Origin of the sequence: Microbacterium sp. 22296 (assembly GCF_052045385.1) — a bacterium.
Lineage (GTDB): Bacteria > Actinomycetota > Actinomycetes > Actinomycetales > Microbacteriaceae > Microbacterium.
This window is the reverse complement of sequence record NZ_JBQEOS010000005.1, coordinates 115,344-204,816: the sequence shown is the minus strand read 5'-3', so window position 1 is coordinate 204,816 and position 89,473 is coordinate 115,344. Positions and strand designations below refer to the sequence as shown.

Below are 89,473 nucleotides of genomic sequence, written 5' to 3'. Positions count from 1 at the left end.
TCGGTGGCGTTGATCGCGTCACGGATGGCACCGAGCGCACGGGCTCCGCCGCCACCGAGCGCGTAGACGCCGGTGACCTCGCGGGCCGCGATACCGGCGACCTTGGCGACGACGCCGTCGGCGATCGTCGTCTTGCCCTCGGTGTGGGCCTCCGCACCGCGGGCGCCCAGGGGACGGTTCACACGCGACGCCGCCTGGGGGACATTCTGGGCGGCGGGGGTGGTGTTCTCAGCCATGTCGATGCCTTTCAGAGTTCGTGACCCGGAAGCTCCGGGGTAGGTGTTGCGACCTACATGACTAAGACGTACCGGGTCGGGTTAACGTCACGTCGGACTTGAAAAAAGTTCCGCGATCTGTATTCAGGCGAATGGTCCGCTCTCCCCGCTCCTCGCCGAGATCACACGATCCGCCCGAGATCACGCGCACCTGCCGCGCAACGACGCGTCATCTCGCAACGATCGTGGGATCTCGCGCCGGCAGGGCGGCAGCCGCACCGCACCCGTCACGTCTCGCGCCGGAGACGCCGAGGGTGGCCGACGGCCCGATGTCGGCGGCCCGGCGTACGCTTCACGCATGTCCCCCTTTCCTCATCGCGGGCGCGGCTGACATGGGCCGCCTCACAACCTCACGGCGTGTCACGCGCATCACCCTCGAGGGTGTGAACCGTCAGCGACCGGATGCCATCGCGGTGGAAGAACCCCTCGAGATCCGTGTCGCCGGTGCGCCCCTGTCGGTGACCATGCGCACCCCCGGGCACGACGTGGAGCTCGCCGCCGGCTTCCTCGTGTCGGAGGGCGTGCTCAGCCGCGGCGACCAGTTCGCCCGCGCGATCCACTGCGGGGGCCCGGGCACGGGCGGCGCCGACGGCAACACCTACAACGTGCTCGACCTGACGCTCGCGCCGGGGGTCGCCCTGCCCTCCACCGACATCGCCCGGTCCTTCTATACGACGAGCTCGTGCGGGGTGTGCGGCACGGCATCCATCGACGCGGTCGAGAAGGTGTCGGCGTACGACGTCTCGACCGACCCGCTCACGGTGTCGGCGCACGATGTGGCGGCCCTCCCCGACCGGCTGCGCGAGCAGCAGAAGACCTTCGACAAGACCGGTGGCCTGCACGGCGCCGCGCTCTTCGACGTCGCGACCGGCGAACTGCTCGTCGCCCGCGAAGACGTGGGTCGTCACAACGCCGTCGACAAGGTCGTCGGCTGGGCGCTGCTGAACGACCGCCTCCCGCTGCGGGGAACCGTGCTGCAGGTCTCAGGCCGCGTGAGCTTCGAGCTCGTGCAGAAGGCCGTGATGGCCGGCATCCCGATGCTCTCGGCCGTGTCGGCGCCGTCGTCACTGGCCATCGAGCTCGCGGAGCGCGCCGGTCTCACCCTGGCGGCGTTCGTGCGCGGGTCGAGCATGAACCTCTACACCCGGGCGGATCGCATCGTCGCGCCGACCACAACCCCCGCCGAGCACGAGACCGCGAGCGTACGCTGACGACCGGATGCCGCGAGCCCGGCGCCATGACCACCGGAGGGTCGAAATGGGTGAGTCCTTTGGACTGATGACCGAGAAGCCACGTCAAGGCGGCCTGGGGCCGCAGGTCGACGGGGACTGGTCGAGCACGGGTGCGTACGAGCACCCTGCCGCCGGGTGGGGCGCCGCCCTGACCGTCGGCAAGGTGCTGTACGAGCAACGCCAGCCGGTCGCCGGCACCAAGGCGATGTTCACGATGAACCACCCGAAGAGCGGATTCGACTGCCCGGGCTGCGCGTGGCCGGACGACAAGGGTGTCACCCTCGACATCTGCGAGAACGGCATCAAGCACGTCACGTGGGAGATGACGCACAAGCGCGTCGGCAAGGAGTTCTTCGCCGAGCACTCCGTGACGGAACTGTCTCAGTGGAGCGATTTCGAGCTCGAGGATGCCGGGCGCCTGGTGGGCCCGATGGCCTACGACGCCGCGACCGACCACTACGTGCCGATCTCGTGGAACGACGCGTTCCGCATGATCGCCCACCACCTCACCGCCCTGGACTCCCCCGATCAGGCGGCGTTCTACACCTCCGGCCGCCTGAGCAACGAGGCGTCGTTCCTCTATCAGCTGTTCGCCCGCGAACTCGGGACCAACAACCTCCCCGACTGCTCGAACATGTGCCACGAGGGCTCGGGCCGCGGGCTCACGGCATCCGTCGCCACGGGCAAGGGCACCGCCGACCTCGAAGACTGGGAGGCGTGCGACGCCCTCTTCGTGCTCGGGGTCAACGCGGCCTCGAACGCCCCGCGCATGCTGACGAGCCTCGCCGAGGCCATCGACCGCGGTGCGCAGGTCGTTCACGTCAATCCGCTCCGCGAAGTCGCGGGCACCCGCACGATCGTGCCCCACGAGATCGTCGACATGGCGACCTTCCACTCCACTCCGACCAGCACGATGAATCTGCAGGTGCGCCCGGGAGGCGACCTCGCGCTCGTCCGCGGAATGGCGAAGGTCGTGTTCGAGGCGTCGAAGACCGACCCCACCGCCCTCGATCAGGCCTTCCTCGACCGGTACACGAGCGGTCTCGACGACTATCGCGCGCTCGTCGAGGCGACGTCGTGGGACGAGCTTGTCGAGCAGGCCGGACTCACCGAGACCGAGATCCGCGCCGCCGCCGCCGTCTACCTCGCCTCCCAGGCGTGCGTCATCAGCTGGTGCCTCGGGGTGAGCCAGCACCAGCACGGCGTCGACACGGTGCGCGAGATCGTGAACCTGCTGCTGCTCCGCGGCAACGTCGGCCGCAAGGGCACCGGCCCCTCCCCCGTGCGCGGACACAGCAACGTGCAGGGCAACCGCACGTGCGGCATCAACCACAAGCCCACCGAGGAATGGCTCGCGAAGCTCGACGAGGTATGCGGGATCACCTCGCCCCGCGAGCCGGGACTCGACACCGTCCACACGGTCGCGGCCCTGCACCGCGGCGACCTCAAGGTGTTCCTCGGCATGGGCGGCAACTTCGTGCGGGCCGCTCCCGACACGAAGCTCACCGCCGAGGGAATGGGCCGGGTCGGTCTGACCGCGCACGTCAGCACAAAGCTCAACCGCAGTCACCTCACCCACGGCAAGGAGGCGCTGATCCTGCCCTGCCTCGGCCGCACGGAGCGCGACGTGCAGGAGGCGGGCCCCCAGTCGATCTCGACCGAGGATGCCATGAGCTCGGTCATGCTCTCGCTCGGCTCCCGCAAGCCCGCGTCGCCGCACCTGCTCAGCGAGCCCGAGATCATCGCCCGCATCGCGCGGGCGACCATGCCCGACTCGGCCACCCCGTGGGAGTGGTACGTGGGCGACTACGACCGCATCCGCGACACGATGGCCAAGGCGCTGCCCGGCTTCGAGGGCTTCAACGAGCTCGTACGACAGCAGTACGGCTTCCGCATCCCGCAGCCCGCGCGCGAGCGCGACTTCCGCACCCCCTCCGGCAAGGCCGAGTTCTCGCAGGCCGACCTCCCCAACGTCATCCCCGAAGAGGCCGACGTGCTGGTGCTGCAGACCATGCGCTCGCACGACCAGTGGAACACGACCATCTACTCGGCCGACGACCGCTATCGCGGGGTGCGCAACATCCGTGAGCTCGTGTTCATGAACCGGCGCGACATGAAGGAACGCGGCATCGCCGAGGGCGACCTCGTCGACATCGTCGCGACCTCGCGCGACGGCTCGGTGCGCAGCGTCACCGCCTTCCGCGCCCTGGAGTACGACACCCCGCGCGGGAGCGCCGCCGGGTACTTCCCCGAGCTGAACGTGCTGCTCGGTCCCGACGACTACAGCCGCCAGAGCGACCAGCCGCTGATGAAGGACATCCGCGTGCGGATCGCGAAGACGGCCTGAGCCTCACCCGGTCACGCCGCCGAACGTCCCCGTGAGGGAGTCCGTGCCCTGTTCGCTCAGGGAGGTGAGCACGAACTCCAGGGGAGCACCCGGGACGCTCACGGATGCCATGTCCGGTGCGCTCAGTCGCTCGGCGAGCTGCGTCGCCTCGTCGGGTGTGAGGTGCGCGACGTAGAACGTCGGCTGGTTCGGCCCCGACGTGGGCGCCTCGAGGAGCACCTCGGCATCCGGATAGTCGCGAGCGATCGAGACGACCTCGCGGACGCCCTCCATCGTGGTGAAGGCCGGGATGTACACCAGGCGGAAGCGCTCGCTCAGCGAGGGCACCGTGAAGGTGCCCCCGTCGGCGAAAAGCGGGGTGGCCGACAGCGAGGCGATGAGCGGCTCGACGTCGTCGAGGGTCGCCGCCACCGCCGACGGCCACCCGAGACCGGCGGAGATGCCGCTCGCCCCGGGAACGGCTGCCGCGTCGAGCACACCGGCGAGCGCATCCACGGCCTCGTCCGGATGCACGGTGAACTGCCACTTCGGCGTTGGCGACACCTCGGCGTCGAGACGCGGCGCCGACGGATCGTCGACGTGCAGCGTCACTTCCCGAGCCCTCTGCGTCACGGCATCCTGGACCCGGCGCGCGAAGGCGAGCACGTCATCCTCGGACGCGTCGGCGACGAGGGTGATGCCGACGGGATCGTCCTGGGGAGCGCAGGTGACGACGACCGGCTCCGCGCAGAGCGCGATGTAGGGGTTCTCCTCGGTCGACGGTCCGGCCGTGCAGCCGGCCGCCGCGAGGGGAAGAAGAACGCAGAGGCCGACGGTCACGCGACGGGGAAAGAGGCTCATGCCGACATCCCATCACGTACGCTGATCGCGACCGACCGCCCGAGAGGAGCCCGGCCCGGCCGGGCCCGACGACACGTCGGTCGAGGCGCGCGGCCGAGGACAAGCGGGCGAAATCCGCGCGCCCTTCGTGGAGCGGTTCTTGCCCCCCGGCCCTCACCGCCGAAGAGAAGATGAGCATCCGCGACCCCGGGAAAGGCGACACCTGGCGAACGAGCTACACATCGAGCGCGTCGCCTCCCGCCCCACCCCGTCGACCCGGCGCGTCCCGCACAGCACCCGCCGCCATCCACATCCGGCGAGCTCTCATCCACGTCGACGGCGGCACGCGCGGCGAGGACCCGGACCGGAGGAGGCGGGGCCTGCGGGACGGCTCGAGAAAGCGGGATGCCGTCCAGCCCGCCCGGTCAGGGGGAGAGCCGCGCAAGCGCGTGCAGGACCGTCGCGTGGACCGCGCGCGCGGCGTCGGATCGCGCGGATCTTCGCCCGACCACGTCGACCAGCGAGAACACGTCCGGTCGTGCGACGTCGGTGTCGACGATCCCGGCGACGACGATCGCCGGCACTCCGCGCGACGCGGCGAGGGCGAGCACGTGTCCGGGCACCTTGCCCGCGAGGCTCGTCGCGTCGAAGGCCCCTTCGCCCGTGAGCACGAGATCGGCGTCGGAGATCGTGGCGTCGAGCCCGCGCGCCTCGGCGATTGCGGCGGCTCCGTCGACCAGCTGCGCCCCCGCCGCGAGAAGCGCCCCGGAGATCCCGCCCGCGGCTCCACCGCGAGGGATCCCGCGGATGTCCCGCCCGAACCGGGCGGCCCACTCCTCGGCATCCGCGTCGAGTCGCGCCGACAGCCGGTCCCGCATCGCGGCGTCCGCGCCCTTCTGCCGACCGAACACGTGCGCGGCGTCCTCGAACGCGACGGTCGTGTCGGTGAGGACGACGACCCTGCTCGGAGTGAACGGCACGCGATCGCCGAGCGCCGCGAGGGCCCCGCGCCCCCCATCGGTCGTCGCGGAGCCGCCCATGCCCACCATGACCCGGGCCGCCCCCGAGTCGAGGGCGAGCGCGATGAGTTCCCCGACGCCGCGACTCGTGGCGCCCCACGGATCGTTCCGCTCCGGACCCCCGGCGAGCAGGAGACCGCACGCCTCGGCGGACTCGATCACCGCGACCCCACCGTCGAGGCGCCAGCTGGCGTCGACCGGTCGGCCGAGCGGCCCGGTGACGGTGTCGCGACGGTTCGCGCCGCCGAGCGCGTCGAGGGTGCCGTCGCCGCCGTCGGCCATCGGGATCACCGTCAGCACCGCGTCGGGCCATCGCTCGCGGACGGCCGAGGCCATGGCATCCGCCGCCTCGACCGCGGTGAGCGTGCCCTTGAACTTGTCGGGGGCGATGACGACGCGCATCGAGCACCTTCGTTCGGGAGCGAGTGTCTGCACCCTACCGCCGGGTGGCGGTCGCGTCGTCGGGGTGGACGGGGTGGGAATCGGGAGCCGGGGCTGTGAGCCGCGGGGCGGGGCGCGGGAGCGGGACACCGAGGCATCGGAGCGGCTCCCGCGGTGCACAACCTCAGCGCGGATGCCGCGAATCGGACTGACTCTGCGCAGATCGCTGACCTTGCGCACCCACCCCACCCCGACCTCCGCCCGAAACCCGGTCCCACCCGACCCCGGCCCGCGCACGGCCTCGGGTCCCCCAGCCCCTCGGCCCCCGCTCGACCCCGTCCCCGGGCAATGTCGGCGCACCCAACTAGACTGACTCCCGTCCGGCCCCTGCGATCTTGGAGCTCAGCCGCGTGACCACCCCGAACCCCGCCGCCCGTACCGCCCTCGCCGATACGGTCGAGAACGCGATCGCCACGCCAGAGAAGGAGCAGCCCTACGGCGCCCTCGGCCTGAAGAGCGACGAGTACGCCCAGATCCGCGAGATCCTGGGCCGCCGTCCCACCAGTGGTGAGCTGGCGATGTACTCGGTCATGTGGAGCGAGCACTGCTCCTACAAGTCGAGCAAGATCTACCTGCGCCAGTTCGGCCAGAAGGTCAGCGACGAGATGAAGACCCGCCTCATGGTCGGCATGGGCCAGAACGCCGGCGTCGTCGACGTGGGCGACGGCTGGGCGGTCACCTTCAAGGTCGAGTCGCACAACCACCCCAGCTACATCGAGCCCTTCCAGGGTGCGGCCACGGGCGTCGGCGGCATCGTGCGCGACATCATCTCGATGGGCGCGCGCCCGGTCGCCGTCATGGACCAGCTGCGCTTCGGCGCGATCGACCACCCCGACACCCCCCGCGTGGTGCACGGCGTCACCAGCGGCATCTCGTTCTACGGCAACTGCCTCGGCCTGCCCAACATCGGCGGCGAGACGGTCTTCGACGCCGTCTACCAGGGCAACCCGCTCGTGAACGCCCTCGCGGTCGGCGTCATGCGCCACGAAGACATCAAGCTCGCCAACGCCACGGGCGTGGGCAACAAGGTCGTGCTGTTCGGTGCCCGCACGGGCGGCGACGGCATCGGCGGCGCGAGCATCCTGGCATCCGACACCTTCGCCGACGGCGGACCCACGAAGCGCCCCGCGGTGCAGGTGGGCGACCCCTTCGCCGAGAAGGTGCTCATCGAGTGCTGCCTCGAGCTCTACCGCGACGACCTCGTCGAGGCCATCCAAGACCTCGGCGCGGCGGGCATCTCGTGCGCCACGAGCGAGCTGGCCGCCAACGGCGACAGCGGCATGAAGGTCGAACTCTCGAAGGTTCTGCTGCGCGACCCCTCGCTCACGCCGGAGGAGATCCTCATGAGCGAGAGCCAGGAGCGCATGATGGCGATCGTCGCGCCCGAGAAGCTCGACGCGTTCCTCGCCGTCGTCGGCAAGTGGGACGTCGAGACGAGCGTCCTCGGCGAGGTCACCGGCGACGGCCGCCTCGTCATCGACTGGTACGGCGAGCGCATCGTCGACGTCGACCCCTCGACCGTCGCGGTCGACGGCCCCGTCTACGAGCGGCCGGTCGCCTACCCGACCTGGATCGACGCGCTGAACGAGGACTCCGCCGCGAAGCTGCCCCGGGCCACCGCCAACGACGTGCTGCGCGAGCAGTTCACGACCCTCGTGGCGAGCCCCAACCTCGCCGACACCTCGTGGATCACCAACCAGTACGACTACTACGTGCTCGGCAACACCGCCCTGAGCTTCCCCGACGACGCCGGCATGATCCGCGTCGACGAAGAGACCGGTCTCGGCTTCGCGATCGCGACCGACTGCAACGGCCGCTACAACCAGCTCGACCCGTACAACGGCGCCAAGCTCGCCTTGGCCGAGGCGTACCGCAACGTCGCCGTCACGGGGGCCGTGCCCACGGCCGTCACCGACTGCCTCAACTTCGGCAGCCCCGAGAACCCCGAGGTCATGTGGCAGTTCAGCCAGGCCGTCGAGGGCCTGAGCGATGGATGCCTCGAGCTCGGCATCCCGGTCACGGGCGGCAACGTCTCGTTCTACAACCAGACGGGCGACCAGCCGATCCACCCCACCCCCGTCGTGGGCGTGCTGGGCATCATCGACGACGTGGCCGCGCGCATTCCGAGCGGCTGGCAGGATGCCGGCGAGAACCTCTACCTGCTCGGCACCACCGCCGACGAGCTAGACGGCTCCCAGTGGGCCGGGACCATCCACGATCACCTCGGCGGTCGCCCCCCGAAGGTCGACCTCGCTCAGGAGCGCAAGCTCGCCGAGCTGCTGCAGGCCGCGGGCTCGCAGTCGCTCGTCTCGAGCGCGCACGACCTGTCGTCGGGCGGTCTCGCGCAGGCCCTCGCCGAGGGCGTCATGCGCTTCGGCGTCGGAGCGCGCGTCTGGCTCACCGAGCTGATGGAGCGCGACGGCGTGGATGCCACGGCCGCCCTGTTCAGCGAGACTACCGGCCGCGTGCTGGTCAGCGTGCCCCGCGAGGAAGACGTGAAGTTCCGGGGCCTCTGCAACGGCCGCGGCTACCCGGTGCTGCGCATCGGCGTGACCGACGTCGAGCCGGGGACCGAAGCCGCGCTCGAGATCCAGGACGTCTTCACCGTCCCCGTCTCGGAGCTGCGCCGCCTGTCGAACGAGACGCTCCCGGCCGTGTTCGGCCCGACCGTCGCGGAGCCGGTGGCCTGAGCCTTCGTCGCGGCCCCCTCGGGCCGCGACGGAGAGTTCGACCCGAACCCCACCGCCCGACGAGAGGAGACGCGCGATGACCGATGACGACGACGACATGACCGTGTTCAGCGACCAGCGTCAGAAGCGCGTCAAGATCACCGCGTGGGTCGTGATCGCCGCCCTCGTCCTCACCGGCGGCGGCGCGACGGTCATCTCCCTGATCCTCGGCTGACAGCACACGGCTTCCCGCGCGGCGGCGCCGCGGTGACGTCGCCCGCCGAACGCCTTCGCCCTCGCGCGAGCGGCGGCATCCGTCCGCTGCACGGCCCCGACGACGAACCTCACACGACCGAGAGAAGCGCGCGCAGATCGCCCGCGAGCAGGTCGGGGTGCTCCATCGCCCCGAAGTGCCCTCCCGAGGGGAAACGCGTGAAACGCACCGTCGGGTAGGTGCGCCGCGCGAACGACTCCACGCCGTGGTCGATGTCGTGCGGGAAGAGCCCGAAAGCCGTGGGCACCGTCACGCGACCGCCGGTGGGGGGAAAGCGCCGCCGGTCGAAATACACGCGCGCAGCGCTCCCGGCCGTGCGCGTGAACCAGTGCACCGAGAGGTTTTCGAGGAGCAGGTCGAGGGGGATGCGCTCGAAGACGTCGCCCGCACCCCACGCCTGGAACTTCTCGAGGTACCAGCTCGCGAGCGCCGCCGGAGAATCCGTGAGCCCCGCGGCGAGGGTCTGCGGTTTGGTGCGCTGCTCAGCGGCGTAGGCGCCTTCCTCGCGCTCCCAGACGGCCGCGGCATCCACCCATTCGCGCTCCTCGGCGGAGAGGTGATCGTCGGATACCGCGCGCCAGAGCGGTACGTCCGACAGGTGCAGACCCGCGACGCGATCGGGCGCGAGCACCGCGACCTGGTCGGCGATGGCCGTACCGAGGTCTCCGCCGTGCACGACGAAGCGACCCACACCGATCCGATCGAGGGCGTCGAGGATCCGCCCGGCGTTCCACCGCGGTCCCCCCTCCTCACGCGGGGCCGGGTCGCCGTAGCCGAAGCCCGGAATACCGGGCACGATCACGTCGTGGTCGGCGAGGCGTTCCGCGACGCCGCGGAAGCGGACGAAACTGTCGGGCCATCCGTGGATCAAGACGACGGCGCGGGCGCCCGGCGTCCCCGAGCGCCACACGTGCACGCGCCGATCCGCCCCGCCCACGAGGAGGTGCTGCTCCGCGCGCATCCGCGCCTCCGCTCCGCTCCAATCGAAGGCGGCCCACGCGTCGAGCACGTGGCGCAGCGCGGACGGACGCGTCCCCCTCGACCAGTCGTCGCCGACGTCATCGGGCCACCGCGTCGCGGCGATGCGTCGACGGAGATCATCGATCTCGGCGGGAGGGGTGTGGGGCTGAAGGCGGGTGACCATGCTTTTCACCCTGACATCGACGGTGTCCGGTGTCATCCGTCGATGTCGGGCCCGCCTCACGCCAGCGCGGCGAAACGCTCCGTGCGCTCGACGGGCCCGATGACGATCAGCAGGTCGCCCTCGTGCACCACGGATGCCGCTCCCGCGGCGTGCCAGTGCCCGTCGGCGCCCTTGATCTTCACGATCGTGACGCCGTGACGACGGCGCACCGCCGACGCTTCGAGCGTCTGCCCCACGATCTCCCGCGGTGCCACGGTCTTGGCTACGGACAGGTCGCTGTCGAACTCGACGTAGTCGAGCATGGCCCCACGCACGAGGTGGGCGACGCGGCGCCCCATGTCGGCCTCGGGGTAGACGACGTGCTCGATGCCGAGCTGTTCGAGGATCAGGCCGTGCTGCTCGCTGATGGCCTTCGCCCAGATCGAGCGGGCGCCCATCCGCTTCAGCAGAGAGGTCGTGAGGATGCTGGCCTGGATGTCGGTGCCGATCCCGACGACGACCCGGTCGAAGTCGGCGACGCCCAGCTGCTCGAGAGCGACCTGCTTGGTCGAGTCGGCCCGCACGACGTGCGTCAGCACCCCGTTCAGCGACTGCACGATGTCTTCGTCGGTGTCGATACCGAGTACCTCGGTTCCCGAGCGGGCCAGCTCGGTGGCGAGGGACCCTCCGAAGCGGCCGAGACCGATCACGGCGACGGCCGAGGCGTCGCGGTTGCGCCGACGGCGGAGGAATGCGGGTGTGTTATCCAATGATCGGACGCTCCTTCGGGAGTTCGTACATACGCTTCTCGCGCGTCAGGGCGAGGGCGGCGCCCAGCAGCACGGGGCCGATGCGGCCGATGAACATCAGGGCGATGAGGATGAGTTGCGAGGGTGTGCCCAGGTCGGCGGTGATACCCGTCGACAGCCCCACCGTCGCGAAGGCGGAGATGACCTCGAAGAAGACGCGATCGAAGGGGAACGGCGTCATCAGCATGATCGCGAGCGTCGAGACCACCACGGTGGCGACGGAGAGCAGTGCCACCGTCAGCGCCTCGCGGTGCGTGGATCGAGGAAGGCGCTTGCCGAACATGTTCACGGCCGTGTCGCCGCGCAGCTCCGCGAGCACGATGAACAACAGCACGGCGAACGTCGTGATCTTCAGTCCTCCGGCCGTTCCGGCAGGTCCCCCGCCGATGAACATGAGGATGTCGGTGACGAACCAGCTCTCGGGATGCATCGCCCCCACGTCGATGGCGTTGAAACCCGCCGTGCGGGGCATCACGCTGAGGGTGAAGCCGGCGAGGAGGCGCCCGGCCGGGTCGAGGAGTCCCAGCGTGCCCGGATTCGACCATTCGAGAGCCGTCAGGCTCACCGCGCCACCCACGAGCAGCGTGAGGGTGCCGGCGAGCACCGTGACGGTATTCAGCGTCCACCGGCGGGGGAAGCGGAACCGGCGGCGCAGCTCCATGATCACGGGGAAGCCGAGGCCACCGAGGATGATGGCCGCGCAGATGGGGAGGCAGACCCAGGGGTCGGTCACGAACGACATGAGGTTGTCGCTGAACAGGGCGAAGCCGGCGTTGTTGAACGACGACACCGCGTGGAACGCACCGAGCCAAAGAGCGCGGCCGAACGGTTCGCCGTATCCGACCGCGAAGCGCGCGGCGAGCATGACCGCGACGACCGTCTGGACGCAGAGGGTGATGAGGGCGACACCGGTCAGCACGCGGCGCACGTCGCCGACGGCGACCGTGTGGGTCTCGCTCACCGCGGTCAAGCGTGTACGCAGACCGAGACGACGGGCGACGAGGAGTCCCAGCAGGGTCGCGAACGACATCACCCCGAACCCGCCCACCTGGATGAGCACCATGATGACGACCTGCCCGAACGGGCTCCAGAAAGTCGCCGTGTCGACCACCACGTGCCCGGTGACGCACAACGCACTGGTCGCAGTGAAGAGGGCCTCGATGAAGGATGCCGGACGTCCCTGCGCCGAGAGAGGCAGGCTCAGCAGCACGGTGCCGACGACGAGCACCGCGCCGAAGCCGGCGATGATGGCCTGGCCCGCGGTGAGCCGGAACCCGGCGCGGACTCCGCTGCGCCCGCCCCGCGCCCGTCGCCGAAAGTTCACCTCGCCACGATCTCACACACGGCGTCCGCCGGGCTGCGCGGGCGTCGGGCCCGCGACGCCCCGGGCACCCGCCGCGGAACGGAAGCAGCCGCGCCCGGGCATATCTGCGAGACTCGCGCACCCCCTCGCACCGCGGGTATCGCTCGCGGATTCCGGCCCACCACCCAGCCTCGTGTCGGAGCCTCGACGTAGCATGGGCACGTGGAACCGCTCGTGGCTCTCTTCGCCGAGTGGTGGTGGATCGGCCCCGCCGCGGCCGGTGCGGGCACCGTCGGCTGGATCGGCGTGCGCCGCTCACGACGACGCGCCCTCCCCGCGGGCACCACGACCACCACGGATCGCGCCGCGCGAGCCTGGGCCTCGCGCCCGCTCAGCAAAGCCGCCGCGCGCCGTCTCGAGCTCGACGCCGCCCAGCTCGACCTGCAGATGGCGCGAAACGCCGTCACCCGCGGCCGCGCCGACGTCAAGGTCGCCGACGCCGAGGTGGTGCGCGCGCAGGCGGAGCGGGCGGCATCCCGTGTCTCGGGCGACGTCGTCACCGCCGCGCGCGCACGGCTGGTCGACGCGCAACGCGACCTCCGGGCGGCGTCCGCCGAGGTGCGGGCGAGACGCGCCGGCGTCAAAGCGGCCAAGGCGATGCTCCCTGCGATCCGCGCCGGCAGCGCGCCCCTGCCCGTCGTGCGGGTGCTCGCCGAGCACGACGCGATCCTGTCGCGGTGGATGGCCTACGAGACCGACACCGCCCTCGCGATCGACTACCCCGTCATGACCGACCCGCGCTCCCCGCTGCTGGCCGAGTTCCTTCGCGCGCACGAGCGGGCCCAGTGGCTGCGTCCGGCGACGCCCCACACGCGCCTCGAACCCGCCGAGTTCCTCGCCTACCGCGACGCCGTCCGCCGCGCGGGCCACGCGTTCGACCGCGCCGAACAAGCGGCTCGACGCAATGGTGAGCAGCCGAGCGTCGAGGGCACCGATGCGTGGAGCCGGGTGGCATCCGACCTCGCCGAGACCGCCCAGCGTGCCCTGGCGCGCTCGATGGAGTCGATGGGCCGCGCGGCGGCGCGGAGTTGGAACGAGCGCGGCGCGAAGCGCCCGCAGAAGACCGCACCGGATGCCTCGGGCGCACCGCCTCGCGACGACCCCGGCACCGCCGATGCGCCGCCCCGCAGCGACCCCGTCTGGCCGCCTCCCGCACGAGACCGGCCGAGACCGCCGGCTTCCTGAGAGAGCCCGATCCCGGCGGCGTAGCATGGCGCCGTGGACGAGTTCTGGACTTTCGCCGGACACTACTGGTGGCTCGCGTTCCCGCTCTTCGGGATGACGATGGGCGCGATCAACGCGCGCGTGAGGCATCGTGAGGTCACCGCCCGGCGCCGCCATCGCGAACAGCTGGAGCTGTTGAAGGCCCAGGGCGCGGTCTCCGCCACCGCCCCGTCGCCGGTCCCGACGCCGTCGACCGCCGAGCTCGGCGGCGTGCAGGGGCGCGTCGTCGCCGCGCAGGACGAGGTCACGCACCGTTGGCTTGAGTACGAACTCGACGCGACGAAGCTCATCACCTACCCCGCGATGAGCGACGGGCGCCAACCGCTGACGGCCGCGTTCCTGCGGGCCAAGAAAGCGGCCGACAAGCTGCGGCCCGAAGAGGGCGAGACCCTCTCATCGGAGCGCCTCAAGGAGTACCGCGACGCCGTCACCGACTACGAGGTCGCCTTCGATGTGGCCGAGCGCGACGCGCGACGCGTGAAGGACGCCGCCTTCACGGTCGATGAGCGCAAGCGCCTCGACACCGCCAAACAACTGCTCACCGTGGCGACCGATCAGGCCGCCACCCCGAACGAACGCCAGCTGGCCTACCGCCGCGTCCGCGAAGAGCTCGACGGGCTCATCCTGCTCTCGGACGAGGCCGTCGACGTGCTCGAGAAGAAGGTCGCCCTGGAGCTCCCCCGCGAGCGCACCGCGCCGCCGTCCGAGACCGCGCCCGGTTCCATCGCCTGAGCACGCCCGCGGCCGCGCCGCACGATCGGATGCCGAGGGTCCCGGCATCCGCTCCCGACCGGCCGACCACGATTCCGGCGCCCCACCGCCCGGCACGTACCGCGCCGCGTCAGCGTGCGCGTCGGATGCGCACCGGCCCGCGCGCCGTCGTCACGTCGACGACCTCGCCCTTCTGCGTCACCTCGACCTCGCCGAGACCCACCAGCTCGTGGGCGGCGTCGCGCGCCGGCTGCATGAGGTCGCGCCAGTCGGCGCCGCCGACCGCGCGGGCGGCCTCGGAGGGGCAGATCGTCTTGTCGGCGTCGCGCGCGGCCAGCAGATCGCGGATGGATGCCACGAGCCGCGGGTCTGCACCAGATGACGGGGCCATCTGTCCAGTGTCCCTCCGCGGCTCGGCCTCGGGGTCAGAATGACCCGGTGATCACCGAGCGCCATTCCCCCGATCTGCCCGGACGCGCCGTCATCGCGCAGCGCTGGAACCGCGCCGTATTCGTTCACTGGCGTGTCGATCCGGCCGAGGTCGCGCCGTTGCTGCCCGCGGGGACGCGTCCGGACGTGCACGACGGCTCGGCGTGGGTCGGGCTCGTGCCGTTCGTGCTGAGCGAGTTCCGCTTCCTTCCGCTGCCCCCGGTGCCCCTTCTCGGTACCTTCACCGAGATCAACGTGCGCACCTACGCGGTCGACGAGGAGGGCCGTCGCGGGGTGGTCTTCCAGACGCTCGAGGCCGAGCATCTCGCGCCGGTCCTGGCCGCGCGTGCGCTGTTCGGGCTCCCCTACCGCTGGGCGCGGGCGGGCGTGCGCACCGACGGCGCGCGGATCGAGTACCGCTCGCAGCGCCACGGCGGTCGGCATCCGGGCACCCGGGTGCGTGCGACCCTCGGCACCGAGACGGTGGATTCCCCGCTGTCGCGCTTCCTCACGGCACGGTGGGGCTTTCACGAACGCCACCTCGGGCGCACGATCTGGGCCGCGAACGCGCACGAGCCCTGGCCCCTCGTGACGGCCGAGCTCGACGTGCTCGACGACGACCTCGTCGCCGACTCCGGCTTCCCCCAGCTCTCCGGGCGCGCGCCCGACTCCGTGCTGGCGATGCCGGAGGGCCACCCGGGCTTCATCACGCGGTTCACGGGGGCGCACGCGATCGCCTGACCCGCCACCGGTGCGGCGGTGCCATGACCGCAGGATGACGGGGTCCTCGCAGAAGTGCGACGGAAGCGTGCGAGGAACCGGCCGTCCGGCGACGAAACGCGGAGCGGCCCCCTCCGAGCGAAGGGGGCCGCCGTGACGCGGGACGTCAGCTGAGCTGCGTCGAGAACGCCGCCGGGTACTGCTCGAGCCAGGCGTCCACGGCCTCGGCCTCGCGACCCTCGCCGTATTCGTTGACCACGAGGTCTTCGAGCGAGCCGTACTGCGCGTCGTCGAGCTGGATGCCGGCGATGAGCTCGGCGGCATCCGGGTACTGCTCGGCGAAGCCGGACGTGCCGAGGAAGTGCAGGGCCTCGGGGTCGCCCATCAGCCCCTGGGGGTCTTCGAGGTCCTTCACGTCGTAGGCGTCGTTGGCCCAGAAGGGGCGCCACAGGGTCACGGCGATGTCCGTCTGCGCCGCGATGGCGTTGTCGAGCTCGGTGAGCATCGCCGCGGTCGACGAGGTGACGAGTTCGTAGCCGTCGAGGCCGTAACCCGGCATCGCGATTTCCTGCGTCTGCTTGGTCAGACCCGCACCCGGCTCGATGCCGTAGATCTTGCCGTCGAAGCGCGCGGCGTTCGCCTGCAGCTGGTCGATGGAGTCGATGTCGACGTAGCTCGGCACCGCGATCGTGAGCTTGGCGCCGTCGTAGTACGCGCCGAGGTCCTCGATCTGGTCGCCGTAGCGGTCCATGTACGACTTGTGCGTCAGCTCGGGCCAGGCCGAGGGGTAGATGTCGACGTCGCCCTGGGCGAGGCCGGTGTAGAGGGGGCCCGCCTCGGTGAGCGTCTGCATCTCGACGGTGTAGCCGAGCTTCTCGAGCTGGTCTTCGAGCAGGTAGGCGGTGCTGAGGCCGTCGGTCCACGAGGGCAGGAAGCCGAGCGTGATGGTGCCCTTGTCGCCGCCGTCGCCCGCTCCGCCCTCAGCCTGGTTGCCGCTCGCGCAGCCGGTGAGCGCGAGCGCGCCGACGGCGCCGAGGGCGAGGGCGGTGGTGAGGTGTCGCGTGTTCATTGCTGTGTTCTCTTCCTTTTCGTCCGTGATTTCCGTGGGCCCCTCGCGCGAGGTGCCAAGATTTGTCGCCACGGCTCCTGATGAGGCGACAAATCTTGGCGACTCACGCGAGGGGCGAGGGGGACTCAGCGACCCGTCGAGATGGGGGCGCGGCGCGGGGAGGCCTTCTCGCGATCGGCGTCGCGAGCGGCATCCTTCGCACTCGTGTCGACGTGCGGGGCCGCGGTCGCGCCGGCCGTGACCGCAGCCGCGGGACGCGCGGCACGGCGCCGGGCCAGCAGGCCGAGCAGCGACCCGGTGTTGTCGGCGCGGTTGCCGAGGGCAGCGGTGAGGCGATCGAGGTAGACCGCGAGGATCACCACGCTGAGGCCCGCCTCGACACCCTTGGGCAGGTTGACCGTCGAGATCGACTGCACGACCTCCTTGCCGAGGCCGTCTGCCCCGACGATGCCGGCCACCACGGCCATCGACAGCGCGAGCATGATGACCTGGTTGACGCCCGCCATGATCGTGGGCATCGCGAGCGGCAGCTGGATGCCGCGGAGGATCTGTCCGGGCGTCGCGCCGAAGGCGTGGCCGGCCTCGACCGTCTCGGAGTCCACGCCGCGGATGCCGAGCTCGGTCAGCCGCACGCCCGGGGGCAGGGCGAAGATGACGGTCGAGACGACACCGGGCACGACGCCGATGCTGAAGAACGTGATCGCGGGGATCAGGTAGACGAACGCGGGCATCGTCTGCATGAAGTCGAGGATCGGCTTCAGCACCGCTCGCACGGTGGGATTGCGCGCCGACCAGATGCCCAGCGGCACCGAGATCGCCACGGCGACGACGGTGGCGACGAGCACGAGAGCGAGGGTCTGCATCGCGCTTACCCACTGACCCATCGCCAAGATGAGCGCGAAGCCGATCACGGTGCCGAGCGCGAGCTTCCACGAACGCAGGAGCCACGCCAGGGCGGCCGCCACGACGATGACGACGACGATGGGTGCCGACAGCAGCACGTCGCTCAGCCCGCCGACGAGGAAGCGGACCGTCACGGCGATCACGTCGAACAGGCCCGAGAGGTTGTCGCGGAGCCAGTCCACGGCGGAGTCGACCCACGAGCCGACGGGGATGCGGAAGCCATCCATCAGCGCACCCCCTCGGTCTCGGAGGCGGCGACCGGGGTGTCGAGCACCGCGTCGATCTCGGCGGAGGGCAGGGGCTGGGGCAGCACGGTGATCTCCTCGGTGGAGGTGGGTCCGGGCCCGAGGGCGGCGAGCAGCGTGACGCGCGGGATGACACCGGCGAGCCGGCCCTCCGAATCGAGCACGGCCAGGGGCAGCGGCGACTCGACCGACGGCACGAAGAGGTTCATGAGCACGTCGTCGTCGCGCACCGCGTGGGGCAGGGGCTTGAGCCGGCTGAGCAGGGAGCTCTCTCCGGCCCGCACGAGCTTCATGGCATCCCGGTCGGTGATGATGCCGAGGGGCTTGCGGTCGCGATCGGTGACGTAGACCGCCGACATGTAGGCGTCGCGCATCTGACGCAGCGCCGTGCGCGGGCCCGCCGACGCGTCGACCCGCGGACGGGGACGCTCCATGACGTTGCCGGCGGTGAGCACGCGCGCGCGGTCGACGTCCTGCACGAACTGCTCGACGTAGTCGTTCGCGGGGTCGGTGAGGATGTCTTCGGGGGTGCCGATCTGCACGATGCGCCCGTCGCGCATGACCGCGATGCGGTCGCCGAGGAACATCGCCTCGTTGAGGTCGTGGGTGATGAAGACGATGGTCTTCTTCAGCGTCCGCTGCAGTTCGAGGAGCTGCTCCTGCATCTCGCGACGGATGAGGGGGTCGAGCGCGCTGAACGCCTCGTCCATGAGCAGGATGTCGGTGTCGGCCGCGAGCGCGCGGGCGATCCCGACGCGCTGCTGCATGCCGCCCGAGAGCGCCGAGGGGAGCTTGTCGCCCCATCCCTCGAGGCCGACGAGCGCCAGGATCTCGTTCGCCTTCGCGACGCGCTCGGCCTTGCCGACGCCGCGGAGCTCGAGGGGGTAGGCGACGTTGGCGGCGACCGTGCGGTGGGGCAGCAATGCGAAGTGCTGGAAGACCATCGCGAGGCGGTCGCGGCGGAGCGAGCGCAGACGCGCGGCGCCGACGCCGGTCAGGGCGTCGCCCTGCACCTCGACGGTTCCCGCCGTGGCCTCGTGCAGGCCGTTCAGCATGCGGATGATCGTGGATTTGCCGGAGCCGGAGAGGCCCATGATGACGAAGATCTCGCCGGGCTTCACCTCGAAGCTCGCGTCGATGACGGCGGCGGTCCCGTCGTCGGCCGTGTCTTCGCGGCGGGCGCCGGAGCGGAGCTTGTCGACGGCGGCCTGGGGCGCGCGGCCGAACACCTTGAAGAGGTTCTTCGCCGCGAGGGCGGGCTGCGCGGAAGCGGCCGCCGCGGGGGCGGACCCCGTCGAGACGGGCGTCTGCAGGGCAGGCGGATGGGTCACTGTGTGCACCTCAGCGGCCTTCGGGTGGCCGCGGCGGTCACGCCCGGGTGGCAGCCGTCGGCGCCCTCGGGGGGTGGAGCGCGTCGGTACCGGACATCGGATCCGGCACCCTGGCCGCCGACCGTACGCTCGCGATGCCGACTCCCCCGAGACGACACCGGCGACCGCGGACTGGTCGGGTGGGCGGCCCGGCAACGGGCCTGTACAAACGTTTCACGCTGATGGAATCGCTGGCAAATCGTCGCTCGCCTTGCGATCCCGGATGCCGTGTGGCACGCGCGCGCATGTGTTCGGCGCGCCGCTGACACCGTTGTCGGGTGAGGCGCCGAGGGAGGCCCGGGCGTGTCGCGGCGCGCTCGAGCGGAGGGCGGGGCGTACTCGGGCGCGGGCCGGGCCGCCCTCGGGCCCGGGTCGCGGCGCACTCGGGCGCGGGCCGGGCCGCCCTCGGGCGCGGGTCCGGAAGCGGGCCGCGGGGGCCGCCGGTCGGTCCGCCGCGGTCCGCCGCGGTTCGCGGGACGGCCGGTCAGTCCGCCGCGGGCTGCGCGGCGGCGGAGCGGTGGTGGCGGATGACCTCGGCGACGACGAAGTTGAACCACTTCTCGGCGAACGCCGGATCGAGGTCGGCGTCTTCGGCCAAGCGCATGAGCCGGGCGATCTGCTGCTCCTCGCGCGCGGGGTCGGAGGCCGGCATCCCGTGCTTCGCCTTCAGCACTCCGACCTGCTTCGTGCAGCGGAAGCGCTCGGCGAGGAGGAAGATCAACGCGGCGTCGATGTTGTCGATGCTGCCGCGGAGCCCCTGCAGGATCGTCGAGGGATCGGCGTCGGTCATGTGTCCTCCCCAAGTCGCTCCGACCTTACCGTGCCGGGGGAAGGGGCGTCCGCCGCGACCCCGGAGTCCTACAGTGTGACCATGAGCCGATCGACGCGTCCCGATCCCACCGCCGAGGGCGCCGACGCCGGAGCGACGACCTCGCGCGACAAGCCGGTCTGGTCGGCCATCGCCCGCCCCTACCCGGCCGGGTTCTTCCTCACCCTCGGCGGGTTGACGGCGTTCCTTCTCGCGATCGCGCTGAGCAAGCTCTCGACCGTCCTCATCTACATCGCGATCGCCCTGTTCGTCGCCCTCGCGCTCGACCCGGTCGTGCGCATGCTGGTGCGTCGTGGCCTCTCGCGCGCGTGGTCGATCGTGATCGTGTTCGGCGGTCTCGCCGTGATCCTCGGCGGGGCGCTGTGGCTGCTCATTCCGCCCGTCGTGCGCCAGGTCGAGCAGTTCGTCGGCGACATCCCCGCCTTCGTCAACGACCTCATCGACAGCGACGCCGTGCGCTGGGTCGAGACGAACTTCGGCGACAGCATCGGCGACGTCTTGAAAGAGGTGCAGGGTTTCGCCACCAACCCGGCGAACATCGCCGCGATCGGCGGAGGCCTCCTGCAGGTCGGCGTGTCCATCGGCACGTTCATCTCGGGCGCGATCATCGTGCTCGTGCTGAGCCTGTACTTCCTGGCGTCCCTGCCCCGCATGAAGAACAGCCTGGTGCGCCTGACTCCCGCGCGCAGCCGCGCGACGGTGTCCGACATGACCGGCCAGATCACCGACTCGGTCGGCGGCTATCTCGCGGGCATGGTCGTCCTGGCCCTGTGCAACGCCGTGTTTGCGTTCATCGTGCTGACGATCCTGCAGCAGCCGTTCGCCGCGCTCCTCGCCGCCCTCGCGTTCGGGATCACCCTGATCCCCCTCGTCGGCTCGGTGCTGTTCTGGGCGACGGCGACGGTGTTCACCCTCATCGTCGACCCGACGTCCGGACTGATCTTCGCGATCGTCTACCTCGTGTACATGCAGATCGAGGCATATCTGCTGACACCGCGCGTGATGAACCGCACCATCTCGGTTCCGGGCGCCCTGGTCGTGATCGGCGCGCTCGTCGGCGGCACCCTCCTCGGCCTGCTCGGCGCCCTCGTCGCGATCCCCGTCACGGCATCGGTGCTGCTCATCATCAAGCAGATCGTGATCCCACGACAGGATGCCAAGAAGTAGGCACGTTCCATCGGCGGCGCGATGCCCCCGCCGCGGCGCGCACCGGCGCGGCGATCGTCGCGCTGGATTCACGGACGATCAGCTCCGGCTGGATGGTGTCGTGGCTGGGTTCGACGTCTCCCTCGATGGCGGCGATGAGCTGCTGCAACGCCAGTTCGCCGAGCTCGGCGAAGTTCTGGCGCACGGTGGTCAGCGGGGGCAGGAAGTGCCGCGAATGGGCGACGTCGTCGAAACCGATGACGCTGACGTCCGCGGGAACGCGGATGCCGCGACCGTGCAGCCCGTGGACGACACCGAGCGCGATCTGATCGTTCGCCGCGAAGACCGCGGTGGTGTCCCCCAGCTCGAACGATCGACCGAACTCGAACCCGGCATCCGCCGTCCAGTCGCCGATCACGCAGGGGCCCTCCGGCAACCCCGCCTCGGCGAGACATTCCCGCCACCCCTGAGCACGCTCACGCGCGTCGAACCAGTCCATCGGGCCCGCCAGATGGGCGATCGTGCGGTGCCCCAGGTCGATGAGGTGCCGGACCGCGAGCCGCGCACCTCGGCGCTGGTCGACTCCCACCGTGTGCCAGGTCGGGTCGGCCTCCGCCTTGATCACGATCGTCGGCAGGCCCGTCGTCTGCTGACGCAGGAGATCCAACGACGACTCCCGGGGCGCGATCACGCACAGCGCATCGACACCCTGGGTGACCAGTTCCATGACCCCGGAGTCCATCTGCGACGCGTCGTCATCGCCGATCGAGAACGCGCTCACCGCGTACCCGACCTCCCGCGCGGCCCTCTCCAACGCGCGCAGGGTGCTGTTCGGACCGTTCTGCACCGGGCCGTCGATCAGCACCCCGATCCGCCGCGCGCGCTGCGTCGCGAGCGCGCGCGCGGCCATGTTCGGTGTGTAGTGGATCTCGTCGATCACCCGGAGGACGCGCAGGCGCGTGGACGTGCGCACGTGCGGGTGGTCGTTCAGGACGCGGGACACCGTCTGATGCGAGACGCCGGCGAGTCGCGCGACGTCGTAGATGCTGGGTCGTTGCCAGGGCCGGCTCGGGGGCTGGGGCATGAGGTTCCTCCGGATCGGAAGGGAAGGACGGCCGGGCCGCGGTCGAGGACCTCGACCCGGCCGTCTCGTCAGAGCGCGCGGTAGTCGGCCGTTCGCTCCACCGACACCTCCTGCCCACCCACGACGGCGGTGGCCTTGATGAGCACCTGCCCGGCGGGGACGGTCGCCGCTCGCGAAGAGAACGATGCGCTCACCGACTTCCCCGGCTGTACGCCCGTGACGGTCTTCGAGCCGTACGCGCTCGTGAAGACCAGGTCGACCGCGACGTCGTCGGTGTTCTTCACCGTTGCGATCACGTAGGCCTTGCCGGCGATCATCCGCGTCACCGCCGACGACTCGATCTCGAGGACCGGCGTCGTCGTGCGCGGCGGAAGCGCGATCGTCCGGGTCGTTTCCTCATTGCCGGCGGTGTCCTGCGAGCGCACGTGCACGTAGCGCGGGGCGTCGGTCAGTTCGACCGAGAACGGCTTCTCGTAGGTGGCGAACATGTTGTTCGACGCACCCGCAGGGTCGGCATCCGGTCCGTCCGACCAGACCGTGCGCGAGAGGCCCGAACCGGGCTCGGCGTCGGTCGGCGAGAGGGCGACGAGGGCGGAATCCCCGTCGACCACCTCGATCCGATCTCCGGTGACCGGCGCGACGGTGTCGACCTTCGCGCTCGCCCGCGCCTCGCCGACGGCGCCGTCGACGGCCGTGGCGCGGGCGCGGACGGTGACCTCGCCTTGACCTTCGACCGCCACCGGCTCGGTGTACGGGCTCCAGGTCGCGCCCCCGTCGAGGCTGATCTCGGTCGAGGCGATGTCGGCGGCGGTCTTCTGCGCCGTCACGACCGCCTTCGGAGAGGTGACGTACCAGCCGGACCCCTCGGGGGCCGCGTCGAAGGCGATGGACACCAGGGGCGTCGTCTGTGCCACCGGGGCGATGACGAACACGGTGGCGAGCGCCCCGGTGGACGAGCCCGCGACCGTTCCCGACACGTCGAACATCGCTTCGGCGTCCGCGTAGGCCTCCGGCGCGACGGAGTCCCAGGTCACGGGCACACCGCTGGCCGCCGTCCCGTCGTCGAACACGGCGCGCACGGTGGCGGGCAGAAGGGGGGCGACCCCCGGGGCGGTGATCACCGCGGTGTAGTCGATCGAGGTCATCGTCTGAGAGAACCCGTCGGCGACGAACACGGTGGCCGCGACCGTCTGACCCTCGTACCCGCTGACCCGTCCGGTGACCGCGAGGGTGCCGGGCTGCGCGACGTCGGCCGGGGTCACGGCATCCCAGGTGACGGCGGCCTCGCGCAAGGGCGTGTCGGCACCCACCACCCAGATGCGGGAGGGCAGCGCGGGCAGCACGCCCGTGAGGGTGCGCACGGCGACGTCTTCCGCCGCCACGAACCCGTCGCTCGGCTCGGGGTCGGGCTCGTCGGGAGCCGCGACGCCCGTCACCTCCCACTCGATCACGCTCGTCGCGTGGGGCGAGCCGTCCACGACCTGCCGCTCGAGGACGAGCCGTAGCGCCCGCGTCGTGACCGCGTCGAACGCGACCGACACGGGAGCGAGCGAGGTCCGGGGCGCGGCCGGGTCGAAAGCGGGCAGCGGGTAGGCGACGGCGTCGCCGCGCACGGGCTCCCAGTCGCCGGCGGCATCCTGGTACTCCAGCGACCATCCCGCGGGGATGCGGACACCGCCGTCGCCGACGCCCGCGTTCTGCCAGAGGTAGACGGTGGATGCCGAGACCGTCACCGGGGTGTCCCAGGTGTAGGTCGCGACGTCGGTCTCGGGGGCGGGTGAGATGCCCCACGTGCCCCACATCGCGCTGAGGTAGTCGGTGGGAGCCGAGGCCCCGTCGTTGAGGGCCGCGGCGGAGTTCCACGGCGGGACGTAGCTGACGGCGACGTCGGGGGCGTGCTCGCCGGACGCGACGGCGATGTTGCCCGGCGTCTCGGCGGCGACGGGCGAGGGGATCGCCGCGGACGTGCCGACGGCGAGGGCGAGCGTGACGAGGGCGACGGACGCCCGCGAGAGGAGACGAGGTGTGTGCATGACGGGTCCTGTCGGTCTCAGGCGTCGATCGGGGCGCGGCCGGCGGCGAGGAGCACCTTCTGGCGGTCGCGGGCGGTGAGCAGGTTCGCGTCGGTGAAGGACTGCGACACCGAGCGCACGGCATCCAGGAACGCGGTCCGATCGGCGAACGGCGCCTTCGCCCACACCTCCTCGAGCAGGCTCGGACCGCCCTGACCACGCGTGGGATTCCGCACCTGGGAGTCGACGCCGGCGAAGGCGATCGTGGGCTCGGACCGCTGGAAGTACATGTGGTACGCCACGTCCCTCCCCGAATAGGCCGGCTCGAACGTGCGGCCGTCGATGACGAAGACGTTCCCGCTGCGCTTCGTCACCCCCCGGCGGATGGAGCCGTCCAGACCCGCTCGCGACGACAGGGCCAGGCTCGCGTACCGCGTCGACGAGTCGACGGCCGTCAGCACGACCGGACCGTAGACGAGCGCTTGGATGTCGCGGCGGTCGGGGGTGGGCTCGGTGCGGAGACTCAGCGGGATGGTGACGGCGACCTTGTCGCCCTCCGCCCACGAGCGGGTGAGGGCAACGTACGTCCCGGGCGCGGTGTCGGCGTCCTGACGCTCGCCGTTGATGCTGACGGCGGCTCCGCGGGCCCACCCGGGGATGCGCACGTGCAGGGTGAACGGCCCGGCGGGGGCGCGCGTGAACTCGAGGGTCGACGTGTCGGCCTCGGGGTACGACGACGTCTGCACGAGGGTGAGCCCCTTCTCGCTCCAGTCGAGGGTCGAGGCGATGTAGAGGTTGACGTAGAGGGCGTCGCCCGCCTTCGAGCGGAAGTAGATCGTGTCCTGGTACTTCACGTGGCTCTCGAGGGCGGTGCCGCCGCAGCAGGTGCCGATGTTGCCGTCGCCGTACTCCTTGCGGGTGCCGGGGTTGACCGGGAACATGTAGCAGTTCTCGGGGCTGACGGTCGATTCGGCGTCGCGTCGGCCACCGAGGATGTGGTTCAGCACCGTGCGCTCGTAGTAGTCCATGTACGCCGGGTCCTGGTCGTGCAGGAACAGCGAGCGCGCGATCTTGAGCATGTTGTACGCGGCGCACGACTCGGCGTTGCGCTTGCCGATGTCGCCGGCCACGGCATCCGCCGGGCCCCAGAGCTCGCCCTCGCCGGTGCCGCCGTGGGCGTACGCACGGCCCGGGACGACCATGCCGAACAGGTTCTCCACAGCCGTGCGGTAGCGCTCCTCCCCCGTCTGGTCGTAGAGCTTGAGGTAGCCCGAGAACGTGGGGATGTACTGATTGGCGTGCCGGCCGTCGAGCGTGTCGCGGTCTTCGGCGCACGCGTCGACCAGAGCGTCGTAGGTGAACAGCTTCGCCGCCTGCAGGAACTCCTCGCGCGCCGGGTCGGTCGAGCGCCAGTACAGCTCGACGAGCACGTCGTTCATGCCGCCGCACTCGCCCGCGATGTAGAGCGACCACATGCGCTGCAGCTGCGCGGGGGCGCACTTCGACAGGCGGGAGTACACCCAGTGCCCGATCCCCTCGGCCAGAGTCAGCGCGAGGGTGTTGCCGGTGTAGGCGTGCGCGTCGAGCAGGCCCGCGACGAGCTTGTGCAGCGTGTAGTACGGCGCCCAGATCTCGCCGTAGGGCGCGTAGTTCTCGAGGGCCGAGAACTGCCACTCACCGTAGGCGGAGAGGAACCCCGGATGCGAGTACCGCGACGCGGTGCCGACCTTCTGCGCGGCCAGGGCCGCGCGGCACTCCTCGAGGCCGGCGACGAACGCGCCGACCTTCTGCGCGAGGGCGCCCTCACCGGTCGAGGCGTACGCCATCGACAAGCCGCTGAGGAAGTGCCCGGCGAAGTGGCCGCGCAGCAGTCCGCCCGCGCCGCGCGCGTTCTGACCCGCCCGGTACTCCGACGGCCCCCAACGCTGGTCGTCCGGGGCGGGGCCGTACTCCTCCCACCCGCCGGGCGGCATGGCTCCGCGGGTGTCGATCCCGGCGTTGCGGCGGAACACCGCCAGCAGGGTGTCGATGGAGTACGCGCGGTTCAGGATCAGCGCCTGCTTCTGCGCGCGGGTGAAGACGCTCTGGCCGAGGGTCACCGCACTGAGCGGGAACGGCTGCAGCGCCCACGCGTCGGGGGCGACCTCGCGCGCCGCAGCCCGGACGACCGACGCCGGGTGCCGGAGACCCGCGAGGCGGAAAGCGGCTGCCGAGGGGGCGGCGGTCGCCGCGGGGGCGGCGAAGGCACCGGATGCGGCCAACAGCCCGCCGACGGCGCCGGTGCCGAGGAGGGCACGCCGGGTGATGACGGGCGGATCGAGGGGGGTCATGGCGTCTCTTCTCTTCATCGAGGGGAACAACGAAAGGGTGTCGGGGAGGGACCGGGCCGGCCCCTCCCCCACGTCACTTCAGGGCCGCGTACGGGGCCTCGACGATCCCGGTCACCGGGGCACCGTCGACCGTGGCGCGAGCCGACACGGTGACCGTGCCGGCGGGAACGGACGACTGCCGCGACGAGAACGACGCGCTCACGGCCTTGCCCGGCTGGACGCCCGTGACGGTCTTCGTGCCGTACGCGGAGGTGAACACCAGGTCGACCGCGACGTCGGCGGTGTTCTTCGCGGTCGCGACCACGTACGCCCTGCCCGCGATCATGCGCGTCGACGCCGATGCCTCGATCGCCAGAGCCGGCGCCTCGGCCGCCCACGCCTCGAACTCCCGGATCCCGGCTGAACCCTGACCCTCCTGGGCGCCCCAGGACTGCATGAGGGTGCGCAGCGCGGTCGTCTCGACGGGGGTGAACGACACCTCGTTCACCTCGTCCGCCGAGCGGCCGTACGCGTCGGCGGTGTCGACGTCCTTCCAGGCGCCGGCGGCGTCGCGGTACTGCAGCACCCACGACCGGGGCGGGATGAGTCCCGCGTCGGCCGTGTCGGCGGCATCCCGGGCGAACAGCACGCCCGCGCGGTCCAGGCGCACGGGGCGCTCCCAGGCGAGCTGCACCCACTGCTCCCCGACCCGGGGCCACGTGCCCCAGTTGGTCGCGGTCGAGCCGTCGTTGGCGTTGCCGACGGGCGCCCATCCCGAGGCCGACGACGCGGTCGCCGTCGCATAGCGCGCCACGTTGCCGGTCATCGGCGCATCGGGCGAGCGCGGGATGGTGGTCGCGGTCGGCGTCGAGACGTTGCCCGCCGCGTCCGTGGCGCGCACGTACACGACGTGCTGCTCGAGGTCGGGTGCAGCGACCGCGCCCGTGAGCGGCTTCCAGGTCGTGGGGGCATCGACCGCGTACTCGAGGCCCGAGAGCCCCGATCCGGCATCGGTCGCCGTCGCCGACACGGACCGCGCGGCCGCGTCGAGTCGCGCGGTCGCCTTCGGAGCCGTCGCGTCGATGCGGAACGCGGCCGTGGCGTCGGACGAGACGTTGCCGGCGGCATCCTTCGCCCGGGCGATGACGGTGTGCGAGCCGTCGGCCGACACCACCGTGTCGACTCGGCGCACATCCGCGGTCTCGGTCAGGGCGCCGCCGTCGATGCCGACCGAGATGCGCGAGCGCACGTCACGGTCGTCGGTGGCGGTGGCCCGCACGGTCACGGGCCCGACGTACCAGTCGCCGGCGCCCTTCGGTCCGCGCAGTTCGATGCCGATCTCCGGTGCGGCGGTGTCCGGGGAGTCGTCCGCGCCGACGACCGTCACGGTCGCCGAGACGCGTCCGGCGGCGTAGCCCTGCGCGGTGCCGGCCACCGTGAAGGTGCCGGCCTCGGCGTACGCCGCCGGGTCGACGGCATCCCACTTCACGGGCGCGGCCACGCGGTCGGCGCCGTAGACGAGCGCGACGGTGTCGGGCAGCACGGGAGCCTCGCCGACGAGCGTGCGGGTGCTCGCGGGGTCGTACCCGGCGGCGGCGACGGTGTCGACCGACCACTCCTCGACCGCGAGGGCCGAGTACTTCACGGGCGCGGCCGTGCCCGGGGCGGCGTTCATGACGGCCCGCAGGCGCGTCGTCGTCACCGGGGTGAAGGTGACCTCGTGCAGCTGGCGCGTGGTCGTCGGATACCCGCTGGGGTTCTGCACGTCGTTCCAGCGACCCTGGTCCCAGTACTGCAGCGACCAGGAGGCGGGGGCGGCGACGCCGTCGCCGGAACCGGGCTGGGCGTCGTTCCAGAACTGGATCGACGATCGATCGATGCGCACCGGCTCCGACCAGTCGTACTGGATCCACTGGCTCGCGGGGCGATCCGCGGAGTACGAACCCCACATGTCCGGCGGAAGGGGGTTGGGCCGCACGATCCCGTCGTTGAGCGCCGCGATCCAGTACTGCGTGGGGATGGGCTGGTTGGAGGCGGATGCCGTGGCCCACGGCGCCACGTTCGCCGACGGGGTCGCGTCGTCGTCACGGATCGGCGTGGTCACGACCGGCTTCATCCGCGCGGGTGTCACCGAGTCGTCCCACTCGACCTCGTCGACGGCGACCGAGCGGCGGAAGTGGTTCCCGCCGACCGCATCGGCGGTGTGGTACGCCATGTACCACTCGCCCTTGAATTCGGTGATGGCGGGGTGGCTCGTGGTCGAGGACACCGGCGCGAGCACGCGCCCCTGCGAGGTCCACGGCCCCATCGGGGTCGGCGCCGTCGAGTACGCGATGCACGCGTGGTAGACCGCGGGGGTGCACCAGCTGTCGGGACCCGCCGTGTTCGCCGCGTAGGCGAGGTAATAGGTGCCCTTGCGCGCGAAGAGCCAAGCGGCCTCGAAGAAGCCGTCGACGCCGCTGCGGATCTCGGTGGGCGTGCCGATGAGGGTCTTCATGTCGGATGCCAGCTCGACACCGAACAGCCGGCTGAAGCTGCCCCAGTACATCCACACGCGCCCGTCGTCGGCGACGTAGACGGTGGGATCGATGTTGTGGGCGTTGTTGCCCAGGATCTTCTGCGACACGATCGGGCCGCCCACGTAGTCGGTCCAGGGGCCCGAGGGGGTGTCGGACACGGCGATGCCGATGCCGAACGGGTCGGCCGAGCTGCTCCCGGCCTCGTGCACGGGCACGTACCAATAGAACCGTTCGTCGGCGCCCTGCACGACCTGCCCGGCGTAGGCGCGCCCGGGGGTCGCCCACGAGAACACCTGCTCCGGACGCATGAGCGCCGGGTGGTGCTCCCACTGACCGCCCTCGACGTCGGTGGTCGAGAACGACTGCCACTCGTTCATGATGAAGTCGTTCGTGGTGGGGCCCGCTTCGTCGCGGCCCGCGTAGACGTAGAGCGTGTCGTCGACGACGAGGGTGGCGGGGTCGGCGGAGTACACCGATCCGTCGCCGAGCAGGGGGTTGGCGAGGGCGGTCGCGGGGCTGACGGGTGCCAGCGCCAGGAGTCCGGCCACGAGGCCGACGGCGGCGGTGACCGCCAGGGGCCGGCGAGCGGTGAGTCTGGTCATGAGGTTCCTTCGCTTCGAAGATCCGAGGGGCGCGTTCCAGGGCGCGCGAGGGGAAGGAGGCCCGCACGGCGGGCGTCCTCGCGAGGAGAGCGGGACGGGGGAAGGCGCACCTCCCCCCGTTCCGCCTCTCCTACTTCAGTTCGGCGTACGACGCCTCGGACGTCTCCGTGACCTGTGCGCCGCCGACGGTGGCACTCTCGGTCACCGTGACCTTGCCCGCGGGGACGGACGCCTGCCGGGAGTTGAACGACGCGCTCACGGTCTTGCCCGGGTGCACGCCCTTGACGGTCTTGCTCCCGTAGGCGGAGGTGAAGACGAGATCGACGGCGACGTCGTCGTTGTTCTTCGCTGTCGCGATCACGTACGCCTTGCCCGCGATGGCACGGGTGGTCGCGCTCACCTCGACGTCCAGAGCGGGCTGGGCGACCTCGGGACGCTCGAACACCTGCCATTCCTTGATGCCGACGCTGCCCTTGCCCTGCTCGGTCCCGACCGGGTCGAGCGTGAGGCGGAGCTTCGTCGTGGACACCGGGTCGAAGGTCACCGTGTTGTACGTGTCCTTCGCGGTGCCGTAGGTCCCCGCGTTCTTCACCGGGACCCAGGCGCTGGTCGTGGCATCCCAGTACTGCGCCTCCCACTTCGCGGGGACGTCGATCCCGAGGCCCTGCGCGTCGATGTTCGACACGAAGTACACTCCCAGCTCGCCGATGCGCACCGGCTCGGTCCAGTCGTACTGCACCCACTGGTCGGTCACGGCCGGCCAGACGCCCCAGACGTTGGCGTTGTCGTTCGGGGTGACATCGCCCGAGGACGTCGGCTGGACGTCGTCGTTCAGGCCCGTCACCGTGTTCCATCCGGCGGTTCCGGATGCCGTGGGCGTGGCGAGCCGGGCGACGTTGCGCTTCTGCGTGCCGTCGGCCTTGGGCATGGTCCGCTCGATGACGGGCGAGACGTTGCCCGCCTTGTCGGTGGAGCGCACCTGGACCTTCGTCTCATCGAGTCCGATCAGTGCCGAACCCGAAAGCGGCGACCAGGTTCCGTCGGTGCCGACACGGTACTCGACCGAGGCGACTCCCGAACCGGCATCCGTCGACGTGGCCTTGACGGTGCGCGCGACCGCGTCGAGCGCGACCTCGACGCTCGGGCTCGTGGCGTCGATCCGCACGGTCTGCTCGGCCACCGTCGACACGTTGCCGGCGGCATCCGTCGCCCGCGCCTGCACGACGTGGGCGGCGTCACCCGTCACCGAGACGGTGCCGGTGTAGGCGGCCCACGCACCCTCGTCCACGCGCACCTCGATGCGCGGAGCGGCGTCCTGGTCGTCGCGCGCCGTCACATCGACGGCGACGGCCTGGGTGTACCAGCCGGAAGCGGGAGCTGCGGGCGACACCTGGAAGGCGACCGTGGGCGCCTTGGTGTCGGTTCCGCCGCCGCCGACGGTCACCGTGGCCGTGGCGTCCTTCGAACCCGTCAGATCGCTCTGCACGGTGCCCCCGACGGTGAACTGGCCCGCCGCAGCGTACGAGCTCGCGGCGACCGCGGCCCACGTGACGGGCAGATCCTGGCGCGAGCCGTCGTTGAACAGCACGCCCACGGTCTTGGGCAGCACCGGCGCCACACCGGGCTGGGTGCGCGTAGTCACGGCATCCACCTGGTTGATCTGGCCGGGAGCGGTCGCCCGCACCCAGACGGTGGCCTTGGCCGACACGGGCGATCCCGCGACGATGCCCGAGACCGGGAAGCTGCCCTCACCGGCGACCTGCGCGTCGGTGACCTCGGCCCAGGTGACGGGGAGGTCGGCGTGACTGCCGTCGGAGTAGGTGGCGTCCACCGTCGTCGGCAGCGTCGGCTTCGTGCCCACCGCGGTGCGCACGTCGATCGGCTCGATCGCCGTGGGCGCGTCGGCGAAGACCTTCAGCTCGCTGACGGCGACGGCGGCATAGGGACCGGTGCCCATGGCCTGCAGGACCACGCGCAGGCGCGTCGTGGTCACCGCGTCGAAGGTCACGGAGTTGGTCTCGTCGCGCTTCACCGTGTATCCGGAGGGATTGGCGACATCCACCCACGACGAGCCGTTCCAGTACTGCGCCTTCCACCCCTTCGGGACGTTGACGCCGTTGGTGGAGTTCACGTCGTCCTGGTCGCGCCAGAAGCCGATCTCGGCCCCCGCGACGCGCTGCGGAGTCGTCCACTCGTACTGCAACCAGCGGGTCGCCGGGTGGTTGCCCGACCAGGTGCCCCAGATGTCGCTCTGGCTTCCGCCCGAGAACGACACCTTGCCGTCGTTGACCGCCTTGACGTTGTTCCAGCCCGCGGTGTACTCCGCGGTCGGGGTCGCCAGTGGCGCGACATTGGTGCCGGAGGTGACCGGCTCGCCCTGCACGGTGACGTCGGCCTGCGAGGTCTTCTCCCCGTCGTCGGCCGTCAGGCGCAGCACGTACTCGCCCTTGTCCGAGAAGCGGGCCGTGGTCGAGGCCGCGGCGGCGTCGTCGAAGAGCACGGTCGCCCCTTCGGGCGCACTCACCACGCTCCACCGCGAAGACACGGTGCCGGAGGGCAGTCCGTCGTCCTTGACCGTCCCGACCAGCGCTGCCGCACCGCCCGCCGACGCCTGGCTGTTCTGCCACGCGGTCACCAGGGGTGCGGCATTGCCGGATGCCGGAGCGGCGATGCCCGTGCGGAACACCTGCAGTTCCTTCACACCGGTCTTGGCGCCGCTGGCGTGGGTCGCGGTCAGACGCACGGCGTCACCGGTCACCTCGGGGAACTGCACGTGGTTGTAGTTGGCGCGCGGGTAGGCGGGGGTTCGCGCCTGCTGCGGGATCACCGACCACTGACCGCCCCGGCGCACCTCGAGGGTGTACACGGAGGGCTCGGCGTAACCGGCGGCGGTCGCCGACGACGAGCTGTCGTAGAAGTAAGTGCGGATGTCGTCGAAGGTCTTCTCGCCGCCGAGCTCGACGGTGAGGGAGTCCTTCGCGTTGGGAGAGCCGGCGGTGCCCCAGAACGGCTCGTTGATCGTGGTGCCGTTGACGGCCCCCGCCGGCTCGCGACCCGCGGCCGAGAACGACGCGGTCGCGGAGGTGGCGAGATTGGCGCCACCGGTGCTGGCGGTGCGCACGTCGGCGCCCGCCTTGGCGAACAGGTCGACGACTCGGGCGTCGTCCGCGAAGCGGACGTCCTGCGGGGCCTTCACGGTGGATGCCGTGGCGGTGGTGACCTTCGCGTCGCCCTTCACGACCTCGACGGTGCCGGTGGCGGGGTCGTAGACGACGTGCGAGAGCTTGTCGACGGTGAAGGCGAGCGTGCCGTCGAGGAACACCGAGTAGCCCTCGGGCACGGCGTCGCCGTAGTGCCGCTCGCCTCCGGGGGCGTCCCACGTGACGGTCAGATCGCGGTCGCGGTAGCGGATGTTGTTCGCGGTGAAGTGGTCCCACCCGATGTCGATCGGGTCGAGCTCGATCTTGGCGTCGCTGCGGGTGCGCACGCCCATCGCGTCCTCGATCATGGTGAAGTTCGTCGCGCCGAGGATCGTGTGGTGGATCCACGAGCGGTAGTCGATCTTCTGCGGGTCCGCCGAGCCGTTGGCCCAGAACTCGTTCTGGTCGGGCAGGCGGTTGTCACCGCCGTTCTGGTAGTGCGACCAGGCGTTCCAGTACAGGAGCTTCTTGTACCACTCGGCGTCGATCGCGTCGGTGGGGTAGTCGCGCAGCACCTTGGACAGCATCCGGAACGTGACGGTGGAGTTGATGACCGAGAAGTTGTTGCTGCCCTGGCCGCCGGTGGCGTTGTACGCCGCCTGGTCGGCCTGGTTGGCCGTGTAGAAGGGGAAGATCGGGTACTGCTTGTCGTCCGCGAACAGGCGCAGCGCCTCGACGTAGTCGTCGTCGTAGTCCGCATCCCCCGGCTTGGGCACGAGACCGACCGAGAACGGGTAGTAGTTGTTGATCTCCTTCCACGGCACGTGCTCGCCGTTGTTCGCCATGGCGTGCTCGATGAGCTTGCGGTCGGGGTTCCACAGCACCTTCATGACCTGCGTCTTGATGTTCTGCGCGAAGGCGTCCATCTCGTCGGCCTTGGCGGTGTCACCGGCGGTGCGGTAGGCCTCGGCCGAGGCGAGGGCGTTCGAGTACAGGTACGCGTTCTCGGCGCGGTCCTGGTAGCCGCCCTTCCAGTGGAACGACACGGCATCCGCGTCGTTGCCCGTCATGGCGCCCCAGTTGTACTCGATGAGGCCGTTCTTGTTGAAGTCGTAGGCGTCGACCAGGCCCTTCACGTCGTCCTCGGCGTACTCGGCGAGGTTCTTCGCGATCGCGGTGGGACCGCCGTGCAGCTGGTACGAGCGCCAGGCCGCCTCGGAGATGTACTGGGTGTAGCTGTTCGACCAGTTGGCGGGGTCGCCCGGGTTGTCGACGAACTTGTAGCTCTTGCTCGTCTCTCCGGTCGAGACCCACGGTCCGTACGAGTAGATGGGGTCGCGGAAGTACTTCAGGTCGTCGATGAACATGCCCGTGGTGAGCACGATCGAGTTGTTGTACCCGAGCACGCCCTCCATGGCGACGGGGAACTGGTAGGTGTTGCCCGGGATGTCGGCGTCGAGGAAGTTGTACCGCATCAGCCACCAGCGGTAGAAGAGCGTCTTGTCGATGTTGTCTTCGGGGGTGTCGAGGTACGGCACGTTCTCGGCCCACCACCTGTTGTAGGCGGTGACGTGGGCCGTGTACGCCTCGCCCGCCGACTGACCGCGGGTGGTGTCGTACTCGGTGCGCGAGGCGGCGATCTCGTCGGTGACGAGGCCCAGCTGCACCTTCGCGGTCGCCGAGCCCCCGGCGGGGACGGCCAGGCTGCGGACGAGGGTCTCACCCGCGGGGGCGAACCCGTCGCCCGAGAAACGCGGCGAGAGCTTCGTGAGGTCGTTCAGCGCCTGCACGTGGCCGACGAGTTCGTCGCCGTCCGCGGTGACGGCGTACGGGGAGGATGCCACGAGCTCGACGTCGACGGCCCCGCCCGTCGAGCGCACCTCGAGGGTGGTCACCAGCACGTTCGCGTCGGTGATGAACTTGGTCTGCACGACCTCGATGCCGCCTCCGCGGTGGACGCTGCGCCAGTAGCTGGGCGTCTGCTTGCGCTGCGAGACGTCCTCGGTCAGGCCGACGTCGTTCCCGCCGACCCGTGCGGTGATCGTGTAGCCGGAACGCCCGTCGATGGACTCCCAGTACGCGAGCTGACCGCCGAATCCGAGGACTCCGGGGTTGTGCTCCTTCATGAACGCGGCGCGTCCGCGCGTGAACAACCACTGGTTGTTGTCGCCGAAGCTGCCCGCGTCGCCGGTGCGCGCGAGCATCTCGTCCATCCAGAAGTCGTTCGACGCGCTCGAGCCCGCGCCGGCGGCGACGTCGGCGTCGAAGATCCGCTGCAGCTGGTTGCCGGGCGTGTAGGTGACCCCGGTGTCGGGGACGGGGGTCGGGCTTCCCGAGAACGTCGGATAGCCGATGTCGGTGTTCGCGGCGTGTGCCGGTGCGACCACGAAGGTCGTCGCCAGCACCGTGGCGATCGCCGCGGTGGCGATCGCGGAACGCCCGACGCGACGGGGGGTCGTCGGATTGCAGTCCACTGTGTCTGTTCCTCTCGGCGCTGCTCGTCGATGAGCAGCGGGTGCGTGGGAGGCACGCTACCGAGGGCGGTAATTGTTTCGCAATGGTTTTCGGCGATTTCGAAACATCGTCGAAAAATGTGGGTGAATCCCGAAAATCACCGCCGCGCGATGGTGGACGCGCGAATGACGAGCTTGACCGGCATGGGGTGCGTCCCCGCGCCGACGTCGACACCGTCGATCGCGTCGAACACCCGCTGTGCCGCCTGCCGACCGAGCTGCTGGAGGTTGGCGTTGATGCTGGTCAGCGGGGGCCGGGCGTTCTCGGTGAGCAGTTCCCAATCGTCGTACCCGATCACGGCGAGGTCGCCGGGAACGTCGCGGCCGAAGTCACGAGCGGTGTCGAGCACACCGCGGGCGATCTGATCGGAACCGCAGAACACGGCATCCACCTCGGGATGCCGCTCCAGCAGCATCGCCGCGGCGTCGCGGCCCCAGTGCTCGTTCCAGGCGGCGAACATCGGCTCGCCGACGAAGTCGAGCCCCGCCGCGGCGAGCGCGGCACGGGCTCCGGCCAGGCGATCCTGGGCGGCGGCGTACGACGGGTCGCCCGAGATGTGGGCGATGCGGCGCCGCCCGCAGGCCAGCAGGTGCTCGATCGCCAGGCGCCCTCCCGAGTAGTTGTCGGGGGTGAGGGAGAGATCGCGGGGGTCGTCGGACGGCGAGTAGGCGTAGACGACCGGGACGGGCAGCTCCTGCCCGAGCGAGGGACGGGGGTCGGTCTGTCGGCCCACGACGATGATGCCGTCGACGCGGCGGCTGAGCAGCGCGCGCAGATGGTGCTGCTCGCGGATGGCGTCGCCCCGCGCGTCGCACAGGAAGACGTTGATCTGCCCGGCCCCGAACGCATCCTCCGCGCCCATGAGGATGGGGATCACGAATCGGCCGTCGAGGTCGTTGGTGAGCAGACCCACCGTGCCGGTGCGGCCGGCGAGCAGGCCGCGGGCCATGGCGTTGGGGGTGAAGGCGAGCTCGGCGGCCGCCTCCATGACGCGCTTGCGCGTTCCCGCCGCGACGTCGCCGCGACCGTTGAGCGCTTTCGACGCGGTGGCGATCGAGACGCCCGCGCGCCGGGCGACATCGCTCAGCGTGGCTGCGCGCACGGGATCGGTCGTCATCGGATTCCGTTTCATGTTCGTGACCTTCCGCCGTCTTGACGGATCGGCAAGACTCACGTTACCGTCCCGAAAGGGATTTCGGTCATTTCGATGGCCCACCCCGTCAGCGGTGTCGACCCCGAATGTCGCATCCGCTCAATGAAGAGCTAGAGGAGACTGCAATGACCCCATCCCGGCGCCGCTTCGCCCTTCGGGCCGCGACGGCCATCCTGGCCGCGAGCGCGCTCGTCGGCGGACTCGCCGCGTGCTCCGGCGGGTCGACCGCCACCGCACCGGCCGACATCCCCGCCGAGGGCACCGACGACGGTTCGACCCTGACCCTGTGGACGCGCGCGCCCCTCGAGAAGCAGGCCAAGCTGCTCGTCGACGCGTACAACGCCAGCCACCAGAACCAGGTGGAGCTGACCGTCGTCCCCAACGACGACTACGTCGCCAAGGTCGGCGCCGCAGCGGGCTCGGGCGGACTCCCCGACCTGTTCGCGGCCGACATCGTCTACGTCCCGAACTGGGTCGAGCAGGGACTGTTCCAAGACATCACCGCGCAGATCGACGGCCTGTCGTACAAGGACACCATCAACCAGGGCCACCTCGACGCCGGCACGCTCGACGGCAAGGAGCACGTCCTGCCCTTCGTGCTCGACCTCTCGGTCATGATGTGGAACAAGGACCTCGTCGCCGAGGCGGGACTGGACCCCGAGAAGGCTCCCGCGACCCTCGCCGACTTCGCCGAGACCGCCAAGGCGGTGCAGGCGCTGAACAAGCCCGGCGTCTCGGGCACCTCGACCGGGCTCAACTGCGGCGGATGCCTGCTCTTCACCTGGTTCCCCTCCATCTGGGCCTCCGGTGAAGACGTCCTGGGTGCCGACGGCACCGAGTCGCTGTTGGACAACGACGCCGCCCAGGAGGTCTACTCGACGTGGAAGGACCTCGACGCCGCGGGTGCGGTCGCTCCCGGCTCCGCCGACGAGACCGGCGCCACGTGGGTCGCCGGCTTCCAGGAGGGCAACGTCGGCATCATGCCGTTCCCCGCCACCCTGCTGTCGGGCCTGTCGTTCGACGCGGGCGTCTCCGGCATCCCGGGCGTCGACGGCGGTGAGTCGACCTTCGTCGGTGGCGACGGTGTCGGCATCTCGAAGGACTCGAAGCAGTCGGCGCAGGCCTGGAACTTCCTGTCGTGGCTCACGTCCGAGGACGCGCAGGTGGGCGTCCTCGCCAAGGACGGCAGCACGGTCGCACGCTCCGACCTCGCCGACAACGAGTACTCCGCGAAGGACCCCCGCCAGGTGGCCGTCAACGAGGTCGCCGGTAAGGGCAAGACCCCCGTGGCGCTCAACTTCCAGCAGGCGTTCAACGCTCCCGGCAGCCCGTGGCTGACGCTCGTGCGCAACGCGGTCCTCAACGGCACCGACACCGTCGACGCCGACAACGACGAGATCACCGCGGTCCTGTCCCAGTAATTCCCCCGCGGGGGTNCACCCCCGGAAGGAACACCGTGGCGCTCTCCACCTCACCCCGTCGATCGCGGTACGGCCGCACCGCCCTCGGCGGTCCCGTGCAGGGCTGGCTGTACGCCGCCCCGACGGCCCTGTTCGTCGTCGCCCTCTTCGTCATCCCCCTTCTGCTCGTGCTGCAGATGTCGGGGTCCGACTGGCCGCTGCTGCGCGGCAACAGCGGCCCCAACTTCCCCGAGAACTTCGTGGATGCCGTGAACCACCGCCTCTTCTGGGACTCGGTGCGGTTCACGCTGCTCTACACCGTCATCACGACCGTCCTGCTCATCGGCCTGGGCCTCGGCCTCGCGCTGCTGGTGCAGGAGTCGACCGCCTGGAAGGGGTTCCTGCGCACGGCCTTCCTGCTGCCGAGCGCCCTGGGCCTGGCCTCGGCATCCCTGCTCTTCTACGTGCTCTACTCTCCCATCGCCGGTCCCTTCGCGGGGCTCATGGAGTCGTGGGGGATCACGTTCCTCGGCTCCCCCGAGGGGGCGCTGTGGTCGACGGTGTTCCTGATCGTCTGGCGCTTCGCCGGGTTCTACATGCTCCTGCTGCTGGTCGGGCTGCAGGGGATCCCGGAAGACATCTACGAGGCGGCCCGCATCGACGGCGGATCGCGGTGGCAGATCTTCCGCGACATCACGGTGCCGCTTCTGCGCCCCACCTTCGCGCTCACCACGGTGATGTGCGTGACGGGGTCGCTGCTGGCGTTCGACCAGTTCTACATCCTGACCAAGGGCGGCCCCGACAACAGCACCATGACCGTGGTGCAGCTGATCTACAACATCGCCTTCCAGGGGCAGAACAGCCTCGGCATCGCCGCCGCGCTGTCGGTCATCATCCTGCTCGCCCTCGTCATCATCAACGCCGTGCAGCTGCGCGCGTTCCGTCGTCCCGAGGAGGCCTGACATGGCCACGACCGACATCCGACCGCCCGCAGCCGTCACCGGCAGCACCCGCGCGATCGTCGCCCCCGGCTACCGGGGTCGTCCCCGGCCCCGCGGCGCTCTCCTGTGGGGGCTGCCGAGCAAGGTCTTCACGGGCGCCGTGGCCATCATCTTCCTCTACCCGCTGGTGTGGACCGGTGTCGCCTCGGTCAGCCCGCAGGCCGGGACGAACCAGGCCGAGGGGTGGGGCTTCGGAAACTACGAGAAGCTCGCCAACTTCCAATCCGGCATCTGGGTCTACCTCGGCAACTCGCTCTTCGTCTCGATCACCACGGTCGTGCTGACCCTGCTGATCTCGTTCCTGGGCGGCTACGCGTTCGCCCGCTTCTCGTTCCCCGGTAAGAACCTGCTGTTCCTGTCGGTGCTGGCGATCCTCATGGTGCCCTACGCCACCCTGCTCATCCCGCTGTACGTCATCCTGAACGCCGTCGGACTGCAGAACTCCCTGCTGGGCGTCGCCCTCGTCCTGACCATGTTCCAGCTGCCCTTCTCGATGTTCATGATGCGCATCTCTTTCGAATCCGTCCCGCGCGAACTCGACGAGGCCGCCCTCGTCGACGGCTGCACGAGCTTCAGCGCGCTCTGGCGCGTGCTCCTGCCCGCCGTGAAACCCGGACTCATCACCGTGGGCCTGTTCGCCTTCCTCACCGCCTGGAACGACTTCATCGCCCCGCTGATCCTCATCAACGACCAGTCGCGCATCACCCTGCCGCTGGCCGTGGCGAACCTCCGCGGCCAGACGATGGGCGTCATCGACTACGGCGTGACCGAAGCCGGTGTCGTCGTGCTCGCGCTGCCGTGCATCGTCCTGTTCCTGATCCTCCAACGTCACTACGTGCGCGGCTTCATGTCGGGCGCCTTCAAGGGATGACCATGTCGACCACACTCCCCACCCGTCCCCTCGACTCCGCCCCGGCCCGCACCGTCGTCGCCCCCGTCATCCCGACCCGCTCCCGGCTCCGGCCGCTCGGACTCGGCGAGGTCCGCATCACCGGCGGCTTCTGGGGCTCTCGTCAGAGCGTGAATGCCGCTCACACGCTCTCTCACATCCTCGGTCGCCTCGAGTCCGAGGGCTGGCTGCCCAACTTCGACCGCGCGGCCGCGGGCACGCTTCCCGCCGGTCGTCGCGGACGCGAGTTCAGCGACTCCGAGGTGTACAAGTACCTCGAGGCCGCAGCCTGGGAACTCGGCCGCCGTGACGACGTCGAGCTCGAGCGCACCTTCCGCGCCGTCGTCGCGCGCGTCGCCGCGGCGCAGGAATCCGACGGCTACCTCAACACCGAGTTCGGCCGACCCGGTCAGCAGCCCCGCTGGTCGGATCTGGAGTGGGGCCACGAGCTGTACTGCCTCGGGCACCTCTTCCAGGCCGCCGTGGCGCGAGAGCGCACGCGCCCGGGCGCCGACGACGGCCTGCTGACGGTCGCCCGCCGCGCGGCCGACCTCGTCTGCCAGGTCTTCGGCGCCGACGGGATCGCCGCCTTCTGCGGACACCCCGAGATCGAGGCGGCGCTGGCCGAGCTCGCCCGGGTGACGGGCGAGGAACGCTACGCCGCCCAGGCGACGCTCTTCGTCGACCGCCGCGGACACGAGACCCTCGCCGACATCGAGTGGGGGCGGCGGTACTTCCAGGACGACGTCCCCGTGCGCGATGCCGCCGCCCTCAGCGGTCACGCGGTGCGGGCGAACTACCTGGCCGCCGGCGCCGTCGACGTCGCGGTCGAAACGCACGACGACGAGCTGATGGAGTCGCTGCGGGCGCAGTGGGCGCGCACGCGCGGGCGCCGCACCTACATCACGGGGGGCCAGGGATCGCATCACCAGGACGAAGCGTTCGGCGACGACTGGGAGCTGCCCTCCGACCGGGCCTATTCCGAGACGTGCGCCGGCATCGCCTCGGTGATGTTCTCGTGGCGCCTGCTGCTCGCGGACGGCGAGGCCGCCTACGGCGACCTCATCGAGCGCACCCTCTTCAACGTGGTCGCGACCTCTCCGTCCGCCGACGGCACCAGCTTCTTCTACGCCAATACCCTGCACCAGCGCGTGCCGGGGACGGTTCCCGATCCCGACGCCACCTCGCCCCGGGCGTCGTCGTCGCTTCGCGCACCGTGGTTCGAGGTCTCGTGCTGCCCCCCCAACGTGGCGAGGACGCTGGCCAGCCTCGACGCCTATGTCGCGACGGCCGACGCGGGCGGCATCCAGATCCACCAGTACGCGCCCGCCGAGATCCGCACGACCCTCGACGACGGCCGCGAGGTGGCGCTCGACGTCGCCACGCGCTACCCGAGCGACGGTGTGATCCGCGTCACCGTCAACGAGGCGGCGGACGAAGCGTGGACCCTGTCGCTGCGCATCCCGGAGTGGGCCGAAGGCGCGTCGCTGCGCGTGTGGAGCGGCGACACCGTCACCGAGCTCGCCGCCGTCTCACCGGGCTGGGCCGAGATCAGTCGGCCGTTCCGGGCCGGCGACGTCGTGGAGCTCGAGCTGCCGATGGCGCCGCGCGTCGTGGTCCCGGATCCCCGCATCGATGCGGTGCGCGGTTGCGTGGCGGTCGAGCGGGGCCCCGAGGTTCTGGCCCTGGAGTCCGTCGACCTGTCGGACGGGGGCGACGTGGGAGAGGTGGTTCTGGATGCCACGACCCCCCTCGCCGAGAGAGAGGGGCGGGTCTGGGCGACGTTCTCGGGCCGCCCGGCCGCGACACCGCAGTGGCCCTACGGCGAGGAATCCGCCAAGGCGTCCGCCCCGATCCAGTCGGTCGCTCTCGTGCCGTACCACGACTGGGGCAACCGCGGCCCGTCGACCATGCGGGTGTGGCTGCCGACCGTGTGAATCACGCGCTGAGCCGCCGTCGCCCCCGGGCGACGGCGGCTTTCCGCATTGCGGGGGTGCAGCGCGGTGGGTTCTGGGCACGTCCGGAAGCGACGGCCGCACAGCGCATCGCGGTCGCACGGCGCGTCCCAGCCGTACCGCGCGCCCAAGCCGTACCGCGCGTCGCGGTCGCACGGCGCGTCGCGGTCGCGCGGCGTGTCGCGTGCTGCGAGCGCTCGGCGCGGCGCCCTCGCCGAAGAAGCCGCCTCAGCGCATGGGCAGGAGCCGCGTCGGCGACGGCGACGGCGTGCGGTGACGCACCCGCCCCGGAACGCCGGTGCGCGTGTCGAGCGGCAGAGAGACGATCTCGTGCGCGAGCTGTCCGGCGACGAGCAGCGTGTCGTCGACGACGATGTGATGGCGGGGCCAGTGCGTCCCGGTCTCGGCCAGCGCCGTGAGCTGGAGCTCCTCGCCGGCACCGCGCACCGACAGCACCCCGACGGTGTCGCTGCCGCGCACCCCGGCGTAGAGCGTGGCGTTGTCGCGGCTCGCGCACAACTCGGCGGCGGTGTCGGTGTCGAGGGTGCCGAGCAGTGGCTCTCCGGAACGCACGTGCCACCGTCCGGCGCGGTCGGCGGCGAGCGCGAAGACCTCGCAGCTGAGCTCGGTGACGACGTAGAGGTGCCCCGAGGGATGCCAGAGACCGTGGCGCGGACCGCTCCCCTTCGGCAGCGCGACCTCTTGCACGAGCCGTAGGCCGCTCGGTGTCGATCGCCAGAACCGCACGAGATCCAAGCCCATATCGGTGGTCGCCACGAGACCGCCCGGCAGGAAGATCGCCTGGTGCGCCCGTGAGACGCGATCGCCGGCCGCCGCCTCCGCCGATTCGGCGTCGGTTTCGGGGGTGTCGTCGTAGGCGGGGATCAGGTGGGAGAACTCCTCGCCCGCCGCCGCGCGAAGAGCTCGAGCGGCGGCCGCGAGGTCGGGCACGACCGCCCCCGACACCCGCGCCCCGGTCGAGACCGCGCCCTCGGCCGGTTCTCCCGACCCGTACGGATCGGCGGCTTCGTCGGCGATGAGCGGGCGGGAGGGTCGACCCTCCGCGTCCAGGTCGATGCGCACCACCCGGCCGTCGCCCCAGCAGCTCGCGACGAGGAACGACGCGTCGGGCGCGACGGCGACGTGGCACACGGCCGCTCCCGCGTCGACGGGGCGACCGAGGGGCATCAGGCGCGCCTCGCCCGAGCGGCGGTAGGCCTGCACGGTGCCGTCGAACTCGAGCGCGGCGTAGACGATGTCAGATGCTGTCGGGTGGGCGGCCACCCACGACGCGGACCCCGGCGCGGNGCGACCATGCCGAGGGGGCCGCCGGCGGCGGGCGAGTCGACCTCACCCGCCTGCAGGATGCCGATGCCCTCCGCCGACCCGGAGTCCGGGGCGTAGGCGCCGACCCAGAACCGCATCAGTCGATGAGGTCGTGCCGCACGATGACCTGGTCGCGCGCGGGGCCGACGCCGATGACCGAGATGCGCGTGCCACTCATCTGCTCGAGGGCGAGCACGTACTCCTGCGCGGTCTGCGGGAGGTCCTCGAACGTGCGCGCCGACGAGATGTCTTCGCTCCACCCCGGGTAGTTCTCGTAGATCGGCTTCGCGTGGTGGAAGTCGGTCTGGTTCACCGGCAGGTCGTCGTACCGCTCGCCGTCGACGTCGTAGGCGACGCACACGGGGATCTGCTCGAGACCGCCGAGGATGTCGAGCTTCGTGAGCACCAGGTCGGTGATGCCGTTGATGCGCGTGGCGTAGCGCGTGATGGGGGCGTCGTACCAGCCGACGCGACGCGGGCGACCGGTGGTGGTGCCGAACTCGAAGCCGCGCGAGCGCAGCCAGTCGCCGCTCTCGTCGAACAGCTCGGTGGGGAAGGGCCCCGAGCCGACGCGGGTCGTGTAGGCCTTGACGATCCCCACGATGCGGTCGAGACGGTTGGGGCCGACTCCGGAACCGGTCGAGGCGCCCCCGGCCGTGGCCGACGACGACGTCACGAACGGGTAGGTGCCGTGGTCGACGTCGAGCATGGTGGCCTGGCCGCCCTCGAAGACGACGACGTCGCCGGCCTCGAGAGCGTCGTTGAGCAGCAGCGACGTGTCGGCGACCATCGGGCGCACGCGCTCGGCGTAGGCGAGCAGGTCGTCGACGATCTCGTCGGCGGTGATCGACCGGCGGTTGAAGATCTTCACCAGGAGGTGGTTCTTCTGGTCGAGGGCGCCCTCGACCTTCTGCCGCAGGATGTTCTCGTCGAAGAGGTCTTGCACGCGGATGCCGACGCGGTTGATCTTGTCGGCGTAGGCGGGGCCGATGCCGCGACCGGTGGTGCCGATCATGCGCTTGCCGAGGAAGCGCTCGGTGACCTTGTCGAGGGTGCGGTGGTACTGCGTGATGATGTGCGCGTTGGCGCTGATCTTCAGCCGGCTGGTGTCGAGGCCGCGGGCGTTGAGCGCCTCGAGCTCATTGAAGAGCACCTCGAGGTCGACGACGACGCCGTTTCCGATCACGGGCGTCACGCCCGGAGACAGGATGCCGCTGGGCAGCAGGTGCAGGGCGTACTTCTCGTCGCCGATGACGACGGTGTGCCCGGCGTTGTTGCCGCCGTTGAACTTCACCACCCAGTCGGTGCGCTCACCGAGCAGATCGGTGGCCTTGCCCTTGCCCTCGTCGCCCCACTGGACGCCGACGATCACGATTCCGGGCATGAGTGCTCCTCGCATGTTGTCCGGCGGTACACCCCATCCTACCGAGCGGGTCCGACACGACCCTCCGCAACCCTCCCCGCGGGAGCCTCGGCTCACTACCCTGGCGCTATGCAGCGATCAGAGACCTGGGCCACGGGCTGGAGCATCGCGCGCATCGCCGCGGCGACGATGATCGCGGTCGCCGTCATCGCGCAGTTCGCGTCGTCGGTCGCGGGAGCCGTCGACGCCGGCCGAGACGTCGCCACGGTCGTCGCCAACTTCTTCAGCTTCTTCACGATCCTCTCGAACGTCTCGGCCGCCGTCGTCCTGCTGATCGTGGGGCTGCGGTTCTTCGTGCGCGGACGTCCTCTCGGCCCTGAGCCCGTCGCCCTGGCCACCGCGCTCGCCTGGGTCTCCACGTACATGCTCGTCACCGGGGTCGTCTACAACCTGCTCCTTCGCGGCATCCCTCTGCAGCCCGAGACGGTGCCCTGGTCGAACGAGATCCTCCACGTGTGGGGCCCGCTCTTCCTGCTGCTCGACCTCTTCCTCGGGCCGTGCCGACGGCGCCTGGGGTGGCGCGCAGCCCTGGGAGCCGCGATCTTCCCCGTGGCGTGGATCGTCTACACGCTGCTGCGCGCGCCGTTGATCACGAACCCCACCACCGGGGCGCCGTACTGGTACCCCTACCCGTTCCTCGATCCGAACACCGACGGGTGGGGCAGCGTGGTCGTGTACGTCATCGTGATCGCCGTGGTCATCGTGGGCTTCGCCGTCGGCGCCGTGGCGGTCGGCCGGTGGCGCGGCATCCGTTCGTCCTGACGCGGTTCTCGCAGGCGCGCCTCGTCCTCGCACGAACAGCGTCCGAATCTGCGAGTTCGACGCATCTCTCCGAGCGGCGGACCACTGCCACGCACCCGGCGCTCTACCCTGGAGCGCGTGCGTACGCGACTGATGTCCGCGGCCCTGGCCGCCTCCGCCCTCCTCCTGCTCGCCGGATGCGCCAGCGGCACCACGACGGAGCCGGCTCCCGCGGCGAGCGCGAGCGCGCCGAGCGAGGGCGCCGTCTCGGGCGAGTGCGCCTATCCCGCCTCGGGTCAACCCGCCGTCGACGTCACTCCCCCGGCGGAGGGCACCGACCAGCCGACCGGTGAGGTGCAGGCGGTGCTGCAGACCTCGGCCGGCGACATCCCGCTGACTCTGGACGGCGAGCGCACGCCCTGCACGGTCGAGAGCTTCGTCTCGCTCGCGCAGCAGCAGTACTTCTCGAACACCGAATGCCACCGGCTCACCACGTCGGGCATCTTCGTGCTGCAGTGCGGAGACCCCACCGGCACGGGGCGCGGGGGCCCCGGCTACCGCTTCACCGACGAACTCGACGGCACCGAGACCTACCCCGCAGGGACCGTGGCGATGGCCAACGCCGGCCCGGGCACCAATGGCTCGCAGTTCTTCCTCGTCTACGAGGACACGGAGCTGGCACCGAACTACACGGTCTTCGGCACGATGTCGCCCGAGGGACTGGCGGTCGTGCAGTCCATCGCGGCGGCGGGCACCGCGGGCGGTGCACCCGACGGCGCACCCGCGAACCCCGTCACCATCACGGGCGTCACCGTCGGCTGACCCCTTCTCCCCAGGCGGGTCGCCGGCGCGGGCGGGATCGCCGCGTCGGCCGCCGCACCGTGCCGCAATAGAATCGACGGCATGTCCAAGGTCCTTCAGTCCCTTCCCGTCGGCGAGCGCGTCGGCATCGCCTTCTCGGGTGGTCTCGACACCTCGGTGGCCGTCGCGTGGATGCGCGACAAGGGCGCCATCCCCTGCACGTACACCGGCGATCTCGGGCAGTACGACGAAGACGACATCGACTCCATCCCGGGCCGCGCCACGCAGTACGGCGCCGAGGTCTCGCGCCTGGTCGACTGCAAGACGGCCCTCGTCGAAGAGGGTTTCGTCGCCCTCGCGTGCGGCGCGTTCCACATCCGCTCCGGCGGTCGCACCTACTTCAACACCACCCCCCTCGGCCGTGCCGTGACCGGCACGCTGCTCGTGCGCGCCATGAAAGAAGACGGCGTCGACATCTGGGGCGACGGCTCCACCTACAAGGGCAACGACATCGAGCGGTTCTACCGCTACGGCCTGCTCGCCAACCCCGCGCTGCGCATCTACAAGCCGTGGCTCGACGCCGACTTCGTCACCGAGCTCGGCGGGCGCAAAGAGATGAGCGAGTGGCTCGTCGCGCACGACTTCCCCTACCGCGACAGCGTCGAGAAGGCCTACTCGACGGATGCCAACATCTGGGGCGCCACGCACGAGGCGAAGACCCTCGAGCACCTCGACGTCTCGCTCGAGATCGTCGAGCCCATCATGGGCGTGCGCTTCTGGGACCCCGAGGTCGAGATCGAGACCGAGGACGTCACCGTCGAGTTCGAGGCCGGGCGCCCCGTGGCGATCAACGGCACGCGCTTCGCCGACCCGGTCGAGCTCGTCCGCGAGGCGAACACGATCGGCGGTCGCCACGGCCTCGGCATGAGCGACCAGATCGAGAATCGCATCATCGAGGCGAAGTCGCGCGGCATCTACGAGGCGCCCGGCATGGCGCTGCTGTTCCTGACCTACGAGCGCCTGGTCAACAGCATCCTGAACGAGGACACCCTCGCGACCTACCACGAGCAGGGTCGCCGGCTCGGTCGACTCATGTACGAGGGCCGCTGGCTCGAGCCGCAGTCGCTGATGCTGCGCGAGTCGATCCAGAAGTGGGTCGGGTCGACCATCACCGGCTCGGTCACGGTGCGCCTGCGCCGCGGCGAGGACTACACGATCCTCGACACGGTGGCATCCGGCATGTCGTACTCGCCCGAGAAGCTGTCGATGGAGCGCGTCGGCGACGCCGCGTTCGGCCCGGTCGACCGCATCGGCCAGCTCACCATGCGCAACCTCGACATCGCCGACTCGCGCGCGCGTCTCGAGCAGTACGCCGCGCTGGGCCTGCTGGGCGGCCCGACCGGCGAGCTCGTCGGCGACGTCGCCGCGGGCGGGGCGCGCGACATCATCGAGTCGGCCGCTCCCCTCGACGCCGCCGGTGAGCGCCTCGCCGACGCCACCGACGCCGCGGGCGAGGGCGCGGCGTTCGACGCCGGCACCGACTGACACGAGAGCACTCCCGTCGCGACGCCGTCCGCCAGGTGCGGGCGGCGTCGCGTTCTTCGTTCGCGCGAGCGCGAGGTATGGCCGGGATGCCGCCGTTGAGCGGCCGCCGGATCCTGAGGCGGCGTCGCGCGTGCGCGTGCGCGTACGCCGGGTGGCCGGGACGCCCACCACCGAGCGTCCGCGACCGCATCCTCGATCCGTGACGGGCGACGGGGGTGTCCGCAAGCGGACATGACCGCTTCGGGGCCTTGCCGCGTGGCATCGGGTTCCGCGATCCTGAGCTGCCGGACCGCCCACGTGCCGGCATCCACAGGTCGAGGCGTGAGCCCGCATTCCGCGCGGACGCCGCCGCACGGGATCGATGCACCCGCCCGAACGCATCGAGCTCCCCTCGCAGAGAGACGGCGGCTCTCCGTAACTTGCACACGTGTGTGCACTTTAGGCGTACACTGGCTCGTCGTGAGCACATCCCTCCGTCGCGACGCCGTCGAGAACCGCGCCGGCATCCTGACCGCGGCGACCGCCGCCATCGGCCATGACCCCCGCGCGTCCATCGACACCATCGCCCGCCGCGCGGGCCTCTCGCGCCGCGCCCTCTACGGCCACTTCGACGATCGCAACGCCATCGTCCGCGAGGTGATCGCCGCCGGCGCCGTACGCTTCAACGCCATCGCCGCCGGCATCGACGACGCCGACTCCCGCGTCGCGCTCGCCCGCCTGGCGTCCGAACTCTGGCGCGAAGCCGCGCACGTGCAGGCCGCGGCCGCACTCGCCCTCGACGACGCCCACCTGCCCGAGACCTCCGCCGCCCTCGCTCCTCTCCGCCGCCGCATCGACCAGATCGTGCGCCGCGGACAGGAGGCCGGCGAGCTGCGCACCGACCTGCCCGCCCCCACACTGTCGCGCCTGCTGGAGGAGACCGGCCGCATGGTCGTCTCGCGAGTGGATGCCGAAAGCTCCACGGCCCGCGAGATCGCCGTGTGCGCGGTGCTCGGCATCGCGGGCCTGTCGTGGGCCGAGGCGCGTGCGCTGCTCGCCCTGCACCCCGATCTGGAGATGTCGTGAAGATCCTCGTCGACGCCGTCGCGAAGGGTCGCAGCGCCCTGCCGGAGACCTCCACCGCCTTCGAGACCGGCCACGCCCGCCTGGTCGTCGCCGAGACCGAGCAGCGCCCCACGGTGCTGGGCCTGGTGGCATCCGGGCGCATGAAGGTCGACACCGGAACCGTCACGATCGACGGGCGGGCGGATGCCGGGGACCTCCGCCGACGCGTCGCCCTCGTCGACGCCCCGATCGTGTCCGAACCGGAACCGAACGTGTCGGTCACCGGTGTCGTCGCCGAAGAACTGATGTTCGCCGGTCACGCCCCCACCCCGTTCGCCGCCGCACGGTGGCTCGAGGGCATCGGCCTCGAGGCGATCGCCGGTCTTCCGATCGGCAATATCGCGCCCGCCGCGCGCGTCCGGCTGCTGCTCGAGCTGGCCGCGCTCAGGAAGGGCGTCGAGGGACTGGTTCTCGTGGCGCCCGATCGTCACGGCGGAGAGCCCCTCGCCTGGTGGGGCATCGCCCGGGAGTTCGCGGAGCGCGGCTACGCCGTCCTCGCCATCGCCGGCCAGGCGTCGCGCACCGCGATCGAGGCCGCGGAGGTCGTGCGATGAAGATCCCCCCGATGATCACGGCGGAACTGCGCCGCCTCACGTCCACCCGCATGGCGGTGATCGCCCTCGTCGCGCTGCTCGCCGTGCCGATCCTCTACGGCGGGCTCTACCTGTGGGCCAACCAAGACCCCTACGGCAACCTCTCGAACGTGCCCGTGGCGCTCGTCGTCGACGACCGGGGCGCCGAGGTGAACGGCCAGCAGCGCAACCTGGGCGACGAGGCGGCGGAACAGCTGCTCGACAGCGACACGTTCGAGTGGCATCGGGTGTCGTCCGACCAGGCCGACGCGGGTCTGCAGGCGGGCGACTTCGACTTCGTCGTGACGCTGCCGGCGGACTTCACGGATGCCGTGGCCTCGCTCTCGACCGACAGCCCGCGCCAGGCCGACATCGAGCTGCGTACCAACGACGCGAACAACTACCTCGCCTCCACGATCGGCACGCAGGCCGTGGCTCGCATCCGCGAGTCGGTCGCGCAGAAGGTGACCGACGAGGCAGGGCTCACCCTGCTCGACGCGCTGCACACCATCCGCGTGAAGCTGGTGGATGCCACGGACGGGGCGACGCAGCTCGTCGACGGTCTGGCCTCTGCGAAGGACGGCTCCTCGCAGCTCTCGGGTGGTTCGGCGACCCTCGCCGACGGCGCGACCCAGCTCGCCGACGGGACGGCCCAGCTGTCGACCGGCGCGAATCAGCTGCGCGACGGCACCGCGCAGCTGCGCGACGGGGCGGCGCAGGTCGCCGACGGTGCCCAGCGGGTGGCCGGTGGGGTGGACCGCATCGACGCGGCCGCCCGTCGGGTGGGGACGGCGGCCGGGGATGCCGCGGCGCAACTGCCCCAGGCACGCGCCGACATCGCGACGGCCCTGGCCGACGCCGGTCTCGACCCCGCGCGCATCGATGAGATCCTCTCGCGGCTCGACCCGGTCGCCGAGCGCCTGTCGGCGGCGAACGGACGCGTCCAGGACACGGTGACCCAGATCGACCAGCTCGACGACGGTGCCCGGCAGGTCGCCGCCGGGAGCGCGACGCTGGCCACGGGAGCGGCGAGCGCGGCCGACGGGGCCTCGGCCCTCGCCGACGGCGCCGGCACCGCGGCATCCGGTGCCGCGCAGCTCCGCGACGGCTCGGCGCAACTGCGCGACGGCGCGGCGCAGCTCGACTCCGGTCTCGGGCAGCTCTCCGCGGGGGCGACGCAGTTGCGCGACGGGCTCGCCGCGGGCGTCGACCAGATCCCCGACGCCGACGACGCGACCCGGCAGGCGCAGGCCCAGGCCATCTCGGATCCCGTCGCCGTCGGCACGAGCGCGGTGACGACGGCCCAGAACTACGGCGCGGGTCTCGCGCCCTTCTTCGCGGCTCTGGCCGGGTGGATCGGCATCTACGCACTGTTCCTCATCGTCAAGCCCGTCTCCAAGCGCGCGATCACCGCGCTGCACTCCCCCGTGCGCGTGACGCTGGCGGGCTGGCTGGCCCCGGCCGGTCTCGGCGCGCTGCAGATGGTGGGACTGTTCACCGTGCTCGCCATCGCCCTGCAGTTCTCGTTCGCCAACCCGGCCGCAGCCCTCGGCATCCTGATCTTCGCCTCGGCGACCTACGCCGCGATCGTGCTCGCCCTGAACGTCTGGCTCGGCTCGGTGGGGCAGTTCCTCGGGCTCGTGCTGATGGTGCTGCAGCTCGTCACCGCCGGCGGGACGTTCCCCTGGCAGACGCTGCCCGCCCCGCTCGCGGCGCTGCACCACGTGCTGCCGATGGGGTACGTCGTGGATGCCATGCGGCAGGTCATGTACGGCGGAGACGTCTCGCGGGTCGGCCCCGACCTGCTGGTGCTCGGCGCGTGGATGGTGGGCGGTGTGCTGGTCGCGGCGATCGGGGTGACCCGCATGACCCACCACCGCACCCTGAAGGACCTGCAGCCGAGCTTGATCGGCTGAGCCGGGCCCGGACTTCCCTCGCGTCGGGAGTACACGATGTGGGGCCGGTTCACCCCCAGTCGGCGGGTACACCTACGAACCGAAGAGTGGCCCCACCCGGTGACGGGTGAGGCCACTCTTTGGAGGAGTCAGCCGATCTGGACGCTGTCGTCGGTGAAGGAGTTCTCGAGGGACGACGCCACCAACCCACCCACTACTTGCGCGATGAGGACCAGGCCCACAATCACGACGGCGGTGGCGATGACGGCACGTGCTCGCCCCCCGGTGACGAGAAAAAACGCGAAGACACCGAAGACCAGCGCCGCGACCTGCAAAACGAACGCCCAGTCGGTCACCAAAGGCGCGGCCAGCGAAACCGCGGCTGCGGTGACCACCCACCAGTGAAGGGTGTTCGTGTTGGTCTTCTGCATGTCGGTCATGCTGGCAACTTAGGCAGTGTAGATACGTCCATCAACTCGGACGGCGTTTCCGGCCTGAGTAGTAACAGTGTGCACCTTCGTGAATTGGAAAGGCGCGCCCTTGATGAAGACGCTGGCCTGGGTGCGAACCTCGCAGGTGCCGCGGCCTTGCGAGATGTACTGGTTCGACGAGGAGCTGGCGTTGATCGCGCCGGAGGCCGAGCCCGTGCACAGCAGGTTGCGAGTGACGGTGTTTCCGTTCGCCTCGTACCGGTAGGTGAGGTTGAACGTCACCACGGTGATGTTCGCAATCTTGGCTTCCTGCTTGTTCGTGACCTCCAGTGTGCAGGTCGCCGCCGCCGCAGCGATCTGCCGGCCCTTGGGAGCCGCCGTAGGCAGCTCCTTCACGGTGGACGTCACAGCCGAATAGGTGAACAACGTCGAGGGGTCAGCGACGCCCGCCTTCTGCTTCGCCTCCGGCAAAGTCTGGAAGTACGACTCCACCTGCTCCTTCGCCGCCGCTGAAATGTTCAGGGTGGACACGATTTCGTGGAAAGCGTGCTCCGTACCTGTGTCGGCGGTGGCCGCGGAGGCCGCCTGTGCGGGAAAAGTAAGCGCCAGTGCGACGGCCGCGACACCGGCGGCGAGTGATGAACGGCGAAGAATTTTCATCGGTTGTCCCTTCGACACAGCGACACGCTGTCGCTGTGTGCGTGCCCCCCTTTAGAAGCGCAGGGCCGAAACTAGACGTCTGTTCGGTAGAGCTGCACCAACCAACAGGGGTCTTTCATCACAGAGGCCGTCACAGACCTTCTCCTCCTTCACCCCGTTCCACGGCAGGCTCCCACGCAGATCTCCGGTTCGCCCAGCGGCCCGCGGTTGCGTACACGGCGTAATCCGGATGCCGGCTCACGCGGCCGGGAGCACCGCCTGATCCGCGGCGGATGTCCGTCGCCTCGCCGGGCGGGCGACGACGTCTTCGAGGAGCCGGGCGAAGGTCTCCCCCACCGCCTCGGGGCTCAGTCGCCTCGACTGCTCGAGGGCCCGCACCGACATCTCGGCCCGCGCGGTGTCGTCGAGCAGGAGCGACGCCAGAGCGCTCGCGACCCCGTCGACATCACCGGGGGAGACGAGGATCCCGCCCGTGCCCACGTAGTCCCGGGGGCCGTAACACACGTCGAACGCCACGACCGGGAGACCACTCGAGAGCGCCTCACCGATGGCGAGGTTCTGCCCCTCGAACGCGCTCGTGCAGAGGAAGGCGGCGGAGATCGCCATGGCCTCGCGGACACGGTCGGAGTACCCGTGCAGGTGGACGCTCCCGGTCAGCCCGCGGTCGTCGATCAGTTCCTGCAGCTGCCCCCGGAGGGGACCGTCGCCGTAGATGTGGAGGTGCGCATCGGGGACGCGCTGCAGAACTAGCGGCCAGGAGGCGACGGCGGTGTCCACCCGTTTCTGGTCGACGAGTCTGTTCACCATCAGGACGTCGCGGCCCCTGCCACCGTGAGAGCGGGGACGGGGGTCGGGGGTGATGGGGGTGGGGATGACGACGGATCCCTCGAGCGCTCCGAACCGCTCGGTCACGTCTGTCTGCTGCGAGGCGGTAGGCCAGATGACGGCATCGAAGTGGTCGAGGAGGGCGAGCCATCGGCGCCACCCGTCATCGCGCAGCGACGACGACGGCTCGCAGGGGGCGACGAGGTGCGAGTTGTGGACGGTGTGCACGATGCGCACGTCCGGGTCGGCCCAGTCCGCGATCAGCTCGCCGACCTGCTTCGACTCGCAGATCACGACGATGCAGCGGTGGTCATCCCCGGCGCGCGAACGCAGCTGGGCCACGACGCGTGTCAGCCAGGTCCGGTACAACTCACGGAACCCGGCGATGATCCGGTGTCCGTCACCTCCGGGAACGACGACCGGCGTCTCGGCCAGATGCCACGCGGCATCATCGATGACCGGGAGGGAGATGACTCCCCTCCCCGCACCGTCGCGGATCTCACGATACGAGGCGTCGGGATCGGCTCGGCCCTCCCGAGCCTCGTCGTAGAGCCAGGACGAGTCGTGGAGGATCTCCTCGAACAAATTCCGGATCTCGACATCCGCGTGCGGATCGCGAAAGGCCTGTCGATTGTCCTCCGCGTGCTGGTCGGCGCCGCCCACGTCGAACGTCAGCAGCAGCGGACGCACCACGCCGATCGAACGGAGCAGTCGGAGGCGCGATGCGACAGCGACGGCGTACCCTCCGTCGCGTCGGGGCGAGAGACGGCTGGTGAGCACGACGAAATCGGCGTCGGGGGGCGCGGGCATGGTCAGATCCTCAGGGGGGAGGCAAAAGGGGACCCTCATCATCGCTATGTGCCGGCTGTGCGTCACCGGCATTGACGGCCCGGCGATCCGCTGCATCCCCGCCCGTGGCAGTCCCCCTCGCCGCCGAGCGCCCCGCTCACACCGGCAGCCGCACCTCGAACGCCGTCCGCCCCGGAGCGCTCTCGACGGAGATCGCGCCGCCGTGCGCCTCGGTGATGGCCTGCGCGATCGACAGCCCCAGGCCCGTGCTCCCGGCATCCCGGTTGCGGGCGTCGTCGGCGCGGGCGAAGCGGTCGAACAGCCGTCCGGCCACGCCCGGATCGATGCCCGGGCCGGTGTCGACCACCCGCAGCACCGCGGCGGAGCCCTCCCGCGCGAGCGACAGCGTCACCGTCGTCCCCGACGGGGTGTGCGTCTGCGCGTTGCGCAGCAGGTTCGCCACGACCTGCCGCAGACGGTTCTCATCGCCGGTCACCGAGATGAGGTCGTCCGTCACGTCGAGACGCCACTCGTGCGTCGCATCCGCCGCCTGCGCGTCGCTGACCGCGTCGACGGCGAGCAGCGTCAACTCGACCTCCTCTCGACGCAGCGGCTGCCCGGCATCCAGCCGCGCCAGCAGCAGCAGGTCGTCGACGAGGGATGCCATGCGCCGGGCCTCCGACTCGATCCGATCGAACGAGCGGGCCTGCGTCGGCGTCATCGGCGCGTCCTCGCCGAGCGAGAGCTGAGCGTAGCCGCGGATGCTGGCCAAGGGCGTGCGGAGCTCGTGGCTGGCATCCGCGATGAAGCGCCGCAGCTGCTCCTCGCTGTGCTGGCGTGCGGCGAGCGAGGACTGCACGTGCCCGAGCAACTCGTTGAGCGACGCACCCACCCGGCCCACCTCGGTCGCCGGGTCGGTGTCGGGGGCGGCGACCCGGTCGGGGATCTCCACGCTCCCGGCGCTCAGCGACAGCGTCGACACCCGTTGCGCGACGCCCGCCACCCGGTCGAGCGGACGCAGGCTCCGTCGCACGAAGAGCGACAGACCCAGCACGGCGACGAGCAGGGTCCCGGCCGAGACGGCGACGAGGATCACGATCAACGCCGATGTGGTCGCGGTCACGTCGGCCTGCGAGTTGCCGGCGAAGACGGTGACGCCGTCGTCATCGGCCCCCGCCACGCGGAACGCCCCGAAGTCCGCGCCGAGATCCACGGTCGTGGGCGCGCCATCGGTCGACACCGACGAGCGCAGCAGCGCGATCTGATCGTCGCTCAGGGTGACGAGCGTGCCGTCCGCCCGCGTGTAGCCGGAGCGCTGCACCGTCCCGTCGCTGCCGATCACGGCCTGAAGGGTGCCGATGCGCGGCGCGGGGCTCCCGGCATCCGACCCCGGGTTTCCGGCATCCATCCCCGGGGGCCGACCGTCACCGCCGCGTCCGTCGAACGCGTCGCGACCGACCGCGAACGACAGACCCTCTCGCACCTGCTGGTCGAGGCGATCGAGCGCGAACGAACGCAGCGCGAGGATCGTCGCCAGGCTCATCGCGACGAACGCGAGCGCGACCAGCACGCTCGTCCCCACCACCAGGGTGCGGCGCAGGGTCCAGCGACCCCGGGTCATGGCGCCTTGATCGTGTATCCGACGCCGCGGACGGTGTGGATCAACGGTTCACCGAGGGTGTCGATCTTCTTGCGCAGGTACGAGATGTAGATCTCGACGACGCTGCCGTTGCCGCCGAAGTCGTAGCTCCACACCTGGTCGAGGATCTGCGCCTTGCTCAGCACCCGGCGGGGGTTCTGCATGAGGTAGCGCAGGAGCTCGAACTCCTTGGCGGTGAGTTTGATCGGGATGCCGCCGCGCTCGACCTCGTACGACTCCTCGTCGAGCACGAGATCGCCCACGCGCAACCGCGGGTCGGCGTCGGCGACCGCCGCGACGTGGCGGCGGGCCATGCCCCGCAGCCGCACGATGACCTCCTCGAGGTTGAAAGGCTTCGTGACGTAATCGTCGGCGCCGGCCGATATCCCCGCGATGCGGTCTTCCACGGCATCCTTCGCCGTCAGGAACAGCACGGGCGCGTCGTTGCCCGCCGCGCGGATGCGGGTCAGGAGCTCCATGCCGTCGAGGCCGGGCATCATGATGTCGAGCACGAGCAGGTCGGGCGCGAACTCGCGGATGACGCCGAGCGCCTCCTGCCCGTTCGCCGCGGTGCGGGCGTCCCATCCCTCGTTCTGCAGGGCCATGCGCAGCAGGTCGCTGAGGTTCGCTTCGTCGTCGACGACGAGCACGCGGATGGGCGAGCCGTCGGGGCGGGCGAGGGGGGCGGGGCGGGAGGTCACGAGAGCCAGCATGCACGGTCCCGGGCCTCGGAGTCACGCGACATAGGCGTTTCAGAGAAAGCGTGAGGGAGCGGTGAGGGTGCCGTTCCTACCGTCGCCTGAGACGGCCGCACCCCGCGTCCGGAAGGAGAACCATGTACGGCACGTACCTCCGGCGCGAACTCGCCGGCCGCACCAAACAGACCGTGATCGTCGCGGTGGGACTCGCGATCGCCATCGCGCTCGTCATCGTCGTCAATGCTCTCTCGGCGGGCGTGCGCGACGCGCAGTCGCAGGCGCTGTCGTCGGTGTACGGCGTCGGCACCGACCTCACCGTGACCGGCGCCCAGACCGAGCCCGGGCAGGGCGGCGGCGGTCCGCGCTTCGACTTCGGCGCCGACGCCGGCACGACCACCGACGGCACCACGACGCTCAGCCAGTCGCGACTGATGACCGACATGCGCCGCGGCACGCTCGACGCCTCCACCGTCTCGACCGTCGACGGCCTCGACGGCGTGTCCGCCGCCACCGGCGCGCTGTCGCTGACGAACACGACGTTCTCGGGGCAGATGCCCGAACGCGGCACCCAGGCCGGCACCGACACCGGAACCACGCAGGGCGAGGGGATGCCGCAGCAGCCCCCGTCCGGCGGCGGTCCCGGCGGTGACGGCGGCAGCGCCTTCGGCGTCGACTCCTTCAGTGTGCTCGGCGTCGACCCGGCGGCATCCGTCGGTCCGCTCTCGTCGGTCACGGTCTCCGACGGGCGTGCCCTCTCCGCCTCCGACGCCGGGACTGACGTCGCCGTCATCGATGCGACGTACGCGGCGAGCGCCGGACTGAGCGTCGGCGGCACGGTCGACGTCGCGGGCACCGCGATGCAGATCGTCGGGATCGTGGCCTCCGCATCGGCCGAGGCCGACACCGCGGCGAACGTCTACCTGCCCCTCGACGTCGCGCAGACGCTGGCCGGTGTCGGCGACGTCGTCTCGACCGTGTACGTGCAGGCGGAGTCGGCGGATGCCATCGACGCGGTGCAGAGCGAGATCACCGCGGCACTGCCCGACGCCACCGTCAGCTCGCAGTCCGAACTCGCCTCGACGGTCTCGGGCTCACTGTCGAGCGCGTCGTCGCTGATCTCGAATCTCGGCACGTGGCTGTCGGTCGTCGTGCTGCTGGTCGCGCTCGCCCTCGCGGTGCTGTTCACCATCTCGGGCGTCGCGCGCCGGACGCGGGAGTTCGGCACGCTCAAGGCCATCGGCTGGTCGAACGGTCGCATCGTGCGCCAGGTGGCGGGTGAATCGCTCGCGCAGGGTCTGGTCGGCGGTGTCCTGGGTCTCGTCCTCGGTCTCGGCGGCATCCTGCTGGTGAACGTCATCTCGCCGACCATCTCGGTCGGTGGCCAAGCGGCCGGTCCCGCCCAGGGCGGCGAGGGCTTCGGTCCCGGCGGTCCCGGCGGCGTCGGTCAGGCAGCGTCCCAGGCCGCCGACATCGTGCTCAGCGCCCCGGTGACGCCGGTCGTCGTCGTGGCCGCCGTCGGCATCGCGGTGCTCGGCGGAGTGCTCGCCGGAGCCTTCGGCGGCTGGCGCGCCGCGCGTCTCAGTCCCGCCGCCGCCCTCCGCTCGGTCGCGTGAGCGGCATCCCCCGTCCTTCGAAGGAGACATCATGACCCTCACCGCCCCCACCCTGACCGCGACCGCCTACCGCCTGCAGGGGGTGACCCGCACGTACCGCCAGCGCGACCGGACGGTCCAGGCCCTGGCCGGCGTGGACCTCGAGATCTCCGCGGGCGACTTCGTCACCATCCAGGGCCCGACCGGCGGCGGCAAATCCACGCTGCTGCAGATGCTCGGCGCCCTCGACCGCCCCTCGAGCGGGTCGGTGACGCTCGGCGACGTCGACATCGCGGGAGCCTCGAATGCACAGCTCGGCCGCCTGCGCGCCCGGGAGATCGGCTTCGTCTTCCAGGGATTCAACCTCATCCCCACCCTCACCGCCGCCGAGAACGTCGACATGGGGTTGGAGCCACTGGGCCTCGACCGCGCGGAGCGGCGACGGCGGGTGGCAGACGCGCTCGCGCGGGTCGGGCTCGCCGACCGCGCCGATCACCGCCCGGGCGAACTCTCGGGCGGGCAGCAGCAGCGCGTCGCGATCGCCCGAGCCGTGGCGAAGCAGCCCCGGGTGCTGCTCGCCGACGAGCCGACGGGCAACCTCGACGAGAGCATGCGCGACGAGATCCTCGACGTGTTGCAGGCGCTGAACGCCGAGGGGCTCACGCTCGTGGTCGTCACGCACGACTCGGCCGTGGCCCGCCGCGCCCGCCGCCGCCTACGTCTGGCGAAGGGCGTGGTGACCGACATCACGCACGGCTGAGCGTCGTGGCCGCGTGACGAGCGGAGGGCCAGGGACCCGCGGAGGGCCACTGTCGCGGCATCCCCCTCTCCTCCTCCCTGCCCCTCCGTTCGTCACGGCCCGTGCCTCCCCGCGCACGACACCCCACGCGTTTCCGCGTCAAGGCCCGCGTGCCGCGTCGCACGCGTCCTCTACAGTCGAAGCACGCCGACCGGAGGATGCCATGGCCGCTCGCAACACGCGACTGATGCGCTGCACCCCCGACGACTTGTTCGCCGTGCTCTCGGACGGGTGGCTCTACCCCGTGTGGGTCGTGGGGGCCGCGCGCATGCGCGACGTCGACGAGCAGTGGCCGCAGGAGGGCTCGCGCATCCACCACTCGCTCGGCGTCTGGCCGGTCATGATCCACGACGAGACCGAGATCGTCGAGTGGGATCCTCCGCGCCGACTGCGACTGCGTCCGGAGGCCGGCATCGTCGGCCGGGGTGTCATCCGGATCGACGCGCGTCCGCATCCCGTCGGCACCGCGGTCACGATCGTGGAGGAGCCCGTGTCGGGCGCGGCCTCGATCCTGCCGTCACTGCTGTGGAAGCCGATGCTCACGATCCGCAACCACGAGTGCCTGAACCGCTTGGCGTTCATCGCCGAGGGCCGCCGCGCGGAACGCGAAGCCCGCGAGCTCGACCACCGCACGGACACCCCCGAACCACCCGAGGGAACACCGTCGCCTCAGGCTCGACGAGACGTGGAAGACTCGGCGACCTGAGTCAGTTCTCCGGGCGCGTCTCGGCGCCGGTCGCCCCCGGCTGCTCGGTGCGGTGCTGCAGCTCGTCGACGTAGAGGTTCGCCTCGTCGGTGGTGCGGTTGCGGTACGCCGCGCGTCCCACCATGTGCGCGGCCAGCGGCGCGGTCGCGAACTGGATGAGCACGATCGGGATGCCGAAGGCCAACGCCTCCCACGACCGCAGCGCGAGCTCGACGGCGATCACGATGAGCAGCACACCGAGCACCTGCGGCTTCGTCGCGGCGTGAAGACGGGTGGGCACGTCGCGCCAGCGCAGCAGACCGATGGTCGCGGTCAGGCACAGCACGGCACCCACGAGCACGAGCACGAGCGCCACGGCGTCGAGAACAGCCTCGATGGTCATCGGGGATTCTCCTTCCGCGCGACGAATCTGGCCACGGCGATCGAGCCGAACACGCCGATCGCGGCGATGACGAGCATCGCGGGCAGGGAGCGCGTGTGGTGGTTGATCACCATGTCGGCTCCGAGGATGCAGACCACCTCGGTCAGCAGCACGTCGGCGGCGACCGCGCGGTCGAGGATCGAGGGCCCGATGACGAGGCGGATCAGCGCGAGCAGGGCCGCAACGGCGAACACGACGAGGATGACGGCGACGAGCACGGTGGTCACGGGGCGGTCCTCCGCTTCTCAGCGGAGACGGAGGGACGGTCGACCTCGCTGTCGGAGATGCGTGCCCGCAGTTCGCGCAGCTCCTCCTTCGATCCCACCGCCCGCGTGATGCGCGCCTCCCACAGCAGCACGATACGACGCTGATGCTCGGCATCCTCGTCGCTTCGCACACCGATCGTGTGCAGGTAGAGCGTGCGGTTCTCGCGGTCGACGTCGACGATGAGCGACCCCGGGATGAGCGATGCCGTGACCGCGGTGTGCGCCATGATCACGTCGTCGGCCACCCGGAGCGGCACGGCGATGATCGCGGCCCCCGGTTGGCGGCGCACGTCGAGCACCTGCCACGCCACGATGAGCGAGCCCTTGATCACGGCACCGAGGAAGGTGACGACGAAGATCAGCCCGTACCAGAGGTTGATGCGGCCCGAGAGTTCCACCGGCGGAAGGCGGAACACGCGCGTGACGAAGATCGCCATGACGATGCCGGTGATCAGGCCCAACCACGTCAGCTGGCCCCACAACAGCATCCACAGCGCGATCAACCACAGCAGCAGCGGCAGCTGATGCAGGAAGAGCGATCTCTGCGACCGCGCCGACGGGCTCATCGCTCTCCCACCTGTTCTTCGAGCTGCACCAGGGTCACTCCCTCGGCGACACGCTCGCCCGCGCGCAGGCACACGTCGAGCAAGGGGCCGGCGAAGACGGTGAGCGAGATCGTGACGACCACCATCCCGGCCGTGGCGAAGGTCATGATCCGGGGGATCGTGCGCCGCTCGGTCGACACGGATGCCGCCGGGGCGTTGCCGAGGTACGCGATGCGCTCGCTCGTCTCGGACGAGTCGTCGTCTTCACGCCAGAACGACAGGTTCCACGCCCGCATGAGGGCGTAGAGCGTGAGGATCGAGGTGACGATACCGCCGACGATGAGAACCATCATGACGGGCGTACCCACCTGCGCGGCGGCGTCGAACAGCGCGTACTTGCCGATGAAGCCCGAGAACGGCGGCAGGCCGCCCAGGTTGATGGCCGGGATGAAGTACAGCACCGCCAGCAGAGGGGCTGCGCGCATGAGCCCCTTCACCTTGAGGATCGAGGTGCTTCCGGCGCGACGCTCGATCAGACCGACGGCGAGGAACAGGGTCGTCTGCACGATGATGTGGTGGACGATGTAGTAGATCGTCGCCCCGATGGCGAGGGGCGTGTTGATCGCGAGCCCGAAGATCATGTAGCCGATGTGGCTCACGAGCGTGAACGACAGGATGCGTTTCAGCTCGGCCTGCGCGACCGCGCCCAGGATGCCGACGATCATCGTCGACAGCGCGACCATCATCAGCAGGAAGTTCAGGTCGTTCGCGACGAACAGCTGCGTCTCGGTGCGGATGATCGCGTAGACGCCGACCTTGGTGAGCAGGCCCGCGAACACCGCGGTGACCGGAGCCGGCGCGGTGGGATACGAGTCGGGCAGCCAGAAGGAGAGCGGGAAGACGGCCGCCTTGATCGCGAACGCCAGCAGCAGCATCAGATGCAGGATCGTCTGGGTGTCCTGCGGGAGCAGGGCCATGCGCTCGCTGATCTGCACCATGTTGACGGTGCCGAGGGCTCCGTAGACCATCGCGATCGCCGCGAGGAAGAGGATCGACGACACCAGCGACACGACGATGTAGACGACGCCGGTGCGGATGCGCGATTCGGTCCCCCCCAGCGTTATCAGCACGTAGGAGGCGACCAAGAGGATCTCGAACCCCACGTAGAGGTTGAACAGGTCGCCCGCGATGAAGGCGTTGAAGATGCCCGCGCCCAGGATGAGGTAGGCCGGGTAGAAGATCGACACCGGGGTGTCGGCGTCGTTGTCGGCGGCGCCCTGCCCGATGGAGAAGAGCAGGACCGCCAGCAGCACGATGCTCGTGACGACCACCAGCAGTGCGGCGAGAACATCGACGTACAGCACGATGCCCAGCGGAACCGGCCAGGCCGCGATGGCCACGGCGATCGGACCGCTCGTGTCGACGGTGACCAGCAGCACCGCGCCCAGCACGAGCACGGTCGCCAGGGCCGCGACAGACACCACGATCTGCGTCTTCTTGCGACGGCCGAAGATGAGGTTGATCGCGGCGCCGATGAGGGGGATGCCGACGAGCAGGGGTACGAGCGCGCTCACGGGCGGTCACCGTCCTGTGGGTCGCGGGTGTCGTCCGGCGCGCGCTCCCCGTCGCGGCGCTCCCCGTCGCGGCGCTCCCCGTCGCGGCGCACGGCGACGCGGTCGACCGGGGCGTCGTCGACGAGCGATGACAGGTCGCCCTGGTGCAGCACGCGGATGGGCGAGGCCACGTCGCCGACGAAGTCGGTGGTGACGTCGTCGTCGTCGGAGCGGGACTCCTCGTCCATCGCGTCGTCGACCTCGGCCGACGTGCGCGAACGCAGAGCGACGTCGTCGGCGTCGTCGACGACCGTGTCGGCCTGGCCGAGCTGCCAGGACCGGTAGATGAGGGCGAGCAGGAAGGCGGAAATGGCGAAGGTGATGACGATGGCCGTGAGCATGAGCGCCTGTGGAAGCGCGTCGGACATCTCCGACACGTCCGTCGCACCGTCGTCGTAGAACGGGGCGCGACCGGGCGCCCCCATCATGATCAGCAGCAGCAGGTTGGCCGCGTTGCCCAGCAGCAGGAAGCCGATCAGCACGCGGGTGAGGCTGCGTTCGAGCATCGCGTAGACGCCGCACGCGAAGAGCGCGGCCATGACGATGACGAGGACGAGGGAGATGGTCATGCGGGTGCCATCTCCGCATCTTCGGGATGCTGCGACTGCCGGTCGACCTCGGCCCCGAGGCTCCGGAGCACGTCGAGGACGAGACCGATCACCACGAGATACACACCGACGTCGAAGATCGTGCTGGTGACGAACTCCCAGTGCCCGATGAGGGGGAGATCGCCTTCGAACGTGAAGCTCTGCAGCGGCGCGAACCCGAACACCATCGGCAGCAGAGCGCAGAGCACGGCGATCGCCATGCCGGCCCCCAGCAGACGACCGGCGTCGGTGGGCGCGGCGGCACCGAGCTCCCAGCGCCCTCCCGCGATGTAGCGCATGACGAGCCCCATCCCGGCGACCAGGCCGCCGGCGAAGCCGCCACCCGGGAGGTTGTGCCCGGCGAACAGCAGGTACAGCGACACGATCATGATCGAGTGGAACAGCACCCGCACGATGATCTCGAGCAGGATCGAGCGGTTCTCGGGCTGCACTTTCGACCCCGAGATCAGCCAGGCACGCGGCGCGTCGGATTCGCCCGGACGCCGTGCCCGCACACCGCTGTCGGTCTCGACGAGGGGACGACGACGTCCGATGCCGGTTCGACTGCGGGCGGTACCGGACCGGCGGGCGAGGTTGTCGCTGCGGTCTGTGATGAAGACGAGGGATGCCACGCCCGTGGCCGCGAGGACGAGAACCGACAGCTCCCCCATCGTGTCCCAGCCGCGCAGGTCGACGAGCGCGACGTTCACGACGTTGCGGCCGTGCCCGATCTCGTACGACAGCGGGGGCCACTCCATCGACACCGGGACGTCTTGACGGGCGCCGGTGGCGACGATCGCGACGAGGGCCATCGTGAGTCCGACGCCGACGCCGAGCACCGCGCGGGCGACGGGGGCGACGGAGGCGTTCTGCTCGCCCATGCGCGCGGGCAGTCGCCGCAGCACGAGGGCGAACACGACGAGGGTGACGGTCTCGATCAGCACCTGGGTGAGGGCGAGATCGGGAGCGCCGCTCGTGGCGAACAGCACGACGAGCCCGAGGCCGGTGACCGAGACGAGGGCCACGCCCGTGAAGCGCTTGCGGGCGCGGACCGCGAGGATGCCCGCCGCGATCATCAGAGGGGCGGCGAGCAGCTGCGCGGGCGACTGCCACGCGTCGAGCTGCGCACGCCACTCGCGCGAGGCCAGCAGCGCCGTGCCCTCGGCGACGACCAGCACGATGAAGATCGTGCCGACGTAGAACGGCAGCGAACCGCGCTGGAACCGCGCCGTGACCCACTCGGAGGTGTGGTCGATGGAGCGCAGCGCGACGTTGTAGACGTCGTTCGCGGTGAAGGGCAGCACGCGCCGACGCGTGTGCAGCTGCGTCTTGCGCACGATCCAGAACACGCCCGCACCGAGCGCCAGCGTGCCGAGTGAGATGAACAGCGCGGGCTCGAGGCCGTGCCAGAGCGCGAGGTGGTACGGGTAGTCGGGTGCCGGAACGCCCGGCGTGGCCTCGGGCAACCCGTCGGCATAGGGCGCGAGCCAGTGGTCGACGACCGGGGCGAGGAACCCGAGGGCGAGCGACCCCGCGGCGAGCAGGACCGGCGCCGAGAGGAATCCGATCGGCGGGTCCGGCCAGTCGGTCGCCTCCACGTCGCGCTTGGTCCAGTAGGCGCCCCAGAGGAAGCGGATGCCGTACGCCGCCGTGAGAGCGGAGCCCAGCACGATGCCCACCAGGGCGACGATGCCCCACCCGGCGCCGGCTTCCGCCTCGTGGATCAGGGCGGTGAGCGCCGTCTCCTTCGCGACGAAGCCGAGAGTGGGGATGACGCCGGCCATCGAGGCGATCGCGATGAACGAGGCCGTGGCCATCACCGGCGCTTGGCGGCCCAGTCCTGAGAGCTGTCCGATGTCACGCGTATTGAGCTGACGGTCGATGACGCCGACGATGAGGAACAGGCACGACTTGAACAGCGCGTGGCTGAGCAGCAGGGCGACGCCGGCGAGAGCGGCATCCCGAGTTCCGTAGCCGAGCATGACGGTGAGGAAGCCCAGCTGACTGACGGTGCCGAAGGCGAGGATGCGCTTGAGGTCGCGCTCGCGCAGCGCCTGGAACCCGCCCAGCAGCATGGTGAAGACGCCGAGCGTGATGAGGGTCGGACGCCAGAAGGGCGTCTCGGCGAAGCCGGGGGCCAAGCGCGCCACGAGGTAGATTCCGGCCTTCACCATGGCCGCGGCGTGGAGGTAGGCACTGACCGGGGTGGGAGCCGCCATGGCACCGGGGAGCCAGAAGTGGAAGGGGAAGATGGCCGACTTGCTCAGGGCTCCCACGAGCAGCAGCAGCACGGCGATGTCGACGATGGTGCCCGTGGGCGGATCGGCGAGGATCGCCGACAGGCTCGACGTGCCCGCCTGCACGACCACGAGCACGACGCCGATCAGCATGACCAGCCCGCCGAGCGTCGTCACCAGCAGCGCTTGAAGGGCGGCACGCCGGCTGGCGGATCGGGCGTGGTAGTAGCCGATCAGCAGGTACGACAGCACGCTCGTGACTTCCCAGAGCATGATGAGCACGACGAGGTCGTCGGTCAGGACGAGCCCGTACATGGCCCCGGCGAAGGCGAGGAGCACGGCCGAGAACTGCCCCACGCCCTGGGTCTTGCCGCGGAAGTACCAGCGGCAGTAGAGCATGACGAGGGCGCCGACGCCGGTGACGACGAGCGTCAGCAGCCAGCCCAGCACGTCCATGCGCATCGAGAGCGAGACGTCGATCGCCGGGATCCAGCGGTATTCCTCGAACGGAATGTCCCCGGAGAACACCGTCGGGGCGAGCACGATGGCATGCGCGAAGGCGAGGGCCGGAAGAACGGCTGCCACGTAGAACGCGCGGGGTCCGATGCGCGAGACCAGCCACGGCAGCAGGAGCGGGAGCGCCGCGAACGCGCCGAGGAAGATCAACATGCGCGGGCCTCCTCGGGGTCGACGGGCGGATGCCCGGGCTCTCGGGGTGTCGGTCCTATTCTATGCGGCGCATGAGAGTCCTCGAACCCACGGATGTCATGTGGTAATCGGCGGCGCCGTCGTCGTCCCGGCACGGAACGTGCACTGGAGGTCGAGGCCCGACGGCGTGGCGTCTTCGAGCATTGCCGCGACCGCCTCACCCGCGGCGCGGCCCTTCGCGGTGGCGGGCTGCACGAGGGTCGTGAGGACGTGGGGAGCCAGTCCGTCGACGACCACGCCGTCGAAGCCGGTGACGCTGACGTCCTGCGGAACCCGGAGACCCGCCTCCTCCGCGGCCCGGATGACGCCGGCGGCGAGCAGGTCGCTCTGCGCGATGACGGCGGTGGGGCGGCGCTCGGCGAAGATCGTGCGGCCCGCGACGGCCCCCTCGTCGATGGAACTCGTCGCCGCGGCGAGCGCGGGGGCGTCGGGGAAGATCTCCCTCGCGCCCCGCAGACGGTCGGCGGTCACGTCGACCCCGACGACGGCGTCGGCGGCGATCCACCCGCGCCGCCGACCCGCATCGACGGGGAGGGTGACGATCACGACGTCGCTGTGCCCGAGGGAGGCGAGGTGGGAGGCTGCCGCGCGCTGCGCGTCGGCGTTGTCGAGCAGCACGCGGGGGACTCCCTCGCCGGCATCGCCCTCGACCACGACGACGGGGATCCCGCGGCCGCGCACGATCTCGAGCGAGTCCCGCATGCGCGGGCTGCAGCCGATGAGGACGGCGGCGTCGATGGGGGCCGTGTGCAGCGAGGGCTCGCTGACCGTCACGCCGTCGTCGCGGAGCAGGAGCAGCGCGGCTCCCAGCCGCGAGACCCCGTCGGCCAGGCCGTCCATCATGTGGGTGGTGACCGGGTCGAGGAAGGCCGTGCCGAGGTGCTGGTCGAAGACCACCCCGACGATGCCGGAACGCCCGCGTCGCAGCGATGCCGCGCGCGGGTCGGGTCCGGTGTAGCCCAGGCTCTCGGCGGCCGCGAGGACGCGGGCGCGGGTCGCCTCCGAGGTGGGCGTCTTGCCGCTGAAGACGACCGATGCGGTCGACGGCGAGACGCCTGCTTCGCGGGCGACGTCGTTGATGGTCGCGCGACGGGAACTCACGTCGGCGATGCTACCCGGGGGGACGGGCCAATCTCGAATCGATTCGATCGATGCCGAATCGATTCGGTACAGTGTGGGCATGCACCCCACGTTGACCCGCTCGCAGCTCGTGCGCTGGCACATCGCGATCTGCGCCATCTTCCTCGCGAGCGGCCTGAGCATCTCGACCTGGGCGTCGCGCGTACCCGCCATCCGCGAGTCCCTCGGTATCGAGAACTCCGGCGTGGGGCTGCTGCTGCTCGGTATGGGCGTTGCATCCATCATCGGGCTCTCCGTCGCCCCCGCCGTCATGGCGCGCATCGGCGCGCGTTCGGGCATGCTCGTCGCGCTCGTGCTCGTCGGAATCGGCCTGGCCATCATCGGGTTCGGCGCCGACACGTTCCAGCTCTTCGGCGTCGCCCTGGTCGGTCTCGCGCTCTTCGGGTTCGGCAACGGCGCCGTCGACGTGATGATGAACGTCGAGGGTGCGGCGCTCGAGAAGGCGACCGGGCGCACGATCATGCCGTTGCTGCACGCCTTCTTCAGCTTCGGCACGGTGATCGGTGCCGGCCTCGGCTTCCTCGCCGTGACCCTCGGCATCCCGGTCATGGCGCACTGCGTCGCGATGGGGGTCGTGATCCTCGTGGTCGCCTTCGTGTCCGTGGCGAACGTCCCCCGCGCCGAGGTCGCGATGGACGCCCCCGTCGCCGAGGAGCGCGCGCACTGGCGCGAGCGCCTCTCCACCTCTCTCCAGGCGTGGCGCGAGCCGCGCACCTACACGCTCGGCGTCATCATGCTCGGCATGGCCTTCGCCGAGGGCAGTGCGAACGACTGGCTCCCCTCGGCCGTGGTCTACGGCCATGGTGCCCCCGAGGAGGCGGGCCCGGCCGTGCTGGCCGTCTTCTCGGTCGCCATGACCGTGGGGCGCATCGCCGGGGGTCCGGTCGTCGACCGCCTCGGTCGCGTGCTCGTGCTGCGGGTCCTCGCCGCCACGGCCGCTGCGGGGCTCCTGCTGTTCATCCTGGCGCCGTTCGGGCCGCTCGTCTTCGTCGGTGCGGCGCTGTGGGGCCTCGGCGCCTCGCTCGGCTTCCCGATCGGCATGTCGGCCGCCGCCGACGATCCCGCCAAGGCCGCCTCGCGCGTGGCCGCGGCCGCGACGATCGGCTACGTCGCCTTCCTCTGCGGCCCGCCCATCCTCGGGTGGATCGGCGACCACATCGGCCTTCTGAACACGCTGCTCATCGTGGTCGGACTGATCGTGGCATCCGGACTGTTCTCGGGAGCCGCGAAGCCCCTCGTCGTCGACGAGGCCGCGACCCCCGAGCCCGCCGAGCCCGCACGGCGCGATTAGGCTCGACGGGTGCGTCTCGTCATCGCCCGTTGCTCCGTCGACTACACCGGCCGCCTCAACGCGCATCTCCCCCTCGCCACCCGTCTGCTCGTCCACAAGGGCGACGGCAGCCTGCTGGTGCACTCCGACGGCGGCTCCTACAAGCCGCTCAACTGGATGAGCCCGCCCTGCTCCCTCACTCTCGAGCAGCCCGACGAGGTAGACGTCGAAGACGGGGTGATCGAGCGCTGGCGCGTGACGCACGCGAAGACCGGCGATGCCCTGCTCGTGCGCATCCACGAGATCGTCCACGACACCGCCCACGACCTGGGGGTCGACCCCGGCCTGATCAAGGACGGGGTCGAGGCCGATCTGCAGCGCCTGCTGGCCGAGCAGGTGTCCGTCGTCGGTGAGAACCTCACCCTCGTACGCCGCGAGTACCCCACCGCCATCGGCCCCGTCGATCTTCTGCTGCGCAACGACGACGGTCGCGGCACCGTCGCGATCGAGGTCAAGCGCCGTGGGGACATCGACGGCGTCGAGCAGCTCACCCGCTACCTCGAGCTGCTGAACCGCGATCCCCTGCTCGCACCCGTCACCGGCGTCTACGCCGCGCAGGAGATCAAGCCGCAGGCACGCGTGCTGGCGACCGACCGCGGCATCCGGTGTCTCACCCTCGACTACGACGAGATGAAGGGCGTGCAGTCGGGGGCTCCGCGCCTGTTCTGAGCGCGAGAAGACGGAGGATGCCGCGGCGCCGATCGCCCGCAGCAGCCAGGTGGATGCAGCGGCCCACGGTCAGAACCGGGGACGCCGCCGGGTGAGCGCGTGGAGCGCTTTCCGGGCAGCGACGAGAACCGGGAACGCTCGACTGCTACTGTCCGGAATGCGGGAACTGCACGCGCTGCGATGCCCACCCGTTCGCCGGTCGGGCTTCCAGCCCTGATTCTCGAAGGACGACATGCTCGCCACACGCGCCCGACGGCTGCTCTCCGCCCGATTCCGAATTGTGACGACAGTCGCTGCGATGACCACGGCGCTCGCGCTCGTCGCCGCGTCCCCGGCTCTGGCAGCCGACCAGTCTGCCGCTCCGCCTACGATCCCGGTTCTCTCCGCGGTGTGGGGCGAGCCTTTCTGCACCTCCGGGGGCGGCGCAGCGGTCCGCGTCGGCATCGCGCACGAACCCACGGACGTCGCCGGCGGTGTCGAGGTGAAGGTCACGGAGCAGATCGACGGGGGAACCGACGCGGCGGTCGAGACGCACGGCCACACCGACGCGCGGGGGAAGTTCTCCACCTCCGTGACGTTGTCGCGAACTCAGCAGATCAAGGTCACGGTCGCGGGCGACGTCGGAGACCGAGGCGCCGACGGATCCGTCGCGTGGCGGGTCGTCGGTGAGCGCGTCTACCCCTTCCCCGACGGGTGCCTCCCCGGCTATCCGCGCATGACGCTCGACGCCCCCGTCGTCAGTCGGGACTGGGTCGTCGACGACCCCGCCGTGAAGGGTGATGCCCACTGGGATGCCGACAAAGTGGAGGGTGCCCCGGCGAGCCCCCTGATGAGCTGGTCGATCAACGCCCAGGGCGAACTCCTGGCGACGGCGTCGGCGAAGTACACGTTCTCGAACGGCACCAATCAGTGGAACGGGGGCAGGCCCGCCGACACGTACACCGAGCCGCCTGCTCCGCCCGCTCCCACGATCTGCGTCCTCGAATCGCGACCCGGCTTCGCGAAGATCACGTACGGCGGGAAGACGCGCTCATTCAGCGTCGACGCGACGCGGGCGTTCCCGAGAGGCTGCCTCACTGCCAAGCAGACGGCGGAACTGAAGAGGGTGCTTGGGCTGTAGACCCTCATTCGTCTTCTTTTGAAGCCGTGGCCGCCCTCATCCGACGCGTGCTCCCGGTCCTCCGTCGCCTCGTGAGGTGCGGGACGCTCGGCTTCGTGTGCGGAGCGGCGCTCGGCGTTCTCCTCGTGCTGATCGGGTGGTTCCCGTCCGCCCTCGCGGCGCACGCGGGTGATCCGACGTTCCTCGTGCGGTCCCTGCTCGCGTGGTGTGCCGGCTGGGCCGTCGTGTGCGCAGCGGTGGGCCTCGTGGTGGGCGTGATCGTGAGCGTGCTCATCGACGTGGGCGACCGGCTGCCCGATCATCCGCCGAGCCGATAGATCCTCGACGACCGAGACGTCGCGACCCCGCGCTCCGGCATCCGCCCCCCGGGATGACACCCCGGTAGCGTGGACGCATGCCCGAACGCTCTCCCTTCACCTGCGTCCTGTGGGACGTCGACGGAACCCTCGTCGACGCGTCCGAGGGGATCCTCCGCCGCCTGACGATCACGCTCGACCACTTCGGGCGCACGCCGCCGACGCGAGGCGAGCTGTCGCACTGGATCGGCCCGCCGATGTTCGAGTCCTTCCAGGTGAACGTGGGCATGACCGCCGAGCAGGCCGTCGAGGCCGTCGCGTTCTACCGGGGCCTCAACAAGAGCGAGGGGTACACCGTCAGTGCGCGGCTGTATCCGGGGGTCGGTGAGCTGGTGCACGATCTGCACGCGGCAGGCGTCCCCCAGTCGACGGCGAGCTCGAAACCCGAGGTGCAGGTCGTGGCGCTGATGGACCACTTCGGTCTGGCCCCCGACCTCGAGGCGATGGTCGGCGCGACCCTCGACGAGCGCACGCTGAGCACCAAGTCCGACATCGTGCGCGAAGCGCTCCGCCGACTCGAGGTCGCCGGGGTCGATACGTCGCGTCCCGTGCTGGTCGGCGATCGGCACCACGATGTCGAGGGCGGTCAGGATGCCGGAGTGCCGGTGATCTTCGTGCGGTGGGGCTTCAGCTGGCCGCACGAGGCAGAGGGCGCCCAGGCGGCCGTCGACGACGTCGATCAGCTTCGTGCCCTTCTCCTCGTCGATGACGCACCCGATGCCGATGCCTGATCTGTCGTGGGCGGTGCCGACGGCGATCGCCCTCGCCGCCGCCGCCCTCGTCGTGGCGGTCGTCGTCGTCGCCGTGCGCGTGGCACGCCGGTCCTCTCACGCCCGTGCGGCCGCCGGTCGGGCGGTCTCCGGCGCGGCGGCCGCCCTGCTCGCACTCGACGACGAGGTCGTCGATCTCGACCTGGCGTTCGAGGCCGCCGACGCACTCGACGCCGACGACGTCCCCACCGAGCTTCGTCGTGCCCGCACCACGGCGCATCGCGCCCGTGATCGGGGCTTCGGCGACCTGCTGGTCCTCGAGGCCGACACCGGCGTGGCCGCGCGCCGACGCGACCAGGCACGCACGCTCCACGGGGCGCTCGATGCGCAGCGAACGCAGGTGCTCACGGTTCGCACCCGCCTCGCGGAGTGGCAGCGCGAGCACCGCTCACCCGCCGGTCTCCTCGCGGCCGCGCGTCGCCGACGCGACGATCTGGTCGCGACATCCGGTGACCCCGAGCCGTTGGTCGACGCTCTGCGCGCGCGCTTCGACGACGATGACTGGTCCGAGGCCGCCGTGGCGGCGGAGAGCGCGAGAAGTGCTCTGGCCGACGCCGACGACGCCCTCCGGAGCGCGGAAGAGGATGCCGGGGGCGGCCACGTCCTCCGAGCAACGAGGGCTCTGCGCCTCGCCGCACGCCACCTGCGCGAGGTCGAAGACGGCCACCGTATCGCCCTCCAGGCAGCCGGCAACGCCGACGCCGAGGTGGCCGCCGCCCGCGCCGAGATCGAGGAGGCGATCGCCGTGGCGAGCTCCCGCCCCGAAGCGTGTCGGCCGGGAGCGGCCGAGCGCTTGCGTGCGGCGGCCGTCGAACTCGACGGCGCTGCCGCCGCGGCGTCGAGACGCCCGCGCGAAGCCGTCGCCACCGTCGCCCGCCTCCGCGAGGAGCGCGACGTCCTCGTCGGCGAGGCCGTCAGCATGCGCCGCCGTGTCGAGGCCGCTCGTACGGCGCTTCCGGGAACGCTCGCCTGCGCCCGCGCCGCCCTCGCCGCCGCCGAGACAGCGGCGGCGACAGCGGCTGAAGGAACCGCCGGAACAGCCGCCCGCGCGGCGGACGAGAGGCGCGGTCAGGCGCAGGTCGTCGCACGCGATGACGCCGACCTCATCGCCCTGCGTCTGCGGGGGGAACGCGCGCGCCGCCACCTCGCCGAGGCCCGTGCCGCCACCGACGCCACGCAGGCGCTCACCGCCGCCCGCGCCGCCTGGTCCGCCCTGCGCTGACCCGCCCCGCCCGGTCACTCGGGCGCTGGCCCGCCCCGCCCGGCCTGCCGTGCGCTGGCCCGCGCCGCCCGGCCACCCTGCGCGGACCCGCACGGTCCGATCCACCCCGCGCCGCCCGATCCGCCCCGCGCCGCGAGCGCCGCCGTGCTGACACCCCCGGCCGCGACGCCCCCGTCGCAGCCTCCCGTCACGACGCATGCGTGCCCTATCGTGAGCGGCATGGCGCAGCAGACCCTTGCCACTCGCTCGCTCGTGGTGGCGAAACGCATCCCGGTCACGCTGACACTCGCCGTCGTGCTGCTGCTCGTGGGGGTGCTCTCCGGAGGCCTGTGGCAGAGGTTCGCCGACTCCGACCTGTTCCCCGCCGTCGCCTACGGCCTCCCCGCCCTCTCGGCCGGTCGGTGGTGGACGCCGATCACCGGGACCTTCTTCGTCGACTCCCCCTGGGTCTACGCCGCCGGCATCCCGATTCTCGCGGCCATGGGGTTCCTTGAGGCGCGCCGAGGCTCCCGGGTCGCTGCGATCACCTTCGCCGGGGGCCAGCTGTTCTCCGTCCTCGCCGCCTCCGCGTTCCTGTGGGGTGCGGCGGTTCTGCCATGGCCGTGGGCGCAACAAGAGGCTGCCGCCCTCGATGTCGGCCCGTCGGGCGGCCTGTTCGCCTGCCTCGCCGCGGCACTCGCACTGCTGCCCTCTCCGTGGCGTCTGCGCGCGTGGACGGTCTTCCTCGCGGTGCTCCTGGTGTCGTTCTTCTACTACGGGTCGCTGCCCGACCTCGAGCACGTCCTCGCGGTGCTCCTCGTCCTCGCCGTCGACCGGTCGCTCCGCCCACAGCGCGTGAGCGTCCGCGAACAGCGCCTGGTCGCCTTCGTGATGCTGTGCGCGCTCGGCGCCATCGAGATCCTCGGCTACGTCGCACCCATGACCGGTCCGTTCGGCACCTCCGCCGCGGCCACGGGGTCGTGGATCGACGTCGCCGTGAACACCGTGATCGTCCTCCTCGTCGCCACGGCGCTGCGACGAGGCCGCCGGTGGGCGTGGGTCATCGTGATGGTCTACTGCGCCCTCAACGTCGCGCTCGTGGTGCTCGTCGTCGGTGTGCTGTCGCTGTCCGGCGTGAGCGGTATCGAGGCCGACGTGGATGCCGACATCACCAGCGTTCTGGCCTCCTCGACGCTGTGGATCGTGGCGTCGGTCTACTTCTTCCTGGTGCGGGCCGCGTTCCGAGCTCGCCCGCGCGCCGCACTCGGCGATACTCCGGCGCCGACGGTCGACGACGTGAAGCAGGAATTGCGCGCCACCGGCGGGGGCACCCTGTCGTGGATGACGACGTGGGACGGAATGTCGTACGCCCGATTCGGTCGCGGCGTCGTGGCGTATCAACGGCGCTCCGGCGTCGCCCTGGCGCTCGGCGACCCCCTCGGTCCGCTCGAGTCCCGATCGGACACCGTCCGCCGCTTCATCGACCGCGCCGAGGCCGCGGGCCTGGCCCCGTGCTTCTTCTCCGCCGGTGGGGCGACGCGGGCTGCGGTACCGGCGGGGTGGCGCAGCATCGTCGTGGCCGACGACACCGTGGTCGACCTCCCGGGCCTGCAGTTCACCGGTAAGGCGTGGGGCGCGGTGCGCACCTCGCTGAATCGGGCCGAGCGAGAGGGCATGACGTTCCGCCTCTCCCGACTGAACGACGAGAGCTGGGGCGTCCGCCAGCAGCTGCGCGCGATCTCCGAGAGCTGGGTGGGCGACAAGGGCCTTCCCGAGATGGGTTTCACGCTCGGCACGTTGCACGAGGCGTCCGACCCCGAGGTGCGCATCGCCCTCGCGGTGTCGCCCGCGGGAGACATCGACGGGTTCCTGTCGTGGCTGCCCGTCTACGGTGACGGCGCGCTGCGCGGGTGGACGCTCGACCTCATGCGGCGCCGTGACGGCGGCTTCGGTCCCGTCATGGAATTCCTCATCGGGGCATCGGCCCGACAGTTCTCCGCCGAGGGTGCCGAGGTGATGTCGCTGTCAGGGGCACCGCTGGCGCACGAGTACCCCGCGGATGCCGGTGTCATCGCCGACCTGCAGAAGCGCGTGGCCGACGCCCTCGAACCCGTCTACGGCTTCACCTCGCTGCACCGCTTCAAGCAGAAGTTCCACCCGCGCTACGAGACCATGTACCTGCTCTACCGCGACGAGGCGGATCTCACGCGCATCGGTGCCGCTCTCACACGGGCGTTCCTCCCGCACGCGACGATCCGGCAGTTCGCGGCCGCCGGGGTGGATCTCGTGCGGTCCGAGAACTGAAACGCCCCGGACGACGCAGTCGTCGGCCGGGGCGCATCAGATTCGGACTCGGAGGAGGTCAGAGCGGGCGGATGTCTTCCGCCTGCAGGCCCTTCGGACCCTGGGCGACCTCGAACTCGACGCGCTGGTTCTCCTCGAGCGAGCGATAACCGCCCGACTGGATGGCGCTGTAGTGGGCGAACACGTCCTGCCCGCCGTCATCCGGGGCGATGAAGCCGAAGCCCTTCTCCGAGTTGAACCACTTGACCGTGCCCTGCGTGCTCATCCTGATGCCGTTTCCCGCTCGAGCCGACACCGAGCGCGCCGGACTGTGCCCCCACGGTAACGGGCGTATTCGCCGTGCGCACGGCACTGTGACACAAACGTTGCGCGAGGCGGAACGGGGCCTCGCACGCCCGAAGCCCATACGACGCCCGGGCTGAGCAGGGCTCGAAGCCCGGGCGTCGACGGATCCCCCCGGATATGTCACGCGAGGCGTGACGTGATGACAATACCGGCGTCGAGGCGTGTGCGCGACACGAAAACGAAGAAACAGTAACTTATGTCGACATTCTGTGATATCTGAAAGCCGTAAACTCCGCTTGATGGATGATCGCCGCCGCGCTTCGGCCCTCGTCGACGAGGCGTATCGTGCCCTCGGCGGGGCGATCGTCGACGGCCGTCTGCGGCCGGGAGACCGTTTGCGTGACGTCGAACTGGCCCAGCTGATGGGTATCTCCCGTACCCCGGTGCGCGAGGCCCTGCAAAAGCTGGAGCGCATCGGCCTCGTCGAGATCGCTGCCAACAGGTACACGCGGGTGTCCGAGGTCACCGACCGCGCCCGCACCGATATGCGCGAGTACGCCGCCCACACCATCGCGGGTGCCGTCCGCGTGGCCCTCGCTCGATGCACCGACGACGAGATCGATCTCGCCGTCGACCTCGTCGATCGCATGCGCGACGCCGGGACGTCGCCGTCGTACGTCGCCGCCGTGCTGGCGTTCTACGCCCACATGGCATCCGGATCGCGCAACCTCGTCTTCTCGCGCGCGTTGGAGCAGACCGACCTCGTCCTGCGACGCAATCTCGACGGGTGGGAGAGCATCTCCGACGAGACGCGCGAGACGCTCTTCGATCACCTGCGTACGCAGGTCGCCGCGCGGGATGCGAACGGGGCCACCTGGACGTTCCTCGCTCTGCACGGTTTCGCCTGAGCGCACAAGAGCGGCGGTGACCTCGTCCGGCGGCGCTAGCGTGACGGCATGCCTCACATGGAGCTGCGCGACCTTCACGACGACGATCGGGATGCCGCGTTCTCGGCCGTCCGGGCGAGCGGATCCGCGTGGACACGCGCCGCCTTCGACGATCGTCCCGCGTTCGACGCGTGGACGGGTCGCGCCGATGTCGCTGCTCTCGCCATCGTCCAGGATGCCGCGGTGGTCGGCCTCGCCGCCGCGCTGGACGTGGACGGCGACCGCGAGATCCTCCTGGCCGTCGCGCCCGACGCGACGGGTGACGTGTCCGCCGAGGCGTTGCGTCTGCTGACCGCGCGCGAGGGCGAGCGGCCGCTGTACGCGTGCGTCGCCGCGAGCGACGAGCCGTCCCGAGACGTCCTCGCGCGCATCGGTTTCGTCGAGCACCGGCGCGACGGCGACGACGTCGTCTGGGTCCTGCCCCCGACCCTGGAGTGACGTCGGCGCTCAGTGCCGCGCGAGGGTCGCGACGATCGGCCGGTGGTCGCTGCCGGCCGCGTCGAAGTCGGTGAGCACGGTGAACGACTCCGCGCGCCACCCTTCGCCGACCAGCACGTGATCGATGGGTGCCGCCAGAGCGAGAGGGAGCCGCACGGGCCAGGTCCCCTGTGCGCCCGCGCCGACCGCGGCCGCGGCGTCACGGCATCCACCGATCATCCCGCCACGGGCGCCGAGGCCGACGAAGTGGTCGACGGTGGCGTTGAGGTCGCCGGCGACGATCACGTCGGGGTCGGCGCATCGCTGTGCGATCCACCGCAGGCCCGCATCCCACTGGTCCATCACCCGCGGCAGCGGCGGCATCGGATGAGCGGCCACGAGAACGGGCCCCCGCCCGTCGACGGGCCGCCAGACACCGCTGGGCAGCCCGGGTGTCGACGCGATCGACGCGTCGCGCGCGTACGCTCCCAACGCCGTCGAGATGAGGATCGACGTCGGGATCGTCTCGCCGCCCGGCGCCGCAGCGATAGTGTCGTGTCGCATCGACACCCCCTCTCGGGCCAGGATGCCGACGATCTCCGCCGCGGCGAAGGCGTCGGTCTCGGGCAGGCTGACGACGTCTGCGCCGGTGTCGCGCACGAGACGCGCGACGCTCTCGGCTGACGCTCCGCCGCCGTAAGCGTTCCAGGCCACGACGGTGAGATCGCCGCCGACCGCGGGCGCGCCCCACCCCCGGGCGACCAGCACGCCGGCGTGGCCCAGAGAGGCGGCGGCGAGCGCGAGCGACAGCGCGGCGCTGATGCCCCACCTCCTCCTCCACAGCGCCACCCCGCCCACGAGCACCGCCAGCACACCGAGCACTCCCGCGAGCACTCCTCGCAGGGAGAGGACGTTCGCGATGAACGGCACGCGATGGATGCCGATCATCTGCGGCCACACCACGATCGACGCGACCGCCCCGCCGACGAGCAGGACGACGAGGAACGAGAGACGGGGGCGACGGAGCATGGGCATACGGGGAAGAGTCAGCCCAGGCGCCTCGCCGCCTTCTTCACCCGCTTGAGGGCCTTCGGCACCTCTTTCAGGTTCGCCTCGGCCCGCTCCACGGCGAGCGCGGCAACCGCGTCATAGGGGCGGGTGTCCTCCTGCGCGGTGAAGGCTCGGCGGTGGAGGGCGCGGGCCCGGTCGGCCAGCAGCAGGTCGTCCCGATGATCGCCCAACAGCTTGTGCACCCGCTTCGCGCGCCGTCCCACGCGTCGAGCATCGCCGCCGAGCAGCTCCGGATCGGCGCGATCGACGGCTTCGGCGAGGTAACGCAGCCGGCGCGCGGCCTTGCGCACGTCGTGCAGACGTTCGATCGACCCGTCGCTGCGCCGTGCCGCTCGGACGACGCGGTCGGCCTCCCCGCGGAGCAGGCGGCGGAAGACCTTCTTCGCCGTGGCGTCGTCGAGTTCGAGGTGCAGTCCGGCCTCGCGCACGAGCTGCGTGCGGGCGCGTGACTCCTCGGTCCCGTGCGCCGCGACGACGCGGTCGTGCAGGTGGCGGTAGGCCGCGCGTTCGTCGCCCACGAGCCGACGGCGGGCGTCGGCATCGTCGATCCCCCGCTCCGCCAATGCGTCTTCGGCGCGTTGCGCCCGCACCTCGGCATCGCGCGCCTCACCCAGCAGATGACCCCACGCCTTCAGGGCCGCATTCAGCTCCCGGGCCTGCGCGGTCGGCGAGATACGACGAAGGACCGTGATGACGCTTCGGAGCCTTCGAACGACCGTGCGGTGCTGGTGCACCCCATCGGGCGCGTCGGCGAGGGCTGCGGCTTCGGTGGATTCGACATCGGCCGATGCGGCCTGAACGATGCGGCGGGCGATCGTCTGTGCGGTGGGGGTGTCACGGGGCATGAGCCCACGGTATTCAGGGGGGATGGCGAGACGGGGTCGGTTGACGAGGTCGAAAACGAGGAAAGGCCCGGGGCGCGGTCCCACCGCCCCGGGCCTTTCGCAGGTTGTCAGCGCGCGGCGCGACGTCCGACGATGAGGCCGTAGATCAGCAGGACGATGATCGAACCGCCGATGGCGAGGAGCCAAGTCTGGATGGAGAAGAAGTTCTCCAGGGGGGCGTTGAAGAGGACGCTGCCCAGGAAGCCGCCCAACAGAGCGCCGACGACGCCGAGGAGAAGCGTGATGAGCCAGCCGCCGCCCTGCTTTCCGGGGAGGATCAGCTTGGCGATGGCGCCGGCGATGAGTCCGAGGAGAAGAAATCCGAAGAATCCCATTGTTGTTCCTTTCGCGAGTGTGAACCGATGCCCGCTCGAGGGCGGGTTCTCGTTATGTCCAGCATCCTCCCAGGAAGGGCTTTTCGGGGGTGGGTTGCGCGGCGCCTCGAAGTCTGTCTGTCGCGCGGGCACGTGAGGGAACAGGGGCGGAATCTCGCGGGTTTCCGACACCCAGGTTCTGACCACCGCACCCGTTCCGGCTCGACGACGCGCATCAGGTCGATTCATACACATGATCCCGACTCGATCAACGACCCCTGGAAATCGAGGAATCGGCCGCTATGATTGGTCTTGTGTGGGGGCACAATGGGAGGGGAGTGCTGTGGCACTCGAGCAGATTTTCCGTCGACTCGACGACTTGGACGGATCCGAACTGGACTTGGACTCCACCCCGGTGTCATTCGCTCTCGAAGGAGTCCAGTACTCCATCGATTTGACGCGAGGCAACACCGAGAAGCTTCGCGAGGCCTTGGCACCGTTCATCGCCGCCGCCAGAACAGAGGGCTTCGAGAACGCCCGTCACTTGACCCGGTCGCAGCGCACGATGAAGCGGCGTGCGATCCGGGAATGGGCACGGGCCAACAACCTCGAGGTGTCCGATCGCGGTCGCATCAGTGACGCCGTTCTCGACGCTTATGCGTCGCAGGGAACGAACGCGCGGCAGCAGCACTACGGCGCCGCCTGATCGAACGCCTTCGGCGTCCGTGGGCGCCGGCGCTCGAGAGGTCACCGCGAAGGCGGTGGGTGATGGCGTCGCGTGCAGGCGCACGGCGTGCGGCGGCCGCGTTCACGCCTTCGCGCGCGAGGTCCTGCCCTGCTGTGGCGGTGCGGTCCCCGGGGTCGGGCATCGACCATCCCGCCCGCCGAGAAAGAGGAGCGATCCGGGTCCGAACCCCGTGATCGCTCCTCTTCGCTGCGCGCGGAGCACGGGGTTGCAGGACCGAGCCTCGCGCGCACAACGAAGAAGGCCCCGGGATGAACCCGGGGCCTTCTTCGTTGTGTGCGCGAGGGGGGACTTGAACCCCCACGCCCGTGAAGGCACTGGCACCTGAAGCCAGCGCGTCTACCTATTCCGCCACTCGCGCGTGCGCGGCACCGAGATGTCACGCGACCAACTTCCCGAGAATATCACGGCCGCGACCGCGTCACGAAACGCAGGTCCCGCAAGCGGCTTCCATGACCTGTCCAGCCGCGCTGACTACGATGTGCCTACTGGTCTGCCTGCCCGAAGGAGTCTCGTGGGACTACTCGACAGTTTCGAGAAAGGTCTCGAACGCGCCGTCAACGGTGCGTTCGCGAAGACCTTCCGCAGCGGCATCCAGCCGGTGGAGATCGCGTCCGCGCTGCGCAGCGAGCTCGATAAGAAGGCCGTGGTCGTCACGCGTGACCGCATCCTGGCCCCCAACACGTTCGCCGTGCGACTGTCCCCCGCCGACGACGAGAAGATGAGCACCCTGGGCTCGACCCTGGTCTCCGAGCTCGACGCCCTGGTCAAGAAGCACGCGCGCACACAGGGGTACTCCTTCGCCGGCCCCGTCGCCATCTCGATCGAGCGCGACGCCTCCCTGTCGACCGGAACGCTGCGCGTCGACTCGCAGACCACCGAGGGCCGGATCGCCTGGAGAGGTGTCGTCGACATCGACGGCACGCGGCATCCGCTCACGGGTTCGCGCACGGTGATCGGCCGGGGCAGCGATGCCGACATCACCATCCCCGACGCCGGTACCAGTCGAAAGCACGTCGAGATCCTCTGGGACGGCGAGCGCGCGATGGTCCGAGACCTCGGCTCCACCAACGGCACGACCTTGAACGGCCGCAAGGTGTCCGAGGCCGCACTGCCGCCCGATTCGACGATCTCGATCGGTCGCACCAATATCGTGTTCCGTGTGGTCGCGCAGGCGCAGCCGCCGCGGCGCCCGCAGGCGCCCGACGCCACGAGCATCTTCGACGTCCGGGAACGGGGACCCCAGTCATGAGTCAACTGACTCTTCTTCTTCTGCAGGGCGGCTTCCTCGTCCTGTTGTGGTTCTTCGTGTTCGGTGTGGTCTACTCCCTGCGCGCCGACCTCTTCGGCGTCAAGGTGCGGAAGCTCCCCGAGCCGGTGGCGTCCTCCGCTCCGGCGGCCGCGGCCCCCGTCGCCTCGCCCGACGCCGTGACCACCCAGGTCAAGCGCCCCGCCGCACCGGCCCCCGCCCCGGTGGGCGGGCTCGCCACGACCTCGACCGTCTCGCGCATCGTGATCACGAGCGGACCGAAGGCCGGGCTCGAACTGCCGCTCGGCACCGAACCCCTCACGATCGGACGCTCGAGCGAGTCGGGTCTCGTCATCCGCGACGACTACACCTCCAGCCACCACGCCCGCCTCGTGCTCTGGGGCGAGCAGTGGATGCTGCAAGACCTCGACTCCACGAACGGCACCTCCCACGACGGTGCTCGCGTCGCCGCCCCCGTCCAGGTGAAGGTGGGCGCTCCGATCAAGGTCGGCGCGACGACGTTCGAGTTGAGGACGTAAGCCACCTTCATGGTCTTCCAGGGCTCGAGCGCCGCCATCTCCCACACGGGCAAGGTGCGCTCCAACAACCAGGACTCCGGTTACGCCGGATCCAACCTCTTCGTGGTCGCCGACGGCATGGGCGGGCACGCGGGCGGTGACGTGGCCTCGAGCCTGGCCATCGGTCGTCTCACCGAGCTGGACCAGCCGTTCCGTTCGCCGACCGATGCCGAGCACGCCATCCGCGAGGCCCTCGCCGACACCGCGACCGAGCTGATCGACACCGTCGGACGCCGCCCCGAGCTCGCGGGTATGGGCACCACCGTCAGCGCTCTGGTCATGGTCGACGACTACGCCGTCATCGGCCACATCGGCGACTCGCGCATCTACCTCTACCGCGACGACACGCTCACCCAGATCACCGCCGACCACACCTTCGTGCAGCGCCTGGTCGATTCGGGGCGCATCACCCCCGAAGAGGCGCGCTACCACCCCCGGCGCTCGGTGCTCATGCGCGTCCTCGGCGACATGGACCCCGACCCCGAGGTCGACAGTTTCATCATGCCGACGCAGGACGGCGACCGCTGGCTGCTGTGCTCCGACGGACTGTCGGGTGTCGTCGACGACGACCACACCGCCAAGACCCTCGCACTGGGCATGCCTCCCGCGCGCACGGCCGACGCGCTGCTGAAGCAGGCGCTCGACGGCGGCGCTCCCGACAACGTCACCGTCGTGCTGGTCGACGTGGGGGGTCAGCACCCCGTCTTCATCGGCACCCCGACCGTCGTTGGTTCGGCCTCGAACCCGAGCGGCGTCGTCGTCCCCGCCGCGCGCACCGGACGCGGCGGCTGGTTGCACCACGCCCGTCAGGTCGCCAATGAGCCCACGCACTTCGAACCGGCCGCCGAGTTCCTCGAGGAACTCATCGAAGAGGACCGTCGCCGCGCGCGGCGGCGCCGGTTCGGATGGCTGGCGGCGTTGCTCATCGTGCTCGCCGGCATCGGGTTCGGCCTGTTCGCCGGCTACAACTGGACCCAGACGCGCTACTACGTGGGCGCCGACGAGAACTCGGTCGTCATCTACCGCGGCATCCAGCAGTCGATCGGTCCCCTCACACTCTCGACGGTCTACGAAGACACCGACGTCGCGCTGGACGACCTGTCGGAGTTCGACCGACAGACGGTGGAGACCACCATCTCGGCCGGTTCGCTCGCCGACGCCCAGAGCATCGTCGATCGTCTGCGCCCCGCCCAGGAGGCAAGCGGATGACAGATCAGAAGCTCACCCGCTCGACGGATGCCGTGTCCACCGACACGGCCGTCATGCGCGCCCTGAAGAAGATCCGCGTGCCCGCGACGCAGCGCAACCGCGAACTCGGGCTGCTCCTCTTCGCGATCGCCGTCTACGGCGCGGCGGTCACCCTCGTGCAGCTCGGGGCGACGGGAGCCGTCGAGACCGGCTTCCTCATCCTCGCCGGCATCCCGGCGGTCCTGGCGCTCGTCACGCACGTCGTGCTGCGCCTGAGCGCCCGCGATGCCGACCCCTTCGTGCTTCCCATCGCCACCGTCCTGACCGGACTGGGAATCGCGATGATCTACCGCATCGATCTGGCCGACCAGGTCAGCGGATGGGATGCCACCGGCCACCGCCAGATCGCCTGGGCGGTCATCGCGATGGTCGCCGCCCTCGCCGTGCTGATCTTCGTGCGCAACTACCGCGTGCTCTTCCGCTACACGTACTTGTCGGGCCTCATCGGCGTCCTGCTGCTGCTCCTGCCGTTCGTACCGGGCCTGGGCACCGACCAGAACGCCGACGTGTGGGTCTCGCTCGGCTTCGTGTCGTTCCAACCGGGTGAGCTGGCGAAGATCTGCCTGGCGATCTTCTTCGCCGGTTACCTCGTGCGCACGCGCGAAAGCCTCACCTCCACCGGCACGCGCTTCCTTTTCATGACCTGGCCCCGCGCGCGCGAGCTCGGCCCCGTGCTGATCATCTGGCTCGTCTCGCTCGGCATCATCGTGCTCCAGCGCGACCTGGGTACGGGCCTGCTCATCTTCGGCATGTTCGTGGCGATGCTGTACGTCGCCACCGGTAAGACGAGCTGGGTGGTCATCGGTCTCGTCCTCGTGGCGAGCGGCGCGTTCCTGGCATCCCGTGTCCTTCCCTACGTCAACGGACGCTTCGCCAACTGGCTGGGTGCGTTCGATCCCGAGATCATCGACCGACCGGGCGGCAGCTACCAACTCGTGCAGGGGATCTTCGGCCTCGCACACGGCGGGCTCTTCGGCACCGGCCTCGGCCAGGGCCGCCCCTCCATCACACCGCTGTCGCAGAGCGACTACATCGTGCCCAGCCTCGGCGAGGAGCTCGGGCTCGTGGGGCTGTTCGCGATCCTGGCGCTCTACATGGTGTTCACCAGCCGCGGCATCCGCATCGGGCTGGCCGGTCAGGACGACTTCGGCAAGCTCCTCGCCACGGGCTTCTCGTTCACCATCGCGCTGCAGGTGTTCATCATGGTCGGCGGTGTCACCCGCGTCATCCCCCTGACCGGCCTGACCACGCCGTTCCTGGCCGCCGGCGGATCCTCTCTCATCGCGAACTGGATCATCGTGGCCTTCCTGCTGCGCATCTCCGACGCGGTCCGCAGCCGCCCCCGGGTGGTGATCGGCTGATGACCCGCCCTCTCCCGCCCGCAGACACCCCGACGACGAAGGAGGCACCGTGACCAAAGAGCTCCGCCGCCTCAGCATCGTCATGCTCGCCATGTTCCTGGCGCTGTTCACCTCGACGAGCATCATCCAGGTGGTCCAGGCCGCCAACCTGACCAACACCGCCGGCAACACGCGCGCCCTCTACGACTCCTACGAGGTCCAGCGCGGTTCGATCATCGCCAGCGGCACCGCCATCGCCTCCTCGGTTCCCTCCGGCGACGTCTTCAGCTGGCAGCGCCAGTACACGGATGCCGCGATGTGGGCGCCCGTGACCGGCTACATGAACCCGGTGCTCGACTCGAAGACCCGCATCGAGGCGACCGAGAACGGCGTGCTCAGCGGCTCCGACAACGCGGACTACTTCTCGCGCATCGAACGCGCGGCCACCGGGCAGCTGCCGCGCGGCGCCAACGTCGAGCTCTCGGTCGACGCCGCCGTGCAGAAGGCGGCGTGGGACGCCCTCGGCGATCAGCAGGGTGCGGTCGTGGCGATCGAACCGTCGACGGGCCGCATCCTGGCGATGGTCTCGAAACCCAGCTTCGACACGAACACCCTCGCGTCGCACGACACGGATGCCGTGAACGCGGCGTACGACCAGCTCGTCGCCGATGCGTCCAAGCCACTCGACAACCGGGCCATCGAGGGCGATCTGAACCCGCCCGGCTCGACGTTCAAGCTGGTGGTGGCCTCGGCCGCACTGGCATCCGGTCGCTACACCCCCGACTCCGCCTTCCCGAACCTCGCGGCGTACACGCTCCCCCAGTCGACGAACGTCGTCAGCAACGCCGGCGGCGGCACCTGCGGCGAGGGCGACACCGTCACCATCGCCACGGCTCTCCGGCTGAGCTGCAACATCCCGTTCGCCGAGCTGGCGGTGGACCTGGGCGATGACGCCATTCGCGCCGAGGCCGAGAAGTACGGATTCAACACGCAGTTCACGATGCCGCTGCAGTCCACGGCATCCACCTATCCCGAGTCCCCGAACGCTCCCCAGACCGCCCTCAGCGGCTTCGGTCAGGGTGACGTGCGCGCGACGCCGCTGCAGATGGCGATGGTGTCGGCGGGCATCGCGAACGGCGGTCTGGTGATGAACCCGCGCATGATCGATCGAGTGATCCGACCCGACCTGTCGGTCGCGAGCGAGGGAACCAGCAGCGAGTTCGGGCGGGCGCTCGATACCGACATCGCGGCGCAGATGGTGTCGATGATGACGGCGAACGTCCAGGACGGCGCGGCTTCGAATGCAAGAATAGACGGGGTCCAGGTAGCGGGTAAGACCGGTACCGCGGAGAACGATTCCCGTCCCTACACTCTCTGGTTCACCGGCTTCGCGCCGGCGGACGACCCCCGGGTCGCCGTCGCCGTGGTCGTCGAGAACGGTGGAGGCCAGGGGCAGAGCGGGAGCGGCAACGAGATCGCCGCCCCGATAGCGAAGAAGGTCATGGAGGCGGTGCTGGGTACATGAGACCGACACAGGGTGTGACCTTCGGCGGGCGGTACGAGCTCGAGTCGCGGATCGCGATCGGCGGCATGGGCGAGGTCTGGGAAGCGACCGACCACGTCATCGGGCGTACCGTCGCGATCAAGATCCTCAAAGACGAGTACATGGGCGACCCCGGCTTCCTCGAGCGCTTCCGCGCCGAGGCCCGGCACGCGGCCCTCGTCAATCACGAGGGCATCGCGAGCGTGTTCGACTACGGCGAGGAAGACGGCAGCGCGTTCCTGGTCATGGAGCTCGTCCCCGGTGAAGCACTCTCCACGATCCTCGAGCGCGACGGATCCCTGTCGACCGACAAGACCCTCGACATCGTCGCCCAGACGGCCGCAGCCCTTCAGGCCGCGCATGCCGCCGGTCTCGTGCACCGCGACATCAAGCCGGGAAACCTCCTGATCACCCCCGACGGGCGGGTGAAGATCACCGACTTCGGCATCGCCCGCATCGCCGATCAGGTACCGCTGACGGCTACCGGCCAGGTCATGGGCACCGTGCAGTACCTCTCGCCCGAGCAGGCGTCGGGTCACCCCGCGTCGCCCGCGACCGACACGTACTCGCTCGGTATCGTCGCGTACGAGAGCCTGGCCGGTAAGCGCCCCTTCACGGGCGAGTCGCAGGTGGCCATCGCGATGGCCCAGATCAACGAACAGCCCGCGCCGCTGCCGCCCACCGTTCCGGTGCCGGTGCAGAACCTCGTCATGGCGATGATCGCCAAGAAGCCGGATGACCGACCCGCGTCCTCGGCCGCGGTGTCGCGTGCGGCGACCGCGCTCCGCCGCGGAGACCTCACGGCGGCCGCCGCCGCCGTTCCGGCCGTCGCCGCGGGTGCCGCAGTGGCCGATGAGGCCACGCAGCTGCTGACCGCGGGTCAGACGTCGGCCGCGACGCGGCTGATGCCGACGCCGGCCGCGGCGGCCTCGCTGCTGACCGAGGAGCACATCGAAGAAGACCCCGCCCCGCAGAAGAAGCGCTCGCGGTGGACGTGGCCCCTGATCGCGCTGATCGCGCTGCTGGCCCTCGTCCTGGGTGTCACGCTCTTCAACGTCATCTCCAACCAGAGCGAGCCCGAGCCCGCCCCCACAATCGCCACTCCGACGCCGACGCCGACGCCCTCGCAGACCTCGGCGACACCGACACCGACGCCCAGCTCGCAGCGCATCGAAGTGTCGTCGCTCGGGCTCGAGGGCAAGACGTGCGACGACGCCCGCGCCATCCTCGAGGAGAACGACCTCGTCGCCGACTGCCAGGTGGGCAACGCGGCGACCCAGGCCAGCGACGTCGGACTCATCTACAACGTGAACCCGACCGGCGGAGTCGAAGCGGGGACCACCATCACGGTGCGTTTCTACGCGGAGCAGACGCCGCTCGAGACCCCCGGCACCCCGACCCTCCCGAGCGCGTCGGTCGCGGCCGGGAGCGACATCCAGGTGTCGTGGCAGCAGTACACGTGCCCGTCGGGTACCGGTTCGGTGACCTCGTACAACTTCACGGCGACCAACGGCACGTTCGACACCAACGGTCAGTCGACGGCGTCCTTCGCGCCCGACGCGCGCAACGCCGCCCTGAAGGTCAGCAATTCCGCGGGCCAGACGCTGCGGGTCACCTACACCGTCAGCTGCTCGGGAAGCCCCGACCGTCAGGCCGGCCCCTCGGGCGAGGCCTCGGCGACGATCACGGGCGGCAACAGCACGCCCACGCCGTCTCCCACCGCGACGACCAACTGACCACCCGCTTTCACGCCAGGAGCTCCATTCGTGACCACTGAGACGCGCGTCCTCTCCGGGCGCTATCGTGTCGACGACCTCATCGGTCGCGGCGGGATGGCGAGCGTCTACCGCGGATACGATCAGACGCTCGGCCGCACGGTCGCCATCAAGGTCCTGAAGTCCGACCTGGCCGGCGATGCGGCTTTCCGCACGCGCTTCCGGCTCGAGGCGCAGGCGGCCTCGCGCATGGCGCACCCGACCATCGTGCGCGTCTTCGATGCGGGTGAAGACGTCGAGACCGGTGTCGACGGCGTGGAGCGGCCCGTCCCCTACATCGTGATGGAGCTCGTACACGGGCGCCTCCTGAAGGACGTCATCGCGCAGGGGAAGGTACCGACCGACGACGCGCTGCGTTACGTCGACGGCATCCTGGAGGCGCTGGAGTACTCCCACAGAGCGGGGGTCGTCCACCGCGACATCAAGCCGGGCAACGTCATGATCACCGAGTCCGGACGCGTGAAGGTCATGGACTTCGGCATCGCCCGCGCGGTGTCCGACTCCTCGTCCACCGTCGCCGAGACCACGGCGATCGTCGGGACCGCCGCGTACTTCTCCCCCGAGCAGGCCAAGGGCGAGTCTGTCGACGCTCGCGCCGACCTGTATTCGACGGGCGTCGTGCTCTACGAGCTGCTCACCGGACGCACGCCGTTCCGCGGTGACACGCCGGTCGCCGTCGCGTACCAGCACGTCAGTGAGGCGCCCCTCCCGCCCAGCGAGATCGACGAGTCCGTCCCGCGGGCACTGGATGCCATCGTGCTCCGCGCCCTCGCGAAAGACCCGTTCCAGCGTCCGCAGGATGCGGCGAGCTTCCGCGAAGCACTGGACGAGACCGCCGACGGCAAGGCGCCCACGAAGCGCCAGATGTCGGCACTCTCGAACGAGCTGTACGGGCCGAACCCCCGACAGGCGGCCGAAACCGCCCGCTCCCTGCGTCAGCTCAGCACCGACACGACGATGCGGCGTACGCAGGCGGGTCCCCCGGTGGCGTGGATCTGGGCCGGAGTGAGTGTGCTCGCGGTGCTCCTGATCGCCGTGCTGATCTGGGTGATGCAGATCCAGCCGAACGACGAGGTTCCGACGACCTCGCTCTCGGTGCCGAACGTCGTCGACATGTCGTACGAGCGCGCCGCCGAGACCCTGACCGGCCAACAGCTGACCACGGCGCGCGTGAACGAATCCGACGAAGAGATCGCGGCGGGCAACGTGGTGAGCACGGTGCCCGAGGCGGGCACGACCGTGGCTGCGGGCCAGAAGATCACCGTCTACGTCTCCACCGGTCCCGACACCGCCACCGTTCCCCTGCTCGAGGGAATCAACGAGAACGAGGCGCGGTCCTCCATCGAGGCGGCCGGTCTGTCGGTCGGATCCATCCGCCGCCAGAACGACCCCGCCCTGGCCGAGGGGACGGTCATCTCCTCCAATCTCGAGTCCGGCTCCGCCGTAGCCAAGGGCACGACGGTCAACCTCGTCATCGCCAGTGGTCAGGTCGTGATCGTGGACTACACCGGGTACACCCTCGAGGCGGCGCAGCGCGAGCTGGAGTCCGACGAGAAGCAGCTGACGGTCAAGCGACAGGACGACCCCGGATGCCGGGCCGCGACCCCGCCGACAGTCGCCACGCAGTCGCTGGCACCGGGCGAGGTACCTGTCCACAGCGAGATCACGCTGACGGTATGCTCGGGCTCCTGACCCCGCGGGGGTGAAGTCCCCGGCCTCGTGCTGCGGCACCCCGCAGACCGGCGTTTTCGAGCCAACGGCCGAGCAAGAGGTGGCCACCCTCGGTGAGCACGCTCTCCGGGTGGAACTGCACCCCTTCGATGGGCGCCCGACGGTGCCGGAGGCCCATGACCACGCCCCCCTCGGTGCGCGCGGTCACCTCGAGTTCGGCGGGAAGGGTGTCGGGGTCGACGGCGAGGGAGTGGTAGCGGGTCGCCACGAACCCGTCAGGGAGGTCGCGGAAGACGCCAGCCCCGTCGTGGCGGATGACGCTGGTGATCCCGTGCAGCAGTTCGGGGGCGTGTCCCACGCGAGCGCCGAAGGCCGTGGCGATCGCCTGGTGACCCAGACAGACGCCGAGCACGGGGATGCCCACCGCGGAGGCCGCTCGCACGACGTCGACCGAGGTTCCGGCGTCATCCGGGTGTCCGGGGCCGGGTGAGATGAGGATCGCGTCGACCTCGTGGACGATCCGACCAGGAAGTCCCGGGTCGTCCGCGGTGTATAGCACGGTCTCGGCTCCCAGGTCGCGCACGTAGCCGGCCAGGGTGTGCACGAAGCTGTCGCGGTTGTCGACGACCGCGACGCGCCACGCGGTCACTCGACCGTGACCTCCTGGGGATAGACGATGTCGCTCACCCAGGGGAAGACGTAGAAGAAGAGCCCGTAGAGCACCGCGGCGAGCAGCACGAGGACGATCAGGAGTCGGATCCACCAGGGACCGGGCAGGACTCGCCAGAGGGCTCCGTACATCAGGCTGCTCCAGTGGTGAGGGAAAGCGGCGGGCCCGCGTCGGTGCGGGGAGTGAACGACTCGAAGACGCCGTACGCGATCGCGCGCTCCGAGAAGCCATAGCGCGGGCTGCAGGTGGTCATGGTGATGATGCGATCGGTCGCCTGCACCTCAGGCTGCTGCGGCAGTGGGAGCAGAACGTCGACTCCGTCGGGCCG

At 70.5% G+C, this 89,473-nt stretch carries 75 protein-coding genes, 1 tRNA gene and 1 pseudogene (1 of these 77 running past the window's edge); 38 read left to right on the top strand and 39 right to left on the bottom strand.

What is annotated here, in order from left to right; genetic code table 11:
* Positions 1–236: pseudogene (locus tag ACTJJP_RS12125) on the bottom strand (Asp23/Gls24 family envelope stress response protein); the annotation flags it as partial.
* A 371-nt stretch (positions 237–607) separates the two neighbouring features.
* Here ACTJJP_RS12125 and fdhD point away from each other — a divergent pair.
* Together fdhD and ACTJJP_RS12115 are read left to right on the top strand one after the other, a co-directional pair.
* Positions 608–1,486 carry a formate dehydrogenase accessory sulfurtransferase FdhD gene (gene fdhD / locus ACTJJP_RS12120; RefSeq protein WP_440775257.1) on the top strand — a complete coding sequence of 293 codons (879 nt, stop codon included), beginning with the start codon at positions 608–610 and terminating at the stop codon, positions 1,484–1,486.
* A 67-nt stretch (positions 1,487–1,553) separates the two neighbouring features.
* Positions 1,554–3,854: an FdhF/YdeP family oxidoreductase gene (locus ACTJJP_RS12115; protein ID WP_440775256.1), complete on the top strand. Its 2,301-nt coding sequence runs from the start codon at positions 1,554–1,556 to the stop codon at positions 3,852–3,854.
* A 3-nt stretch (positions 3,855–3,857) separates the two neighbouring features.
* Here the strand turns inward: ACTJJP_RS12115 and ACTJJP_RS12110 are convergent, their stop codons facing one another.
* Positions 3,858–4,694 (bottom strand): hypothetical protein, encoded by an 837-nt coding sequence (locus ACTJJP_RS12110; RefSeq protein ID WP_440775255.1) that lies wholly within the window; start codon positions 4,692–4,694, stop codon positions 3,858–3,860.
* A gap of 404 nt (positions 4,695–5,098) precedes the next feature.
* On the bottom strand, positions 5,099–6,094 hold the full coding sequence (locus tag ACTJJP_RS12105) for a glycerate kinase family protein (RefSeq protein WP_440775254.1): 996 nt from the start codon (positions 6,092–6,094) through the stop codon (positions 5,099–5,101).
* Positions 6,095–6,483: 389 nt separating this feature from the next.
* Between ACTJJP_RS12105 and purL the strand changes: the two genes are divergently transcribed.
* Both purL and ACTJJP_RS12095 read left to right on the top strand, forming a co-directional pair.
* The gene (gene purL / locus ACTJJP_RS12100) at positions 6,484–8,823 is read left to right on the top strand and encodes a phosphoribosylformylglycinamidine synthase subunit PurL (RefSeq protein ID WP_440775253.1); all 2,340 of its coding nucleotides are present in this window, start codon (positions 6,484–6,486) and stop codon (positions 8,821–8,823) included.
* Positions 8,824–8,899: 76 nt separating this feature from the next.
* Positions 8,900–9,037 (top strand): hypothetical protein, encoded by a 138-nt coding sequence (locus ACTJJP_RS12095; protein ID WP_243222965.1) that lies wholly within the window; start codon positions 8,900–8,902, stop codon positions 9,035–9,037.
* Positions 9,038–9,146: 109 nt separating this feature from the next.
* Here ACTJJP_RS12095 and ACTJJP_RS12090 read toward each other — a convergent pair whose 3' ends face one another.
* The 3 genes from ACTJJP_RS12090 to ACTJJP_RS12080 are packed head-to-tail and all read right to left on the bottom strand — an operon-like array spanning position 9,147 to position 12,332.
* On the bottom strand, positions 9,147–10,220 hold the full coding sequence (locus ACTJJP_RS12090) for an epoxide hydrolase family protein (RefSeq protein ID WP_440775252.1): 1,074 nt from the start codon (positions 10,218–10,220) through the stop codon (positions 9,147–9,149).
* Positions 10,221–10,276: 56 nt separating this feature from the next.
* Entirely contained in the window at positions 10,277–10,969 is a 693-nt protein-coding gene (locus ACTJJP_RS12085) for a potassium channel family protein (RefSeq protein WP_440775251.1), read from the bottom strand.
* The gene (locus tag ACTJJP_RS12080; RefSeq protein ID WP_440775250.1) at positions 10,962–12,332 is read right to left on the bottom strand and encodes a TrkH family potassium uptake protein; all 1,371 of its coding nucleotides are present in this window, start codon (positions 12,330–12,332) and stop codon (positions 10,962–10,964) included. Before ACTJJP_RS12080 ends, ACTJJP_RS12085 begins: the two co-directional genes overlap by 8 nt.
* Before the next feature lie 201 nt (positions 12,333–12,533).
* Here ACTJJP_RS12080 and ACTJJP_RS12075 point away from each other — a divergent pair, with 201 nt between their 5' ends.
* Both ACTJJP_RS12075 and ACTJJP_RS12070 read left to right on the top strand, forming a co-directional pair.
* Positions 12,534–13,556: a hypothetical protein gene (locus tag ACTJJP_RS12075; protein ID WP_440775249.1), complete on the top strand. Its 1,023-nt coding sequence runs from the start codon at positions 12,534–12,536 to the stop codon at positions 13,554–13,556.
* Between the two features lie 33 nt (positions 13,557–13,589).
* The gene (locus tag ACTJJP_RS12070) at positions 13,590–14,327 is read left to right on the top strand and encodes a hypothetical protein (protein WP_440775248.1); all 738 of its coding nucleotides are present in this window, start codon (positions 13,590–13,592) and stop codon (positions 14,325–14,327) included.
* Positions 14,328–14,436: 109 nt separating this feature from the next.
* Here ACTJJP_RS12070 and ACTJJP_RS12065 read toward each other — a convergent pair whose 3' ends face one another.
* On the bottom strand, positions 14,437–14,697 hold the full coding sequence (locus ACTJJP_RS12065) for a DUF3253 domain-containing protein (RefSeq protein WP_440775247.1): 261 nt from the start codon (positions 14,695–14,697) through the stop codon (positions 14,437–14,439).
* 47 nt (positions 14,698–14,744) lie between these two features.
* Here ACTJJP_RS12065 and ACTJJP_RS12060 point away from each other — a divergent pair, with 47 nt between their 5' ends.
* Positions 14,745–15,476: a YqjF family protein gene (locus ACTJJP_RS12060; protein WP_440775246.1), complete on the top strand. Its 732-nt coding sequence runs from the start codon at positions 14,745–14,747 to the stop codon at positions 15,474–15,476.
* Positions 15,477–15,621: 145 nt separating this feature from the next.
* Here the strand turns inward: ACTJJP_RS12060 and ACTJJP_RS12055 are convergent, their stop codons facing one another.
* The 4 genes from ACTJJP_RS12055 to ACTJJP_RS12040 form a co-directional block, all read right to left on the bottom strand.
* Positions 15,622–16,524: a glycine betaine ABC transporter substrate-binding protein gene (locus ACTJJP_RS12055; RefSeq protein ID WP_440775245.1), complete on the bottom strand. Its 903-nt coding sequence runs from the start codon at positions 16,522–16,524 to the stop codon at positions 15,622–15,624.
* Positions 16,525–16,649: 125 nt separating this feature from the next.
* A complete protein-coding gene (locus tag ACTJJP_RS12050) occupies positions 16,650–17,654 on the bottom strand; it encodes an ABC transporter permease (protein WP_440775244.1) in 1,005 nt (334 codons plus the stop codon).
* Positions 17,654–18,985: a quaternary amine ABC transporter ATP-binding protein gene (locus tag ACTJJP_RS12045; RefSeq protein ID WP_440775259.1), complete on the bottom strand. Its 1,332-nt coding sequence runs from the start codon at positions 18,983–18,985 to the stop codon at positions 17,654–17,656. The genes ACTJJP_RS12050 and ACTJJP_RS12045 overlap by 1 nt, the downstream gene beginning before the upstream one ends.
* A 541-nt stretch (positions 18,986–19,526) precedes the next feature.
* A complete protein-coding gene (locus tag ACTJJP_RS12040; RefSeq protein ID WP_440775243.1) occupies positions 19,527–19,832 on the bottom strand; it encodes a chorismate mutase in 306 nt (101 codons plus the stop codon).
* Between the two features lie 81 nt (positions 19,833–19,913).
* On the opposite strand from ACTJJP_RS12040, the gene ACTJJP_RS12035 reads away from it, so the two are divergent.
* Positions 19,914–21,038 (top strand): AI-2E family transporter, encoded by a 1,125-nt coding sequence (locus ACTJJP_RS12035; RefSeq protein ID WP_440775242.1) that lies wholly within the window; start codon positions 19,914–19,916, stop codon positions 21,036–21,038.
* On the opposite strand, the gene ACTJJP_RS12030 is transcribed toward ACTJJP_RS12035, so the two are convergent.
* The 6 genes from ACTJJP_RS12030 to ACTJJP_RS12005 all read right to left on the bottom strand — a co-directional run bounded on the left by ACTJJP_RS12030 (position 20,998) and on the right by ACTJJP_RS12005 (position 36,314).
* On the bottom strand, positions 20,998–22,101 hold the full coding sequence (locus ACTJJP_RS12030) for a LacI family DNA-binding transcriptional regulator (protein ID WP_440775241.1): 1,104 nt from the start codon (positions 22,099–22,101) through the stop codon (positions 20,998–21,000). The two genes, ACTJJP_RS12035 and ACTJJP_RS12030, sit on opposite strands and share 41 nt — an antisense overlap.
* 68 nt (positions 22,102–22,169) lie before the next feature.
* Positions 22,170–24,134 (bottom strand): Ig-like domain-containing protein, encoded by a 1,965-nt coding sequence (locus ACTJJP_RS12025; RefSeq protein ID WP_440775240.1) that lies wholly within the window; start codon positions 24,132–24,134, stop codon positions 22,170–22,172.
* 17 nt (positions 24,135–24,151) lie between these two features.
* Entirely contained in the window at positions 24,152–26,443 is a 2,292-nt protein-coding gene (locus ACTJJP_RS12020; RefSeq protein ID WP_440775239.1) for a beta-L-arabinofuranosidase domain-containing protein, read from the bottom strand.
* A gap of 73 nt (positions 26,444–26,516) precedes the next feature.
* Positions 26,517–29,543 (bottom strand): family 43 glycosylhydrolase, encoded by a 3,027-nt coding sequence (locus tag ACTJJP_RS12015; RefSeq protein WP_440775238.1) that lies wholly within the window; start codon positions 29,541–29,543, stop codon positions 26,517–26,519.
* A 130-nt stretch (positions 29,544–29,673) separates the two neighbouring features.
* Entirely contained in the window at positions 29,674–35,157 is a 5,484-nt protein-coding gene (locus ACTJJP_RS12010) for an Ig-like domain-containing protein (protein WP_440775237.1), read from the bottom strand.
* A 137-nt stretch (positions 35,158–35,294) separates the two neighbouring features.
* Positions 35,295–36,314: a LacI family DNA-binding transcriptional regulator gene (locus ACTJJP_RS12005; RefSeq protein WP_440775236.1), complete on the bottom strand. Its 1,020-nt coding sequence runs from the start codon at positions 36,312–36,314 to the stop codon at positions 35,295–35,297.
* Positions 36,315–36,475: 161 nt separating this feature from the next.
* Between ACTJJP_RS12005 and ACTJJP_RS12000 the strand changes: the two genes are divergently transcribed.
* From ACTJJP_RS12000 to ACTJJP_RS11985, 4 genes are all read left to right on the top strand, one after another.
* Positions 36,476–37,771: an ABC transporter substrate-binding protein gene (locus ACTJJP_RS12000; protein ID WP_440775235.1), complete on the top strand. Its 1,296-nt coding sequence runs from the start codon at positions 36,476–36,478 to the stop codon at positions 37,769–37,771.
* Positions 37,772–37,806: 35 nt separating this feature from the next.
* Positions 37,807–38,712: a carbohydrate ABC transporter permease gene (locus tag ACTJJP_RS11995; protein WP_440775234.1), complete on the top strand. Its 906-nt coding sequence runs from the start codon at positions 37,807–37,809 to the stop codon at positions 38,710–38,712.
* A 1-nt stretch (position 38,713) separates the two neighbouring features.
* Positions 38,714–39,622 carry a carbohydrate ABC transporter permease gene (locus ACTJJP_RS11990; RefSeq protein ID WP_440775233.1) on the top strand — a complete coding sequence of 303 codons (909 nt, stop codon included), beginning with the start codon at positions 38,714–38,716 and terminating at the stop codon, positions 39,620–39,622.
* Positions 39,623–39,624: 2 nt separating this feature from the next.
* The gene (locus ACTJJP_RS11985; RefSeq protein ID WP_440775232.1) at positions 39,625–41,577 is read left to right on the top strand and encodes a glycoside hydrolase family 127 protein; all 1,953 of its coding nucleotides are present in this window, start codon (positions 39,625–39,627) and stop codon (positions 41,575–41,577) included.
* Positions 41,578–41,823: 246 nt separating this feature from the next.
* Here ACTJJP_RS11985 and ACTJJP_RS11980 read toward each other — a convergent pair whose 3' ends face one another.
* Positions 41,824–42,879: a lactonase family protein gene (locus tag ACTJJP_RS11980; protein ID WP_440775231.1), complete on the bottom strand. Its 1,056-nt coding sequence runs from the start codon at positions 42,877–42,879 to the stop codon at positions 41,824–41,826.
* Positions 42,880–43,018: 139 nt separating this feature from the next.
* Positions 43,019–44,305, bottom strand: a complete 1,287-nt coding sequence (locus ACTJJP_RS11975; protein ID WP_440775230.1) for an adenylosuccinate synthase — start codon at positions 44,303–44,305, stop codon at positions 43,019–43,021.
* Between the two features lie 108 nt (positions 44,306–44,413).
* On the opposite strand from ACTJJP_RS11975, the gene ACTJJP_RS11970 reads away from it, so the two are divergent.
* The 6 genes from ACTJJP_RS11970 to ACTJJP_RS11945 all read left to right on the top strand — a co-directional run bounded on the left by ACTJJP_RS11970 (position 44,414) and on the right by ACTJJP_RS11945 (position 51,023).
* Positions 44,414–45,106, top strand: a complete 693-nt coding sequence (locus tag ACTJJP_RS11970) for a Pr6Pr family membrane protein (RefSeq protein ID WP_440775229.1) — start codon at positions 44,414–44,416, stop codon at positions 45,104–45,106.
* A gap of 117 nt (positions 45,107–45,223) precedes the next feature.
* Entirely contained in the window at positions 45,224–45,907 is a 684-nt protein-coding gene (locus ACTJJP_RS11965) for a peptidylprolyl isomerase (RefSeq protein ID WP_440775228.1), read from the top strand.
* An 81-nt stretch (positions 45,908–45,988) separates the two neighbouring features.
* On the top strand, positions 45,989–47,431 hold the full coding sequence (argG, locus tag ACTJJP_RS11960; RefSeq protein ID WP_440775227.1) for an argininosuccinate synthase: 1,443 nt from the start codon (positions 45,989–45,991) through the stop codon (positions 47,429–47,431).
* A 459-nt stretch (positions 47,432–47,890) separates the two neighbouring features.
* Positions 47,891–48,496: a TetR/AcrR family transcriptional regulator gene (locus tag ACTJJP_RS11955; RefSeq protein ID WP_440775226.1), complete on the top strand. Its 606-nt coding sequence runs from the start codon at positions 47,891–47,893 to the stop codon at positions 48,494–48,496.
* Positions 48,493–49,089, top strand: a complete 597-nt coding sequence (locus ACTJJP_RS11950; RefSeq protein ID WP_440775225.1) for a hypothetical protein — start codon at positions 48,493–48,495, stop codon at positions 49,087–49,089. The genes ACTJJP_RS11955 and ACTJJP_RS11950 overlap by 4 nt, the downstream gene beginning before the upstream one ends.
* Positions 49,086–51,023 (top strand): YhgE/Pip family protein, encoded by a 1,938-nt coding sequence (locus ACTJJP_RS11945; RefSeq protein WP_440775224.1) that lies wholly within the window; start codon positions 49,086–49,088, stop codon positions 51,021–51,023. The genes ACTJJP_RS11950 and ACTJJP_RS11945 overlap by 4 nt, the downstream gene beginning before the upstream one ends.
* 128 nt (positions 51,024–51,151) lie before the next feature.
* Here the strand turns inward: ACTJJP_RS11945 and ACTJJP_RS11940 are convergent, their stop codons facing one another.
* The 5 genes from ACTJJP_RS11940 to ACTJJP_RS11920 all read right to left on the bottom strand — a co-directional run bounded on the left by ACTJJP_RS11940 (position 51,152) and on the right by ACTJJP_RS11920 (position 56,059).
* Entirely contained in the window at positions 51,152–51,442 is a 291-nt protein-coding gene (locus ACTJJP_RS11940; protein WP_440775223.1) for a hypothetical protein, read from the bottom strand.
* Positions 51,443–51,451: 9 nt separating this feature from the next.
* The gene (locus ACTJJP_RS11935) at positions 51,452–52,093 is read right to left on the bottom strand and encodes a hypothetical protein (RefSeq protein WP_440775222.1); all 642 of its coding nucleotides are present in this window, start codon (positions 52,091–52,093) and stop codon (positions 51,452–51,454) included.
* A gap of 237 nt (positions 52,094–52,330) precedes the next feature.
* Complete coding sequence (locus ACTJJP_RS11930) at positions 52,331–53,728, bottom strand: glycosyltransferase (RefSeq protein ID WP_440775221.1); 1,398 nt, start codon at positions 53,726–53,728, stop codon at positions 52,331–52,333.
* Between the two features lie 136 nt (positions 53,729–53,864).
* Positions 53,865–55,328, bottom strand: a complete 1,464-nt coding sequence (locus ACTJJP_RS11925; RefSeq protein WP_440775220.1) for a sensor histidine kinase — start codon at positions 55,326–55,328, stop codon at positions 53,865–53,867.
* Positions 55,325–56,059 carry a response regulator transcription factor gene (locus ACTJJP_RS11920; protein ID WP_440775219.1) on the bottom strand — a complete coding sequence of 245 codons (735 nt, stop codon included), beginning with the start codon at positions 56,057–56,059 and terminating at the stop codon, positions 55,325–55,327. Before ACTJJP_RS11920 ends, ACTJJP_RS11925 begins: the two co-directional genes overlap by 4 nt.
* Positions 56,060–56,181: 122 nt before the next feature.
* On the opposite strand from ACTJJP_RS11920, the gene ACTJJP_RS11915 reads away from it, so the two are divergent.
* The 3 genes from ACTJJP_RS11915 (at position 56,182) to ACTJJP_RS11905 (ending at position 59,141) form a co-directional block, all read left to right on the top strand.
* Positions 56,182–57,657: an ABC transporter permease gene (locus tag ACTJJP_RS11915; protein WP_440775218.1), complete on the top strand. Its 1,476-nt coding sequence runs from the start codon at positions 56,182–56,184 to the stop codon at positions 57,655–57,657.
* Positions 57,658–57,688: 31 nt separating this feature from the next.
* The gene (locus ACTJJP_RS11910) at positions 57,689–58,396 is read left to right on the top strand and encodes an ABC transporter ATP-binding protein (protein ID WP_440775217.1); all 708 of its coding nucleotides are present in this window, start codon (positions 57,689–57,691) and stop codon (positions 58,394–58,396) included.
* A 202-nt stretch (positions 58,397–58,598) separates the two neighbouring features.
* Complete coding sequence (locus ACTJJP_RS11905) at positions 58,599–59,141, top strand: SRPBCC family protein (RefSeq protein WP_440775216.1); 543 nt, start codon at positions 58,599–58,601, stop codon at positions 59,139–59,141.
* A 1-nt stretch (position 59,142) separates the two neighbouring features.
* Here the strand turns inward: ACTJJP_RS11905 and mnhG are convergent, their stop codons facing one another.
* From mnhG to ACTJJP_RS11870, 7 genes are all read right to left on the bottom strand, one after another.
* Positions 59,143–59,523 carry a monovalent cation/H(+) antiporter subunit G gene (gene mnhG / locus ACTJJP_RS11900; protein WP_440775215.1) on the bottom strand — a complete coding sequence of 127 codons (381 nt, stop codon included), beginning with the start codon at positions 59,521–59,523 and terminating at the stop codon, positions 59,143–59,145.
* Positions 59,520–59,789, bottom strand: a complete 270-nt coding sequence (locus ACTJJP_RS11895) for a monovalent cation/H+ antiporter complex subunit F (RefSeq protein WP_440775214.1) — start codon at positions 59,787–59,789, stop codon at positions 59,520–59,522. Before ACTJJP_RS11895 ends, mnhG begins: the two co-directional genes overlap by 4 nt.
* Entirely contained in the window at positions 59,786–60,394 is a 609-nt protein-coding gene (locus tag ACTJJP_RS11890) for a Na+/H+ antiporter subunit E (protein ID WP_440775213.1), read from the bottom strand. Before ACTJJP_RS11890 ends, ACTJJP_RS11895 begins: the two co-directional genes overlap by 4 nt.
* Positions 60,391–61,947 carry a Na+/H+ antiporter subunit D gene (locus ACTJJP_RS11885; RefSeq protein ID WP_440775212.1) on the bottom strand — a complete coding sequence of 519 codons (1,557 nt, stop codon included), beginning with the start codon at positions 61,945–61,947 and terminating at the stop codon, positions 60,391–60,393. Before ACTJJP_RS11885 ends, ACTJJP_RS11890 begins: the two co-directional genes overlap by 4 nt.
* Positions 61,944–62,555 carry a Na(+)/H(+) antiporter subunit C gene (locus tag ACTJJP_RS11880; RefSeq protein WP_440775211.1) on the bottom strand — a complete coding sequence of 204 codons (612 nt, stop codon included), beginning with the start codon at positions 62,553–62,555 and terminating at the stop codon, positions 61,944–61,946. The genes ACTJJP_RS11885 and ACTJJP_RS11880 overlap by 4 nt, the downstream gene beginning before the upstream one ends.
* Positions 62,552–65,479, bottom strand: coding sequence for a Na+/H+ antiporter subunit A (locus ACTJJP_RS11875; protein WP_440775210.1), 2,928 nt, complete (start codon positions 65,477–65,479; stop codon positions 62,552–62,554). Before ACTJJP_RS11875 ends, ACTJJP_RS11880 begins: the two co-directional genes overlap by 4 nt.
* Before the next feature lie 96 nt (positions 65,480–65,575).
* The gene (locus tag ACTJJP_RS11870; protein ID WP_440775209.1) at positions 65,576–66,619 is read right to left on the bottom strand and encodes a LacI family DNA-binding transcriptional regulator; all 1,044 of its coding nucleotides are present in this window, start codon (positions 66,617–66,619) and stop codon (positions 65,576–65,578) included.
* Between the two features lie 79 nt (positions 66,620–66,698).
* Between ACTJJP_RS11870 and ACTJJP_RS11865 the strand changes: the two genes are divergently transcribed.
* From ACTJJP_RS11865 to ACTJJP_RS11835, 7 genes are all read left to right on the top strand, one after another.
* The gene (locus tag ACTJJP_RS11865) at positions 66,699–67,949 is read left to right on the top strand and encodes an MFS transporter (protein ID WP_440775208.1); all 1,251 of its coding nucleotides are present in this window, start codon (positions 66,699–66,701) and stop codon (positions 67,947–67,949) included.
* A gap of 9 nt (positions 67,950–67,958) precedes the next feature.
* Complete coding sequence (gene nucS, locus ACTJJP_RS11860; RefSeq protein ID WP_055952826.1) at positions 67,959–68,657, top strand: endonuclease NucS; 699 nt, start codon at positions 67,959–67,961, stop codon at positions 68,655–68,657.
* A gap of 298 nt (positions 68,658–68,955) precedes the next feature.
* Entirely contained in the window at positions 68,956–69,777 is an 822-nt protein-coding gene (locus tag ACTJJP_RS11855) for a hypothetical protein (RefSeq protein ID WP_440775207.1), read from the top strand.
* 26 nt (positions 69,778–69,803) lie between these two features.
* The gene (locus ACTJJP_RS11850) at positions 69,804–70,094 is read left to right on the top strand and encodes a hypothetical protein (protein WP_440775206.1); all 291 of its coding nucleotides are present in this window, start codon (positions 69,804–69,806) and stop codon (positions 70,092–70,094) included.
* Between the two features lie 77 nt (positions 70,095–70,171).
* Positions 70,172–70,864 (top strand): HAD hydrolase-like protein, encoded by a 693-nt coding sequence (locus tag ACTJJP_RS11845; protein ID WP_440775205.1) that lies wholly within the window; start codon positions 70,172–70,174, stop codon positions 70,862–70,864.
* A complete protein-coding gene (locus ACTJJP_RS11840) occupies positions 70,851–72,125 on the top strand; it encodes a hypothetical protein (protein ID WP_440775204.1) in 1,275 nt (424 codons plus the stop codon). The genes ACTJJP_RS11845 and ACTJJP_RS11840 overlap by 14 nt, the downstream gene beginning before the upstream one ends.
* Positions 72,126–72,344: 219 nt before the next feature.
* Positions 72,345–74,408 (top strand): bifunctional lysylphosphatidylglycerol flippase/synthetase MprF, encoded by a 2,064-nt coding sequence (locus ACTJJP_RS11835; RefSeq protein ID WP_440775203.1) that lies wholly within the window; start codon positions 72,345–72,347, stop codon positions 74,406–74,408.
* 58 nt (positions 74,409–74,466) lie between these two features.
* On the opposite strand, the gene ACTJJP_RS11830 is transcribed toward ACTJJP_RS11835, so the two are convergent.
* A complete protein-coding gene (locus ACTJJP_RS11830) occupies positions 74,467–74,673 on the bottom strand; it encodes a cold-shock protein (RefSeq protein ID WP_055952808.1) in 207 nt (68 codons plus the stop codon).
* Between the two features lie 319 nt (positions 74,674–74,992).
* Between ACTJJP_RS11830 and ACTJJP_RS11825 the strand changes: the two genes are divergently transcribed.
* On the top strand, positions 74,993–75,601 hold the full coding sequence (locus ACTJJP_RS11825) for a GntR family transcriptional regulator (RefSeq protein ID WP_440775202.1): 609 nt from the start codon (positions 74,993–74,995) through the stop codon (positions 75,599–75,601).
* Positions 75,602–75,649: 48 nt separating this feature from the next.
* Positions 75,650–76,078, top strand: coding sequence for a GNAT family N-acetyltransferase (locus ACTJJP_RS11820; protein WP_440775201.1), 429 nt, complete (start codon positions 75,650–75,652; stop codon positions 76,076–76,078).
* A 9-nt stretch (positions 76,079–76,087) separates the two neighbouring features.
* On the opposite strand, the gene ACTJJP_RS11815 is transcribed toward ACTJJP_RS11820, so the two are convergent.
* The 3 genes from ACTJJP_RS11815 to ACTJJP_RS11805 form a co-directional block, all read right to left on the bottom strand.
* A complete protein-coding gene (locus ACTJJP_RS11815; RefSeq protein ID WP_440775200.1) occupies positions 76,088–77,092 on the bottom strand; it encodes an endonuclease/exonuclease/phosphatase family protein in 1,005 nt (334 codons plus the stop codon).
* 11 nt (positions 77,093–77,103) lie between these two features.
* Positions 77,104–77,973, bottom strand: a complete 870-nt coding sequence (locus ACTJJP_RS11810) for a CHAD domain-containing protein (protein ID WP_440775199.1) — start codon at positions 77,971–77,973, stop codon at positions 77,104–77,106.
* 107 nt (positions 77,974–78,080) lie between these two features.
* A complete protein-coding gene (locus ACTJJP_RS11805; protein WP_183418935.1) occupies positions 78,081–78,347 on the bottom strand; it encodes a GlsB/YeaQ/YmgE family stress response membrane protein in 267 nt (88 codons plus the stop codon).
* A 322-nt stretch (positions 78,348–78,669) separates the two neighbouring features.
* Between ACTJJP_RS11805 and ACTJJP_RS11800 the strand changes: the two genes are divergently transcribed.
* Positions 78,670–79,032: a histone-like nucleoid-structuring protein Lsr2 gene (locus ACTJJP_RS11800; RefSeq protein ID WP_440775198.1), complete on the top strand. Its 363-nt coding sequence runs from the start codon at positions 78,670–78,672 to the stop codon at positions 79,030–79,032.
* A gap of 316 nt (positions 79,033–79,348) precedes the next feature.
* Here ACTJJP_RS11800 and ACTJJP_RS11795 read toward each other — a convergent pair.
* Positions 79,349–79,432: transfer RNA gene (locus ACTJJP_RS11795), tRNA-Leu, on the bottom strand.
* A gap of 153 nt (positions 79,433–79,585) precedes the next feature.
* Between ACTJJP_RS11795 and ACTJJP_RS11790 the strand changes: the two genes are divergently transcribed.
* Genes ACTJJP_RS11790 through pknB form a run of 7 tightly spaced genes read left to right on the top strand, consistent with a single transcriptional unit; the run spans position 79,586 to position 88,496 of the window.
* Positions 79,586–80,323, top strand: coding sequence for an FhaA domain-containing protein (locus ACTJJP_RS11790; RefSeq protein ID WP_440775197.1), 738 nt, complete (start codon positions 79,586–79,588; stop codon positions 80,321–80,323).
* Entirely contained in the window at positions 80,320–80,859 is a 540-nt protein-coding gene (locus tag ACTJJP_RS11785; protein WP_440775196.1) for an FHA domain-containing protein FhaB/FipA, read from the top strand. The genes ACTJJP_RS11790 and ACTJJP_RS11785 overlap by 4 nt, the downstream gene beginning before the upstream one ends.
* A 9-nt stretch (positions 80,860–80,868) precedes the next feature.
* On the top strand, positions 80,869–82,107 hold the full coding sequence (locus tag ACTJJP_RS11780; protein WP_440775195.1) for a PP2C family protein-serine/threonine phosphatase: 1,239 nt from the start codon (positions 80,869–80,871) through the stop codon (positions 82,105–82,107).
* A complete protein-coding gene (locus ACTJJP_RS11775) occupies positions 82,104–83,507 on the top strand; it encodes an FtsW/RodA/SpoVE family cell cycle protein (protein WP_440775194.1) in 1,404 nt (467 codons plus the stop codon). Before ACTJJP_RS11780 ends, ACTJJP_RS11775 begins: the two co-directional genes overlap by 4 nt.
* A gap of 49 nt (positions 83,508–83,556) precedes the next feature.
* Entirely contained in the window at positions 83,557–85,011 is a 1,455-nt protein-coding gene (locus tag ACTJJP_RS11770; protein WP_440775193.1) for a peptidoglycan D,D-transpeptidase FtsI family protein, read from the top strand.
* Positions 85,008–86,765: a protein kinase domain-containing protein gene (locus ACTJJP_RS11765; RefSeq protein ID WP_440775192.1), complete on the top strand. Its 1,758-nt coding sequence runs from the start codon at positions 85,008–85,010 to the stop codon at positions 86,763–86,765. The genes ACTJJP_RS11770 and ACTJJP_RS11765 overlap by 4 nt, the downstream gene beginning before the upstream one ends.
* Before the next feature lie 30 nt (positions 86,766–86,795).
* Positions 86,796–88,496: a Stk1 family PASTA domain-containing Ser/Thr kinase gene (pknB, locus tag ACTJJP_RS11760; protein WP_440775191.1), complete on the top strand. Its 1,701-nt coding sequence runs from the start codon at positions 86,796–86,798 to the stop codon at positions 88,494–88,496.
* Here pknB and ACTJJP_RS11755 read toward each other — a convergent pair.
* The 3 genes in view from ACTJJP_RS11755 to ACTJJP_RS11745 are tightly spaced (each overlapping or abutting the next) and all read right to left on the bottom strand, a layout consistent with a single transcriptional unit that may run on beyond the window.
* The gene (locus ACTJJP_RS11755; RefSeq protein ID WP_440775190.1) at positions 88,468–89,124 is read right to left on the bottom strand and encodes an anthranilate synthase component II; all 657 of its coding nucleotides are present in this window, start codon (positions 89,122–89,124) and stop codon (positions 88,468–88,470) included. The two genes, pknB and ACTJJP_RS11755, sit on opposite strands and share 29 nt — an antisense overlap.
* Positions 89,121–89,276 (bottom strand): hypothetical protein, encoded by a 156-nt coding sequence (locus ACTJJP_RS11750; RefSeq protein WP_200936071.1) that lies wholly within the window; start codon positions 89,274–89,276, stop codon positions 89,121–89,123. Before ACTJJP_RS11750 ends, ACTJJP_RS11755 begins: the two co-directional genes overlap by 4 nt.
* Positions 89,276–89,473: the 3' end of a class E sortase gene (locus ACTJJP_RS11745; RefSeq protein ID WP_440775189.1), read on the bottom strand. 621 nt of this gene lie beyond the right edge of the window; 198 of the gene's 819 nt are visible here — the last part of the coding sequence; its start codon lies off the right edge, out of view — the gene reads right to left on this strand; the stop codon is at positions 89,276–89,278. The genes ACTJJP_RS11750 and ACTJJP_RS11745 overlap by 1 nt, the downstream gene beginning before the upstream one ends.

Bases quoted from the DNA above. Each gene is read 5' to 3' on its own strand.
- ACTJJP_RS11805 (WP_183418935.1), bottom strand. From the start codon at position 78,347: ATGGGATTCTTCGGATTTCTTCTCCTCGGACTCATCGCCGGCGCCATC.
- ACTJJP_RS11925 (WP_440775220.1), bottom strand. From the start codon at position 55,328: ATGACCCGGGGTCGCTGGACCCTGCGCCGCACCCTGGTGGTGGGGACG.
- ACTJJP_RS12030 (WP_440775241.1), bottom strand. From the start codon at position 22,101: ATGCCCCAGCCCCCGAGCCGGCCCTGGCAACGACCCAGCATCTACGAC.
- ACTJJP_RS12000 (WP_440775235.1), top strand. From the start codon at position 36,476: ATGACCCCATCCCGGCGCCGCTTCGCCCTTCGGGCCGCGACGGCCATC.
- ACTJJP_RS11970 (WP_440775229.1), top strand. From the start codon at position 44,414: ATGCAGCGATCAGAGACCTGGGCCACGGGCTGGAGCATCGCGCGCATC.
- ACTJJP_RS12035 (WP_440775242.1), top strand. From the start codon at position 19,914: ATGAGCCGATCGACGCGTCCCGATCCCACCGCCGAGGGCGCCGACGCC.
- ACTJJP_RS11905 (WP_440775216.1), top strand. From the start codon at position 58,599: ATGGCCGCTCGCAACACGCGACTGATGCGCTGCACCCCCGACGACTTG.
- ACTJJP_RS11880 (WP_440775211.1), bottom strand. From the start codon at position 62,555: ATGACCATCTCCCTCGTCCTCGTCATCGTCATGGCCGCGCTCTTCGCG.
- ACTJJP_RS12025 (WP_440775240.1), bottom strand. From the start codon at position 24,134: ATGCACACACCTCGTCTCCTCTCGCGGGCGTCCGTCGCCCTCGTCACG.
- ACTJJP_RS11930 (WP_440775221.1), bottom strand. From the start codon at position 53,728: ATGCCCGCGCCCCCCGACGCCGATTTCGTCGTGCTCACCAGCCGTCTC.
- ACTJJP_RS11815 (WP_440775200.1), bottom strand. From the start codon at position 77,092: ATGCCCATGCTCCGTCGCCCCCGTCTCTCGTTCCTCGTCGTCCTGCTC.
- ACTJJP_RS11985 (WP_440775232.1), top strand. From the start codon at position 39,625: ATGTCGACCACACTCCCCACCCGTCCCCTCGACTCCGCCCCGGCCCGC.
- ACTJJP_RS11910 (WP_440775217.1), top strand. From the start codon at position 57,689: ATGACCCTCACCGCCCCCACCCTGACCGCGACCGCCTACCGCCTGCAG.
- ACTJJP_RS11840 (WP_440775204.1), top strand. From the start codon at position 70,851: ATGCCGATGCCTGATCTGTCGTGGGCGGTGCCGACGGCGATCGCCCTC.
- ACTJJP_RS12015 (WP_440775238.1), bottom strand. From the start codon at position 29,543: ATGACCAGACTCACCGCTCGCCGGCCCCTGGCGGTCACCGCCGCCGTC.
- ACTJJP_RS11825 (WP_440775202.1), top strand. From the start codon at position 74,993: ATGGATGATCGCCGCCGCGCTTCGGCCCTCGTCGACGAGGCGTATCGT.
- argG (WP_440775227.1), top strand. From the start codon at position 45,989: ATGTCCAAGGTCCTTCAGTCCCTTCCCGTCGGCGAGCGCGTCGGCATC.
- ACTJJP_RS12115 (WP_440775256.1), top strand. From the start codon at position 1,554: ATGACCGAGAAGCCACGTCAAGGCGGCCTGGGGCCGCAGGTCGACGGG.
- ACTJJP_RS11750 (WP_200936071.1), bottom strand. From the start codon at position 89,276: ATGTACGGAGCCCTCTGGCGAGTCCTGCCCGGTCCCTGGTGGATCCGA.
- ACTJJP_RS11990 (WP_440775233.1), top strand. From the start codon at position 38,714: ATGGCCACGACCGACATCCGACCGCCCGCAGCCGTCACCGGCAGCACC.
- ACTJJP_RS11935 (WP_440775222.1), bottom strand. From the start codon at position 52,093: ATGAAAATTCTTCGCCGTTCATCACTCGCCGCCGGTGTCGCGGCCGTC.
- ACTJJP_RS11820 (WP_440775201.1), top strand. From the start codon at position 75,650: ATGCCTCACATGGAGCTGCGCGACCTTCACGACGACGATCGGGATGCC.
- ACTJJP_RS12040 (WP_440775243.1), bottom strand. From the start codon at position 19,832: ATGACCGACGCCGATCCCTCGACGATCCTGCAGGGGCTCCGCGGCAGC.
- ACTJJP_RS12095 (WP_243222965.1), top strand. From the start codon at position 8,900: ATGACCGATGACGACGACGACATGACCGTGTTCAGCGACCAGCGTCAG.
- ACTJJP_RS12005 (WP_440775236.1), bottom strand. From the start codon at position 36,314: ATGACGACCGATCCCGTGCGCGCAGCCACGCTGAGCGATGTCGCCCGG.
- ACTJJP_RS11780 (WP_440775195.1), top strand. From the start codon at position 80,869: ATGGTCTTCCAGGGCTCGAGCGCCGCCATCTCCCACACGGGCAAGGTG.
- ACTJJP_RS11945 (WP_440775224.1), top strand. From the start codon at position 49,086: ATGAAGATCCCCCCGATGATCACGGCGGAACTGCGCCGCCTCACGTCC.
- ACTJJP_RS11875 (WP_440775210.1), bottom strand. From the start codon at position 65,479: ATGTTGATCTTCCTCGGCGCGTTCGCGGCGCTCCCGCTCCTGCTGCCG.
- ACTJJP_RS11785 (WP_440775196.1), top strand. From the start codon at position 80,320: ATGAGTCAACTGACTCTTCTTCTTCTGCAGGGCGGCTTCCTCGTCCTG.
- ACTJJP_RS12050 (WP_440775244.1), bottom strand. From the start codon at position 17,654: ATGGATGGCTTCCGCATCCCCGTCGGCTCGTGGGTCGACTCCGCCGTG.
- ACTJJP_RS12065 (WP_440775247.1), bottom strand. From the start codon at position 14,697: ATGGCCCCGTCATCTGGTGCAGACCCGCGGCTCGTGGCATCCATCCGC.
- ACTJJP_RS11835 (WP_440775203.1), top strand. From the start codon at position 72,345: ATGGCGCAGCAGACCCTTGCCACTCGCTCGCTCGTGGTGGCGAAACGC.
- ACTJJP_RS11810 (WP_440775199.1), bottom strand. From the start codon at position 77,973: ATGCCCCGTGACACCCCCACCGCACAGACGATCGCCCGCCGCATCGTT.
- ACTJJP_RS12020 (WP_440775239.1), bottom strand. From the start codon at position 26,443: ATGACCCCCCTCGATCCGCCCGTCATCACCCGGCGTGCCCTCCTCGGC.
- ACTJJP_RS11830 (WP_055952808.1), bottom strand. From the start codon at position 74,673: ATGAGCACGCAGGGCACGGTCAAGTGGTTCAACTCGGAGAAGGGCTTC.
- ACTJJP_RS11920 (WP_440775219.1), bottom strand. From the start codon at position 56,059: ATGCTGGCTCTCGTGACCTCCCGCCCCGCCCCCCTCGCCCGCCCCGAC.
- ACTJJP_RS12090 (WP_440775252.1), bottom strand. From the start codon at position 10,220: ATGGTCACCCGCCTTCAGCCCCACACCCCTCCCGCCGAGATCGATGAT.
- ACTJJP_RS11855 (WP_440775207.1), top strand. From the start codon at position 68,956: ATGACCACGGCGCTCGCGCTCGTCGCCGCGTCCCCGGCTCTGGCAGCC.
- ACTJJP_RS11915 (WP_440775218.1), top strand. From the start codon at position 56,182: ATGTACGGCACGTACCTCCGGCGCGAACTCGCCGGCCGCACCAAACAG.
- ACTJJP_RS11845 (WP_440775205.1), top strand. From the start codon at position 70,172: ATGCCCGAACGCTCTCCCTTCACCTGCGTCCTGTGGGACGTCGACGGA.
- ACTJJP_RS12105 (WP_440775254.1), bottom strand. From the start codon at position 6,094: ATGCGCGTCGTCATCGCCCCCGACAAGTTCAAGGGCACGCTCACCGCG.
- ACTJJP_RS11890 (WP_440775213.1), bottom strand. From the start codon at position 60,394: ATGAGCCCGTCGGCGCGGTCGCAGAGATCGCTCTTCCTGCATCAGCTG.
- ACTJJP_RS11765 (WP_440775192.1), top strand. From the start codon at position 85,008: ATGAGACCGACACAGGGTGTGACCTTCGGCGGGCGGTACGAGCTCGAG.
- ACTJJP_RS11775 (WP_440775194.1), top strand. From the start codon at position 82,104: ATGACAGATCAGAAGCTCACCCGCTCGACGGATGCCGTGTCCACCGAC.
- ACTJJP_RS11940 (WP_440775223.1), bottom strand. From the start codon at position 51,442: ATGACCGACATGCAGAAGACCAACACGAACACCCTTCACTGGTGGGTG.
- mnhG (WP_440775215.1), bottom strand. From the start codon at position 59,523: ATGACCATCGAGGCTGTTCTCGACGCCGTGGCGCTCGTGCTCGTGCTC.
- ACTJJP_RS11865 (WP_440775208.1), top strand. From the start codon at position 66,699: ATGCACCCCACGTTGACCCGCTCGCAGCTCGTGCGCTGGCACATCGCG.
- ACTJJP_RS11975 (WP_440775230.1), bottom strand. From the start codon at position 44,305: ATGCCCGGAATCGTGATCGTCGGCGTCCAGTGGGGCGACGAGGGCAAG.
- ACTJJP_RS12055 (WP_440775245.1), bottom strand. From the start codon at position 16,524: ATGAACACGCGACACCTCACCACCGCCCTCGCCCTCGGCGCCGTCGGC.
- fdhD (WP_440775257.1), top strand. From the start codon at position 608: ATGGGCCGCCTCACAACCTCACGGCGTGTCACGCGCATCACCCTCGAG.
- ACTJJP_RS12110 (WP_440775255.1), bottom strand. From the start codon at position 4,694: ATGAGCCTCTTTCCCCGTCGCGTGACCGTCGGCCTCTGCGTTCTTCTT.